Origin of the sequence: Kribbella sp. NPDC058693 (genome assembly GCF_042715335.1) — a bacterium.
GTDB classification, from domain to species: domain Bacteria; phylum Actinomycetota; class Actinomycetes; order Propionibacteriales; family Kribbellaceae; genus Kribbella; species Kribbella jiaozuonensis.
In genome coordinates this window covers 170,234-282,431 of sequence record NZ_JBHXSQ010000001.1, presented here as the reverse complement: position 1 = coordinate 282,431, position 112,198 = coordinate 170,234, and the positions used below count along the sequence as shown (strand labels likewise).

Below are 112,198 nucleotides of genomic sequence, written 5' to 3'. Positions count from 1 at the left end.
CATTCCGGGTGTCCAGTCTTCTTTGAACAAGCTTGGGATGGATCGATGAGTTCAGAGCGTCCGCTGAAGGTGCTGCTCTACAGCGACGACCGTACGACGCGGGAGTCCGTCCGGCTGGCCCTCGGCAAGCGTCCGGCGGCTGATCTGCCCGAGCTCGAGTACGTCGAGTGCGCGACCGAGCCGGCCGTGATCAAGACCATGGACAAGGGCGGGATCGACCTCGCCATCCTGGACGGCGAAGCGGTGCCGGCCGGCGGGATGGGTATCGCCCGGCAGTTGAAGGACGAGATCTTCCAGTGCCCGCCGATCCTGGTCCTCACCGGCCGTCCGCAGGACGCGTGGCTGGCGACCTGGTCGCGGGCCGAGGGCGCGGTCTCGCACCCGATCGACCCGGTCCGGATGGCCGAGGTCACCGCGGACCTGCTGCGCCAGCGCCTGGCCAAGCTGCCCGCCACGACTGCCTGAGTCATGGCCGCCTACACCTGGCCACAGGTGCTCGGGCCGCTGTTGCGGCATGAGGATCTGGAGGCCTCCGCCACTGCGTGGGCGATGGAGCAGATCCTGTCTGGCGCGGCGACGCCGGCGCAGTTGGCCGGGTTCGTGATCGCGCTGCGGTCCAAGGGCGAGACGGTCACCGAGGTCGAGGGCCTGGTCGCGACCATGCGCGACTTCGCCACCCGGATCAGCGTCTCCGGCCGGACGCTCGACGTCGTCGGCACCGGCGGTGATCAAGCCCACACGGTGAACATCAGCACGATGTCGGCGATCGTCGCGGCCGGCGCCGGGGCGAAGGTCGTCAAGCACGGCAACCGCGCGGCCTCGTCCGCGTGCGGTGCCGCCGACGTACTCGAGGAGCTGGGGATCCCGCTCGACCTCACCGGGCCGCAGGTGGCCGAGGTGGGGGAGCAGGTCGGGATCACGTTCTGCTTCGCGGCGGCGTTCCACCCGGCCCTGCGCAACGCGGCGGTGCCGCGGCGGGAGCTCGGCGTACCGACGACGTTCAATCTGCTGGGCCCGCTGGCGAATCCGGGCGATCCGTCCGCGCAGGCGGTCGGGGTCGCGGACGGGCGGGTGGCCGGGCTGATGGCCGGCGTACTCGCGCGGCGCGGGATCGACGCGCTCGTGTTCCACGGCGACGACGGGCTGGACGAGCTGACCACGCGGACGACGTCGCAGGTGTGGGTCGTCGGCGGCGGGAAGGTCGAGGGGCCGGTCACGCTGGATCCGCGCGAGCTGGGGATCGAGCCGGTGTCGGCGGATGCGTTGCGGGGCGCGGACGCGACGTACAACGCGAAGGTCGTGCGCGGGCTGGTCGACGCTGAGCCGGGGGCGGTGCGGGACGTCGTACTGCTGAACGCCGGGGCCGCGCTGGCGGCGTACACGCCGGAAGAGGGTTCGGTGACGGCGCGGATCCGGGCCGGGATGGACCGGGCCGCCGAGGCGATCGACTCCGGCGCAGCCAAGGACGTGCTGGACCGGTGGATCGCTGCCTGCGCTTCGGTGCGCTGAGTTTGGCGAAGGGCCGGCGGGGGTGACCCGCCGGCCCTTTCGTTATTTGTTGATCGCGATCTGGCTGACCTTGTAGCGCCAGACGTTCTGCCAGGCGGGGGTCGAGCCGGCGATGTCGGCGATCGCGACGTCCGCCGTACCGTCGCCGCGGTCGATCACGGCGATCATCACGGTCGAGTAGGTCTCGGTCAGCTTCGGCACCTTGACGACGACCTTGGCGACGATCTCGTGGCCCGGGTGGCCGTTGACCGTGATCGCCTTGTGGGTCGTGCCCTTCATCACCTGGGCGTTCTTGTCGTACAGGGCGACGATCGCGCGGGAGCCGATCTGTACGGCGGCCTCCTTCAGGCCGGCCGCGGTGTTCTTGTACGGGATGTCCGGCGGGAGCTGGCCGAAGGCGGTGTAGTTGCCCCAGGACGCGCCCTTGCCGTCGTAGTTCTTGTGCACGGTCAGCCAGATCGCGGCGCCGCCCCACAGGCCGGTGGTCTCGCCGTAGTTGCCCCAGGCCGAGCTCATGATCGGCATCGTGTCGTTGTTCGAGGCAACCATCACGGTGCCGAGAACCTTGCCGTACGGCGTCGGCGTCTCGGACGGCTTCACCGACGGGCTGACGGTGTCGATCGGCGTACCACCTGAGGGCAGGGCGACCGGGCTGACGGCGTCCGCCTTCGACCAGATCCAACCCACGCTCAGGCCGGTGGTAGCAAGAGCGGCGACGACCAGCACGATCGCACCGATCATCCGAGCCCGCCCACTGATCCCGGGCAGGCCGCCGATCCTGCCGTCGCCGTTCCCGCCGGGCAGCCGCCCGCCGTCGCCGTTCCCGCCGGGCAGCCGCCCGCCGGTGCCGACCACGCCGTAGGTATTACTCGCGCCGACGGGGCGCGTACCAGCGGCGGCGTGCGAGCCGGCGGCGTGTGCTCCGGCGCCTTGCCCGGTCGCACGCGAGATCGTCTGCCCGAGCGAGGGTTGCCCGGCCGCGCCGGACTGCTGCGGCGGTCCGGCGTGCTGTCCGTGCTGAGGCCCAGTAGCCTGCGTCTGCCACCCAGCCTGCCGAGGCCCACGCGACGGCGCACCTTGCGGCGGCCCCCACATCTGCCCACCCTGCGGCTGACCGAGGGGTGGCTGCTGCGGACCGGCTTGTCCCGGCGGGCGCTGGCCCGGTTGCGGTTGCCCGGCTTGCGGCTGCCCAAGGGGCGGTTGCTGCGGACCGGCTTGTGCCGGTGGACGCTGACCCGGTTGCGGTTGCGGTTGCGGTTGCGGTTGCGGTTGCGGCTGCCCGGCTTGCGGCTGCCCGGCTTGCGGCTGGCTGAGGGGTGGCTGCTGGGGACCGGCTTGTCCTGGTGGGCGCTGGCCTGGCTGCGGTTGCCCGGTATGAGCCGGACCAGCGTGTCCCGGAGCCGGCTGAGCCGACCACGGGGGTTGCCCGCCCGGGCCTGGCTGGCCGGGTTGGCCGGCGGGTTGGGGGCTGCGGGGTGGGGCGGCGTGTTGTGGGCGGGTGTGCTGTGGGTTGGGTTGCTGGGGGGCCGGCTGTTGGGGCGGTTGGACGCCCCACGTCTGGCCGCCCGGCTGCGGTTGGCCGGGTAGTTGCCAGCCGGGGTTTGCGGGGGCCGCGTGTTGCGGGCGGGCCGGCGGCGGGGGTGGTGGAGCGGGGGCGGGGGACTGGCCGAAGAGGGCATCCCCGGAGTCGGACGGGCTCTCCGGGGTGTTCTGCGCAGGCTGGACCCACGGGTTGGCGGAGTCGCCGGATGTGGGTACCGCGGGCGGCCCGCCGTCGCCGGTGTGGGACGGGGTCTGGTCTTCGTTCTCAGCCAACGTTGATTCCCTTGTAGGCCTGGCTCTCGGCCGCCTTCAGATCTGGGCGGTTGTTGGGGATGCCGCTGATGTAGGCGACCGCCGTTCCGTCACCGAGGTCGAAAACGGCCACCGTCAGCGTAAGCACTCGATCGGTCACTGCCGCCGACTTTGCGGTCACGGTTTGCTGGTAGAACCAGCCTGACTTGTTCGTCCGCTTCACCGCGCCGTTCGCGACCGTCCGGTACGTCGCCGGGATCGACCCGTACATGCTCGTCCGCAGCTGCCCCGACAGCGTCGCCGCCGTCGCCTTCGGGTCGCCGTTGAAGCCCGACCCGGTCCCGAGGCCGCCGACGAAGATGTCCGCGGTCCAGTCGTCGGCGCCGCTGACGCTCTCCTGCAGGACGATGTGCTGGCCGCTGGAGTTGAGCAGCTGCTGGACCAGGCGCTTGCGGTCCGACCACGGCGGGTTCCGGCGCGGGAACGAGATCGCGTCCGACGAGATCCGTCCGATGCCCTCGTGCAGCTTCGGGTTCTTGGACTGGCCCGGCTTGGTGCTGCTCTGGTTCGTCGGCGTGCCGGTCGACTGTGTCGGCGTACCTGTCGGGTTCGGGTCGGCCTTCTTGTCGTCGCCTCCGCCGGTGATCAGCACCACCGCGAGAACGATCAGGAGCACCAGTGCGACCCCGCCGCCGAGGATCAACGGCAGCTTGGCACCGGACCGGCCGCCACCACCGCCGCCGGAGCCCTTCGACTTCTTGCTCCCGACGCCGGTGCTCAGGTCGGTCTGCCCGCCCCAGGCCTCGTTCTCGTCCTCACCCCAGGCACGCTGGGTCTGCTGCTCGCCCCAAGCCTGCTGTACTCCGCCTTGCTGTACTCCGCCTTGCGGGCCGGCGTTCTGCTGCACACCCCACTGCTGCTGCTCGCCCTGCCCGTTGCCCCACGGCTGCCCGCCGTTCTGCTGCACAGGTGCGGAGTGCTGCTGGCCTTCGCCCCAGCTCGGGTCGTTGCCCCAGCCGTTGCTCGTCTGCTGGTCGCCGTTCTGCTGTACGGGCCAACTCTGCCCGCCCCACTGCTGGTCGCCGACCTGACCGTTCTGCGTCTCGGCGGTCGCCTGCGGACCCCACGGCCCCGACTCCTGTACTGCGTGTTGGTCACCTACAGCCCAGCCGTTGTCCGCCGCCGGCGCGTCATTCCCCGCCGAACCCCAACCCTGCTCAGCACCCCAGCCCTGCCCCTGCTCAGCCTGACCGGCTACCCAGCCTTCACCCTGCTCAGCCTGACCGGCTCCGGCTCCCCAGCCCTGAGCCTGCTCGGCCTGACCGGCTCCCCAGGGCTGGTTCTGCTCCGGCTCCTGTACTGCGGGCTGCTGCTGGGTGGGCTGGTCGCCCCAGAGCTGGACCGGCACCGGCTGTTCCTGCGTTGCGTCGTCCGCGTCCGGCATGGTCCACAGCGGCGCGGCGGGATGGTCCGGTGTCTGCAGGTCCTCTTCGTCGCTGGCCTCGACACCCCACGACGGTTGATCGCTCGTCTGCTGGTCGCCCTGGTCGCCCTGGTCGCCCGCCTGGCTACCCCAGTCCGGCTGCAACTGCGCCGCCACCTCAGCCGCGTCCGCTGCCTGTACCTCCGGGTCCTCGCTCACGTCCGCACTCGGCACGCCCGGCTGCACGTCCTCCTTCGGCGTCGGCGCGAACCTCGGCTGTTCGGTGAAGCTGACGTCCGACCAGCCGTCAGTCGGCTCAACAGCTGCCTCGCTGGTCTCGCTGGCCTCGCTCGGCGAGGGCGCGAGCTTCAAGGTCCAGCTGCCGGCCGGTGTCTCGGCCTGCTGAGCTGGTACGTCGGCTGGTACTTCGGCAGCCGCCGTACCGTCCTCCGCCGCGAGCTCCTCCTCGGTCACCTCGCGCTGGGTCCAGTGCTCCGGGGGAGCGGGCGCGATCTCCGGCGCACCCCACGTCGCCTGGGCTCGCTCGGCCGCGCTCGGCCCGGGATCCTGGGCGGGCTCGTCCGGAGTCACCGCGCGTAGACGCGGTCCACCGTTCGCTTGCGTGGCGTCGTTGGTCGGCTCGAGGTCCCAGAGCTGCGGAGTAGGCGTCGGCTGCCACCAGCCGCCGGGATCCGCCTGCTCGTCCGGAGACTCCTGCTGTGGCTGCTGCACAGGCTCCTGCACAGACCGCAGACCAGGCCCACCCGTCTCAGCCCCAACAGACTCCCGCCGAACCGGCTCCTGCCGAGCCGACTCGCGCCGATCCGGCTCCCGCTGGACTGGCTCTTGCCGAACCGGGCCACGCTGGACTGGCTCTTGCCGAACCGACTCCCGCTGGACCGGCTCCTGCCGAGCCGGTTCGCGCCGCATCGGCTCCTGACGGACCGGCTCCTGCTGGACCGGCTCATGCCGAGCTGCCTCCCGCTGAGCTGGCGGCAGTTGAGCCGGCTCCTGAAGGATCGGGTCCGAGTGGGCGGCAGTTTCCTCCTGCTCGATCTCGGTCTCGTTGGTCCACTTCTCCCCGTTCCAGAAGCGGATGGTGTTCGGCTGGCCGGTGGGGTCGGGGTACCAGCCGGCGGGCGGATTGCTCATCCGCGTCCTCGCTCGGCGGTCGGCGCGAACGGACGACGCGCACACGCACGAAGTACGCCGTTGTCGGCACGGAACTGGCCCCGGACGTTCATGTGTTCACCGTAACTTCAGCTCGTGTCAGTCGGACCGATCGGAGCAGTGCTCAGACACCGTCCTCTTCGCCGAGGCTGAAGGCCGCCTCCAGGTCGTGGCTGGAGTACGCGCGGAACGCGATGTGCGTCTCGGTGCTGAGTACGCCGGGCACCCGGTTCACGTGCTCGGGGATGACCGTGGCCAGGTCGTCGTGCCGCGCGACCCGGACCAGCGCGATCAGGTCGAGCCCGCCGGTGACGGAGTACACCTCGCTGACGCCCTCGATCGCCGCCACCTGCTCGGCGACCTCCGGGATCCGTGCGACGTCGGCCTTGATGAACACGATCGCGGTGACCATGCCGTCCTCTCCTCGGTACTCACATCTAGACCCGCTGAAGCATAGTGCGATCGAGGCCCCGCAACGCCCTCGCCGTCGGTTCGTCCGCAGGCAGGAACGCCTCCATCCGCAGTTCCGACACGGTCACGTCGATCGCCGTACCGAACCTGGTCAGCGTGGTGACGAGATGCAGGTCACCGTCGGGCGAGCGGAGCTGGAGCGGGACGGCGAAACCCAGGTGGTCCGGAGCCGGCCGAGGCGGGATCACCGCGATGAGCTCCTGGATCAGAGCGTCCGACGACGGCGACGGGTACTGCGCGGCCTCCCGGGTCAGCGCATCGATGACGTGCCAGGACCATTGCGCGAAGTTGACGATCCGTGGAGCCAGGCCGGCCGGATCCAGCAGCAGCCGGGGGAGGTTGACCGGTGCCGTCAGCAGATGCTCCGCCACGCCGGCAGTAAGGACCTCGAAGGCGTGGTTCGCGAGGACCAGGTTGCCGATGCGGTCGACGACGACCGCCGGATACGGGCGGTGTCCCTCGAGGATCGCGGCCAGCGCGGTCCGGACCGCCTCGAGTCCAGGCGCGTCGTACGGCGTCTCGTCGTACGCCGGAGCGTATCCGCCGGCGAGCAGCAACGCGTTCCGCTCGCGCAGCGGGACCTGGAGCGACTCGGCCAGCCGGATAACCATCTCGCGCCCCGGCGCCGACCGACCGCTCTCGATGAAGCTGACATGACGCTGCGTCGTCCTGGCGCGAATCGCCAACTCGAGCTGACTCACTCGCCGCCGGGTCCGCCACGACCGCAGCCCTGCGGACAACTCTGATCCCATGCTGCAGTTCTAACCCATGCCACCGACAATCCATACCCAGCAGGGAATTGTCGGCCCACGACCCCTCCCGGCAAGGTCGTAGCCATGAACAGCAAAGACCTTGCAACCCGCTATGTAGCAGTCTGGAACGAGCCCGACGCCGACACCCGCCGCAAGGCGATCAAGGACCTGTGGACGGAGGACGGCGTACACCTTCTCGAGCCGCCCGAGGAGATCGCGAAGCGCGCCGAGGAGATCGGTGTCACCGCGTCCCTGGAAGCCCGCGGCCACGAGGAGCTCGTACGCCGGGTCACCTGCGCGTACGACGAGTTCGTCGCGCCCGGGCAGTACGAATTCGTCCCGCACGGCGAGCCGGCCGCGCTCCGCGATCTGGTCAAACTGCGCTGGGCGATGGTTCCGGCCGGCGGGGGAGAGGCGCTTGCCATCGGCATCGATCTCCTCCTGCTCGCCCCCGACGGCCGGATCCGCACCGACTACCAGTTCATCGAGGTCTAACCCACCCGCGCCGGACCCAATGGCCGCATGTGCCGGCGGCGTTCGGTCGGGTGGTGGTGGGCGTCGGAGTGGGAGTTGTCGAGGCGGGTGAGGTGGCGGCCGGCGCCGCTGACCGGGCAGGTCCAGGTGCCGTCCATCTCGACCAGGCGGATGCCGGGGAGCTCGAGCCAGCGCAGGATCAGCTCGATCTCCTCCGGTGACGCCGCCGCCACCGGGCCGATGCCGGGCAGCACGGTCTCGGCGGACGCCCGGAGCATCTCCAGATGCGGCCGCGGGTCCGTGCCGCGCGGCGTGAAGCCGGCCGCCGCGAGCCGGCCGCGCCGGATCACGTGCAGCTCCCAGCCGCCGTCCTCGGTCCGCCGGGCCGCGCAGATCTCGGCGCACCCGGTCACCGACGCCATCCGCTGCATCCGCGCCGAGCTCCGCACGAACGCGCTCAACCGATCCCGATGTACGGCGGCATCCTCGAACCGCTCGTCCGCCGACAACAGGTCGATCCGCCGGTCCAGTGCCTCGACCACCGGCGTCGGATCCACGGTCAGCGCCGTCCGCAGCCCGGCCACGAACTCGCCGTACGAATCCATCGAGATCCGCCCGTCGCACGGCGCGACACACCGCCCCATCTCGGCCAGCACACACGGCGACAGCGAAGGGTGCTTCGACATCCGCGCGGTGCACTGCCGGATCGGGAACGCCTCGTGCAGCGCGGCCATCGCCCGCTCGGCCGTCTTCCGCGAGCTGAACGGCCCGAGGTACCCGGCGTCGTCGTCACGCACCTGTTTGACCAGGGACAGGCGTGGAAACGGCTCGACCGTGACCTTCAGCCAATGCTGCCGCTCGGGGAACTTCGACCGCCGGTTGTACCGCGGCTTGTGCTCCGCGATCAGCCGCAGCTCCCGTACTTCGGCCTCCAGCGGCGTGCCGCACTCGATCCCGCGGACGCCGGTCGCGATACCGACCATCTCGCCGATCCGGTTGCGCGTTTCGGAGGCGGTGAAGTACGACCGGACGCGGGTGCGCAGGTCCTTGGACTTCCCGACGTACAGCACCTCGCCGCGGTCGTCGGTGAACAGGTACACACCCGGTGCGTGCGGCAACGTTTCGGCCAGGTGGCGCTTGGCCCGGACGGCCGGCGCGACCCGCGACGAGTACGTCTGCAGGTCCTCCAACGTTTGCACGCCCAACGACCCGACCCGCTCGAACAGCCCGTGCAGCACGTCGACGGTCGCCCGCGCGTCGGACAGCGCCCGGTGGTTCGGCGTCGTCGTAGTGCGGAAAAGCTTCGCCAATGTCCCGAGCTTGCAGTTCGGCGCCTCGTCCGGGGTGATCACGCGCCTGGCCAGTAGCGCGGTGTCGACGACGGCGAAGTCGGGCCAGTCGTACCCGTGCACGAGGCTCTCGTGTTTCAGGAAGCCCATGTCGAACGGCGCGTTGTGCGCGACCATCACGCACCCGTGCGCGAACTCCAGGAACGCGGGCAGCACCGACTCGATCCGCGGTGACGTGGCAACCATCGAGTTCGTGATGCCGGTGAGTACGGCGATGAACGGCGGGATCGTCTCCGATGGGTTGACCAACGTCTGGAACTCGCCGACGACTTCGCCGGCCCGGACCTTCACCGCGCCGATCTCGGTGATGCCGCCCTCGCCGGGCGGATTGCCCGTGGTCTCGAGGTCGACGACGCAGAACGTGATGTCGCGCAGCGGAGTACCCAGGTCGTCGAAACTGTGCTGCACACCGCGGATCGGCATCGTCGAATCCGAGGCCTGCGCATGCCCTGGGCTGGTCATGGTCACGACGCTAAGAGCCGCCACCGACAATTCCGCAGGTGACACGCCTGCGAGTCGACTAGGCTCTCTGTATGCGTACACAGGCGATCACTGCGAATCAGGGCCACACGCCCGTTCGCTGTGGTCTGCGTCACTGGAGCATCAGCTGCCAGGTAGTCGTTCCAGCCGGACTGCGGACCGGTGACTGAGGCCGGCACCGCCGCGAGCTCCGCCGCTACGACTTTGCCTGAACCGGTCCGGCAACGCGTCCTGACCCTCGCCGCACATGCCCTCGGCCAGCTCCCCGCAACCGACATCCCGGCCCCGCTGCGCCGGTTCGCCAGCTTCGCGCCGGCGAAACGGGCCAAGCTGTCCGCCTCGGTGCTCGGTCCGATCCTCGAGACCGACGAGCACTTCCGCAAACTGACGGCCTTCGAGGTACGGCGGGAGCACCCGGAGCTCGGCGACGCCGTGGCCGACGGCGTACCGGTCCCGGCGGCCGACCCGGTCGAGGTGGCCGCCCTCGCGTACCTGCTGCGACCCGACGACTGGGAGCAACGCATCGCAGCGGCCGCCCAGGTCCCCGTGGAGAACCCGCGCGCCGACGAGGAAGCCGTCCACCGGCTCGCCGATCAGCTGGATCAGGCCCGCACCGAGACCCGTCAGGTCCGCGAACGCCTTCGTGAACAGGTCAACGAGCTCAAGGCCGAGAACGTCGCGCTTCGCCGCAAGCTGAACGATGCCCGGCAGAAGATCACCGGTCTGCAGACCGATCTCGAGCAACGCACCAAAGAGGCCGAGACCGCCGACGAACGCGTCGACGCCGCCCGCGCCGAAGTTGAGCGGGACCTGCGCAAGCTACGGACCCGGATCACTGAGCTGGAAGCGATCGAGCACGCGGCCCGCCGTACTGCGGGACAGGAGCGGGAGCTCGCGTCGACACGCACCCGCCTGCTGCTCGACACGTTGCTGGAGGCAGCGAGCGGACTGCGTCGTGAGCTGGCCCTGCCACCTGGAGGAGAGTTCCGCCCAGCGGACACAGTGGCCGGTTCAGAGCCCGAGGCGGCTCCGGTCGGACGTACTGCGCCTGAGGACGACCCGGCGCTGTTCGACGAACTGTTGGCGTTGCCGCAGGTTCATCTGATCATCGATGGCTACAACGTGACGAAGACCGCATGGCCGAACTCGCCACTGCATTCGCAACGTCAGCGACTCGTCACCGCGCTTGGTGCGTTGGTCGCACAACGTCGTGTCGAGATCACCGTGGTCTTCGACGGCGCCGAACTCTCGGGCCCTGTGCAACTGAATCCACCACGCGGCGTGCGGGTGCGGTTCAGTCCGGCCGGTGTGATCGCCGATGACGTGATCCGGCAACTGGTCCGCGCCGAGCCGCCGGGCCGCCCGGTCGTTGTCGTCTCCACCGACCGCGAAGTTGCCGACAGCATCATCAAACTCGGCGCCCGGGCACTCTCGGCAAGCAGTCTGATTTCACGCATCGCACGCACCTGACGACGAAAACTGTCGGCGGGGTTCTCTAGCGTCCTTCTCAGCCGGATGCAAGTCCGGGTGCTTCCCCACTTGGAGGATGTTGTGCTGATCGACTGCGACGCCTGTGTGATGAAGGGTCCGGGCTGCCAGGACTGCGTGGTGACGGTGGTGCTCGGGTTCGCTGCGGAGCGCTCCGGAAGTCTTCGCATCGACGACGACGAGATGGCCGCGCTGGACGCGCTGGCCGATTCCGGTCTGGTGCCACCGTTACGCCTAGTACACGCCGTCAGCAGTGTCGAGCTCGATGCTGCTGCGCAAACCCCTTCCGATGAAGGCGAAACGATCGTTGGGTCGGGATGATCCTTCGTTAATTTTGGATCAAACCCGAGGGGCGAATTGCACTGGTCACGAAACGGTCACTACTGTTACGTCTCGTTGCCTCAGGGTGTCGGCCGCTCCGGCCGACCGGGCAGCGGTAAGCCGAGGGAGTGATCCGGCGGATCCGCGGACATGATGTCCGCGCCGAGCCTGGTCAACGGGGACGGCGCGAGCAGAGGAAGGGACCGACCGGGCTGTGTCCATCGGACGCATCAACCGCACCAAGGGAATCGCCCTCGCCGCCATCACCAGCACCGCTGTCGCTGCGGGCGTGATCCTGATCCAGGGAGCGGCCAGCGCCGACCCCGCGCCCACCCTGGACCAGGCGAAGAAGCAGGTCGCCGAGCTCCAGCACCAGGCCGAGGTGTCCGGTGAGTCGGCCAACGACCTCCGCGGGCAGATCAGCGCCTCCGCCGCGCGCGTGAAGGCCTTGCAGGCCGCGATCGCGAAGCAGCAGGGCCAGGTCGACGGTGTGAAGCGGCAGATCGGATCCCTCGCGGTCGCCGGGTACCAGACCTCTGGCATCTCCACCACGGCGCAGCTGCTGCTGTCGACCAACCCGGACCAGTTCCTCAGCCAGGCGTCCACCGCCCAGGCCTTCGCCGGCCAGCAGAACTCCGCGCTGCGTCGCTACCAGGTCGCACAGGGCAAGCTCACCGACCTGCAGGCCAGCGAGCAGACCGAGCTGTCCGCGTTGCAGTCCGTGCAGGCGAAGCAGGACGCGTTCAAGAAGCAGCTGCAGACCAACCTCGACAACGCCGAGAAGGTGCTCGACAAGCTCAGCGCCGCCGACCGTAAGCGGATCGAGGAAGAGAACGCCAAGGCGGCGGAGAAGGCGCGCAGCGAGCGCCCGACCCGCAGTGGCGACCGGGAGAGCACGGACCTGCCGAACGTGCCGGCCAGCGGCCGTGCGGCGATCGCGGTCAACGCCGCTCTCTCCCAGCTCGGCGACCCGTACGTGTGGGGTGCCGACGGCCCGAGCTCCTACGACTGCTCCGGCCTGATGATGTACGCGTGGGGCAAGGCCGGCGTCTCGCTGTCGCACTCCTCGAAGGCGCAGACCGGCGAGGGCCGCCACGTCAGCAAGTCCGACCTGATGCCGGGCGACCTGATCTTCTACTACTCCCCGGTCAGCCACGTCGCGATGTACCTCGGCAACGGCCGGATCGTGCACGCACCGCGTCCGGGTAAGAGCGTCGAGATCGCCCCGATGGACGAGATGCCGTACAACTCCGCGGTGCGCCCGGGCTGACCTGCGCCCTTGACATACTCTGCGGCTCCGGGGATCCCTCCCCGGAGCCGATTCATTTGATGACGTAATGTCGGAGGAGGCCGGGTGTCCCGCCTGACTGGGGCAGGTGAGCAGCAGCGAAGGGCCGAGGTGATCGACGATCAGGGCGATACGGTGCCGCTGCCAGTGATCCCGTCAGCCGGTGACCCACGGGAGCCGAGTGACCACCGCCAGCGGCCGCTCGCCCGGACCGCCGACGAGAGCCGGCCGCCGTTCACGCCGATCCTGAAGAAGGTCGCTCTCGGTGTCGCCGTCTGCCTCGTCGCCGGAGCCGGGTACGCCGGTCTCCGTCAGGTCGCCAACGCTCCGGCCGACCCGAACGGTTCGCCGTCACACTCGCATCCGGCCACGTCGGCGACGCCGGACCAGGCGGAGTCCGGCGTACAGCGCGCTGTCGCGGGTGAGGCTGTCCTGCAGAAGATGACCGACGCGGTCGAGAACGACAACCGCACCGAGTTCCTCGACACCATCGACCCGAAGGCCGCGGACTTCCGCGGCAGCGCCCGGACGATCTTCTCGAACCTGACCACCCTCCCGATCAGCACGTTCCAGTTGCGCTACGTGAGCGACGACCCCGGCGCGCTGACACCGGACCGGCAGACCCAGCTCGGCGGCACCCAGTCCTGGCTGGCCCAGGTCGAGGTCTCCTGGCAACTCTCCGGGTACGACGTGAAGCCGGCCCGCGAGACCCTTCCGGTGACGTTCGTCACCCGCGACGGGACGACGTACGCCGCATCGTTCTCGGAGCGGTTCGCGGCGGGGCAGCGGCGACCGGTCTGGGCGCTCGGCCAGGTCGAGGTGGCCAAGGGCAAGCACAGCCTCGTGGTCAGCCTCGACTCGGAGGCGGAAGCGAAGAGCTACGTATCCGTGGCCGACAAGGCGGTCGACTCGGTGAGCAAGGTCTGGGGCAAGAACTGGCGGCAGAAGGTGATCATCTACCTGCCCGCCAAACAGTCCCAGATGGAAGGCATCCTCGGCGCCCAGCCGAACACGTACACCCAGATCGCCGCGGTCACGTTCGCCGAGCTCGACTCGCCCGCCGTCGGCGCGCCGGTGCGGATCGTGGCGAACCCGAAGCTGTTCGAGGAGCTCGGCAAGCAGGGACGCCGGATCGTGCTCACGCATGAGACCACCCACGTCGCGTCGACCGCGACCGCTTCGCCGGTGCCGTTGTGGCTGGCGGAAGGGTTCGCGGACTACGTGGCGTTCACCGCCGTACCGGTGCAGGACGAGTCGGCGGCGAAGGAGCTGTTCAAGGCGGTCCGGGCCGGGAAAGTGCCGACCACCTTGCCGACGCCCGAGGCGTTCGCGGCGTCGGCGACCGAGCTGCCGCAGGCTTACGAGTCGGCGTGGCTCGCGTGCCGGCTGATCGCCGAGCGTGAAGGACAGGCCAAGCTGGTCAAGTTCTACCGGGCCGTGCACGCGTCGAAGACCTCGACCGGTCTCGCGGACGCGTTCAAGTCGGTGCTGGGGATGACCGAGGCCGAGTTCGTCGCCGAGTGGCAGAAGTACCTCGAGAGGCTTGCTGGTGCCTGAACCGGCCGGCCGGTCGGCTCCCTGGATCGCCTGCGGCGTACTCGCCGTCGCGCTGGTCTTCACCATCGCCGTCACCACCCCGTGGCACCTGATCGATCTGCCGGAACCCGATGCCGCGCTGGACTTCACGGCGGCCGAGATCGCCCGCCAGAACGCCTTCCGGCACGAGATCCTGCCGTGGTCGACGGCGTCCTGGATCATCTCGATCGTGGTTCCGCTCGTCATCGGCTTCAGCCCGCTCGGCCGACGGCTGTACGACGCCGTGCACGTCCGGCTGTGGTTCATCGCCGTACCGCTGACGGTCGCGGGCGTCGTCCTGATCACGAGTCTGCTGACCGTCCCGACCGATGTGCTCGCGGAGCGGGTCAGCCTGAAGTACGGCCTGTCGGTGGAGAACTGGCGGTTGTGGGTGTGGGACCGCGGCGTCAACTGGGCCATCACGTCACTCGGGCTCGCGGTGGTCGCCGTTGTCCTGATCGCGTTCGCGAAGATCTGGCGGCAAGGCTGGTGGTTGCCTGGGGCAATCGCTGCGGCGTTGCTCGTGCTGGGTGTCTCGTTCGCGTACCCGGTGCTGATCGAGCCGCGGTTCAACCACTTCACGTCGATGCCGGCCGGTGCCCAGCGCAACGAGTTCCTCGACCTCGCCAAGCAGGACGGCGTACCGGTGACGGACGTGCTGGTCGCGGACGCGTCGAAGCGGACAACCGCCTTGAATGCTTATGTGTCCGGCTTCGGCTCGACCCGTCGGCTGGTGGTCTACGACACGCTGCTCAAGGACACCCCACCGGCGCAGGTCCGGCTCGTGGTCGCGCACGAGCTCGGTCACGCGGCGGAGGACGACGTACTGCACGGGACGCTGATCGGGGTGCTCGGTACGGCGTTCGGCATCACGCTGCTGTACCTGTTGCTCGGGACTCGGATGGCCGATCCGCGCCGGGTCGCGTTCCTGGTCGCGCTGATCGCCGCCGGTACGACGCTGGCGAGTCCGGTGCAGAATCTGGTCAGCCGCAAGATCGAGGCTCGCGCGGACTACCACTCGTTGCGGCTGACGAACGATCCGCAGAACTTCGTCGCGATGCAGCACGACCTGGCCGTGCAGAACATCTCCGGTCTCGACCCGAGCCGCTGGCGGTACTGGATGTTCGCCGACCACCCGACCCCGCCGGAGCGGATCGCGATGGGCCGCGCCTGGGGCACCGAGAACGGTGACCCGGTCCCGCCGCTGGTCAAGCGATGACCGTCCTGGTCGTCACCAACGACTTCCCGCCGCGCCAGGGCGGGATCGAGACCTTCGTCCGGTCTCTGTGCGACGAGCTTCCGGACGTGGTCGTCTACACGTCCCACGAGCAGGGCGACACGGCGTACGACGCCACGCTGCCGTTCCCGGTGATCCGGGACCGTACGTCGATGTTGTTGCCCACGGCACGTACGACGAAGCGGGCCGTGGAGCTGATGCGGAAGTACGACGCGGACCGGGTGCTGTTCGGCGCGGCCGCCCCGCTCGGGTTGATGGGGTCGGCGCTGCGCAAGGCGGGGGCGCGGCGGATCGTGGCGATGACGCACGGGCACGAGACGTGGTGGGCCGGCGTACCGGGGGCTCGGCAGGCGTTGCGGCGGATCGGCGACGCGGCCGACACACTCACGACGGTGTCGTCGTGGTGCGAGGAGCAGATCAAACCTGCGCTCTCACCGGCTGCTGCGGGACGGGTTCGCAGGCTGACGCCGGGAGTCGACACGCACCGGTTCGCCCCGGACTGTGGCGGAGAGCAGGTTCGCAAAGGCCTGCGGCTGGAAGGCGTTCCGGTTGTCGTGTGTGTCTCGCGGCTGATCCGGCGAAAGGGCCAGGACACGCTCATCCGCGCGTGGCCGCGCGTCCAGGAGTCGGCACCAGGCGCCACGCTGCTACTCGTCGGCGGCGGGCCGGACCGCGACTACCTCGAGGAACTGGCCGCGTCGACCGGAGTGTCCCAGTCGGTCGTGTTCACCGGTCCAGTCCCGTGGCCCGACATCCCGCCGTACATCGATGCTGCTGATGTGTTCGCAATGCCTTGTCGGACAAGGCGATTCGGGCTCGAGCCGGAGGCGCTCGGGATCGTGACGCTGGAGGCCTCGGCGACCGGGAAACCGGTGATCGTAGGGGATTCCGGAGGCGCGACTGACACCGTCCGGCACGGCGAGACGGGCTATCTGGTCGACCCGTACAACCCGGTGCCAACCGGCGTACGGATCGCGGAGCTGCTCACCGAGCCGGCCCGCGCCCGCGCTATGGGCGAGGCCGGTCGGGAGTGGGTACGGCGCGATTGGTCGTGGGCCCGCAGCGGCGACGTACTGCGGGAACTCCTCGAGGTCTAGAAACCCCAGTCCGCGAACGGTTCGAAGGCCGGCGTGTTCGTGATCCGCTGCAGGTGGGTTCCGTCCTTGCGGGCGGTGTAGATGTCCTCCTGCTGGTCGATCGTCAACGACAGCACGATTCTGGTCCCGTCCGGCGACCATCCGGGCGCGAAGGCGTGGTAGGCCTTGCCGCCGGTGTCGAGGGTGATCGGAGTCAGCTTGTCATCGCGGAGCCGGATCAGGGCCAGCCCTCCTTCCGCGGTCGCGAACAGGATCGAGCGACCGTCGGGCGACCACCGGGCTGTCGCCAGTTCGTGGCCTTGCGCAAGACCGTACCGCGTGAGCTGGCGCAGGTGGTGCCCATCGGTGTCCACCACGAACAGCGCGGTGTCCTCACCCCGGAACCGAACGATCACGGCCCTGTCTCCGTCGGGTGAGTAGTCACCGGCGACGTCGGACGCGCTGTACGGGTTCGTCGTCAGCCGGATCGGATGACCACCGTCGGACGAGCGGATGCTGAAGACGCCAGGCTTCTCGCCGCCGAATCCACAGAGGATCCGCTTGCCGTCCGGCGACCAAGCACCGCAGAGCATGTCGTCCGGCGCGCCTGGTGGTTCGAGCATCCGGAAGCCGGATCCGTCCGGCCGCACGGTCGCCGGCCGGAACGGCAACAGCTCGCCAGCAGCGTCGAACCGCAGCAGGTTCGAGATGAGCAACTTACTGCCGTCGGGTGACCACCGCGCCGACCCGAAGTCCTCGACGAGCTCCGGAATCACCACCTTCCGGACGCCCGAACCGTCCGCACGGGCCACGAACAGATTCGAGCCGCCGGAGTCGAGTTGCCGGCTGAACACGATCCGGCCGCCGTTGCCGGCGGACGGGGCGGCTGACCCGCACAGGGCCACCATCAACGAGATCGCGAGTGCCAGTGCGCGCTTCATTTCAGTAGCCGGGGAGTTCGAAGGTCTGGGTGCGGTTGTTCTGGCGCAGTGTCACTACAACGGTCCCGCCGAGGTGGGTGAAGGCGCCGCGGACGGTTGCGATTGCCGTCGTGCCGGCCGGAGTGCGTACGGTGAACGTGCCGTCGATGCCGTCCGGGGTCCAGGTGGTTGAGCCGGAGACTGAGACGTCGCGCGTGAACCGCGCCGCGTCGTAGACGAACGGTCGCTCCGAGCTGTCGTCGTACGTCACCGTTCCACCGCGGAGTCCGCCCGCGACGAGGCCGGAGATCGAGGCGATGTGCTGGAGGCCGTCCATGACGGTCTCCGCGGTGACGGTGGCGAGCCGGCGTACGTCGGTCGTGGCGGGTGGACCGGCTGTCTGCCGGGCCGGAGGTGCGGCCGCTGCCGTCAGCGGGAAGCTGCCGGGCATCCACCAGCCTGCGGGTGGGGTCCGGGCACACGACGTATCGTCGACAGCCAGGGTCTGGATGAACCGCTGCAGCAGGACGGTCCCGCACGAGCCCGTGAACCAGGTCGCATGCCCGACCGCCGCCAGCTCGACGTACGTCGACCCGACGAGGACCCGGGACGCGATCCGGCCGGCCTCCGGCGTGACACCGGCGTCGTATTCGCCGGTCACGATCAGAGCCGGTACGCCGCGAACCTTCGTACCGCTGGGGTAGCTCGGCCGGTCCTCCCAGCTCGACGCGATGCACGGCAGCGGCTGGAAGCCCAGATAGCCTTCGTGATCCCAGGCACTCTTGGAGATCGGTCCGTAGCGAGCCGGCTCGGCCGCGAAGGCTGCGGCGTACTGCTGGTGTCGCCGCGCCGGGCTCGCGTCCTTGTCCCACTGCACAGGCTGGTCGACGCACATCCGGGCGAGCGCGTGGCCGTTGGAGAACTCCCGCGGATCGCCGGCATCGAAGCCGTTCGCCGGGTCGACGTCCGCCGCCAGCCGCAGCAGCGGAACGGCATCACCACGCTGTAGCGCCACCGCGGCCTGGGTGATCTCTCCCGGACCGACGAAGCTGCCGCCGTTGAACGGCATGATCGCGGTCGCGAGCAGGTTCTCGGTCACGGTGATCCGGTGCGGGACGCCGTGCGAGTCGACGCCGACACCGCTGACCGGCGTACGGCGCAGCCGGTCCGCCAGCCAGGCCAGCGAAGCGGCCGGGTCGGGGTTGGCCGCCGCGCAGGCCGGAGATCGGCCGCAGACGGCGTTCACGAGAGCGGGGTAGTGCTTCGGCTGGTAGGCGTAGAAGGGATCGGTGTCGACGGTCAGCGCCGGTGCGCCGAGGGAGATCGACCGGACGTTCTGCTTCCAGCGTGTCGCGTAGGTGACCATGTCGTTGGCGGCGTACGACGCGCCGACCAGATCGATGTCGCCGTACGCGAGCGCCCGCCGGACCTGCTCGAGGTCGTCGGCCACATCCGTTGTGCTGTAGAGATTCGCGGCATCGCCGAGCTGGTCGTGGCACTTGGCCGCCGAGGCATAGAACGGCCCGCCGTGCTGCCAGTCGGGGCAGTCGATCGCCGCGGACAGACCGACGCCACGCTGGTCGACGAAGACCAGATCGCGGGTCTCGGCGACCGTCGACAGCAGGTCGACGTACCCAAATTTGTCGGACAGGCTGATCGACGCCCCGGGACCGCCCAAGGTGATGAACACCGCGCCGGCCGGCGCGGCGGTGGGACCGGTGTGCGGGAAGACCTCGACATGCAGCGGCACCGTGCGGCCGTCGGGATGCCGGCGGTCGAGTGGGACCGGAAGCGTGCCGCAGCGGAGCGCCGGATCGTCCGCGCACGGACTGAGCTCGAGTCGATCAGTACGAAGTGGTGTGGATACGGCGGGCTGGGTGCCCGTGGCAAGAAGCGCGATACAAGCTGTCAGCGACAGCACCGTGGAGCGGACGCGACGTCTTCTGATGATCGGCATGGCTGGATCCCCCTCCCGCACGGGGCGTACCCCCGCCTGCCGGCCAGCCAATCAGCCGGAGCGTGGACGCCGCATCGGGGCGGCCACCGGACCGCGATTGAGGGCTGGCCCTGATTGACGAGTGGTCCGGCGGGCCCGACGATGTGGGGATGGGGGCGGCGCGGTTCCTCATCGTGGACGACCACGTCCTGTTCCGGAGCTCGGCCCGCCGGATGCTGGAGTCGCAGGGTTTCGTCGTGATCGGCGAATCCGGTGACGGCAGATCGGCGATCACGGCCGTTCGCACGCTGCGACCCGACGTGGTGCTGCTCGACGTCCAGCTGCCGGACATGAACGGGTTCGAGGTCGCCAGACAGCTGGCCGAGGAGCCGGACGCCCCGGCGGTGATCCTGACCTCGATCCGGGACGCGTCCGACTACCGCACCCGCCTGACCGGAACACCGGCGCGCGGCTTCATCCCGAAGGCCGAGCTGTCCGAGTCGAGAATCACTGCCCTGCTTGCGAGGGCACCATGAATCGCCGACTTGTAGCAGTGCTGGTGGCACTTGCCGGAGCCGTCGTCTGCCTGCAGGTGTGGCGCGTCGGTCAGGCCGGCTGGCAGTGGGGTCTGCTGCCCTGGCTGTACCTGGTGGCCGGTTTGATCGCGTGGGACCGGCAGCCGCGCAACCGCACCGGCATCCTGCTCATCCTGACCGGCGTCGCCTACCTGATGTTCCTGTTCGAGGGTGCACACGTCCCGCTGGTCTGGACGATCGGTGTTGCATTCGAGGGGGCCTACCTGCCGGCCCTGGTCGCGCTGCTGCTGTCGTTCCCCAGCGGTCGGCTCACCCGTCGGTGGGAGCAGTTGGCCGTCCTTGCGGCCGTTCTGGCCATGCTGTGCTGGACGACGATCCCGATCCTCGGCACCGATCCGTCCGACTTCGACTGCTCGGCCTGCCCACCCGACCTCAACCTGCTCCACGCAGGCCCGGGCGTCGTCAGCCTGCTCGACCGGATCTACGCCGCGTTCCCGGCACGCGTGTACTTCATGGTGCCGATATTCCTCGGTCTCGCGGTGGTCTGCGTGGTCAGGTGGTGGCGAGCGAGCCGTCCGCTGCGGCGGATCTCGGGTCCCGTACTGGTTGCCGCCGTACCGCTTCTGCTGGCGCTGAGCGCGCAGATCATCGCCAACCACCTGAAGCTCTACGACACCCATCCGGACATCAGCCAGGCGATCAACCAGGTGGCGGTGTACGCCGGACTCGTCCATCCCGTGGCGATCCTGGTGGGGCTGTCACTCGGGTGGGCGCGGCAGGCGCGGATCGGCGAGCTGGTGACGGAGCTCGCCGAGCACTCCGGGCTGGACCTGGTCGAGCGCACGATGGCGCGCGTACTGGGGGATCCGTGCCTGGCCATCGGTCGCTGGGACACCGGGAGTCAGCGCTATCGCACCTCGACCGGTGCCGCCCTGGATCTCCCGGGTGCCGGATCGACCCGGTCGACGACCTACCTCGAGCACGACGGCCGCCCGATGGTTGCCGTGGTCCACGATCGCGCGTTGCTGGACGGCGGCGACCTGCTGAACTCGGCCGGGGCAGTGGTGCGGATGGCGGTCGACAACGATCGGCTGCGGACCGAGCTGAGCGCCCAGCTGGCCGAGGTCCGCGCGTCCCGGTCCAGGATTGTGGTTGCCGCAGACAACGAACGTCGCCGGCTCGAGCGGGACCTGCACGACGGTGCGCAGCAGCGGCTGGTGTCGTTGGCGCTGGACGCGCGGACGGCGGCGGCGAAGCTGGCGGCCGGCGACGATCCGGCCGTCGCGGACTCGGTGGCGGCGATCGCGGACGGGTTGACCACTGCGCTGGCCGAGCTGCGCGAACTGGCCCGCGGAATCCATCCGTCGATCCTGGTCGACGAAGGACTGGTCCCGGCGCTGCGGTCGTTGAGCGAACGCTCCGCGGTGCCCGTTCGCCTGCTCGCCGTACCGCCCGAACGGTTCGAGCCGGCCATCGAGGCGGTGGCGTACTTCGTCATCTCCGAGGCGCTCGCCAACGCCGCCAAACACGCTTCGGCCGAGGAGGTGTCGGTCGCCGTACGCCGGGTGGACGGGCGGCTGCTGGTGGAGATCCGTGACGACGGGAAAGGCGGTGCCGACCCGGAGGGATCCGGGCTGCGGGGTCTGGCCGACCGGGTCGCTGCCGTCGACGGGCGGCTCAGCGTGGACAGTCCACCGGGCCGCGGAACAACTGTCCTCGCGGAGATCCCATGCGTGTCGTGATCGCCGAGGACTCGCTGCTCTTCCGCGAGGGGATGGCGCGGCTGCTCACCGAGGCCGGGTTCGAGGTGGTCGGCCAGGCCGGGGACGCCGATGAGCTGCGGATCCTGGTCGACCGGCACCGGCCGGACGTGGCGATCGTCGACATCCGGATGCCGCCCGGGTACGGCAAGGAGGGGCTGACCGCGGCGCAGGAGATCCGCGCCCAGCACCCGGGCACCGCCGTTCTCGTGCTGTCGCAGTACGTCGAACCGCAGTACGCGCTGACCCTGCTGTCCAGCGGTGCCACCGGGACCGGCTACCTGCTCAAGGACCGGGTGGTCCAGCTGACCGACTTCACCGATGCCGTACGCCGGATCGGTCGCGGCGACCTGGTCATCGATCCGGCTGTGGTCGAGCAGCTCCTGGGCCGCCCGCGCAGCCCGGTCGAACGGCTGTCCGAGCGCGAACGTGACGTTCTCGAGCTGATGGCGCAGGGCCGATCGAACCAGTCGATCACCGACTCGCTGGTGCTCAGCCCGAAGACCGTCGAGGCGCATGTCCGCTCGATCTTCCACAAGTTCGGGCTGCCGCCCGGGCTCGACGACCATCGCCGGGTCAGGGCAGTCCTGATGTTCTTGCGTGCTTCCGACGCCTGAGGGAATTACTGGACAGCTGATGCGTTGAATCGTGTACTGTGAGCCACATGCACCGGATGTTCCGACTTGCCGCAGCCGTACGAGCTTTCTGCTCTCCGGCTGCCGCTGCCTGACATCTTCGAAACTCCCACCGGCGACCGGAAACGGTTCGCCGGTGTTGTTGTTTCTGCTACCCGGTGGTCTGGTTCCGGTCCGATCTGACAAGGACCAAGGACATGACCATCAGCAGGACTTTCATCGACTTCTTCATCGACCGCGACCACGTCCCGACGACCGGGTCCACGCTCATCCCGCGGCTGGGCGATCCGGTGCTGTTCACGACCTCGGGGATGCACCCACTCACGCCGTACCTGGAAGGCGAGCCTCATCCGCTGGGGCGCAGACTCGTGGGTATCCAGCGATGCCTGCGAACCACCGATCTCGACGAGGTGGGTGATCCGACCCACCTGACCGTGTTCGAGATGCTGGGCTCGTGGTCGCTCGGCGACTACGGGAGCAGCGAGACGCTGAGGTGGGGGTACGAGCTGCTCACCACCCGCTTCGGCCTCGATCCGCGGCGGATGTACGTGACCGTGTTCGGCGGTGACGAGCAGGTGCCGCTGGACCAGGAGTCGCTGCGGACCTGGCAGGAGCTCGGCCTGCCGATCGAGCTGACCACCGAGGACAACTGGTGGTCGAACGGCCCGACCGGTCCGTGCGGCCCGGACTCGGAGATCTTCGTCTGGACCGGCGACGGCGATCCGGAGGGTACGCCGACCACCGACGACCGCTGGGTCGAGGTGTGGAACCACGTGATGATGCGCTACCGCCGCCTCGACGACGGCTCGCTCGAGCCGCTCAAGCAGCAGAACATCGACACCGGTCTCGGCCTCGAGCGGCTGACCATGCTGCTCGAGAACAAGCGCTCGGTGTACGAGACCTCGCTGTTCGAGCCGTGGCTGCGGACGATCCCGAAGCTGTGGAAGCTCGACGAGCGGTCGCAGCGGATCGTGATCGACCACCTGCGGTCCAGCATCGTGATCGTCGGCGACGGCGTGCACCCGTCGAACACCGGCCGCGGGTACGTGCTGCGCCGGCTGATCCGCCGGATGCTGACCACGCTGTGGCGCGACGACGACTCACGCTCGCTGTCCGATGTGCCGATCGAACTGTTCGAGCACACGCTGAACCACTTCCACCAGGGCGAGACGGTGACGCTGATCCGGCGGATCCTGATCGACGAGGAGATCCGGTTCAGCAACCTGCTCGACCGCGGCCGGAAGGTGCTCAGCCACGAGCGCTTCCACAAGTCACTCGACGACACCGACTACGAGTACCTGCACGAGACCCATGGCCTGCCACGGGAGCTGGTGGACTCGCTCAGGTGACGGGATCCAGCACGTCGGTGCGGGGAGCGTCGGAGTCCGGAATCTCGGGCGAAGCGACCTTCCCGACCGACGACTGGGCCACGAACGCGCCGACGAGCACGATCACGCCGCCGATGATCTGATTGGTCCGCAGCGTCTCGCCGAGCAGGATCAGCGCGAAGATGCACGCCGCCACGACCTCGACGTACGCGACCGCACCGGCAATCGCCGCGGACAGGCGCTGTACGGCGGCCGCACCGGCGAGGTAGGCGACGACCGTACTCACCAGGATCAGCCAGGCGGCCATCACCCAGCCGGGTGCGTGCCGGTGGCCGATCGCGATCGTGTCGATGAGCACGTGCCACGGCGTACCCCACGGTGCGGCCACGAAGGTGAGTACGACGGCACCGACGACGCTGCCGGCCGCGGTCATCACCAGCGGATCCGCGGCGCCGGTCAGCTTGTCGATCAGGATGAAGTACGTCGCCTGGCACGCGGCCGCACCGAGTCCGGCGAGCAGGCCGATCGGGTCGATCTGCAGCCCGGTCCAGATCTCGGCCACCGTCGCGAGGCCGACGACCGCGATGCTGACGCCGATCGCGGCCGACCGCGGTACGGCGACCTTCTGCCCGAACTTCAGCCAGGCGACCACCAGGATCGGGCCGGAGAACTCGAGCATCAGCGCGACCCCGACCGGCAGCCGGCTCGCCGCGATGAAGAACAGCGTCTGGCAGCCGGCGATCCCGGTCAGGCCGTAGAGCACGAGCGCCTTCCATGACGCCCGCGCCGCGCGGAGACCGGATCGGCCGCGGAACGCGAGCACGAGCGGGACGAGTACGACGGCGGCGCCGAGGATGCGCAGCCAGGCCGCCTGCTGCGGTGTGAACCCGGCCCCGATCAGCGCCTTGGCGAACGGTCCCGAGCCGCCGAACGTGATCGCGGAGAAGATCGCGAACCCCAACCCCACCGACTTCGTGCTGTACATGGGCATAACGGTCTCATGCTCATTACAGAACTGTCGAGGGAGATCTCACAGGACGTTCACCGCGCGGGCCGCGACCACCGCGATCGTCAGCAGGGAGATCAACGACTGGGCGCCCATCAGCGTCTTGGTGCGCGCAGTCAGCGGCATGGTGTCGGTCGGGCTGAACGCGGTCGCCGCGGTGAGCGACACGAACAGGTAGTCGGTGAATCCGGGCAGCCAGCGCTCCCAGCCGGGCAGATCGACGGTCAGCTGCGGGAACAGCAGGTCGACCCGCTCCTCCTTGCGCTGGTGCTCGGGCGCCCGCGCGAACGGCCCGCCGCGGTCGACTTCCCAGTACCAGATAGCGAACGCGACGACGTTCGTCACCCAGATCACGACGGCCCCCTTCACCAGGACGTCACCGTTGTTGGCGGAGCCATGGTTGAGGAAGTAGATGAGGCCGCCCAGGTACACCGCGTTGGCGAGGACCAACACACTGACGAGCACCAGCGCGACCCAGCGCAGCCAGGGTTCGTCACGAGACAGATGGAACGGGTTCATCCAGGCCAGCGGCAGCAGAAGCAGGAACCCGAGGCCCGGCAGCAGCCACTGCGGCAGCACGTTGATCTGCGTCGGCACGAGCACCTGCAGGATCAGTGCCGCGCACACCGCCAGGGACGCCGGCCACCGCCGGATGTGCTTCATGGTCGGCGCTGGAGGTTTCTGAACCTTGTCCACCCCCGCATTCTGTCCCCGAAACCGCACTAACCGACGGAGGCGTCGACGACGGCCTGTCCCACCTCGGTACGCCGGTAGTGGACCTGATGGCCGGTGCGGCGACGTGTGGCCAGCCCGGCGTCGTACAGCGCGGAGAGGTGTTCGGCGACCGTGGCGAGGGCGAGGTCGTACTGCGTGGCGAGTGCGCTCGTGGTGGCCGGTGGGTCGAGAGCGATCAGCAGAGTCGCGCGGGTGCGGCCCAGGAGGCGGGCGAGGGCGTCCGGGGGAGCGGGTGCGTCGGACCAGAGGCGAGCGGCGCCGCGCGCGGGGTAGACGAGGGTCGGGTGGTACGCCGGGTCCGCGACGATCACGAGGTGCGGCCAGGCGAAGACGCCGGGGACCAGCAAGAGGCCCTGCCCGGTGAGGTCGCGGCCCTCGAACCGGTACCTGGTGAGGATCAGCCGATCGTCCTCCCAGATCAGCGTCGGGTGCAGGTCGTCGAAGAGGCCGGCCAGTCCGCCGTCGGTGAGTTGCTGACCGCGGTACGCGATGTCGTCCTCGAGGACGCGGCTGATCAGCGGCCAGTCAGGCTTGATCAGGGTCTCCCAGGCGCTCTCGATCTCGGCCGCGAGCCGCTCCCGGGTGCCGGCCAGGTCGGTCAGCATCTTCTCGATCTCAGGTGCGCCCGGGTTCTTCTGTTCGTCCCGTGAGCGGATGAGCTCGCTCCGTACCCGCTCGAGCGGGGTGCTCCGTACGCGGGCGACCTCGGTCGCGAACTTCGCCCTCGATGCCTTGGGCGGTGGGGTGAGTAAGTCGGGCGTGAACCCGACGCGCGGCTGGACGGCCTTCAGCCCACGCAGATCGAGCTTGCTCGCGGCGTCCTGCCGGGCCGCGATCCAGTCGGCGTACAGCGGCCGGTGCTTCGCCCCGTGCAGCACTCGTACGGCGGACATCGTCTCCCACAGCGGCGACGCCCCGAACCGGCAGCGCAGCGCGTCGGCCTGGGTGAACCGCAGCGCGGTCATGAGCATGAACTTTCGGCCACAACCAAAACTCTACGCCCGGGTCCCGATCGTCGTGCACCCTCTCGGCGTGAGGTCCTACGGAGCTGTCCTGCGCGTTCCCGGCATGCGTGCGGTGTTCGGTGCGCACGCGGTGTCGATGCTCGGAACCGTTGCCGCGCAGGTCGCGTTGTCGATCCTGGTCTTCGAGCGCACCGGGTCACCGTTGCTGTCGGCACTCGTCCTGGCGTGCTCGTTCCTGCCGTACGCCGTCGGCGGCGTGCTGCTGTCCTCGGTCGCGGATCGCTTCCCGGCGCGGCGGGTGCTGGTGGTGTGCGATCTGCTCAGCGCGACCTGCGTCGCCGCGATGCTCGTGCCGGGCATGCCGGTGGCGGGGCTGCTCGGGTTGTTGCTCGGGACCGGGATCATCGCGCCGCTCTTCGCCGGTGCGCGGGCGGCGAGCCTGGCCCACCTGCTGTCGCCGGACCTGTTCCCGATCGGCAGGTCGTTGCTGCGGGCAATTAGTCAGGTCGCGGTACTGAGCGGCTTCGCGCTGGGCGGGATCGCGGTCGCGCTGGTCGGTGCGAACTGGTTGCTCGCGCTGGATGCGGTCAGCTTCGTCGCGTCGGCGGTCCTGATCGGCGCGGGTACGCCGTACACGCCGCCGGGTGAGCGGAAGAGCAACACGGTCCGTGACTCGTGGTCGGGGATGCAACTGCTGTTCGGCCACAGGAAGCTTCGCTACCTGATCCTGCTGACCTGGGTGGCCCCGGCGTTCTCGTCGGTCCCGGACGGACTGGCCGTCGCCTACACCGCTCAGGTCGGCACTGCTGCCGCGGCTGCCAGCGTGCTGTTCACTGGCTATGCGGTCGGCTCTGTACTCGGCGAGCTCGTCGTCGCGCGGTTTCCCCCTTCCGCGCGGCGACGGCTCGTCGTCCCGTTCCTGCTCACCAGCCAGCTCCCCGCGATCGCGTTCCTGGCCGAGCCGGGCGTGCCGGTCGCCGCCGTACTGCTGGCGATCGCCGGGGCCGGCTACGCGTTCAACCAGGGCATCGACCCGCTGATCCTGCAGGCTGTCGATCCGGCGTACCGCGGCCGCCTGTTCACCGTCCAGACCAGCGGCCTGATGGCGATCCAGGGCGTCAGCATCGCCCTGGCCGGCGTGGTCGGCTCGTTCCTCGCCCCCAACCTCACCATCGCCGCCGCCGGCATCCTCGGTACGGCGACCACCCTGCTGATCGCCCGTCAGGCCCTCACCACGGAGCCACGTCGTCCAGTGAGCCAGGTCCTCTGAAGACGCCGGTCGGGCCGTCGACGGGCAGCGTCGCGAGGGCGACCGGGACGGCTGCTCCGTCGGTCACGGTGCGTTCGCCGCGCGGGACGGAGGCCTGGGAGTTGAGGTCGGTCGGGACTAGGCCGGGGGTCGCGGCGTTCACCTTGATGCCGTCGGCGCGGAGGGCGCTGGCATAGACCAGGGTGAGGGCGTTGAGGGCGGCCTTCGACGAGCTGTAGGCGAGTAGGCCTTGGGTGGCGAGGCGGCCGTCCAGTTCGGAGAGGAGGTTGACCGAGCCGAGGCCGCTGGACATGTTCACGATCCGGGCGTTCGGCGACTGTCGGAGCAGCGGTACGAATGCGTGGATCGCGGAGACGACTCCGAACACGTTGACGTCGTACGCCGTGCGTACCTGCTCGGCGGTGATGTCGGCGACCGAGGTACCCCACTCGGCCACGATGCCGGCGTTGTTCACCAGCACGTCGAGCCGGCCGGAGTCTGCCTCGACCTGCTTGGCGGCCGCGTCGACCGATTCCACATCCGTCACGTCGAGCTGCACGAACCGTACGTCGAGACCCTCGTCCTTGAGCTCTGCCGCGGCGGCCGAGCCCAGCTCCGGGTTCCGTGCCGCCAGGTACACCGTGAGTCCGCGCAGGCCGAGTTGCCGGACGATCTCGCGGCCGATTCCTTTGTTTCCGCCCGTCACCAGGGCGACTTCGTTCTGATTCATGTCCCCAGTCCAGCGCGGAACCACCGCCGCGGACCAACACCGATCAGGTGGTCCGCCATACCCTGGAGGTATGCCGGAACCAGAGATCCGCGAACTACGCTACTTCCGCGCGGTCGCCGAGGACCTGAACATCACCCGCGCCGCCGAGCGGCTCGGCATCGCCCAGCCGCCGCTGTCGCGGGCGATGCGCCAGCTCGAGCACCGGCTCGGCGTCGACCTGTTCGACCGGTCGGGGACGCGGCTCGAGCTGACGTCGGCGGGGGAGACCTTACTGAAGGAGTCGGGGCCCGTGCTCGACGCGTTGGATTCGGCGGTACGGCGGACGCAGCGGGCCGGAGCTGTTACCGGGGGACTGGTGGTGACGGCCAAGCCTGGCGTCGCGACGGAGCTACTGCACCGGATCGTGGCGGAGCTGCGGGATGAGCTGCCGGGGGTTCAGGTCGTGGTGAGCGGGTTCGGCGAGCAGGCGGACATGGTGCGGAACGGGCGGGCGGATGTGGCGCTGGTCAGCCGGCCGTTCGATGACCACGGACTCGAGCTGGAGGAGCTATACACCGAGCCTCGAGTGGCTGCGTTGCCTGCGGGGCATGAGCTGGCCGAGCGTGAGGTCTTGCGGGCCGAGGATCTGGCCGGGATCCCGGCGCCGCGATGGAGCCGGGCCAACGTTGCCGAGCGCAACTACTGGTCGGCGCGCCCGGACGATCCGGTCGACGGCCCGATCGTGCAGGACTCGTCGCAGCTCCTCGAGGTGGTCGCCTTCGGGCAGGCCGTCGCACTGGTGCCGCAGTCGATGTCCGAACGCAACATCCGCCCAGACGTCGTCTACCGCCCGGTCACCGACGTCGAGGTCTACCGAATGTACGTAGTCTGGCCAGCCGGCAGCCGCTCGCAACAGCTCGCCCGCTTCGTCGAGGCGGCAATCAAGCACTCGAGCGGACGACCAGAGGGGCTGTGACGAGGCGTCCGGGGGTGTCCGGTTCGCCGCTGATCTCGTGTAGGGCGCGGTCGAAGAGGCAGGTTGCGATGTCTCGTAGGGGGATTCGGGCTGTTGTGAGTGGGGTGTCGAGCATGCTGGCGAAGGGGAAGTCGTTGAAGCCGGTGACTGCTACGTCCTCGCCGACGGTGATCCCGCGCCGCTGGAGCGACCGCATCGCCACGACCGCGAACGCGTCGTTGTCGGCGACGAAGACGTCCGGCGTCGCGGACTCCTCGACGTACGCCGCGACCGCCTCGAGTGTCCCGAACGAGCGCACCACCGTCGACGGGAATTCGCGGACGAACCCGGCCTGCCGCTGATGAACCCAGGGCAGCGAACTGTCCGTCGCCAGATAGACCGCCCGCTCCCGACCGGTCGATCGCAGATGTTGTGCGATGCCGGCCATCGAGGTCTCGTTGTCGACGTCGACCCAGCACTGCCGTTGCGTCGGCCCGGTCCGCCCGAAGGCGACGAACGGGAATCGCCGCTGGCTGAGGAACTCGATCCGCTCGTCGTGCGGCATCGTCTCGAGTACGACGATCGCATCCACCTGCCGAGCGGCGATCAGCTTCTCGTACAGCGCGATCTCGGTCGCATTCTCAGCCGGCGTGGCCACGTGTACGCCGTACCCGGACAACGCGGCCGCCTTCACCAGACCGCCGAGCAACCCGTGCAGGAATCCACCCAGACCAGGGTTCTCCTCGTCCTCGAAGTACAGCGGGAGCCCGATCACCTGACTGCGTCCGGACGACAACGCGCGAGCCGCGTGGTTCGGGATGTACCCGAGCTCCTCGATCGCGGCGCGCACGGTCCGGACAGTCGGCTCACTGACCCGGTGCGGCGCGTTCAACACATTCGACACCGTCATCGCCGACACCCCGGCAAGCTTCGCCACATCGGCAACGGTCGTTCGCTTCAATCCATCCCCCTCAGATCCGTACGATCCTGGCCACCCCGCCGACCGGTATGTCGATCGCCCACAGCCCCGCCGGCGTCGTCGTACTGCGAGACACCTCACCGCCGGCGCAGTCCGACACTACGAGCTCGACCGGCCGGTCCTCGGCACCCTCGACGTAGATCCTGCCGTCGGCGCCGCCGTTCACGACCAGCGTGCACGGATCCGATACCCGCACGACGGGGTTCGCGAACACGGCAACAATCGTCTCGGCCGCACCGACGGCCCGCACCTGCGTGTAGCGCGCATCCGCACGAGACGGCAGCAGTACGCCGTGCAGCAGTACGTCGGCGTGATCGCGCATGAACCCGAGCCAATGCCGCACCACCTGCTCATGCTCCGGCGACAACGCGTCGAGCTCCATCGACACCTGCGGCGTACTGAACAAGGCGCCAATGAACTGCTGCGCCACATTCTCCGCCGACGCTCTCGGATGCCACAGCAGCATGTCCGAATGCACCGCGCGATCACCGGCCAGCAGCCGGCAGTCGACCGTGCGGACACGATTCTCCACCGGGTCGAGCGCGCAGTCGCCGGCCCGCAAGAATGTGCCGAACTGCCACAACCGCGGGTGCACGTAGTCCTGGCGGAACTCGATCAGTACGTCGGCCCGCAGCCGCCGCAGCTCATCCGTCACCGCCTGCAGGAACCGCTCCACCCCTTCGTCGACCGACTCGCAATCGCCGCCCGGCGCCGGCGGAACATCGTCCCGCGCCCACGAATCGATGAAGTCCAGCTTGAGCCCGTCAACGCCCCAATCCCGCGCAGGCCGAACGCAACACTCGACAAGGTGCTCCCGGACCTCCGGGTAGCGCGGGTCAAGGACCGCGGTCACCTCACCATCGGCGAACCCAAGCGTTCGGTCCTTCAACCGATCCCAGGCCTTCGAGTGCACCCCGATCAACGGCGGCGCCAGCCACAGCACATACCGCTGGCCGAGCTCGTGCACCCGCCGTACATGCGCTGCCATGTCGGGGAACGTCTGGCTGGTCGGCTCCCAGTCACCGCAGTACGCGTATCCGCGCCGGGTGTCGTCGGTCTGCCAGCCGTCGTCGACGATCACCGCGGTGCAGCCGTACGCCGCACCCGCGCGCGCGTGCCGCTCGACGGACTCGGCCGACACGTGCTGGTGGTCGCTGTACCAGGTCGAATACATCGCGGTCCGCGCAACGTCGGGCACGGGGGCGATCCGGTCGGCCAGCTCGGCGGTCCACTCGTCCGACACACCTCGCAGCGCCTCGGCGAAGTGCTGGATCCGCGTGTCGATCCGCAAGGCGAAGGACTCGCCCTCCACGTCGGTCACGGTCAACTCGAACAACTGCTCCGCGGTCTCCTCGTTCACTCCGACGGCGAAGTCGCAATCGCGGACGTTCGACGACAACGAGACCGTGACGATGGCCCTGTCCTGTGCGTCCACGAGCGTCGCGGCGGGTGCCGAGCGGACCGAGCGCACGTCGCGGTGCGAGCCCCAGTCGGTCGGCAGGTTGCGGCGGGAGTCCTGCGTCGGCCGCCACAGCGTGACCGCCTCCTCGGCCGGCCACGTCCACCGCAACGTCACCGAGCCGTCGGACCGCACGTCGTACGACTGCAGTCCGGGCGTTGCGGCCGGTCGCGGGGTGATCGTGTCCGTGCCCGTGAGGGTGCCGGTCCGGGTGGTCCGGCCGTCGGGGGAGCGGAGGTCGAAAGTCGTCACGCCCTGGACTATAGCGGTAAAACGCGACCCCAAGAAGGTATTGACGGAATTGGCCGTCGTCTCTAGTTTTAGCGCTAATATCCGATTCTCCGAGGAGCCGCCGTGCTGACCCTGACGTCCAGCAGCGCCTACGTCGAGGAGGCCTTCGCGTGGGCTCAGAAGCGCGCGCTGGCCTGGGTGCTGACCGGCCCCGGCAACCTGCCGTCGTACTGGGCCGGCTACCCGTCCCGGCCGATGTTCTACTCGCGCGACGTCTGCCACCAGGCCGCCGGCGCGCACCTGCTCGGCCTGGACGCGGAGAACTTCGCGATGTTCCGGCACTTCGCCCGCTCGGCGACGCCGGCGCGGAAGTGGTTCCCGATCTGGGCCTTCCACTTCGACGGGCGGATCGCCGCCCTCGACTATCACAACGACGAGCACTTCGTCCGGGAGATCCCCGCGGTGTTCGACCTGACCTACCGGGCGCTGGAGCAGTACGACTGGACCGGTGACCGCCGCTGGATCGACGACCCCGACCTGGCGGCGTACTACCGGCACAGCGTCGGCGAGTTCGTCGAGGCACATGACGCCGACGGCGACGGCATCCCCGAGGCCGGTGGTACGGCGGACATCTTCCTCGGCACCGCCACCTACAACGAGCGCGAGGCGCCCCTCTTCGTTGCCGGCGACGGCCTCGCCACGCAGTACGCCGTACTCCGCAAGCTCGGCCGTCACGCCGAGGCCGACCGGATCCGTGCAACGTATGGCGAGTGGTGGAACGGCGACCACTTCGCCCGCGGCATCACCAAGGACGGACTCGACTTCGACTGGGGACTCGAATCGCACACGCTGGTCCCGTTGTTCGGGCTGAGCGGTGACGAACGTTTCCTCGACTACCTGGAGGCGCAGATGGAGTCCCGTCCGCCGCTCAATATCGAGTCGTTCAGCTACTGGCCCGAGTTCCTGTTCAAGTACGGCCGGGACGAATCCGCCTGGCGCTGGACCAAGCACCTGATCGACAGCCGTGACGACTACCCGGAGATCTCGTTCACCGTCGTCGAGCACCTGGTCGCCGGGCTGCTCGGCCTACGACCCGACGCCCCGAACGCGGCCCTGACCGTCGGATCCCATCTGCCCGCCGAGATCGGCGTACTCACCGCCGACCACGTCCGGGTCGGCGACTGGGACCTGCGCATCAGCCAAGAAGGCCGCCACACGACCGACGTCACCGTGCACAGCGGACCAGGTCCGCTCGCGGTGACCGTCGGCTCCGAGACCCACTCCCTCGAACCGGGTCAATCCGCCCGGGTGACCAAGGACCCCTCATGAAGAAACTGTTGCCCACCGCAATCGCCATCCTCCTCGCCGCCGGTTGCGCGACCGGCAATGCGCCGGCCTCCAACAAGGACACCGGGAATGCCGAGATCAGCTTCTCGTTCTGGGGCACGAACTCCGAAGCCGCGTCGCTGAAGGCGATCGCCGCGGCCTTCGAGAAGGCGAACCCAGGCACCAAGGTGACCACGAACTGGATCCAGTCCGACTACGAGCAGAAGCTGCAGACCTCGATCGCGGCCGGCACCCAGTCGACGGTGATGGAGATCAGCAACACCAGCCTGGCCGGGTTCGCGCCCAGCTTCGCCGAGCAGACCGTTGACCCCGGCAAGTACGTGCAGCCGAACATCTCGTCCGCGATGCAGTACCAGGACAAGTACTACGCGATGCCGTTCGCGGCCAAGCCCAAGGTGATGGCGATCAACACCGACGCGTTCAAGGCCGCCGGCGTACCGTTGCCCAGCGCAACCACTCCGCTGAGCCTCGACGAGTTCAAGACGATCGCCGGCAGGCTGTCCCACGGCGACGGCAAGGCCCGCGTCTACGGCTCGAGCAACCTCTGGTACCGCGGCTGGTTGACCGCGGCCGGCGGCAGCTACTACAACGACGACGCGACCGAGTGCACCTTCGGCGACGGCACCGGCGTACAGACCGCGCAGTACGTCGTCGACATGCAGAAGAACCGGTACGCACCGACGTCGACCGATATCCAGGGGCAGGACCAGGCGCAGTGGTTTGCGGCCGGGCGGCTGGCGACGTTCAGCGACTTCGGGCCGTGGACGGTCGCCGACTTCGCGAAGATCAGCAAGCCGAACTGGACGCTGGTCCCGGTACCGGGCAAGGGATTCCCGATGGAGGTCGACGGGCTCGGTATCGCGAAGAACGCGAGCGACAAGCAGCTCGAGACCGCCAAGAAGTTCGTCGAGTTCGCCAGTACGCAGCAGGTAGCTCAGGACCAGCTGATCCAGGGCAACACGGCGCTCGGCGTACCGATCATCGCGGCCTCGACGCCCACGCTGGAGAAGGTGCTGCCGGCCGAGCGGAACCTGGCTGCGTTCACCACCGCGCTCAAGTCGGGCATCGTCGGCGTATCGGTCGCCAAGGAGGCGCAGATCTCCGGTGACGCAGACAAGGGCATGACCAGCTACACCGCGCTCGGCACCGGCAAGGATGACGTCGCGAAGATCCTGCCGCAGCTCGCCGGCAAGTGCACGCAGGCCCTGAAGAAGTGAATCCCACCGTCGGCTGGATCCGTGACCTGGCGGGGTCCTGGGGTGTTCCCAGCGCCCTCGTGCCGCTGGTCCCGTTCCTGCTCCTGCTGATCGTCCTGTACGCCGTCATCGGACTGGCGGCGTACGGGGCGCGGCGGCGCCGGCCGCGGGCCGACAAGACGATCGCGTTCTGGCTGTTCGTCTCACCGTGGCTGATCGGGTTCTGCCTGTTCACGCTCGGGCCGATGGCGTCGTCGGTCTACGTCAGCCTGACGTCGTGGGACCTGATCACGCCACCGCAGTTCGTTGGACTTGCCAACTACACCGAGGCCTTCCAGGATCCGCAGGTCGCGCAGGCGCTGAAGGTGACCTTGCTGTACGCCGTGATCAGCGTGCCGCTGCAGACCGTGCTGGCGTTCCTGGTCGCGTTGCTGCTGAACACGGAACTGCCTGGCATGCGGTTCTTCCGGACGGTCTGGTACCTGCCTTCGCTCGTCTCGGGTGTCGCGCAGATGGTGCTGTTCCTGTGGGTGTTCAACCCGCAGTACGGGCTGGCGAACGACGTACTCGCACATTTCGGCATCCAGGGACCGGGCTGGTTCAACGACTCGTCGTGGGCGCTGCCGACGGTGATCCTGATGAGTCTGTGGACGGTCGGCGGCGCGATGGTGATCTACCTGGCCGGGCTGAAGGACGTGCCGACGAACCTGTACGAGGCGGCGGCACTGGACGGCGCCGGACCGGTGCGGCAGTTCTGGCATGTGACGCTGCCGCAGTTGTCGCCGATCATCCTGTTCAACGCGCTGACCGGCATCATCGGCTCGCTGCAGATCTTCACCCAGGGCTTCATCGCGAACGGCGGCCCGAAGGACTCGCTGCTGTTTTTCGTCTACTACCTCTACGACAACGCGTTCCAGAACTTCCGGATGGGCTACGCGTCCGCGCTGGCCTGGATCCTGTTCGTCGTGATCCTCGCGCTGACCGCGGTCACGCTGCGCGGGAGCGCGTTCGCGGTGTACTACGAGACCGAACTCGGCCGGAAGCGGAGGCGTCGATGACTGCACTCGCAGAACCCTTGGTCGTGCGTGCGGACCGGCCGTTCTGGCGCCGCAACGTCACGCTGACCGTCGTCCTGTACGTCGTACTCGCGCTCGGGTCGCTGGTGTTCGTCTACCCGTTCCTGTGGATGATCGCGACGTCGCTGCGATCGCTGGCCGGCGTGGGGAGTTCTGGCGCGAGCGTCGTACCGCATGAGTTCTTGTGGAGCAACTACACCCGCGCGGTGACGTCGTTCCCGTTCTGGCGGTACGCGTTGAACTCGGTGCTGACCACGCTGATCCCGATCGTCGGGACGGTGTTCTCGTGCTCGCTGGCCGGGTTCGCGTTCGCGCGGCTGCGGGTGCGGTTCGCCGGGGTGCTGTTCGCCGTCGTACTCGCGACGATGCTGCTGCCGGGGGAGGTGACGATGGTGCCGCAGTTCATGCTGTTCAACAACCTCGGCATGGTCGACACGCTGTACCCGCTGATCCTGCCGGCGTTCTTCGGCTCGCCGTTCTACATCTTCCTGTTCCGCCAGTTCTTCGCCCGGATGCCGTCCGAGCTGGCGGATGCGGCGGTGGTCGACGGCTGCGGCTGGTTCAAAACCTTCTGGCTGGTCTACCTACCGCTGGCCCGGCCCGCGGTCGTAGCCGTCTCGATCCTGCTCTTCATGGGCTACTGGAACAACTTCCTCGGCCCGGCGATCTACATCAACTCCGACCAATGGAAAACCTTGCCCCTGGCCCTGGCCGGCTTCCAATCCGTCAACGGCACCGACACCCCGTTGCTCATGGCAACATCAGTCCTGATCACGATCCCGTGCCTACTGATCTTCTTCATCGCCCAGAAGCAGATCACGAACGGCATCACGTTCAGTGGTGGTAAGTAGCTCCGACTGCTGCTGGGCGGTACGACGGGAGGGCGTCGGCGAGGGTGGGGTAGTGGTCCAGGGGGCGGGTGGAGTGGGTGGCTCGGATCAGGTCGGCCAGCCATTGGGCGGCGCCTGAGGCTCGGAGCCAGCCGCCGTTCTCGATGGCCAGTTGGTGGGCGTCGGCGAGGACGTCGAGGCCGGCTGCTTCCATCGCGGTGACGCGGCGGAGGTCGACGACGAGGCGGGGGAGCTTGGTGGTGATCACATGGCGTAGTTCGTCGGCGAAAGTCGACAGCGCGCTGACCTCGATCGGGCCGGCCACCCGGACGATCGCGCACTCACCGACGGCACTCCAGTTACAGGCAAAGGGGCGGTTCACATCGGGTTTCATGTCATGACCTGTACCCCGCGGCTAACGTCCCGGAGTCAGTCCCGGCCGAGGATGCCCTGCTCGTACCCCTTCGCCACCGCCGCGGCCCGATCGGTGACGCCGAGCTTCGTGAAGACGTGGCTGAGATGGGTCTTCACCGTCGCCTCGCTGATGAACAGCTCCCGAGCGATATCGCGATTCGGCGTACCCTTCGCGACCAGCTCCAAAACCTGCCGTTCGCGTGCGGCCAGCGGGCTCGGCGCCGGCGTACGGACAGCTGTGACGAGCCGGGAGGCGACAGCCGGGGAGAGGACCGTCCGACCCTCGGCCGCTTGGCGTACGGCGTTGAACAGGTCGTCCTGCGGCGCGTCCTTGAGCAGGTAGCCGGTCGCGCCCGCTTCGATCGCCGGCAGCGTGTCGGTGTCGGTGTCCCAGGTGGTCAGGACCAGAACCTTCGACCGGATGCCGCGCCGGGTCAGCTCGGTGATCGCGTCGAGCCCACCACCGCCCGGCATCCGCAGGTCCATCAGGACGACGTCCGGGTCGAGGTCCGCGGCCAGCTCGACCGCCTCCACGCCGTTCGACGCCTCGCCGAGCACGGTGAAGCCGGGCGCCGATTCGAACATGCCGCGCAGGCCGTTGCGAACCACCGGGTGATCATCGACGAGGAGCAGCGAGATGTCAGGCATGGGGCACCAACGGTACGCGAGCCGACACCGCCGTACCGAAGCCTGGTTCGGCCTCGACGGTGAGCGATCCGGCGATACGTTCGGCCCGGGCCCGCATACCGTCGAGGCCGAAGCCGCCGGTCTTGGTGCGGGCAGGTAGCGACATCGGGTCGAAACCCTTGCCGTCGTCGCGGACGTCCAACGTGACCTCGCTGTCCATGAAGCTGAGCGTGACTCCGACCCGGGTGGCAGCCGCGTGTTTCGCGACGTTCGCCAGGGCCTCCTGGGTGATGCGCAGGATCGTCGCCGAGATCTCCCCGTGCAGATGCTGCGGCGTCCCGGTCACGGTGAACTCTGCACGTACGGCGCTGCGCTCGGCCCACTGGTCGACGATCTTCCGCAGTGCTTCGGGCAGCCCGTCGTTCGACAGGCCGACCGGGGCGAGGTTGTGGACCGAACGCCGCGCCTCGCCCAGGCTGTGCCGGGCCAGGTCGGTCGCGAGGCTGACGTGGTCCTTGACGGTCGCCGGGTCGGAGGTGTTCGCGACGACCTGGAGCTGGGCGATGATGCCGGTCAGCCCCTGCGCGATCGTGTCGTGGATCTCCGCGGCCAGCCGGCGACGTTCGTCGGCGATACCGGCCTCGCGGGCCTGGACGAGAAGCTGCGCCTGCAACGCCGCGTTCTCCTCGTGGGCCTGCTGGAGCTCGGCGATGGTGGCGGCCCGGGACCGCGACCGAGCCTCCTCCTGGTCGGCGAAATGTTTGACCACCGTCAGCAGCAGGTTGTTCGCGATCAACAGGCCCGCGAACACCAGCCACCGTGCCGTGTCGTGCACCGGGATACCGCTGGCCTGGGCTGCGGAGATCGGGATGGAGCAGGCGAACAGGGCGAACCGGCGCGCCCGCCGCCAGGGGATCCGTTCGTCGGCGTCGTAGTACCCCGACACCGCGTAGAACGCGAAGAAGCCGTTCAGGATGGTGAGCGCGAAGCCGATCGCCCAACGCAGCACGTAGTACGCGAATGACACCCGGCTCGGATCCGGATGGCGCCGGGCGATCCACGTCCAGGACAGCTCCACGACGAGAGCGGACCCCACCAGTGCCCCGGCCAGGATCCGCTCGTGGTCGAACGGCGTGATCAGGCCGGCCGTCATCACAGCCAGGAAGGTGCCGAGGGCGAGCAGGAAGTACGGCGCGCAACGGCGGAAGACTTCCTGCCGCCGCTCGAGGTCGCCTGCTTCCTCTACTCCCACAGTCACGCTCCCAGTTTGCATTACCGGCCGATCATTCCCAGCGGAACCACTTGGCGGCGGCCGCGGACAGGAGCACTGCCCAGGCGGCCAGCACGCCGAGGTGGGACCAGGACGGCCAGTCGCCGGCGGCTGCCTGGCCGAGTGCGCGAGCCGCGGCACCGAAGGGAGTCAGCTCGACGATCTGACGCAGTACGTGCGGCATGGACTGCACCGGCAGCCAGACGCCCGCGCAGAACATGCTCGGGAAGAACACTGCCGAGCCGATCGCGGTGGCGATCTTCGCGGTGGGGGCGAGTGCGGACACCAGCGCTCCGAGCGCGAAGGCTGCGGCCGCCGCGAGGAGCAGCGCGAGCGCATAGCCGGCCGCCTGTTTCGGCAACTGGACATCGAACGCGATCCGGCCGAACGCGAGGCAGACCAGCGCCGACACGATCGCGGCCGAGCCGTTCAGCCCCATCTGCGCGGTCAGCAGCGCGGACGGCTTGACCGGGGTCGCCGACATCCGGCGCAGGATGCCGCGCTCGCGGTACCCGGTGATGATCGGCGGCATCGTCTGCAGGCCGGTCACGATCAGCGCGACCAGGACGAGGATCGGTACGTACAGGTCGATGATCCGCAGCCCGCCGAGGCCGGCGTCGGCCTTCCGGAACGACGGGATGCTTCCCAGGATCACCAGCAGCAGCGGCGGGAAGCCGAGGATCCAGAACAAGGTCCCGGGCTCCCGGCGGAACAGCCGGGCCTCGGCACGCAGTACGGCGGCCCTCGGCGAGGTGCTGCGAACGGTCGGGGCGATGGCGCTCATGAGTTGGCTCCTGTCAGATCAAGGAACGCGTCGTCGAGGGTGGCGTCGGTGACGCGAAGCTGGTGGGCGGTGATGCGGTGACGGGCGAGCAGCGACAGCACAGCGGTCACGGTCTCGTCGGTGCCGCCGAGCGTGATCCGGCCGTCCTTCTGCTCGACGGACGCGAGCGCCGGCAGTGCGGCCAGGTCCACGTCGTCGACCGGAGCCGACGGGGTGAACGAGATGACGGTCGATCCCGCCGTACGGCTGATCAGACCCTGGGGTGTGTCGAGCGCGGTGATCCTGCCCTTGTCGATGACCGCGATCCGGTCGCACAGCCGCTGCGCCTCTTCCATGAAGTGCGTGACCAGGAGGACGGTGACGCCGCGGGCGCGAACGTCCTCGACGACCTCCCAGGTGTCGCGCCGGGCGCGCGGGTCCAGGCCGGTGGTGAGCTCGTCGAGTACGACGACCCGCGGGTTGCCGATCAGCGCGAGCGCGATGAACAGCCGCTGCTTCTGGCCGCCGCTGAGTACGCCGAAGCGCGAGGTCAGCTGATCGGTCAGGCCGAGGCGCTCGGCCAGCGGGCGCCAGTCGGCCGGGTTCGGGTACAAGGCGGCGTACAGCTCGAGGGCCTCGCGGACGGTGAGCTTGGCCTGCAGCTCGCTCTCCTGGAGCTGCGCGCCGAGCACCTGGGTGACGGCCGCGTGGTCGGCGACCGGGTCGAGCCCGGCAACCCGGACCAGGCCGCTGTCGGGGACGCGCAGTCCCTCGACGCATTCGACCGTGGTGGTCTTGCCGGCGCCGTTCGGGCCGAGGATCCCGAAGATCTCGCCCTCGTCGACGGTGAAGGACAGGTCGTCGACGACGGCGCGGCCGCCGTACGACTTACGCAGGTTGCCGACTTCGACGATCGGCCTGTTCGTGGTCATGCACCGAGCTTCGCCGAACGACCACCCCACCGGCATCGCCCATCAAGCTCAACCCGAGATCAGCCAAATGGCTGACCCCGCCCTACAACCTCAATGGACTACTTCGTGTACAGGGCCTCGACGTCGGTGCCGTGTTTTTCCATCACGATGTGGCGGCGGAGGGAGAGTTTGAGCGACAGTTCGCCGGTCTCCTGGGTCCAGTCGATCGGGAGGATCGAGAACTTCTTGATCGCCTCGGCGTGCGAGACCGAGGTGTTCGCGTCGTCGATCGCCTTCTGGATCTCGGCGATCAGGTCCGCGTCCTGGGTCAGCTCCGCCGGGTCGGTCGGCTTCCCGCGCTCGGTTGCCCACGGCACGATGTTCTCCGGGTCGATCGTGATCAGCGCGGCGATGAACGGCTTGCCGTCGCCGACCACCATGCACTGGCTGACCAGCGGGTGCAGGCGGATCTGGTCCTCGAGCAGCGTCGGCGCGACGTTCTTGCCGCCGGCCGTCACCAGGATCTCCTTCTTCCGGCCGGTGATCCTGATGAACCCGTCGACGTCGAACTCGCCCAGGTCGCCGGTGTGGAACCAGCCGTCGGCGTCGATCGCGGCCGCGGTCGCCTCGTCGTTCTTCCAGTAGCCCTGCATCACCTGGCCGCCCTTGAACAGCAGCTCCCCGTCGTCCGCGACGGCGACCGTCACACCAGGAAGCGGCCGGCCGACGGTACCGATGCGGATGTCGTCGGGCAGGTTCACCGACACGGCCGCCGTCGTCTCGGTCAGGCCGTAGCCCTCCAGGACCGGTACGCCGATACCGCGGAAGAAGTGGCCGAGCTTGTCGCCGAGAGGTGCGCCACCGGAGACGGCGTACTGCACCTGACCCCCGAGGACGGCCCGCAGCTTGCCGTAGACCAGCCGGTCGAACAGCATGTGCTTGGCCTTCAGCCCGAACGACGCGCCGCCCTTGTCCTGCGCCTGCGAGTACGCGATCGCGGTGTCCGCGGCGGCGTCGAAGATCTTGCCCTTGCCCTCGGAGTGCGCCTTCTGGCTGGCCGTGTTGAACACCTTCTCGAACACCCGCGGCACGCTCAGGATGAAGGTCGGCTTGAAGGCGCCGAGGTCCTCGACCAGGTTCTTCACATCGGCGCTGTGGCCGACCTTGACCCGCTTCATCACGCAGCCGACCTGGATGATCCGGGCGAACACGTGTGCCAGCGGCAGGAACAGCAGCGTGCTCGCGCCGGTGGTGTCGAAGAGACCGTCGAGGATCTTCACCGCCGGGCCGAGCTCGTCGATGAAGTTCGAGTGACTGATCTTGCAGCCCTTCGGGCGTCCCGTCGTACCGGAGGTGTAGATCAGCGTGGCCAGGTCGGAGGCCGTGACCGCGGAGCGGCGCTTGTCGAACTCGGCGTCGCTGATGTCCTGGCCGAGCGCGGTGAGCTGGTCGACGGCACCGGCCTCGATCTGCCAGACCTCCTGCAGGGCAGGGGCCTCGGCCCGGGCGGACTCGACGACCGCGCCGTGGGTGGCGTTCTCGACGACGGCGACGACCGCCTCGGAGTCGGTCAGGATCCACTGGATCTGCGAGGGGGAAGAGGTTTCGTAGATCGGCACCGTGACCGAGCCGATGCTCCAGATCGCGTAGTCGATCAGGGTCCACTCGTACCGCGTCGGGCTGAGCAGGGCGACCCGCTCGCCGGGCTTCACGCCGGCCGCCATCAGGCCCTTCGCGACGCCGATGACCTGCTGGGCGAACTCGGCCGCGGTCACGTCCTGCCAGCCGCCGCCCGCGACCCGGCGGCTGAACACCGCGGTGTCGGGATGGGACGACGCGTTCGCCCACACCGGGTCGCTCAAGCTCCCGCTGGCGGGTTCGGTCACAGCAGGAACGGTGTACTCACGCATCCGCGTCGTCTCCTCAGTCGGTCACGAATTGTCGACTTCCGGCGCACGCTACAGTCACCTACCCACAAGTAGCCACCTTTATGTGACCCAAGGAACTAGGTTCGAAGGCATGCCCACGCTCGACATCAGTTGCGACGACCTGGTCGTTGCTGATCCAGCCTACGTCGCCGAGCGACTCGGAGCGGACACCCTCTGGCGCGAGTGGTGGCCGGACCTGACCCTGACCCCGTCCGAGCGACGCGGCGCGGAGGGGGTCCGCTGGGCCGTCACCGGCTCGGCCGTCGGTACGGCGGAGTGGTGGCTGGAACCGGTCCGCGACGGGGTCGTCGTGCACTGGTACCTCCGCGTCGACCCGGCCCGCCCGGTCCGCGGCCGCGCCCTCGAACGACTCAAGGAGCGGTACGTCGCGTCGTACCGCGAGCACCTGTGGCGGTTCAAGGACGAAGTCGAAGCGGGCCGCGCGGCGGGCGAACGACGTACCTCGTCCGATCCCGCGATAGTCTCCGTTGAGGACCCCGAGACCGACACTGAGAACCGACCGGCGAAGAGGTGAATCGATGGCGGAACAGACCACCTCGACCATCCAGATGAACGCGAGCCCCAAAGAAATCATGGCGGTGATCGCGGACTTCGCGGCGTACCCCGAGTGGGCCGACTCGATGCGGGAGACCGAGGTGCTGTCCACCGACGAGGCCGGCCGGCCGAACAAGGTGCGTTTCAAGGTGGACGCCGGGGCGATCTCGGACGAGTACACGCTGGCCTACGTCTGGTCCCGCAACGAGGTGACCTGGACGCTGGTCGAGGCGAAGATGGTCAAGGGTATGGACGGCGCCTACGTCCTCAAGGATCTGGGTGCGGAGGGGACCGAGGTGACGTACCGGCTGGCTGTCGACGTGGCGATCCCGATGATCGGGATGCTCAAGCGGAAGGCCGAGAAGGTCATCATCGACACCGCCCTGAAGGGCCTCAAGAAGCGCGTCGAGTCCTGATCCAGTGACTCGGGTTCTGCTGTATACGGGTAAAGGCGGGGTCGGCAAGACGACCTCTGCGGCGGGTACCGCCACGCTCGCCGCACTGCGCGGGCTGCGGACGCTGGTGCTGTCGACGGATGCCGCGCACTCGCTGTCGGACGCGTTCGACTCCGAGGTCGGCCCCGAGCCGACGGAGATCGACGATCTGCTGTTCGTCCAGCAGATCGACGCGCAGCGCAAGTTCGAGCGGTCCTGGGGCGACATCCAGAACTACCTGCGGTCGGTGCTGCACATGATCGGCGTCGACCCGATCGAGGCCGAGGAGCTGACCGTGCTGCCCGGCGCCGCCGAGGTGCTCGCGCTGCTCGAGGTGCGCGACCACGTCCGGTCCGGGCGCTGGGACGTGATCGTCGTCGACTGTGCGCCGACCGCGGAGACGCTCCGGCTGCTCGGGCTGCCCGAGGCGCTGAACTGGTACCTCGACCGGATCTTCAACGCCGAACGCAAGATGATGCGGACGTTCCGGCCCTTCATCAACCGCGGGGCAGGTCTGAGCCGCGGGTCGAGCCTGCCGGTCCCGGACGACAACGTCTTCGACGCGTTGCGCCGGCTGCAGAGCGACCTGTCGGACATCCGCACGCTGCTGGCCGGCCCGGACGCCTCGGTGCGGCTGGTGCTGACGCCGGAGGCGGTCGTGGTCGCGGAGGCGCGGCGGTCGCTGACGAGGCTCTCGCTGTACGGGTACCGCGTGGACGGTGTCGTGGCGAACCGGGTCTTCCCGGCGGCCGGTGCGGATACCTGGCGGCGGCAGTGGGTTGCGGCACAGCGCGGGATCCTGGAAGAGGTCGCGGACTCGTTCCGGCCGTTGCCGATCTGGGAATCGCCGTACCGGGTCTGTGAGCCGGTGGGGGTCGAGGAGCTGGCCGCGTTCGCGGTGGAGATGTACGGCGGGGACGACCCGTTCGCGCGCGCCACCGACGAGACGTCGCTGTGGGTGGATCGGCATATCGACACCGACGGGCGGACGTACACGCTGACCATGCCGTTGCCCTTGGCATCGGCCAGCGAGCTGGAGCTGGCGCGGCACGGGGACGAGCTGATCATCACCGTCGGGTCGTACCGTCGGGTGCTGCCGTTGCCGGCCGCGCTGGCGCGTGGAGTGGTCGCGGGTGCGCGGCTCGACGAGGGACGCCTGCAGGTACGGTTCGCGCCGCGGGAGAGCGCGCGGCCGGTCGCGCCGTCGGAGGTGCCCAGCGGGTCCGGTCCGTTGGAGTCGGCGCAGGAGCTGGCCCAGGGCCTGACAGCGGAGTACCACGAGCAGCTGGCCCGTCGTACGGCGGCGATCGGAGAAGGCTTGTGAGTAAGGAGCCCGTCGGCTCGGTTGCTGAGGAGGCGGCCAAGCTGTTCGCGGTACTGCAGGACGCTGCGGGTGCTACTCCTCAGGACGACGAGAAGCACGAGCACAAGCTGGGGCCCGACTGTGTCTGGTGCCCGGTGTGTCAGCTGATCCACCGGGTACGGAACACCAGCCCGGAGACGATCGAGCAGCTGTCGACGGCCGCCGCGCATGTGCTGGGCTCGTTGAGATCTCTGCTGGAGGCCGCGGCGGACGCGGCCCGGCAGGCGCGGGAGGACGCAGCGTCGCGAGCGAAGAGCCCTGCGCAGCCCGAGGAGGAACCGGCCCCGCCCAAGGTGGACCGGATCGACGTGAGTGAGGACCCCGAACCATGGGACTGACCATCGGCATCGATGTCGGCGGTACGAAGATCGCGGCCGGCGTGGTCGATGAGAACGGCATGATCGGGGCCCGCACGCACCGCGACACCCCGGCGGACTCCGTCGACGGGACCGCGACGGCGATCTGCGACGCGGCGGCCGAGCTGATCGCCGGGCACGAGGTGGAGGCGGTCGGGATCGGCGCCGCCGGATTCGTTTCGTCGGACCGGTCGACCGTGCTGTTCGCCCCCAACCTGGCCTGGCGGAACGAGCCGCTCGGCGCGCGGGTCTCGGAGACGCTGAAGATCCCGGTGGTCGTGGAGAACGACGCGAACGCGGCGGCGTGGGGTGAGTTCGCGTTCGGCGCGGCGAAGCATGTCGAGCACATGCTCTGCATCACGGTCGGCACCGGGATCGGTGGCGCTGTGGTGAGCGACGGCGAGATGCTGCGTGGCGCTCACGGCGTCGCGGCCGAGCTCGGCCACATGCGCGTCGTACCGGGTGGGCATCGGTGCGGGTGCGGGTCGCGCGGGTGCCTGGAGCAGTACGCGTCCGGGCGGGCGCTGGTGCGTGAGGGGCGGGCTCAGGCCGAGTCCGGTTCGATCGCGGCGGCGCAGATGCTGAGCGTGTGCGGGATCACCGACCCGGCGGAACTGACCGGGCCGATGATCACCGAGGCGGCGATGGCCGGCGATCCGTGCGCGGTGGAGCTGCTCGAGGACCTGGGCCGGTGGCTCGGGGAGGGGCTGGCGAGCCTCGCGACGATGTTCGACCCGACCCTGATCGTGATCGGCGGCGGCGTGAGCGCGGCGAAGGACCTGCTGATGAAGTCCGCCGAGGTCGCCTTCGAGAAGGTCCTCCCGGCCAAGTCCAACCGCCCCCACCCCACCTTCACCCTCGCCGAACTGGGCAACGACGCCGGCCTCATCGGCGCCGCCGACCTCGCCCGCCGACCGGCTCCTGTCCAGGTCCCCGCTCGGTGATCTGGGATACTGAGAGCGGACCGGCGGGGGTCGGGGGTACCGCGAGGAAGGTCGAACCTTGGCTCTGACGCAGGCTTTGACGATCGGGATCGATATCGGTGGGACCAAGGTCGCCGCCGGGGTGGTCGACCCCGAGGGCAACATCCTGGACCGGGTCCGGCGGGACACGCCGACCAAGGATCCGCGGGAGACCGAGGACGCGATCGCCGAGATCGTCCACGACCTCGAGTCGCGCCACGACGTGATCGCGGTCGGTATCGGCGCCGCCGGATTCGTCGACGGCACCCGTTCCTCGGTCCTGTTCGCCCCGCACCTCGCCTGGCGGCACGAGCCGCTGCGTGACGCGGTCGAGCGCCGCCTCGGCGTACCGGTCGTCGTCGAGAACGATGCGAACGCGGCCGCCTGGTCCGAGTGGCGTTTCGGCGGCGGACAGGGCGAGAGCCACCTCGTCTGCGTCACGCTCGGCACCGGCATCGGCGGCGCGATCCTGAACGACGGTTCCCTCCAGCGCGGCAAGTTCGGCATCGCGGGGGAGTTCGGCCACATGCAGGTGGTCCCCGGCGGCCACCGCTGCGAGTGCGGCAACCGCGGCTGCTGGGAGCAGTACGCGTCCGGCAACGCGCTCACCCGCGAGGCCCGCGAGCTGGCGATGTCCGGCTCACCCGTCGCACACAACCTGCTGCGCGCGGCCGGCGGCGACCCGCGCAAGATCAACGGCCCGATGGTGACCGAGCTGGCCAAGGACGGCGACCCGGTCGCGGTCGAGCTGCTCGAGGACGTCGGCCGCTGGCTCGGTATCGGCCTGGCCAACCTGGCCGCCGCGCTCGACCCCGGCACGTTCGTGATCGGCGGCGGCGTCTCCGACGCCGGCGAGCTGTTGCTGGCGCCGGCCCGCGAGGCGTTCAAGCGCACCCTGACCGGTCGCGGCTTCCGCCCGGAGGCCCGGATCGTCCGCGCGGTGCTCGGCCCGGAGGCGGGTCTCGTCGGTGCCGCCGACCTGGCTCGCGAGGAGGCGACCTGGCTGCGTCGCGTCCGCGTCAAGACGACCGCGGTGACGGCCAAGACGGCCGCCGCCCGTGGACGCTCCACCCGCCTGGAGCGGGCCGCGCGGAAGTCGGCTGCCCGGCGTACCGGAATGCGCGCCGCGCCCGCCGAGGCCGAGCTCCACCCAGCCGACCTGAACGGCGACAACGAGGGATGACCGGCCGCACTTTGCGGGTGCTGTCGTACAACGTGCACCGCTGGGGCGACGACCGTACGGCGCTCGCCCGGGTGGTGAAGGCCTGCGCGCCGGACGTGATGCTGGTGCAGGAGGCCCCGACCTGGTTCGGCACCCGGCGCAAGCGACGCGCGATGGCGGCGACCTTCGGCCTGCGGTACGTCGCGGCCTCGGCCCGCAACGCGATCCTGGTTGCCGACGGCATCGGCCTGACCGGCATCCGCGGCCGCCGTATCTGGCGCCCGTTCGTCCGCCGCCGCCTGAACTTCATCGCCACCCAGCTCCCCGGCGGCGCAGTCGGCGGAGTACTCGTCCTGGGCTCGACCCGGCTAGCGGTCGTCGTCTGCCACCTCGGTCTTCACCCCCGCGGCCGGATCCACGAAATAACCCAGGTCCTGACCCTCTGCCGCTCCTTCGGTACGCCGTACCTCCTCGCCGGCGACATCAACGAAGAACCCGACGGCCCCGTCTGGAAACTCCTGGCCGAGGAAGGCCTCCTCGACCTCGACGCCGGCCCGACCTTCAACTCGACCACGCCCCACAAACGCATCGACGCCGCCGTACTCTCCCCCCAACTCAAAGGCCGCCTACGCCACATCCCCGCCACCAAGCCGGACCTGGCGGCCGCCACCGACCACCTCCCGCTGCTGGTGGAGCTCAGCGGCGGTTGAGGAAGTCGAGCATGGCTTGCTGGGCGGCGGACGAGCCGAAGAGGCTGGCCGAGAGCTCGGCGAGGTCCTTGCCACGGGCATCGATGTCGGCGAGGAGGTCGCGGTTGAGCAGCTTCTTGGTCTCCTGCAAACCCTGCGGCACGCCTTTCAGCACCGCCTCGAGCACCGCGCCGACCGCCGCATCCAGGTCGTCGTCCGGCACCGTCAGCGTCAGCAGCCCGAACCGCGCCGCCTCGAGCGCGTCGAACCCGCTGCCGGTCAGGAACGTGTACGCCGCCGCGCGATCGGTCAGCCGCGGAAGAACAGTCAGCGAAATCGTCGCCGCCGCAAGCCCCAGCCGTACCTCGGTCAGCGCGAACGTCGCGCTCTCCCCGGCGACGCTGATGTCGGACGCCGCGACGATCCCGATCCCACCCGCGCGCACCGCGCCGGCCACCCGCGCGATCACCGGCTTCGGGTTCGCGACGATCGCCCGCTGTACGTCGACCATCCGCTGCGCCCCGACGCCCATCCCGATCGTCGTCGCCTCGGACAGGTCGGCGCCCGAGCAGAACACGTCCAGCGCCGACCGAACCACGATCACCCGCACCACGTCGTCGGCCCCCGCCGCCTCCAGGTGCTCCAGCAACTCACCCGTCAGCTGCTGCGACAGCGCGTTCTTGTTGTGCGGCGAGTCGAGCGTGATCGTCGCAACGCCGTCGGCCACTTGCAGGTGCACGAGTTCGGTCATGGCGCCATCCAACACCGTCACGGACCGGAGGGGGAGGCCTTCGGGTTGAGGGGATCGGCGTGCCGGTGCGTGATCTTCCACTCACCGGACTCGGCGCGGAACACCATCGTCGCCCGGAGTACGTGGGGAACCGGCTCGGGTTGGGTGATGTGGTGCACCGCGCAGCGCTCGATCGCGACCGTGTACGCCGTGTCCGCGCCGACGTGCTTCTCGAGGTACTCGAACTCGACCTTCGCGCCGGTGTCCCGGAACTGTGACGACGCCCACTCGTACCGCGGCCCGATCTGCGAAAAGCCGACCTCGTGCCCGCCGAAGCCGCCGAAGATCGAGGTCTGCTCGCTGTGCGACACCAGCGGCATCCACAACGACGGGTCTCCGTTGATGAAGGCGGTGTTGGCCTCCTCGAACCGGCGCAGGAACGATTCGAAGTCTTCAATCACCGAGCCAGTCTCACCCTCGACAGGGTCACTTGCTCTCGGCGTACTCCGGTGACAGCTCGCGGGCGAGGTGCTCGATGAACAGGCCGACGTCCGTGACGATCCCACGCGCCTGCGACGAACCGCGATCGGCGAGCTTGGTCACCGTCGCCGGGTTGATGTCCACGCAGGTCAGCGGGATCGACGCGGGCAGGATGTTGCCGGTGGCAACCGAGTGCAGCATGGTCGCGGCCATCAGGCAGTACCCTACGCCGTCCAGCTCGGCCCGCATCGCCCGCTGCCCCTCGAGTACGTCGGTGTAGACGTCCGGCAGCGGCCCGTCGTCGCGCACCGACCCGACCAGGACGAACTTCCCGCCGGTCCGCACCAGTGCGTGCATCACGCCCGAGGTGAGGACGCCCTGGTCGACCGCGGCCTTGATCGACCCCGCCTTGCGGATCGTGTTGATCGCGCGGATGTGGTGCTCGTGCCCGTGCTCCACACCCCGCCCGCGGGCGAGGTCGACGCCGAGCGACGTCCCGTACAGCGACGACTCGATGTCATGGGTCGCGAGCGCGTTGCCGGCGAACAGCACATCGACGTACCCGGCCTCCACGATCGCGACCATGGCCGGCGCGGCGCCGGTGTGGACGATGCCGGGGCCGCCGACCCAGAGCACCTTCTGCCCGTTGGCCTTCGCCTCTCGCATCCCGTCCGCTACCTGCTTCACCAGCACCCGCTGCGGCTTCTCCGACGACACGTCCGACTCCATGAAGCCGAACCCGTCCTCGGTGCTCGTCGCGATCGGGGGAGTGACCCGCACGCCCTGCGCGCTGGTGATGATCTTCATGCCTGCGCGTACGTCGGACATCGGGATCGTCCGGACCGCGTCACCCTCGACGAGCAGACCGCAGTCCATCTCCGGGTTCTGCACCGCGACCCAGTGGCCGCCGAGCCGCACGCTGGTTGGGAGGTTCGTCGTGGAGTAGAACCCGTCGGGGAACACGCCGTCGGTGGTCACCTCGGTGATGTCCGGCGTACCGGGGTCGACCAGGTTCGCGCCCTTGGTCTGGATCCGCATCAGCAGCCGCTGCAGCGACTCCTCGTCGTCCGCGCCGACGGTCATCCGGACCGTGGACGGGTCGTCCTTGTCGTAGCCGAGGTCGAACTTGTCCAGCGTGTACTCACCGCCGTACCCGCGGATGTCGTCGAGGACGCGGGACAGCAGCCCGGAGTCCATCAGGTGGCCGGTGATCTCGACGGTCTCGGTGACCTGCACGGGTGCCCTCCCTCGCGATTCGTCGGATTGTCCGACGATCCGCACTCTAACTCAGACGACCGCCCCGTCGTCGCCGCCGTCTCCAGGAGGGAGACGGTCCTTCATCCGGAATACGAGCGTCAGGAAGCCGCCGATGAAGCCGGCGACCGCGAGCGTGGTGATCCGGCCGGTGCCGAAGTCGAGGACGGCGGCCGCGATCAGCAGCAGTGGTCCGCCGAGCAGGCCGAGCCAGGCGAGCCGGGTGATCCAGTCCAGCCGCGGGCCGCGGGGCGGCTCCGGCGGGACGAAGTGGTCATGCGGGTCGTCGTCCTTGCGCTTCGGCTTGACGTCCTCCTCGTCGGCCGCGGGCGTCTCCTCGACGGTGAGCCCGGTCGGTACGTCGATCAGCGGCTCGTACTTGTCGTCGACGTCCTCGCTGGCCGGCCATCGCGGGACCGGATCCTCGCCGCCGTCGTGACCCGGCGCGGACGGCTGGCTGAACTGCTGGACCAGCGACTCCCACTCCGCGTCCTCGGTACTGCGGTCGATCACCGGGCGGGCCTCGTCCACCGCGGCGGCGTCGACGAAGATCTCGTCGTACCCGACCGGAATGCGGACCGGTTCCTCGGCCTCTTCCGGCGTCCGGGCCTCGCTCTGGTTCTCGCAGTACGCCGCGATCCCGGCCGCGGCGAGCGCGTCCAGCACCGGCTGCGCGACCAACGGGTCGATCCCCCCGAGCGACGTGTACGACGCCGCTGTCAGTCCGTTGTCACGCATCACTGTTACCGCTCAGCCGCCTGATGAAGGCTGATGTGTCCGCGAAGATCCGCGGTGCGTCGTTGTCCAGGGTTGCCACGTGATAGCTGTCCTCGAGCAGGGTCTCGGTCACGTCGCGGGACGAGATCGAGGACAGCACCGTCCGCCCCGAGCTCGGCTCCACCACATGATCGACAGTACTGCGGAACAGCAGCACCGGCTGAGTGACTTCGGCCAAATCGTCGCGGGTGACCTTCCACAGCTGCGACAGCGAATGCAGCGCACGCAACGGCATCTTGTCGTACGCGCCCTCGTCCATGTCCGGCTTCTTGATGTCGTTCGAGATGCCGGGGAACGACGGCACCAGCCTGGCCAGCACCGGCAGCAGCACCAGCCGCTTGTCATCGGTGCGCACCGACGGGTTGATCAGGACCAGACCGGAAACGTCCGCGCCGTGCTTCTCGGCCAGCCGCAGGACGAGGCAGCCGCCCATCGACAGTCCGACCAGGAAGACGTGGTCGTGCTCCTTGCGCAGGCGCTGCAGCTCGTTGTCGAGTACGGCGTACCAGTCGGGCCAGCCGGTCTTGTTCATCTCCTGCCAGCTGGTCCCGTGACCGGGCAGGCGCGGTACGGCGACGCCGTACCCCTCGGTGGCGAGGTGTTCGGCGAAGGGCCGCATCGACTTCGGCGAGCCGGTGAACCCGTGGCTGAGCAGGACTCCGACGGCCGCGTTCGCCCCGGTCCCGGGACTGCGAAACTCCTCCGCGTGGGCTTGCACTGGCACGCTCGACTCCTCGCCGGTCCGTTCCTCACAGACGCCCCAGCCGAAGACGGCCGGAGCGCCCCTCAATCGTCGCATCTGGGCTGCGTCCAGTCTGCATCCAGGTGACAACACGGTGAGCAACACCCGGATTCCTGGCGGTGACATTGCCTGAGGGGGAAGCTGGAACGTAGTGTCCGCACCGAACGGTCGGCGCGCCGAAGATGTCGCCTGGCCGCCACCGGTGGGCACTGGTGCCGGACGAGGGTACGGCCGACGATGGGTTCGGTGAGCGTTGTCGGGTGATGCGAGTCGGGTGTGTCGGGCGAGTGACGGAGGTCGAGGCGGATGCTGTACCTGTTCCTGAGACGGTTCATTGTCGCGCCATTGATCAAGCTGCTCTTCCGGCCCAAGGTGACCGGTCTGGAGCATGTGCCGACCGACGGCCCGGCGCTGCTGGTCAGCAACCACCTGGCGTTCTGCGACTCGATCTTCCTGCCGGTCTCGGTACCGCGGCAGATCGTCTTCCCGGCCAAGTCGGAGTACTTCACCGGCCCTGGCCTGAAGGGCAAGCTGGTCGCCACGTTCTTCCGGTCGGTGGGCCAGATCCCGATCGACCGGTCCGGCGGGCGCGCCTCGCTGGCGGCGCTGAACACCGGTCTGAGCATCCTCGAGAAGGGCGGCCTGTTCGGGATCTACCCGGAGGGCACCCGTTCGCCTGACGGCCGGCTGTACAAGGGCAAGACCGGCGTCGCCCGGATGGCGATCGTGGCCGGCGTGCCGGTGATCCCGGTCGCGATGATCGACACCGAGAAGCTGCAGCCCGCGGGCCGGATGCGGCCGAACCTGTTCTACCGGGAGAAGGGCAAGCTGCTGCCGCGGCTGGTCCGCCCGGGCGTCGCGTTCGGCAAGCCGATGGACTTCTCCCGCTACGAGGGTATGGAGCGGGACCGCTTCGTCCTGCGCTCGGTCACCGACGAGATCATGTACGCGCTGATGGAGCTGTCCGGCCAGGAGTACGTCGACATGTACGCAGACAAGGCCAAGGAGCTGATCAAGGCCGGCGAATCGGTCGACGAGCACCTGCGTCTCGGCGACACCAAGGCCAGCTGACCCGGTTCGGGCCCCGTTCCGGGCGAGGATGTCGCCATGGACAGCGACCTGAACGTGCTCGGCGGACCGCTGGAGGAGTGCGGGACCGACCCGGTCACCGGCTTCTACCGCGACGGCTGCTGCACGAGCGGCCCCGAAGACCTCGGCAGCCACACCGTGTGCGCGGTGATGACCGCGGACTTCCTCGCCCACCAGGCCTCGGTCGGGAACGACCTGATCACACCCCGCCCCGAGTACAACTTCCCCGGCCTCGAGCCGGGCGACCGCTGGTGTGTGGTCGCCGCCCGCTGGCTGCAGGCGTACCACGCCGGCGCCGCGTCTCCCGTCGTACTTGCGTCCACTCACGCCCGCACACTCGACACGATTCCGCTGACGGCGTTGCGGGAGCACGCTGTCGACGTACCCGCCGATCCGGGCTCGTTGACCTGAGACGGTCACCGTCGGTTCTGGGCCCTGGCCTAGAGTTGGCCTCATGCAATTTGCGACGTTGACGGCCGGTGGAGTGCCGGGGGTTCCGAGTCTGGACGAGCTGCGGGGGCTGAAGCCGCTGCAGCAGCCCGAGTGGCCGGACGAGGCCGTGCTCGACCAGGTGATCTCCGAACTCCGGACCCTGCCGCCGCTGGTGTTCGCCGGTGAGTGCGACGACCTGACCACGAAGATCGGCGCGGTGGCCCGCGGCGAGGCGTTCATCCTGCAGGGTGGCGACTGCGCGGAGACGTTCGCCGGCGTGACCGCGGAGAACATCCGGGCCAAGCTCCGGGTGCTCCTGCAGATGTCGGTCGTCCTGCAGTACGCCGCGAGTGTGCCGGTGGTGAAGATCGGCCGGATCGCCGGGCAGTACGCGAAGCCGCGTTCGTCCGGTGAGGAGACGCGGGACGGCGTGACGCTTCCGTCGTACCGCGGTGACGCCGTCAACGGCTTCGACTTCACGCCTGAGTCGCGGATCCCGGACCCTAACCGGCTGCGCGGTGTCTACAACGCGGCCGCCGCGACGCTGAACCTGACTCGCGCGTTCACCACGGGTGGGTACGCCGACCTGCACCAGGTGCATGCCTGGAACACGGACTTCGTGAAGTCGTCCCCGGTCGGCCGGCGCTACGAGCAGCTCGCATCCGAGATCGAGCGCGCCCTCGCCTTCATGCGGGCCTGCGGTGCGACGTCGGACGAGTTCCGGACGGTCGACTTCTACGCGTCGCACGAGGCGCTGATCCTCGAGTACGAGCACGCGCTGACCCGGATCGACTCGCGGACCGAGCAGCCGTACGACGTGTCCGGTCACCTGCTCTGGGTGGGGGAGCGGACACGTCAGCTGGACGGCGCGCACGTCGAGTTCCTCGCGTCGCTGTCGAACCCGCTCGGCGTGAAGATCGGGCCGACCACGACTCCGGAGTACATCCGGGCGCTGATCGACAAGCTGAACCCGAAGGGGATCGAGGGGCGGCTCACGTTCATCACCCGGATGGGTGCGGGCAAGATCCGCTCGGCGCTGCCGCCGCTGCTGGAGGCGGTCCGCGATCACGGCTCGCCGATCGCGTGGGTAAGCGACCCGATGCACGGCAACACGTACGAGACGCCGAACGGGTACAAGACCCGCAACTTCGACGACGTGATGGACGAGGTCCAGGGCTTCTTCGACGCGCACGAGCAGGTCGGGACCTGGCCGGGCGGGGTACACATGGAGCTCACCGGCGACGACGTCACCGAGTGTCTCGGCGGCGGTGAGGAGCTGGTCGCGGAGGACCTCGTGAACCGGTACGAGACGGCCTGCGACCCGCGGTTGAACCGGCACCAGTCGCTGGAGCTGGCGTTCCTGGTCGCCGAGCGGCTGCGGGGCGCGAAGGCATGATTGACCTTCGCTCCGACACCGTGACCCGTCCGTCGGCGGAGATGCTGGCCGCGATGACGTCGGCTCCTGTGGGCGACGACGTGTACGGCGAGGATCCGACTGTCAACGCGCTCGAGGAGCAGGTCGCGGGCATGCTCGGGCACGAGGCCGGCCTGTTCACGGTGACGGGCTCGCTCGCGAACATGCTCGGCGTACGGGCGTTGGTGCCGCGTGGCGGCGAGGTGCTGTGCGAGGCGAGCGCGCACATCGTCCGCGCGGAGCTCGGCGGTCACGCGGCCGTCAGCGGCGTCACCACCCGCACCTGGAGCGCGCCGGGTGGTCAGATCGACCTCGACCAGATCCGCGCGTTGATCGCCGCCGACCTCGGTCCGTACTTCGTCCGGACGTCGGCGGTCTCGGTCGAGAACACGCACAACTTCGGCGGCGGCGCGATCCAGCACGGGTACGACGCTCTCGCCGACGAACTCGACGCCCGCGACCTCCCGCTGCACCTGGACGGCGCCCGGCTGTGGAACGCGTCCGTGGCGTCTGGGGTGCCGGTTGCTGCGTATGCGTCGCGGGCTGCGGCCGCCAGCGTCTGCCTGTCCAAGGGGTTGGGGGCTCCCGTCGGCTCCGTATTGGTCGGCTCTACGGAGCTGATTCGCGAGGCCCGGGTCTGGCGCAAGCGCCTCGGCGGCGGCTGGCGGCAGGCCGGCGTACTGGCCGCTGCGGGACTGTACGCCGTCGCGCACAACGTCGAGCGGCTCGCCGAGGACCATGCCAACGCGCGGGCGATCGCCGACGTACTCGCGGATGCTGCGCCGGGCTCGGTGAAGCCGGACCAGGTCGAGACGAACATCGTGGTCGCCGACCTGGCCGCCACCGGTCGCACGGTCGCGGAGGTTGTCGCTGCTGCGAAGGAGGCCGGCGTACTCGTCGGTGGTGTCGGCGCGACGCAGCTCCGGGTCGTCACGCACCTCGACGCATCCGCTGAAGATTGCCGGGCGGCGGCGGAGGTCCTGGCCCGCATCGTCGGCTGATTGTTGAGCTTTCCGCTCGATGCCGTCGCTGCCCTGCGCCCTCGGCGATCTCGGGGCGGATGCGCCAGGTAGGCTGACGTCGTCTGGGTTGCAGCGTTTCGGGGAGAGCCGTGCGAGAGATCGTCGTGTTCAGCGGAAGTGCCCACACCGTGTTGGCGGAGCAGATCTGTAGGGATCTCGGCGTACCGCTTTCACCGGTCGAGATCCATCGTTTCAGCAACGACTGCCTGCAGGTCCAACTCCAGGCGAACTGCCGGCAACGCGACGTCTACATCGTGCAACCACTGGTGCCGCCGACGCAGGAGCACCTGATGGAGCTGCTGCTGATGATCGACGCCGCCCGCGGGGCGTCGGCGCAGCAGATCACCGCAGTCATCCCGCACTACGCGTACGCGCGCTCCGACAAGAAGGACGCGTCCCGCATCTCGATCGGCGGCCGCCTGGTCGCGGACATGCTGACCACCGCCGGCGCGAATCGCGTGCTGACGATGGCGTTGCACGCGCCGCAGGTCCACGGCTTCTTCTCCGTACCGGTCGACCACCTGACCGCGATCGGCGTACTCGCCGACCACTTCCGCGGCCGCGACCTGAGCGACACCGTCGTCGTCAGCCCCGACCTGGGCAACGCGAAAACCGCGACCCAGTTCGCCCGCCTGCTCGGCACCCCCGTCGCCGCCGGCAGCAAGCAGCGCCTGGCCGACGACCGGGTCGTCATCGACGCGATCGTCGGCGACGTAGGCGGCAAGCGAGCCATCATCCTCGACGACGAGATCGCCACCGGCGGCTCGATCATCGAACTCCTCGACCGCCTCAAAGACCTGGGCTGCACCCAAGCCGCCGTCGCCTGCACCCACGGCCTCTTCGCCGGCCCCGCCGTAGAACGCCTCCGCTCCCACCCCTCCATCACCGAAGTCATCAGCACCGACACCGTCCCCCGCCCCGACGGCTTCCCCGAACTACAGATCACCTCGGTAGCCGGCCTCTTCGCCGAAGCCATCAAACGAATCCACGACGGCGAATCAGTAAGCAGCCTCTTCGACGGCGTAGACCCCACCCACGCCCCACCCCAACCCAAACTCCCGTTCTAACAGCTGGTTGGGGGGAGAGCCCCGCGTGCTGAGAGCTGGTGGGGTGTGTAAAGGCCCCCGCGTGCTCCCGCAGGCGCTTCCTTCGTCGCTCCGCTCCTCAGCGCACCTGCTCCACACGCACCCACCCACCCCCCGGCTTATCGCCGGTGCATCCTTTCCGGCTATCGCCGGACGTGGCGTGCTACCGCCCGCGTGCGACTACTCGGCCGTGCTCCGCTCGATCAGACTGCGCCGACCGGATCTTCGGACACCCCACATCCGAATCGACGGTGCTGATCGCGCTAGAACCACTGCGGATGGTCATGCGATCAGCGTCTTGTGGGTCACGCCCGGGCATGCGCCTTAACAAACGCCCTCGAGGTCGACTCGGATCCTTCGGTTGAACCCTTAGCCGCTGATCTCCGCCTGCGCGTCACGGCCACCTCTCACTGTTGCGCGAAATCCCTTGCTGGCAAGAGATCCTCAAGAATGACGGCGCACATTGGTTCTCATCGCTGACAACCTCCCGCGCTGATCAGGTGCGCAAAGAGATGAGCAGGCGGGCCGGTCGGACAGTCTATGCGCTGGCGCCATCCGTCGACTTTCCGTGCGCATCTCCCTCGGACCTCCCTTTCGAGTCCGGTGAGGTTCGCGGAGGGACGTCTCAGCACGAAATAGAGTTCAAGAGCGATCCGCTTGCTGTCCTCGGATCACATCTGGCATCCGGACCGACCGCGCCGGGCGGGTTCGTCCTGCTTGCTTCCCTGGCCATGGTGGCGTAGTTCCAGCTATGCAGTGATCGGCATGATGCATCCGACCTCGACTCGCACCGCGGGGTGCAATCGCAGAGCCCGCGAGCTGCACAGTCGGCTCCGTCATGTAGCTACGTGATGCGTTGGCGACGTTACCGAACTGTTGATAAGACCCTCGGCTGCATTGGGTTGCGAACCGTTGCGGACTGTTATCGGGGTCGCTATGGTGCGACGCAGGATTGGGTAACGGGGGCGTCGGTGACGTTGTCAAGTCGCGACGGGGAGGCATTACGTGCTGGTTTACGAACCGTTTGTCAATATCACCGGTACTGCGCAGATGTACTCGCAGATCGCAGGCGTTCTTGCGGGTTTCGCCTTCACTGCACTTCTCGGTTTTCTGAGGAGTGGTGCGAGCTCCGCAGACGGTCAGGGTGGCGTCGCGGCGAATTACACGCTGAGATCTGTATCGGTGGTTCTGTTCAGCACCATGACCGCACTCATCATCAGTTCGGTTCTGTACGGGATCCTGGCCGGAGGACAGAACGACTCAGGGTCCTCATTCTCGGCCGTCGTCATCGACGGGCCGTCGTTCAGCCTTGCTATCCTCAGTATGTTCTACGCGATCGGCTTGGCAGCCACACCGTACGCCCATCTAGACGCCATGCTCGCCGCAGTGCGAGTGATCGTCGGCGTGGTTGGCCCCTTGGTTGCCCTTGTCTTGGTTGACACCGCGGTTCTGGACATCTATCACGTGACCTGTGGCTTCTATGCCACCAACACGGCCTGTCACGAGTTCGCACAGCTCGCGCCAAGCCGTCCATATGGGTTCGGCCTGACACTGACCCTGATTGGCCTCATAATCTCCAGCGTAATGCTGTTTCGCTTCAGGAAGCCGCCCGCAGCGATTCCGATGTGGGTTCCCAAAGTAGTTGGATTCATCGTGCTTGGCGCGGCCGTGTTGTCGGTTGCCGGCATCGTGGCGATGACGCCGATGCAGGCGAACGTCGTTCCGACAGACGGATTTCTTTATGCGATTCTGATCGTCGTCCATCTGATGACGCTGACGATCTCGATTTTGGCGATGTGGAGCTGCCATCCGACGTCCGCCATACCGAACTCTAGCGCGGCGGTGACGACACCCGAGGGCGGTGCATCGATTGCATCCGACAGCGAGACTCCCATTGTTGGGCATAGCCAAGTTACGCGAGAGGAGCTGGCTGGACGCTACGGAACGTACCTGACGACTCACTATCTCGGTCTCCATGTGACGGTGATCAGCGTGGCGCTGGGGGTTGCTGGATTGGCTGCCGCGAGTCTCGTGGCTGCATCGCAAAACCTGAGCAACGGAGTGCTGCTCAACTGGATGTTATGGCTGTCCAGCCTTCTGGCCGTGGCCGTTGCCTACGCCGGCACAATGACCGGCGCCATTGGTCTGCCGGCGCGTGTGCCGACGCTGCTCGATCTTGCCGTCCCTCTGTTGATGGCCGTCGTCGAAGTGCTCCTGTTCGGAGTACTGGTGTCGCAGATCGTTGATCTGAATTCCGAGCGGGCAATCATCACCAGTTGGTTCTTGCTGATTTCGATATTTGGCCTACTGGCCATGGCCGCTATTCTGCGCGCACGGCACTACTTCCAGGTCAGCGCTTACACGGCCGAGCTAGCAGACACGATCGTTGCATATCGATGGCGACTGAGGTTCGACATCGCCGGTGCTGCAGTCGTCACGGCTCTCGGAGCCGTCGGTAGCTCAGTCCAACTCGCTCGACCAGCAGGTTCGATCACGGCGGCGTTCTATTTTGCGGGAGCTGTGATCACCTGCCTCGTCCTTGCTCTCTTCGGCCACGGTCAAACTGCTCGGCTTTGGCGAGTCGCCATGACAAGTCATCCGTCGGATGAGCGCGACCCTCGTCGGGCGGCGGCTCGGTGATCGGTAGACCTCGACGAACGGATAGACGAGGGCCTGCAGGCTTGGAGATCAGCGGACACTTCTGAGTTGGTCGTGATCACAGTTGCCAGCCGTACCCTAAGACGCGCGTGACCGGTAGTTGCACTTTGAGTGAGGGGGGCATGGCAATGGTTCGACGTCGGGATCTGCGGGATCTGATCGCGGAGGTTCTGCGGGGTGCGCTGGGTGGGTTGGCGGAGCGGCACGCAGAGCCTGTGATCGCGGAGGAATTCGATCTGCGGAGCTGGGTTCGGTGTGGGCAGGAGAGTTTTGCGATCGGGCGGCGCAGGGTGTGGCGGCGGCCGGTGGAGACCATTCGTACTGGGTGGCTCGAGGAGCTTCCGTCGATGCGCGCACTGCGGGCGGCTGTTCGGTCTGACCCAGAGCTGTCCGCGCGCTTCGACACACTCGTCGGTACGGAGTTCTCGCGCACCAGACGCGCGTTGGACGACGTGCTCATGGAGCGTTTGCTGGATCCGCTGATCTTGCTGACAGAGGCGTACGAGTTCGACGGCGACAAGTTCGACGACTTGTACAAAGAGCTGGAGCCTGCGCTGTTCGCTGCCCGCGTGAAATGGGTGGACTTTGTGCCGGTCAACGGTGTGGTGCTTGCCCAGGGTGTTGTTGTCGAGCTGGCTCCCGGGCTGATCCTTCGAGAGTTGAGTGATGCCGAGATCGGTGCTGCTTTGCGCGTGATCGGCATCCCGGTCGAGCGACTCGACACTCCGACCAGTGTGACCGTTTCCCGCTTCAACCAGGTCGGGTTGACGTTTGAGCACGATCACCCGTTTGTCGCCGAGCGGGATCTGCCGAAGCAGACCGCGCCCGTGGTCGTTCAGGCGATCGAGGAGCCGGCCGCGAGGTTGATCACTGCGCTGCGCGTGGTGTGCGGCGGTTCAACGGCCGCCACGCGGCGGCTGCGGATGCTGCACCTGGACGAAGTGGAGGCGAGTGGGAGTGCGGAGGCGCATCTGACACCACTCGGTACGCTCGATCCCGAACGTCCTGTCGTCCTGCTCGCGAACGACATCGCCGAGCTGCGGCACGTATTCGACTTTCTGGCGCAGCCGCTGCCGGGTCCACTGCAGGTGGCGTTGCGTCGGTTGAACTACGCAGGCACCCGGACGCAAGCGGAGGATCGCCTTATCGACTTGATCATCTGTGCCGAAGCCTTGTTCATACATCATTTCGGCATCACGACCCATCAGCAGTCCGCGGTGATCGCTGATGGAGCGGAACAATTGCTCGGCGGTGATTCTGTCCTTCAGGTCGGTCCGGGAGACGTGAACCGTTTCATGCGAGCGGCGTACCGGCGCCGGAACTCTGAAGTACACGGTGACGTAGAGCCTGCACCCTTGCTCGACCTGCATGGTAAGCCGCAGACCGAGCTCATGCGGGTCGTAGACGACCTGGACCGAGTCATGCGCCGAGCGTGCCGATTGGTGCTGGAGGGTAGTTAGCCGACAGGGCAGGGGCGGTCGGTTGCCATGATCGGTGTCGTCGCGAGTTGAAAGGTGGAGGTGCGGGCCTGGACGTTGGCGGGATGCGCGACGACCCTGGCCCTGATCAGTGGATCCGGAACTGTGCCGCGGGTCTGATGGCTACGTTGCTTGGCCATACTGGCGACGCCGTCAGACAGCCGAAGGTCACAGGCGGCTAACCCATGTCGCTTGATTAGACCGTCCTGTGTGTCAGCTGATCGACGGCCGGTTCGGATCTGTCTCCTTCTCCGGACTCAGCGCGTTGCACCTGTCGTGGGTGCGGCCAATGGCTGTATGGCGGCCGTCGATCCTCTGGCTGTTGCGGGTCAGCGGCGGCGGCCCCAGCGGCCGGCGCCGATGCCGGCTAGGTGGAGGGCGATGCAGAGGAGGCCGGCCATCAGCAGGGTTTGGGGGGTGAAGGCGTCGCTGACGCGGGCGTTGGCCCAGTCCAGGATGAGGGCCAGGCCGAAGATGACGGCGGCGATGATGGCGAACATGATTGCTCCTTCTGGCGAGCGGGCGGAAGTAACTTTCATGTACCCATGCGCTATCGCGGATAGACCGTTTCGCGGACGCTGCGGAGGGTATGGGCGGCCGTTTGAATTCCCCGATGCTGCGGTCAGAGCTTGGCTTTGTTGAGGAGGGTGATGATGAGCTGTTGTTCGGCTTTTGCTTCGGCCGAGCCGGTTCCGCCGCGGCCTGTTGTGAGGTGGGCTAGGTCCGCCGGGGTGGAGCCGTGGTTGTTGGCGAGGTGGGGGTTGGCGCCGGAGCGGAGGAGTTGGTCTACGGCGGCTGAGCAGCGGTTGCGGACGGCTCGGTGTAGGGGAGTGACGCCGCCTAGCGCGACTGCGTTCGGGTCGGCGCCGGCTTCGATGAGGTACGCGATGACGGCTTGCTGAGCCGGCGGGTTCCAGTTGGTTGAGCCTGGTGCGCCGATGGTTGCCGCGTGCAACGGTTGGGCGCCGCGGCGGTTTCGGGCGTTGATGTCGGCGCCGCGCGCGATCAGGTCTCGGGCGAGGTCGACGTCGTACGCGAAGGCCGCGGCGTGCAGGGCGGTGTCGCCTTCGTAGAGCTGGGCGTGGCACTGGTCGATGAAGAACTCGTCGCGGCGTGCCAAGCGCGCCGTCACCAACGTCGGTGCTGCGTCGAGCGATGCCGTCACGGCCCGACGATCGCCTGCCGCGATGGCTCTCAGCAACCTGGGAAGGTCTTTGACGTCGGCCATACGGCACGTTATCTCCCTAGCATCGCTAGATATTCTAGCGATGCTATTGACTGGACCACCTCAGAGAGCTAGCGTTGCTAGGGCTAGCAGTGCTAACCACTTTGAGGACACCGAAATGACTGCACCTGAACGACAGCTCGCCGACCTGTACGTCGAGATGCTGAACACTCACAACCCGGACCTGGTGGACCGGTTCGTTGCTGAGGAGTACGTCAACCACAACGACTTTGTCAGTGATGGGCGCGAGGCCAATCGGCAGTTCTGGACTGCCTTCTTCGTTGGGCTGCCCGACGTGGAGGTCACGATGGAGGACCTGATCGTCTCCGGTGATCGGGTTGTGGGTCGCTTCGTCTACCGGGGTACCAACACTGGGGACTTCCTGGGCATCCCGGCCAGCGGCAAACCCGTTGAGATGCGCAGCATCGACATCTGGCGCGTCGAGGACGGCATGTTCGTCGAGCACTGGGACGAGCTGAACCTGATGCAGATGTTCCAGCAGATCGGGGCGCTGCCGTCGCTTGGCGGTCCGGAGGCCTAGGCATGACGTTGCTCTCGCAGTTCGCCGCGCTCTTGGCGATCGTCAGTACGGGGATTGTGTACGGCACCGATGCCTTCTGCGCGCTGGTCCAACGGTCGGCGCTCGCGCGAGTCGATGACCGCACCCTCACCGCGGTGATGGGCAATGTGCACCGGTTTGGCGACCGGCGAATGCCTGTTCCCGGAATCGTCGGGGTCATCGCCGCCGCGACCGCATCCGTGCTCGCTGCGGCGGTCGGCCGTCCTGCCGGATCAGCGGCCGCGGGACTGGCGTTTCTCTTGCTGGTGATGTGGGTGCTGCTTTACCTCCGGATCAGCGCGCCCATCAACCGCAGACTCACCGCGGCCGCGGACGCCCACGAAACTCCCGCGAACGCTCGCACCCTGCAACGGGACTGGGATCGCATCATCGTCCCGAGAGCCGTCCTGCAAGGCGTGGCCGTCCTCGCCCTCGGCATCAGCCTCATCAGCTGAACCGACCGTCGCGGGCCATACCGAGAGGATTTTGACGATCGTGTACCAGCTCAGGATTTACACGCTGCGCACGGCCGAAGCGCTCCGAGAATACGCGACCGTGCACTGGCCGCGGCACATCCCGAGCCTGCGTGAGTTCGGCGTTACAACGCACGGCATCTGGACCGACCACAACGCCGGCGCGCATCGGCTGATCGCCCTCATCGCGTACGCCGATGGTGCCGAGCCCGCCGACGTCACCGCGGCGTACATGGCGAGCCCTGAGTTCGCGGCGGACATGCAGGGCTTCGACGTCAGCAACATCCTCAACGTCGAGGAACTGCTACTCGACCCGACCTCCGGCTCGCCGCTGTCCTGACTTCGCGTCATCGCCATCGTGCTCGCGTACCAGTCAGGGGCTCGTATCGTCGGGATATGGCGGGATGGGAGGGTCTGCGGGTGGATCTGCGGCGGTTGCTCGGGGAGGCGCCGGAGGCGCTCGTCGTGCTGCCGGACCCGGACAGTGAGCGGCGTGAGCGGCCGATTCGTATCGACTTGGCGGCGTGGGCGACGGACATTGCTGCCGAGCTGAAGGCTAAGTACGGCGATGTTGTGGAGCTGCGGGTTGGGGCCATGACGTTTCCGGCCAAGCAGCTGTGGGTGAACGAGTACTCGCGCCAGTGCGCGGAGCACCCGCTGAGCGTGCGGGGCTCGACGTACGTGCTGCGACTCCGTTGTCGGTTCGGACCGGGCGGTCGCCGCGCAAGGACGCACTGGTGACGAATCGGACGGACCATGAGCAGGTGCTGCTCACGATGGGCGAGCTGGGGTCGAGGGTGACAGACAGCTCGGGCAGGGTCGTCGGCATGTTCGTCGGGCCGCAACCGTTGCCGCGGGTGGAGTTTCCGGTTGAGGCTCGTGGGAGCCGGCTTGTGCCTGTGCTGATTGGGACGGCTTCGGTGGTTCCTGAACTGGGGTATGCGGTTCCGCCGGGGGAGTGGAGTCTGGTTGTGTCGTTGCAGACCGATGAGGGCCTCATGGTGTCGGTGCCGTTAGGGATGACCATTACGCCCTAGAGACGTTGGGAGTTTGCCTTGAGTGAGCAGGGGTGGCAGGGGTTTCTTGCTGCGGAGGGTGGGGGCGACTGGGTGGTTCTGCACGGTGGGGCGATGGCGGTGTTTCGGGTGGCGTCGTTGGTTGAGGGGGCTCGGTTGGCTGAGGCGGTGGCGGAGGTGCCCGGGATGGAGGGCGCGTTGCTGACGCTGGCCGATGGGCAGCTCAGTGTGCGGTTGACGCGTGGGGTGTTTCGGTTGGAGGAGCGGCATGTTGAGGTGGCTCGGGCGGTGTCGGCGGTGGCTCGAGCGCATGGTGTGACGGCCGATCGGAGCTTGGTGCAGGAGGTGTCGTTTGCTGTTGCGGCCCAGCCTGATGCGATTGATGTCGGGTTCTGGCGGGCGGTGCTTGGGTACGACGCGTTGGCCGACGACAACGGGGTTGACCCGCTTGGTCATGGGTCGACTTTCTGGATGCAGGATCTGGATCCCCGGAAGACGTTGCGGCACGCGATGCATGTCGATGTGTCGGTTGCTCGCGAGCAGGCTGAAGAGCGGTTGGCAGCTGCTCTGGCTGCTGGTGGTCGGATCGTCGACGATTCCAGCGCGCCGGGCGCATGGATCCTCGCCGATCGCGCGGGGAACAAGGTCTGCATCGCAGCCTGGCCGGACGGCGCCCCGGGCCTGTTCTGGAGCGCTGGACCTTCCTGAAGGCGCACCGCCGACAAGTGCCGCTGGCGAAGGGTGGTGCGGCGTGAACGGCGGCTAGAGGCGGCGTGGGTGGTGGCCTACGAATACGTGGTCTTGGCCTGTGCAGGGGACGACGTTGGCGGTGGTTGTAGGGACCGAGCCTCCGCCTACGGACACCTCGTCGCCTACGTGGGCGATGGTTTGGCCTGTTGCGTCGAGGAGGGCGGGTTTGTTGTCGCGGATTGCGATGGTTGAGCCCAGGGGCCAGGCGACGTCGACCAGATGTTCGGCGGGGACGATGCCGAGCTTGTCATCGAGGCGACTGACCTGGACGCGGACGACGAGGCAGTTTGTGGCGGGGTCGATGTCGAGGGTTCCGATCAGCTGAGCGAGGAGTTCCTCGAGTAGGAATGTGTGCTGGACTGTCATGCCGGGCAGTCGGGCATCGGCGTTGGGCTCGGTCATCGAGCACCTCCAGAGGAATCGACCAGCTTCAGTATTGCTTGGCGGCTAGCCTCGGTGGGATGAGATGGCTGGAGGACGGGTCTGCGGGGGCGGTTGCCGAGGCGTTGGGGGAGGTTGGGCTTGGCGACTTGCCGGTTCTGGTTCGGGAATCGGTGGGTGGCGATCCCACGTGGTGGTCGGCTAGTGCGGTTGTGGGTGAGCGGTACGTCGTCAAGTTCGCGTGGTCGGAGCCTGCGGCGTTGCGGCTCGCGCATGAGATCGACGTACTGGATGCGTTGGGACGGGAGCCGGCGGTGTCGTATCTGCCGGAGGTGGTTGCCAGTAGCACCGATCCGTTGTTGTTGGTGACTGCATTGGCGCCGGGTGAGTCGTTGTTCGAGATTGTGGATTCAGTTGACCGGGACGAGGCTGGTCGACAGCTCGCCCAGTTCATGGCGGAGTTGCATGAAGCGGTGGAGCGACTGCCTGAGGTTCCGGATGCGTCGTTGCAGCCGGCAACGACAGCCGTCTTGCGCGAGCAGTTCGGGAAGTGGGCTCGGGCGGATCAGCGTGCTGAGGTCATCAGGTGGTGCGACTGGGCGGCCGACGTACTGCGGACGCCGGGTCCGCAGGTCCTGGTGCACGGCGACCTGCACGGCGGGAACCAGGTGTGGGACGGCGGGAAGCTCCGTGCCGTTGTGGATTTCGAGACCGCGGGGCTCGCTGATGCGGAGTACGACCTGCGGACGTTCCCCGGCCCTGGCATGGGTCCCGGCGTTGAGTTGCTGACGGCCACCATGCGTCACTATGCGCGGATCACCGGGCGGGAGCTGTCGGTCGAGCGGGTGATGGCGTGGCATCTGCGTACGGCGTTGGGCGATGCGCTCTGGCGCAGCGAAGCCGGCGTACCGCTGCCGGATCACCGGACCGCGGCAGAGTGGGTCGACGATCTCGCGGATCGATTTACTGCGCTGGGCATCTCGTGCTGAGCTGACCCACAGCTTCTTGCCCAGGTCGCCGAGGAGTGGCCTACTGGGATTCAGGAGCGGGGGAGGCGACATGTCTGCATCTAGCAAGCCCTTTGCTGCGCGGGCCGACGACGCAGTGAGGCTGGCGACGCCGACCAAGGGGTCGATCGTCATCATGGCGGATACGTCGCAGACCAACGGTTCGCTGACGGTGATGGAGTTGGAGGTCCATCCGTACGACGGCCCCGCGGCGCACACTCATTTGCGCGAGGACGAGGTGTGGTACGTCCTCGACGGCGACTTCCGGTTCAAGGCGGGCGACGAGATGCTGCGGGCCACGACCGGCGGGATGGCGTTCGGGCCGCGTGGGGTGCCGCACGCCTTCCAGAACGTCGGCGAAACCGTGGGACGGCTGCTGATCATCACCACGCCGTCGGGGGTCGAGCGGTTCTTCGAGCAGACCGACAAGATGTCGCGACCGGTGGATCCGGAGGAGTTGGCGGCGATCGGGCATGCCAACTGGATCGAGTTCGGCGGGCCGCCGCTCTCGGTGTCCGATCCGCTTTAGGCCTTGGCGGTCAGGTTGTTCGCGGCGAGCCAGGTGTCGATGTGGGACATCGTCGTCTTCAGGATCTCGCCGAAGAGGATCATGTGGTCGGCGTCGGTGAGCTCCTGGTAGGTGGCGTTCTGGTGCTTCGATGCGGTGGTGCGGCAGACCGCCGGCGCGACGGTGCGGTCCTGGGCGCCGCCGAAAATGAGGACGGGGCCGGTGATCGCGGCGTAGTCGACGCGGGATGCTTTGCGGCGGTCTAGTTGGGGGAACGCCATTTCGCAGTACGCGCGGCCTGATTCGGTGACGAGGTCGGCGAAGAGGGCGCGGGAGTCTTCCTCTGTTTGGGTGATCCGGCCGCCTACGTGGAACTTCTCCCAGGTGGGGTAGAGCGGTTTGGCCCACGGGCGGGGCTGGAGGTAGTGGCTCAGGAAGAGGCGGCTCATGGACGGGTACATGGCGAAGATGCCGGCGGCCGGGGCTGGGCAGACGGCGATGAGGCCGGCGTGGTTGGTCCTCGCTGCGACTAGCTGGGCCAGGAGGCCGCCGAGGGAGTGACCGAGGATGAGGGGTGGGGAGTCGAGGGACTCGCAGAGCTCGACCAGGTCGTCGGCGTAGTCGGTGAGGCTGAGGGTGGCGATGTGGGGTGAGCCTTCGAGCAGGGGGAGTTCATGGTGTCGGAGGGTCGGCGTGTGGATGGTGAACCCACGGTCCTCGAAGGCGGCGCGGGCCTCGTGGAAGTGGCTGCCGCGACCCCAGGTGCCGTGGATGAGAACAACATGCTCGACATCGCTCATGCGCCAGAAACTATCGGACGGCGGCGCGGGAGGTAGGCATGCTGTTGCGTGTCACTCGATCTGTGCAGGTCGTACGAGGCGCAGGCGTTGGCGAGGTGATACGACGATTCGCCTGGTCGAGCACAGGTGTCGGTAGCGCGAGAGGGTTGCCGCGGCGGGAGCTCGCTGGTTCGACGGTAGGCGGAAGGGATGCTCCGGGCGATAAGCCCGGGGGTGGGTGGGTGCGGCGCGTAGCACGGCGACGAAGGAGCCGCGCGTAGCACCGCGTGGGACGATTTATTCCATGGCTGACTCGGTGCGGATGGGTGTGGTGGGGGCGGGGAGTATATCGGTGCGGGGGATTTTGCCGCATTTGGCGCAGGCGGATTTGGTGGGGCGGGTGACGTTGGCTGCCGTGTGTGATCCGGTGGTTGGGCGGGCGGAGGCTGCGGCGGAGAAGTTTGGGGTGGAGCGGGGGTTCACGGAGTACGAAGAGCTGTTGGCTCGGGGTGATGTGGATGCGGTGACGATTGCTTCGCCGATCGGGTTGCACTACGAGCAGGGGAAGCTCGCGTTGCAGGCGGGGAAGCACGTTCACTTCAACAAGACGATGACGCTGACCGTTGCCGAGGCCACCGAGTTGATCGAGCTTGCCGCCGCCAACGATCTGCGGATTGTTGCCTCGCCGGGGGAGATGCTGCGTCCGCATCACATCAGGACCCGCGAGCTCATCGCCGAAGGCGCGATCGGCACGTTGTCGTGGGTCAGCTGCGGCGCGTCGTTCGGCACCTACCACGAGAACGAGTCCGTCCGCGGCGGCAACGACGTACTGAGCAACATCGACCCGTCGTGGTACTTCCGCAAACCTGGCGGCGGACCGATGTACGACATGACCGTCTACGCCCTGCACACAGTCACCGGCATCCTCGGTACGGCAAAGCGCGTGACGGCGATGTCCGGCGTACGGATCCCCGTCCGCAGCAGCGGCGGCGTCGACGTACAGACCGATGCCGACGACAACACCATCGTGCTGATCGACTTCGGCGATAACGTGTACTGCGTTGCGACCGGCACCGCGGCGGGACCGATCCGCGGCGGCTTCGGCGGTGCGTACTACGGGACCGGAGGGACGATCGACGGCCTGCTGCTCAACGGCGAACCGTTCGACTTCCCCAACCGCAACCCGGCCGAGCTCGCGCCCCGCGGTCCGGGCAACCAGGCGCTGCTTCCGCATGTTGTCGGTGCGCACCGCGATATCGAGGAGCAGCACGTCTACGAGGACGTCATGCAGCTCGTCGACTGGGTCCGCGACGGCACGCCCTCGATCGTCACTGCCGAACACGCCCGCCACGTCATCGACATCATCGAGTCCGCCTACCGCGCGGCCGCCACCGGCCAGACCCAAGACCTCACCACCACCTTCTGACATGGTGGAGGTCTCACCGGGCCTTCGACGACGGATTCAGTTGGGCCCGGACCGTCGCGGGTGAGTGGTTGCGGAGCGTCGAACGGTGAGCGTCTATCGTCTGCGGCATGCAATCTCTGTCTCCACGGGCGCGGGCGCTCGGTGCGGCCGTGCTCTGCGTGGTGTTGGCCGTCGCGGCCGGGCTCGCGGTGGACAGTCGGCTCGACCGGCACTGGATCCTGCGCGGGCTCACGGTCTTCCTCGCGATCTGCTGCGCGGCGCTGCTGCTGAGCGATCAGAGCCGCCGGCTCCGGCAGATCATCACGGCGATCGGGCTGGCGATGTTCGGGCTGATCATCCCCTGGTCGCAGACGACGTGGTCGAAGCCGCCGGAGATCAAATTCGCCCTGCAGGTCGCGACCGACGCCAAGAACGCGGCCGAGAAGGCCTCCAGCAGTAGCGTCACCGTCGCGAACGTGAAGACGGCAGCCGAGGCGCGCGGTGGCGCCATCGGCTCCTTCCCGACCGAGAAGAGCCCGCAGGTGCACGGCGCCGACGCGTACCCGGTCATCGTCCGCGCCAAGCGCGACCAGGGCCGCCCCTGGGCCTGCGTCTCGTTCACCGGCCTCACCGCCAAGGTCCGCCCCTGCTGACCTAGCCCTCGGCGGCCAACTCCTCGGCCCGATCCAACGGATTCCATGTCACCGGCCGCCCATCGAGCTGAGCCTCGACGACCTCCAGTCCCGCTTCCCAGCCAGCCGCAGCAGGACCCGCAGCCGAAGCATCGGACAGCACGTTCGTGAAGACCAGGCGACTGCCTTCCGGCGTGCCGGTGATCTCCCACGTGAGGATCTCACCGGCCCATTCGTACTCGAGCACGGACGGCGGCTCGTTCCGCAACATCCGGCCCGTCGAGCCCTCGCTCATCCCGTACCGCCGCCGCTGCTCCTCAGTCACTCCGAAGAACAACGAGCTCCCGACCGGCACGTCCAGCTCGACCACAGCCGGGAACCAAGCGGCCAACTGCCCAGGATCCGTGATCGCCCGCCACACCTTCTCCGGCGGATGCGGCAACAACCGTACGAACCTGATCGCCACGCGCCCGTCCTCAGTCCCGAACACCGTCCCGCGCCGATCGTCCATACCTTCAATATAACCCATCAGGCATATAGTCGCTCAGGGAATCGACGTTGCCGCGTCGAACCAGCTGGCTGGGTTGTTGGGGGAGTTGGTCAGCCGTAGGTTCTCGGCGATGCCGCGGAGTTCGTCGAGCGACGGGTTCGGGGCCAGGCTGCGGATCGTGATCGCGACTCCGTTCCCCTCGAGTCGTACGGCGTCGTGGACCGGCACCGCGTTCTTGGTCTCCGATGTCGCCAGTCCGGTGGCGTAGGCGTAGTACGCGTTCATCCCGTGGATGATCGCGACCGGCTTCGCGTACCGGCTCATGCTGTTCCAGAACTTGCCGGTGGAGTACCGGATCTCGATGTCGTCGCCGACCTGCGGTTGGTAGGCCAGGTTGCCTTCGGGACAGACCTTCGGCGGAGGGCTCTTGAAGGCCGTCGAGCAGTTCGACGGCGGCTTGCGATAGCCCGTGCCCGGATTGCCGTCGCTGAACATCACGGTGAAATCCTCACCGGACCCCTCGACGTTCCCCTTCGCCGGCGAATAGGTGATCCGCCGTGCAGACAGACCGTCGGGCAGTCCGTTCGCGACGAACGGCGAGCCGAGCTCCTGCCGACCCGACAGCGACCGGGCGATGGCCGACGCCACCCTGACGTCGGGATCGAACGGGCCGTCGATCGTCGGGATCTTCACCGTGCCGAGCCGGCGCTGCGACTCGCAGGTGAGCAGCGCCCACAACCCTTCGGCCGGCTGCCAGACCAGAGACTTCAGCATGTCGCCGAAGAGCGGGAACCGATAGCCCTGCGGTCCGGGCGGGAACGGCGCCGTCCTGGTCGACGCCACGATCCGGACCTGGTGTCCGCCGAGTGTGACCGTCGGGCTGCCCGGCGGGATCCGGCCCGGATCGAAATCGCCGTTGCGATGCACCTGGAGCTGGCAGAACGTCGGCCACGGTGTCCCGTTCACCACCTGCAACTCAGAGTCCTGCCGGTTCGGGCCATAGACCTGGGTGGTCGCATAGATGTCCTTCGGCAGGCTCAGTCCGACCCACCTGGCCCAGGCCGAGCTCCTGGTTTCCTGATCCGCCGAGCCGTCGCCTGACACGAACAAACGCGGCGTGAGGACAGCCGCGACAGCTGCGGTCGCAGTGGCCGCCGCTGTGACGACGATGAGCGCAGTACGGCGACGTGCGGCACGCCGGCCGCCGCGCTCGAGTACTTGCCGGATCTCGTCGGGGCGCGGCGCTGTGTCGGCCAGGCGGTCGAAGGCGTCTCGCAGGTCTTCCTCAGTACGCATGATGCTTTTCCTCCGCCATGCTGGTGAACTGAATGCGCAGGGTCGCCAGGGCACGTGACGCGTGGGCGCGCACGGTGCCCGGCGAGCAGTCCATGGTTTCGGCGATCTCGTTGTCGGTCAGGCCGCCGTAGTACCGCAGTACGAGGACTGCCCGTTGCCGCCGTGGGAGCTTGGCCAACTCGCCGACCAGTTGGTCGCGGTCGGCTGTGCGTTCGGCGTGGTCTGGGCTGCTGCCTGTCTCGACCTCGTCGCTCGGCACGTACCGGGACCACTTCCGGCGCCAGGACAGGTATTCGTTGACCACCATCCGGCGCAGGTACGCGTCCGGGTGGTCCAGGCCGCCGATTCGGTCCCACTTGCGCTGGGCCTTGATCGCGACGTCCTGTACGACGTCCTCGGCCAGGTACGGCGTACCGCACAGCACGGTCGCGAACCGCAGCAGCGGTGGCAGACCGGTCCGGGTCCACTCGTCGAACGTCACCGCGCCTCCTCGGCTGCCGGCCAGTCGGATGTCCGGCCTACACCAGTACAAACGACGGTATGCGCCGATCTGCTGAGTCCAGGTCGCGGGCAATCGATTTCTCAGACCCGCGACGACCGCTAGGGTCGCGGGTATGACTCTTGGGAATCTCACCGGTATCAGTGCGCTCGCCGAGGTCGAGTCGCGCTCCATCAGTGCGGAGAACCCGACCGGGGAGCCCGGTCAGGGTGGGCGGCGGACCGAGGGGACCGGTGCGCACGCGGCCCGGGATCTCGGCCAGGGCTGGAAGGTCTCGCCGTCGATCGAGATCGGGCCGGGCGAGACCGCGACGCTGGCCGACATCGCCGGCTCCGGCTGCGTCACCCACATCTGGCTCACCACGCACGTCGACCACTGGCGCAGGCTGGTCCTGCGGGGCTTCTGGGACGGCGACACCGCACCGGCGATCGAGACTCCGGTCGGCGACTTCTTCTGCTCCGGCTGGGGCAAGTTCGCCCAGGTGAACTCGCTCCCGGTCGCGGTGAACCCGAACGGCGGTTTCAACTGCTACTGGGAGATGCCGTTCAAGGAGCACGCCACGTTCACGCTGGAGAACACGCACGACGAGAAGGTGGTCGTGTACTTCCAGGTGGACTACTGGCTCGGCGCAATATCCGACAAGTCGGCGTACCTGCATGCGCAGTGGCGGCGGAGCAATCCGCTCGAGTCGAAGACGGTCCACACCCTGCTGGACGGTGTCGAAGGCCCCGGTCACTACGTCGGCACCTACCTGGCCTGGGGCGTCAACAGCACCGGCTGGTGGGGTGAGGGTGAGGTGAAGTTCTACCTGGACGGTGACGACGAGTTCCCGACCATCTGCGGCACAGGGACCGAGGACTACTTCGGCGGCGCGTGGAACTTCGACGTACCTCACCTGGGCGGCTACACCGAGTTCAGTACGCCGTACCTCGGTATGCCGCAGGTGATCCGCCCGGACGGGCAGTACCAGAGCCAGCAACGCTTCGGCATGTACCGCTTCCACCTGCCGGACCCGATCCGCTTCAAGGAGAAGTTGCGCGTCGACGTCCAGGCCCTCGGCTGGCGCTCCGGCGGCCGCTACCTGCCGCTCCAGGACGACATCTCCTCGACCGCGTTCCTCTACTCAGGCAGGACGAGTACGACGCGACCGGACGCGCCGACGCATGACGTGATGGAGATCTGCTAGGGCGTCCGCAACGGGTTCTGCAGAGCTGTGTCGGCGAGCACCACCAGCGCCGCGGTCCACGCGAGTGGTGCCTCGCCGGCCGGCTCCAGATCCCGGTTCACCTTCTCCGGTAACGCGCCGCTGCTGGTCCGATGCTGGTCGAGCCATTTCAACAAGGTCTCAGCTGTCGTGCGATCCCCTCGGGCGGCGGCGCTCAACGCGAACAACGCCGTCTGAGGCGTCCACGACACTCCATCCGCACGCCACGACTCGCCGGGCGTCACCCCGCCGTTCGGCTGTGTGAGTACGGCGTGCGCACGATCGATCGCCGTCGACACAACGTCGCGGGCCGGGGCGAACGGCGGACCGAGCACGGTCACGATCGCGTCCGCGCCGCCGCCGACACCGATCGGCTCGACACCCGGCTCGACGAAGCTGGTCGCGACCGCCGGGGTGCGCGGATAGTCCGGCCCGAAGACCCGATCTGTTGCCGCCGACAACTTGTCCAGCCCTGACTGCCAGCGCGCGGCCTCGGCCGGATGCCCTTGCTCAGTAGCAATCCGCACAGCTGAACGCAGTCCGGTCAGCAGCGGCGCGACCGTGCCGAGCGTCACCTTCTTCTCGGGCCGCTCCCAGTAGTCGGACGACGGACCCGGGAGACCGTCCGGACCCAACTCACGAACGATCTGGTCTGCAGATTCGCTGACGAGATCCCAGTACCGATCACCGGAGCGGCAGAACCAGGTCGCCCAGAGGACCCACCCGGATCCGTCCAGTTGAGCCGGGCGACCGTCGGCGACCTTGCCGCCGGACTCCGTGTAGCGCGCCTCCCATCTGCCGGTCGAAGGGCGGATGCGGTCGAGGAACGAAAGCACCTTGAGTGCTTCGTCGTACTGGCCGATTGCGCAACGGGCGACCGCGACGAACGACGCGTCCCGCGGCCACACGTACCGCCACGGGCCGTCCCAGCCGGCCAGCAATGCGCCGTTCGGGAGAGTGAGCCCGTCGAGATCGGCGAGCGCGTGCCGGACGAGGTCGTCGTACTGCCCGCTGCCGAGTGTGGAGTCGGCGTGCGTCGCCGATCGGCCGGGGATCCCGTCGGCGACCAGGCGGGGTTGCGGGTTGCGGATCAGATTGCTGGTCGTGCCGGCGGCCAGGATCGCGAGCAGGATGGCGATCACGACGTACGGGAACCACCGGTGCCGGCCGCCCTCCCGCATGGTCCCCTCCCGTCTACTGAGCCAGGTGCTGCACTTCCGCCTCGAACTTACGCCGCGGCGCCAGCTCGACCAGATACATCGCCGACACCACCAGCGCTCCGCCCACCAGCATCCGCCACGTGAGGCTGTCGGAGCCGAACAGTACTGCGAACGTCGAGGCGAACACTGGCTCCATTGTCATCGCAATCGCGGCCCGCGTGGGTGTGAGGTGCGCCTGCGCCCACGTCTGCACGATCAGCGCGAGCGCACCCGCGACCAACGCCATGTAGACCACGCTGACCCAGTCGCGGCCGTTGCTCGGCACCGAGAACCCACCGGGCACCGCTCCGATGGCGCAGACGCAGGTGATGACGATCATCTGCAGCGCCGACAGCCCGAACGCGTTCTTCGGGGTCGACCACGCGCCGAGCCCGATGATGTGCAGCGCATAGAGGCCTGCAGACGCCAGCGTCAGCAGCTCGCCGGTCCCCAGGCTCAGCCCGCGCAGCGACAGTACGCCGAGGCCGACCGTGGCGAGGATCACGGCGAACCAGGCCCAGCGGCCGATCTTGTGCCGCAGGATGACCGCGCCGAGCAGCGGGGTGAAGACGACGTACATGCCGGTGACGAAGCCGGAGACGCTCGCCGACGTGTGCCGCAGACCCTCGGTCTGCACGAGCTGCGCGATGCCGTAGGTGATGCCCAGGGCAACGGCCCGCCCGCGGTCCAGGCGGCTCAACTTCGAGATCGCCGGCGGATGGATCAGCACCAGCGCGACCGACGCGATCAGGAATCGCAACGCCAGGTAGTCGGCGACGTCCATCCTGGTGAGCAGGTCCTTGGTCAGGAAGAACGTCGACCCCCACGCCGCCGCGACCGCGAGCAGGGCGAGTACGGCGATACGCGGGTGGTTCACGCCGCACATCACATCAGAAGCCTTCAGTAGAAGGCAAAACGCGCGTCAGAGCACGGTGATGATGATCGTGCTGCCCGGCTGGGCCTTCTTGCCGGCGCCCGGGTTCTGCGCGGCGACGATGTTCAGCCCGAGGTTGAACGGCGCCTTCTGCACGGTGACCTTGAAGCCCGCGTCGGTGAGGATCTTCTGCGCGTCCGCGGTGCTCTTCCGCTTGACGTCCGGTACGTCGACCAGCGGCGGGCCGAGCGAGACCACCATCGTGACCTTGTCCTTGGCGAACAACGTGCCGCTGTTCGGGGTCTGGCTGATCACGTTGCCCTCGGCGACCTTCTCGTCGTACTGCGTCGTGCGGCCGACGGTGAGGCCGAGCTTGCGGAGCGCCTTGCTCGCGTCGTGGTAGGACTTGCCGGTCCAGTCAGGCACGGTGATGGGCCGTTTGCCCTTGCTGACCGCGAAGTTGATCGCGGTGCCGGGCTTGACGACCGTGTTGAACCGCGGGCTGATTGCCATCACCCGGCCCTGCGGCACCGTCTCGCTGTACTGCTCGATGATCTGCCCGGTGATCAACTTGATCGGCGACAGCGCCTGCTGGGCGGCGTCCAGCTGCAGACCGACGAGCTGCGGCACCCGATAGCGCTCCGGGCCCTTCGAAACAGTGAGACCGATATCACCGTTCTTCCGGATCCGATCGCCTGCTGCGGGGTCGGTCCCCATGACCGCACCCAGGGGCACGTCCTCGGAGTAGTCCTGGTTGTCCAGGCTGGTGTGCAGGCCTGACTTCTCCGCTTCCGCTGCTGCGGCCGCGGGCGCCATGCTCACCAGGTTGGGCGTGGTCGTGTAGCGGTGGATGCCGTAGTACCAGGCCGCTGTGCCGATGGCGATCGCTGCGGCCAGAATCACAATCAGTGCGATCGGGCCGCGGCTCCTGCGCTGCGGCTGCTGCTGATGTGGTGGCGCGGTTGGTGGCTTGGCCGGAGCGCCGGTCGGGCGGCCACGATCCACCGGTACGACGATGGTGTCGTGGCGGAGCGGCTCAATTTCCACCTCTCCACGTGTGTAGCCGTCGTCGTACCCGCTGTCCTGCCGGATCTGCTGGATCGGCACGGTGAGATCGCCGGTCAGCTCCGGGTCGTCGGGCAGCCCTTCCTCGAGCGCGCTGCGCACCCGGTGCACCTGCCGGCTGAAGACGCGGGCGTCCGTCGGCCGCAGATCCCGGTCCCGTGCAGTCGCTCGCTGCACGAGCGCATCGACGTACGGCGGGATGGTCGGCACCTCGAGCGACGGTGCGGGTACGTCGGCGTGGACGTGGGCGTACGCGACCTGGATGGGCGTGTCGCCGGAGTGGGGCTTGTTGCCGGTCAGCAGCTCGTACAGGAGGATGCCGGCCGAGTACACGTCCGAGCGGGCGTCTGCACTGCCGTCGGTGACCAGCTCGGGCGCCAGGTACGACACTGTGCCCATCAGGAGGCCCTGCGTGGCGGTGTTGCCGCTGGCGCTGACGGCACGGGCCAGGCCGAAGTCGGCGACCTTCACTGCGCCCTTGTCGGAGATCAGTACGTTCTCGGGCTTGATGTCGCGGTGCACGATGCCGGCGTCGTGAGCGGCCGACAGCGCGGACAGGACCGGGGTGAGCAGGTCCAGCGCGCGGGCGGGGGAGAGCGGCGCCTGCTCGCGGATGACGTCACGCAGCGTGCGGCCCGGGACGTACTCCATCGCCAGGAACAGGGTGCCGTTGTCGTCACCCTGGTCGAAGACGGCCACCACATTCGGGTTCGAGAGGCGGGCGGCGGCCCGGGCCTCGGCCACGAACCGGCGGGCGAACTGGGCGTCGTCACCGAGACCGTCGTGCATCACCTTGAGCGCGACGGTCCGGTCCAGCCGGGTGTCGAGGGCCCGGTAGACGGTCGCCATCCCGCCCTTCGCGACACGCGCGTCCACGCGGTACCGGCCGTCGAGCACTCGCCCGACGAGGCGGTCGCTGACCTGCGTGTCCACGTCGTCCGTCACTTGCGGTGAGCCGCCTCTCCAAACGTTCTGCTCAGAGAGTGTAGATAACGCCTCAGCGTGACTGGGCCAGGCTCACCGCAGAGGGTCCCACCCGCGCTCAAGCTGAGTCTTGATCCGGAGCACGTTCTGGACGTACAGCTTGGTGTCCGGATACACACCGTTCTTCTTCACGCCGCCCAGGCCCTGGTAGTAGCCGGCGACCGCGAGGTCGAGGCGGGCCGCGCCGGTCAGGCGGCTCAGCAGGACGACTCCGGCGGTGACGTTGTCCTGCGGCTTGAGCAGGTCGAGCCTGCGTCCGACGATGCTCGAGGCGAACTTGCCGGTCGAGGGGATCACCTGCATCGCGCCGACGGCGTTCGCGGGGGAGACGACCCGCTGCTTCCAGCCGGACTCCTGCCAGCTGACCGCGAGCGCGAGCTGCGGGTCGACGCCGTACCGCTTCGAGGTCGTCACGATCAGTGATCGCACCTGCGTGCGGGTCGGCAGTTTGCGCTTCTTCAGGATCGCCCGGTTGCGGTTGGCCTGCGCGACGATGTGGTCGGCGTACGTGCGGCCGGCGAAAGTGTTGTCGGTCCGCGCCTTCGTCTTCGCTTTCTTCGGGTGCAGCTTCACCGGGATCTGCAGCGGCTTGCCGGCGTAGATGCGGTCGCCGGAGTGCAGGCCGTTCGCGGCGAGCAGGTTGGCCTGGGAGCACTTGAACCGCTTCGCGATCTTCGAGACGGTGTCGCCGCGCTTGACGACGTACGTCACCCGGCCGAGCTGGGAGCGCTTGGCCGGCTGCGCCGTCCGCGTGGTCGAGCCCTTGGCGGGGACCTTCAGGACCTCGCCGGCATAGATCGCGTTGCCGTTACCCGGCAGCTGGTTCAGCGCGACCAGCGTCCTGACCGACGTGCCGTACCGGCCGGCGATGTGGCTGAGGGTGTCACCGTCCTTGACCTTGTACGCGCCGAAACCGGGTGAGCCGGCGGTGATCACGGCCGCGGTCAGGACTGGTACGGCGAGCCCGCTCAGCACCCGTAGGACCTTGTGCATGGCAACCATCTCCCCGTGTGACGTCCTGTTGACCGTAAGCGCTGGTACAGATGTGACAACAGGGGGCCATGGGGTACGTGTTACGCCTGTAATGCAATGTTTACAATTCAAGCCTGAACTACATTGTTGTCGTTCACAAGCATTCCGGTTGCTTCCGGCAACTGTGGAATCAGTGACCGAACCGGCTGGCGAGGAAGGGTTTTGCGAGATCCGGCAGCGTTCCGGTGCGGACGGTCTCGGCCAGGATCTGCGCGGTGACCGGCGTCAGCAGGACACCGTTCCGGTAGTGGCCGGTTGCCCAGAGCAACCGATCCAGGCCGGACGGCCCGAGGATAGGTGCGTTGTCGGGCGTCGCGGGCCGGAGACCGGCGATCGCCTCCACCAGCTCGAGCTCGTCGATGATCGGCAGCACAGTCCGCGCGTCACGCAGCAGCGCGAACACGCCGCCCGCCAGCACACGGGTGTCGTAGCCGAGCTCGGTAGTGGTCGCGCCAACGACCAGTTCGCCGCCCGGACGCGGCACCAAGTAAACGGAGAAGCCGCGCGCAGTCGCTCGCACGGTGTGCTGCAGCGCAGGGCGATAAGCCTCCGGCACCCGCAGCCGCAGTACCTCACCCTTCACTGGACGCACCGGTGGACGCAGCTCATCGGGTACGCCGTCCAGCTGCGACGACCACGGCCCGGTCGCAGCGATCACGTGATCTGCGTGGACGGTCTCGCCGTTCTCGAGCAGTACGCCGATAGCCGTCGCGCCGGATGTGACGACGCGGGACACACGCTGGCGGATGAGCTGGACGCCGGAGAGGTCGACGGCACGCAGGAGAGTGGCGACTGCTTGCCTGTTGTCGACGGAATGGTCGCCGGGGACCCAGACGCCACCAGACACGCCGGTAGCGAGGAGTGGTTCGCGTCGGCGGGCGTCGCGACCGGACAGCTCTTCCACGTCGAGTCCGAGCCGCCGCTGGTAGTCGGCGAGCCTGCGGAGCGCGGCTGCGTCGTCGACGTCGTACGCGACCGACAGCGTGCCGGTCCGGTGCAGGCCCGCGGGTTGTCCGGTCAGCTCTTCCAGTTCCTGGGCGAAGGCCGGCCAGGCGTTCACGGACGCCAGATTGAGAGCCAGCAGGTCGTCCTCGCCGTACTCCACCTCGGTGACTGGTGCGAGCATGCCGGCGGCGACATTGGAGGTCTGGGCACCTGGTGTCGGATCACACACCGCCACCTGGACACCGTCAGCTGCCAGTCGCCACGCGGTCGCCAGACCTATCAGTCCGGCGCCGATCACCACCACGTCAGGCATGCCCCAGAGCCTACGGCTGCTCGGACATGGCAGGCTTTGGGGTGTGACTGACCACACCGAACGGCTCGACGACGCCCGGCTCTACCTGTGTACGGATGCCCGCGAGAAGCAGGGTGATCTCGAGCAGTTCCTGGACGCCGCGCTGGCCGGCGGCGTGGACATCGTGCAGCTCCGGCAGAAGGAGATGGAGGCTGCCGACGAGCTGGCCGCGCTGGAGGTGTTCGCCGACGCGTGCAAGCGACACGGCAAGTTGCTGGCAGTCAACGACCGCGCTGACGTCGCATTCGCGGCGGGAGCCGACGTACTGCACCTGGGACAGCGTGACCTGCCGGTGCACGCCGCTCGGGCGATCACCGGACCGGGGCCGATCATTGGGCGGTCGACGCACACGTTCAGCCAGGTGAACGCCGCGGTGGCCGAGCAGGGGTCGGACTACTTCTGCGTCGGCCCGACGTGGGAGACGCCGACCAAGCCGGGGCGTCAGGCCGCCGGTCTGGAGCTGGTGTCGTACGCCGCGGGTCGCCGTCAGTCGAAGCCGTGGTTCGCGATCGGCGGGATCGACCTGGAGCGCCTGGACGACGTACTGGAAGCCGGTGCGACGCGAGTGGTCGTCGTACGCGCGATCACCGATGCGGACGACCCGGGGGAGGCGGCCGCCGAGTTCAGTCGGAGGCTGCGGTGATCAACAACCCGAAGGCCGCGCGGATCGTCGCGGTCGTGGTGATCGCCATGCTGGTGATCACCCTGGCGGCATCGCTGTTCGGGTGCTCAGCGGATACGAAGGCCTCCAACAGCGTCGATCCGGAGAGCGGTCTGAAGATCGTCGCGGTGGCCGACCTGCCGAAGGAGGCGCAGGACACGCTGAAGCTGATCGACCAGGGCGGACCGTACCCGTACAGCCGCGACGGCGTGGTGTTCGGCAATCTGGAGAAGATCCTGCCGAAGCACGACCGCGGCTACTACCACGAGTACACCGTGAAGACGCCGGGCGAGAAGGACCGTGGTGCCCGCCGGATCGTGACCGGTAACGCTCAGGAGCGTTACTACACGGACGACCACTACAAGTCCTTCCGCCGCATCGCGGAAGACGGGGGAACCTCATGACCGATCTGCACGCGCTGCTGACGGACGGGCTGCGTCCGGGCGTCTACCGCTGGCCATCACCCGCGACTGCCGACCAGGTACGCCGTGATGCTGCCGCCGCCGGGTTCGGATTCGTCCTGCTCGACACCGGCGAGATCCACGATAAGACGGGTTTCCTGGACCTGTGTGCGACTGCCTTCGACCTGCCGCGCTGGTTCGGCCGGAACTGGGACGCGCTGGCCGACTCGCTCAGTGACAGGTCGACCGGAGAGCCCGAGGTCGTGCTGTGGTCCGGTCTGCGGCACCTGCTCGAGCACGACCATGACACCGTCGACGTAGCCCTGCAGATCTTCGAAGAGGACACCACGAACTCCGGTCAGCTCCGGGTCCTCATCCACGAGAAGGCCGGCGCCGAAGCACCGGACCTGCTGGCGTCACTGCCGATCCTTTAGCCGCTCGGCCAGTTCGTCGAGATCGTCGGCGAACAACAGATTGCGGCCGCGGTTGCTCTCCCGGACCCAGTCGGCCAGCGGCTTGCTCGCGGCGACCCGCGCCGAGATGTCGCCGACGACGGCGAGCCCCATCTGGTACGAGACGAACTTCTGCGTGATCGCACCGGCCCGCCCGGTCCGCAGTTCGAAGAACTCGTCACCGAGCTGCTCCGGCGTGAACGCGATCCACTCGGCGTGGTGTGCGTAGTACGCGTCGACGATCAGCTGCACGGCGTCGCTCTTGGTGGCGACGGCCGTGTCACTGACGAAAATCTTCACACCGGCAAGCTCAACCATGTGCTCCAAAATACCTTACCTGTCCCTACCTAGCCATTTATAGGGAATTCTAAGGAACTTGCCATAGTCTAGTGAGATGGCGCAGGAGCTGTACTCGGTCGAGCAGGTGGCGAATCGGCTGGGGCTGCACGTCCGCACGATCCGGAACTACGTCCGCGACGGCCGATTGAAGGCCGTGCGGATCGGCAAGCAGTACCGCATCACCCGCGAGGATCTCGAGGAATTCACCGGCGCGCCCACCGCCGTGGTCGACATCGATCGGTCCGCGCGGCACGTCGAGGCGTCGAGCATCGTCCACATCGACGCCGTCGACCGCGCTACCGCGGACCGCATCACCACGCACATCCTCGGCGCGCTGAACCAGCCCGAGGCGGTCAACCTGAAGGCCGAAACCATCTACGACGAGGACCGCGCCGTCCTCAAGGTCATCGTCCTCGGCAATCTTCCGGCGACCGCTGATCTGCTCCGGCTGATCAACCTGATGGCCGAGCAGTAGGCGGCTACACCTCGCGCGAGGTCGCCGCGATCGCCAAGTCTGTCAGGGCTTTCCGGCTCGCGTCGTCGGCGAGCGGCGCCTCGTCCAGGGCGTCGAGTGCGTCTTCGGTGCGGTTGGTGATCAGGTCTTCGCAGGCCTGTACGGCGCGGGAGTCCTGCAGGATCTCGCGGAGCAACTGGATCTCGTCATCGTCCAGATCCGGCCGTCCGAACAACCGGTCGAACTCCGACAGCTGGACCTCCGACGCATGGTCGATCGCGTAGGCGATCAGGACCGTCCGCTTGCCCTCGCGCAGATCGTCCCCGGCCGGCTTCCCGGTGATCGCCGGATCGCCGAACACGCCAAGCAGATCGTCCCGCAACTGGAACGCCTCACCCAACGGCAACCCATAGCCCGACAATGACGAGATCAACCGCGAGTCGGCGCCTGCCAGCGCGGCACCCACGTGCAGCGGCCGTTCGATCGTGTACGTCGCGGACTTGTACCGCAGTACTCGCAGCGCCAGATCCATATCCGATTCGCCACTCGCCTGCGCGAGGAGATCGAGGTACTGCCCGGCCGTCACCTCGACCCGTACGGCGTCGAAGTACTTCTCCGCGCGGGCCAGCGCCGCCGCGTCGAACCCGGAGGTGTGCAGCAGTTCGTCGGCCCAGATCAGGCACAGATCCCCGAGCAGGATCGCAGCTCCGATCCCGAAGCTGACCGGATCGCCGCCGTGGCCGCTCTTCTCGGCGCGCTCCCGCTGCAGGGCCTCGAACCGGCGATGAGCGGCCGGCGCACCCCGTCGTACGTCGGAAGAATCCATCACGTCGTCGTGGACGAGCGCGCTGACGTGCAGCATCTCCAGGCTCGCCGCAGCGGTCAGGATCGGCTGCGCCGGATCACCGCCCGCAGCCCGGAAACCCCAGTAGCAGAAGGACGGACGCAGCCGCTTACCGCCACTCGTCGCGTCCCGCGCGGCCTGCACCTGCTCGGTCAGCTCCGGCCCGAGCGCCGCCAGCCGCTCCTCCTGCCGGTCGAGGAACCCGCTCAACGCCTGCTGGATCCCGCCCGGAATGTCCACATCACCATCCACGTCTCGGAGCGTAGTCGGTGGGCAGACAGCGCTGACCACCGCGGGTAACCTGTGCGGCATGGCGAACGGTCTTCCTTCGACGCGGCCCGGCGGCCCGCCGACCATCCGTGAACTGCTCGCGTCCGGAGACCGGTCCTTCTCGTTCGAGTTCTTCCCACCGAAGACGCCCGAGGCCGAGGAGGTGCTGTGGCGGTCGATCCGCGAGATCGAGCAGCTGCACCCGACCTTCGTCTCGATCACGTACGGCGCCGGCGGGACCACCCGCGACGGCACGATCCGGGTTACCGAGCGGGTCGCCCAGGACACCTCGCTGACCCCGCTCGGTCACCTGACCTGCGTCTCGCACTCGCGCGACGAACTGCGCTCGGTGATCGGCGCGTACGCCGGAGCCGGCGTGCGCAACATGCTCGCGCTGCGCGGCGACCCGCCCGGCGGGCCGAACCAGCCGTGGGTCGCGCACCCCGAGGGCCTCAACCACGCGGTCGAGCTGGTCGAGCTGATCCGCGAGCTCGGCGACTTCAGCGTCGGCGTCGCGGCGTTCCCGGACAAACATCCGGAGGCGACCTCGCTCGAGGCGGACGCCCAGGTGCTCGCCGCCAAGGCGCAGGCCGGGGCCGACTACGCGATCACGCAGATGTTCTTCGGCGCCGACGACTACTTCCGGCTGGTCGACCGCTCCGCCGCGCTGGGCTGCGACATGCCTGTGCTGCCGGGCATCATGCCGGTCACCAATATCAAGCAGATCCAGCGGATGGCCGAGCTCACCGGGATGGCGCTGCCCGAGGCCGTCACCTCACGGCTGCTCGCCGTCGAGGACGAGCCGACGGCGGTCCGTGAGGTCGGGATCGAGATCGCGACCGAGCTCTGCGAGCGCCTGCTGGCCGGCGGCGCGCCCGGCATTCACTTCATCACGCTGAACAGATCGACAGCGACCCGACAGGTCTTCCGCAACCTCAGCTCCACCGTCGTATCCTGACGCAATGGCTGACCCGTCGGACCTGCTGATCGACCGCACTCTCGTCCTGCTCCGGCACGCCAAGGCGGTGGAGCCCGACTCGATGCCGGATCTGGAGCGTCCGCTCGCCGACCGCGGCCGCGCCGACGCCGGGGCGGCCGGCCGGCATCTTGTTGCCCAGGGCATCGAAGCGGACCTGGTCCTGTGCTCGCCGTCGAAGCGCACCCGCGAGACCTGGAAGTACGTCGCGGAGGCCGGCGTCACCGCGGCCGACGTCTGGTACGACAAGCGGATCTACAGCGCCGACGCCGAAGGACTCCTCGACGTCATCCACGAGGCCCCGGCCGAGGCACGCACCGTGATCGTCGTCGGCCACGCGCCGGGCATCCCGTGGCTGGCCGACGAGCTCGCGCTGGACGGCACCAGCCCCGAGCGTGTCGAGCTCACCCAGAAGTACCCGACCTCCGGCCTCGCGATCCTGCACCTGACCTGCCGCTGGTCGGACCTCGCAGCGAACGAGGCCGACCTCGTGCAGTACGTCGTACCGCGGGGCTAATTGTTGTGAGGTAGCCAGTGCGTCGTGCTGTTGACCGTGATCAATCGCTGGGTTGCGCGGGTCAGCACGACGTACAGCGCCCGCACTCCGCCCAGCGTGTCGCTGACGATGCGGTCCGGCTCGACGACCACGACCGCGTCGTACTCGAGGCCCTTGGACTCCAGTGGGCTGAGTGCGACGACCCGTGGATCGCCCAGCTCGGCGAGCACCTGGTCGACGGCGGGGCGCAGCTTCGGCGGCACGATGACGCCGACTGTGCCCTCGACCAGTTGCAGTAGCTCGGCGGCCGCGTCGCCCGCGGCCTCCGAAACCTTGCCGTCGTCGAAGATCCGGTGCTCCGGCTCCACTCCGGTACTGCGGACCGCGTTCGGCAGGTCCGCGTCCGGGATGGACTGCTTGATCACCTCACCGGCGAACGAGTAGATCTCGGCCGAGTTCCGGTAGTTGGTGGACAGCCGGAACGAGTGCCGCTGCAGGTGGGAGAGCATCGAGTCCATCGCGGCGCGGGCCTCGTCCGGGTCCGGCCAGGAGCTCTGCGCCGGGTCGCCGACGATCGTCCAGCTGGCCTGCGGTCCGCGCCGGGTAACCATCCGCCACTGCATGGGGGAGAGGTCCTGCGCCTCGTCCACCAGCACGTGCGCGTACTCCTCCGGCTCCTCCGCCTCCCGCGCCGCAGCGGCTCGGGCCCGGCGCTCGGAGCTGGTCAGCACCTCGTTGACGCCGTCCGTCAGCCCCTCTAGCCAGTCGAACTCCTCATCGGTGTTCTCCTGCACCGGCGGGCGACCGAGGAACGCACTCAGCTCGTCCAGCAGGGCGACGTCGGCGATGGTGAACTCATCCGTCGTACGGATGCCTCTGGCCAGCGCGTCGATCTCTGCAGGCGTCAGGTCGTTCCGGGCCCAGCGCTGCAGCCGGCGTGGGTCACCGAGCCAGCGCAGTACCGCCTCCGGGGTCACCACCGGCCACCACTGGCTGAAGAACGTCCGGAACGCCGGAGTGTCGGCCACGCGGTCGCCGAACGCCTCACGGTCGCCGAGCGGCCCGTTGCGCAGGTCCTCGGGGAACCGCTGCCACAGTGCGGCGATCAGGCCCTTCCGCGCCTCGGTGGCGGCCTTGTTGCGGGCAGTCCGGCGCAGGGCGTTCCGGCGTACGTTGTCGAGTTGGTTGGCGTCCAGCTCGACCGTGGCGCCGCCGAGGAACACGCGCAGGTTGGTCGGTGCGTTCGGCACCCGATCGCGGGCGGCGCGCGACAGGATCGCGCGCATCCGCAGCGAGCCCTTGACAGCCGCCACGTCGCCGTCGTCGACCGCTGTCGCCTTCACACCGTCGACCAGCTCGCCGACTGCGCGCAGCGAGACGGTGTTCTCACCAAGGCTCGGCAGCACGCGCTCGATGTAGGCCATGAACGCTGCCGACGGTCCGACCACGAGTACGCCGCCACGCTCGAAGCGCCTGCGGTCGCTGTAGAGCAGGTACGCCGCCCTGTGCAGCGCGACCACCGTCTTGCCTGTGCCCGGTCCACCACCGATCACGGTGACGCCACGGGCTGGTGCCCGGATCGCCTCGTCCTGCTCAGCCTGGATCGTGGCGACGATGTCGCGCATCGTGTGGCCACGGGCCCGGGACAGCGAGGCCATCAGCGCGCCCTCACCCATCACCGGCAGGTCCTCAGGCGCTCGCTCCGGCGCCAGCAGGTCGTCCTCGAGCCCGACGATCCGCGGACCCTTGTTCCGCAGTACGCGACGCCGGACGACCTTCAGCCGGTCCGTCGCGGTGGCCCGGTAGAAGGGCTCGGCCGCGGGCGCACGCCAGTCGATCACCAGCGGCTCGTACTCCGCGTCGCGGACACCGATCCGGCCGACGTACAGCTTGTCCAGCTCCGCCGCGCTCGTCGCGGGCGGCTCGTCGTCCCCGCGGTCGGAGTCGAGCCGGCCGAAGACCAGCCCCTCGTGCTCCGCGTCCAGCTCGGCGATCCGGCGGGCAGCGGCGAACACGAGCACGTCCCGCTCGTACAGGCCGGTCTGCTCCTCGTCGCGGACCCGGCCGACGTTCTGCGCCTGGCCACGCTGGTGGCCCTCGACCGCGATCCGGGACGCGGACCGCGCAGCCTCGTCGACCCGGCCGTACACCCGGTCGATGTGTTGCTGCTCAGCCGCCAGCTCCGCCCGCTCCACGCTGTCAAAGTTGTCGTGATCGGCCGATGTGGGGGTTTGATCCACCGAGGTCCTCTCTACCGCCGGGCACCACCCCGACTCAGAACACAGGAACAACCAATCTTAGTTTGTTCCCCTGTCCAACCCCACCGCGGCCTCAGGCCTTCCCGATGGCGTCGGCCACAATCGCCGCGCCGAGGGTGGTGGCGGGCACGCCGGAGCCCGGGTGCGCGCCCGCGCCGACGCAGTACAGACCCTTCACCGGGGACACGTTCGAGGCGCGGCGGCGGGCGGTCCGGTAGCCCTCCCAGGCCACTCCAGCCCACCAGGACGGCGACGTCTGCCGCGAGACCACGTTGTCCCGGACGGGCAGCCCGCGCGCGACCAGTAGGTCCAGTACGTCGTCGGTGGGGTAGCCGTGGACCAGTACCGACCAGGCCTGGTGGCCGGCAGGCGCCGTACCGCCGGTGCGGACGACGACCGTCGGCGTCCCGTGCAGCACGGTCTCGAACGGCAGCTCCGGTACGGGCTCCTTCAGGCCGAGGTGGACGACGTACGCCGCCTGGGCCTGGTGCGTCGCGAGGATCCGCTTGCGGACCTTCTTGGCCGCCGGATCGATCACGAAGCTCTCGTAGAGCACTCGCGGGTCGACGTCACTCACCACGACGTCAGCCGGGAGCTCCGTGCCGTCAGTGAGCCGTACGCCGGTCACTGCGCCGCCGGTCGTCGTCACCGCGACCACCTCGGCGCTGGTGTGGACCGTGACCTTCCGCTCGCTCGCCCGCTGCACCAGAGCATCGGCCAGTGCGCCGAAGCCGCCCGCGATGGTCCAGCGGCCGAAGGTGCGTTCCAGGTAGGACCACACGCCGACGTACCCGGGTGTGAGGGTCGCGTCCGAACCGCCTTGGGCTGCGAAGTGCCTCAGTACCGCGCGGGCCCGTTCGTCGCTCAGCTCTCGCCGTGCGACCTTCTCCAGGGACTGCCAGGGCTTGAGGGCGCGGATCGTCTTGATGGGCAGCCTGTCCTCGAGCGGTGGCTCGAGTGAGGTCTTACGCAGGATCTGCCACGTGTCGCCGTACGAGTCGACCAGTGCGGTCCACTGCTCGGCCACAGCCGCACCTGCGAGGTCCGTCCAGGCCTCCTCCTGCAGGCCGCGGTCGCTGATCGGCAGGTCGAGCACAGAGCCGTCGGTGAACATGTGGCGGCGTGGCTCGGTCACCGGATCCAGCTGGACCAGACTCTCGATCGGACGACCGCTCTTGCGGAACAGATCGCGCAGGGCGGCCGGCAGCGTCGTACTGGCTGCTCCGGCGTCCCAGACGAAGCCGTCTGCTTCGACCCGGCCGAGCACTCCGCCGAGATGCTCGTTCTGCTCGCAGATGGTGACCTGGTGGCCCAGCTTGGCCAGCCGCACTGCACTGGCGAGACCGGCCAGCCCGGCCCCGACGACAATCACATTGGCCATCAGGCAGCACTGCTCCCAGTTGCAGGGGTAGTTCGTCTCTCTCGCCACGCCTTGAACCTGCGATACCCGCGTCGGATGAACCGGAACGCGAAGTACACGCCGATCAGTCCGAGGATCAGGAAGATGCTGGCGACGATCAGCGCGGCTTCCGGATGGAACGCGGCCAGCGACACCACACCAGCCACGGCGACGTCCTCACCGGACGACGCGGCGATGTTGGTGACCGGCTCGGGGGAGGTGTTGATCGCCAGCCGCAGACTGGCCTTCACCGTGTGCGAGAGCAGCGCAACCAGTCCGCCGGTCGTCGCGATGATCGCCTGGTGCAGAGTGCTCGCCTGGCCGGACAGCATGGCGGCCAGGATCGCGCCGATGGTCGGCCGGATCACCGTCGAGATCGCGTCCCACGCGGAGTCGACGTACGGAATCTTGTCGGCGACGAACTCGAACGCGAACAGAACACCCGCTGCGATCAGCACCGGTGTCGTGGTCAGGGCGTGCGGTACGTCGTCGGCACCGGCGAACCGGCCCAGCAGACCGAGAATCAGCACGCAGACATAGGCATTCACGCCACTGGCCCAGCCAGTCGTGACCGCCAGCGGCAGCGCTTCCAATGTCCTGCTCCGTAACCCTCAGTGGCCGTATGTCCCGACACACGTTTTCGTCAGTATCGAACCCTCGGACGCGAGTTTTGGTTAACCGTTGACATCCGCGTCGCCTCGACCCACAGTGACTAGGCTGCCAGTCTCTGTGACCGGCACCCGCCCGAAGGGTTCAGGAGAACATCATGCTGCGTCGTCCGAAGATTCTTGCCGCACTCGCTGCGGTAGCGCTGCCGGCCGCCCTGGTCGGCGTGTCGTTGGGAGGTCCACCCGCAGAGGCGTCACAACCGTCTGCGAAGCCCGCACCGTCCGCCGTCGCCGCCACGGCGTACAGCGCGGCCGCTGCGAAGTACGGCGTACCGGAGTCGGTCCTGCTGGCCGTCTCGTACGCCGAGTCGCGCTGGGACGACCACGCCGGCGCGCCGAGCACCTCAGGTGGCTACGGCCCGATGCACCTCACCTCGCTGGGGGCGTCCGAGGTAGCCGACCTGTCCGGCAAGCAGAAGGTCGCGACCGCCGAGTCGCTGCAGACGCTGAAGAAGGCGTCCGAGTTGACCGGGCTGGACGCGTCCTCGCTGCGCACCGACGTCACCGCGAACATCAACGGCGGCGCCGCAGTGCTGGCGTCGTACCAGAAGTCGCTCGGCCTGCCGGTCGGCGCGACCACCTCACCGGCCGAGTGGTACGGCGCGGTGGCGTCGTACGCCGAGGCGGGCGACAAGGTCGGCGCTGCCGGATTCGCCGACGACGTCTACTCGATCATGGCCAAGGGTGCGGCACGTACGACGAACACCGGCCAGCAGATCGTGATGCCGGCCGTCGCGGTCAAGCCGGACAAGGCGCAGGTCGGCAAGCTGTCGCTGCCGGCCGGCGTACAGCCGTCGAAGTCGGACGTGGAGTGCCCGCCGACGCTCGGCTGCGAGTGGCTGCCGGCTCCGTACTCGACCTTCGGGACGGCCGGCGACTACGGCAACCACGACCTCGCCAACCGGCCGAAGACCGGCAAGATCGACTACATCGTCATCCACGACACCGAGGGCACCTGGCAGGGCGTGCTGAACCTGGTGCAGGACCCGACGTATGTGAGCTGGAACTACACCATGCGGTCGTCCGACGGACACACCTGGCAGCACGTGAAGGCCAAGGACGTCGCCTGGCACGCCGGCAACTGGTACGTGAACATGCACAGCATCGGCATCGAGCACGAGGGCTTCGCACCGCAGGGCGCCACCTGGTTCACCGAGTCGCTGTACCGCAACTCGGCCAAGCTGGTGAAGTACCTCTCCGCGAAGAACAACATCCCGCTCGACCGGGCGCACATCATCGGCCACGACCAGGTGCCGGGCACGGTCCCGTCGACGGTCGCCGGCATGCACTGGGACCCGGGACCGTACTGGGACTGGGAGCACTACTTCGACCTGCTCGGTGCGCCGATCTACGGGCACAAGGTCTTCCCGGTCCGCGCCGGTTCGATCGTGACGATCAAGCCGGGCTTCGCGAACAACGTCCAGGTCGTCTCCAACTGCGACGCTCCGAACACCACCTGCACGCCGCAGGGCACCAACTTCGTGTACCTGCGCCAATCGCCGGACGACAACGCCCCGCTGGTGAAGGACATCGGACTCCACCCGAACGGGATCGACGGCACCACTGACGTGTCGGACATGGGCTCCCGGGCCGCGGCGGGTTCGCAGTACGTCGTGGCGCAGCGCCAGGGCGACTGGGTGGCCGTGTGGTACCTCGGCGCGCTGGGCTGGTTCAAGAGCCCGGCCAACGCACCGGATGCCTTCGCCAAGCCCGGTCTGGTCGTGAAGCCGAAGGCAGGTAAGACGTCGGTGCCGGTGTACGGACGTGCGTACCCGGAGCAGGCGGCGTACCCGACCGGCATCCCGTACCAGACGGTGACGCCGCTGCAGTACTCGATCGGCGCCGGCCAGTCGTACCCGGTCGGCGACCTGAACATCGAGACCGACTACTACCGCGCCGTCACCTTCGACGGCCAGCCGCCGACCGACCACGTCCAGGTCCTCGGCAAGGACAGGTACTACCAGATCTGGTTCGGCCACCGGATGGCCTACGTCCGGGCTGCCGACGTAGACGTCCGCCCGGCCGTCTAATCTGGATGCTGTGATCGACGAAGCCGTCCAGCCTGTGCTGGACGGCTTCGTCACGTCTGTCCGCAAAGTCGCCGCCGTCGAGGCGGTCTGGCTGCACGGCTCACTGGCACTCGGGGACTACCAGTTGGGCCGCAGCGATCTCGACGTGATCGTGGTGACCTCGTCGCCGCCTCCACCTGCTGTAGCCGACGTACACAGGCAACTGATCCGCGACTTCCCGCTCGCCGCGAAGCTGCACTGCTCGTACATGACGGACCTGGCCGACCTCTCGGTGCGGCATCCGACGTTCGCGCACCAGCGCTACTTCGACCGGCCGGTGACCCCGGTGACCCGGCGGGAGCTTGCCATCGGCAACCGCACGCTGTTCGGGCCGACGCCGGCGGAGCTCTTGCCGGTTGTGAGTGACGAGGAACTGTTCGCCTTCATCCGCCGCGACCTGAACGACTTCTGGCTGCCGGCCACCCGCAAGCGGACCAACTGGTACGCCGATATCTGGGTCGACCTGAGTCTGCTCACGATCGCCCGCGCGCACGTCACCCTGGCGACCGGTGACCTGATCACCAAGCGCGCGGCGTTCGACGTCCTGCCCAATCTGGGGGCTCCCGCGGACGTCGTCGAGGACATCCGCCGGAGGCGGTACGGGCCGGAGTTCCGGATCGGGCCGTGGTGGCGGCACACCCGCGCCGGGCTCACCCGGCGGTTCGTGAGTACGGCGATTCCCGCCGTACTCGGCTCGCCGCTCAGTTCACGGTGATCGGCGTGCCGTCGGTCAGCTTCAGCAGCTCGGCGTAGGTGGTCGGGAAGACCGAGTGGGGGATGCCGGCCGCGGCCCAGATCACGTCGTACTGCTCGAGCGCGGTGTCGATGTAGGTGCGGACCGGGCCGGGGTGGCCGACCGGGGCGACGCCGCCGATCGACTGACCGGTGTGCTCCTTCACGAACTCCGGCGTGGCCCGCTTCAGCTTCGCGATGCCGAGTTCGGCGGCGACCTTCGCGGTGTCCACGCGGTGCGCGCCCGAGGTGAGGATGAGAACCGGTACGCCGTCGCCGTTGAAGATCAGGCTGTTCGCGATCGCGCCGACCTCGCAGCCGAGCTCGGCCGCCGCGGCCGCCGCGGTCGGCACCGCCTCGTCCAGGATCACGATCTCGCCGGTAGCACCTGCCGCCGCGAGCGCGTCGGCAACCTTCTGCACATTGGGATGACTGCTCACCCAAGTGAGCTTATGCGCCGTGTCACACCGATTTCAGCCCGGCCGCCCCGAACGAGACGTTGAACCGATCGCACCAGATCGTGACGCTGCGAAAGGCGTCGAGCCCTACGTCGGCGGGGATCGGGTAGTTCTGGTTGCCGTGGTTGCCCTTCAGGCTGCCCAGACTGCGATACGCCCCGTCGTCGAACACATGCCATCCATCCCGGCCCGGTGTCACCTCGGCGTCGCTCAGCCACACCTTGAGGTCCGGTCCGTCGGAGGTGTCAAGGTTCTCGATCCGGAGCACCCGGCTGCCGTCCGGCAGGGCGAGTACGGCAACCGTGCCGGACGTCCGGTGTTCGTGAGTGATCAGCTTCCCGGTCAGGAGAACCTTCGGTTGGGGCTTGACAACTGGCGTCGGTTTTGCCGGGTGCGCAGAAACTGTCGGTGGCGTCGTCGACGATGAAGTCGTGGAGATCGAAGCAGTGCCGGGCAGCGCCTCGTCGACGACCCTGTCGGTGAGCAGCCGCCACGGCTGGAAGAGCGGCAGCGCCACTGCCGCAACCACGACGGCTACAGCCGCCGTGGTGATTCCTACTGCCCGTCTCCGCATCGTTCGCCCTTCCGTCCTGGACTCTCCAGTCTGGCGTCCGGAGGCGTCGAGTGGCGGCGCGCCGGAATTACGGGCCGTTGACGATTGTCGGCGGGCGACGATACGCTTGCAGTGTTCGAACAGATGTTCGATTACCTCAGCTCCGGTTTCGTCGGGAGGCCGGACAGAGGTGAGCCGGACAGCTGGACGGCTCCGGTGCGGAGTTGCGGCCGCATCGGAATCCGGTGGTCCCGGCGGGCCGGGCACCGGAGTGGACCTCGACCCCCACTCCGGGCTCACCCGCCGGGCCTCCGACCCGGCCGTCGATCAGGCGCCGTTGTTCGATCACGGGAAGTGTGTACAGAGGAGGCAATGGACCATGTGGGAGTTCGACGACGCTGTCGAGGTGCACTCGGTGTTCGTGGACGGCATCGAGACTCCGGACCAGTTCCTCTGGCGCGGCCGTCTCTGGCGGGTCACCGCACTCAGGTCCCAGTGGACCGAGACCGCCGCCTGGTGGGAGCGCGGCATCATCGGCCCGGGCACCATCCACGACCCGCGTGCCCAGCGCCCTGCGCAGTCCGACGTGTTGCCCGCCCGGATCGACGCGGCCATGGTCGCCGAGGCCTGCTCGGGAGCGCGCACCACCCGTCCCACCCGAGTCCACTCAACCGGCGTGGCAGCGGCAGCGACCCCCCGCTCGCATGCCGCCGCCACGCTCTCCTCCGGACAGCCTGCCGCTGCGGACACGAGTCCGGCGGCGGTCGGCGTGCTGGATGCGGATTGGGGGCCGGAGCGCACGGTGTTCCGGGTCGAAGCGGGCTGCGGCCGGCACGGCCGACGTGAGTTGTTCGATCTCGCCCACGACCCTGTCTCGGGTCGTTGGCAACTGGAGAGGGTGACCGACCGATGACTGTTTCACCGGTATCGCCGGCAGCTGCCGGTGCGGCCAGCCGAGAGCTGTCCCGTGCCCGCGCCGCGCTGGCCGAGGCCACGGAGACCACTGACCACCTGATCCGCTACTCGAGCGCCCACGTGGCGGCGCTCCGGGTCGCGGCCGCGGTGCTCGCCGTCCGCGCCCGTCCGGTGCGCTCGGGCAGCCGTCGCCGGGTCCAGCGCAACGCCTGGGTGCTGCTGGCCGAGGTCGCGCCGGAGTTCGGCGAGTGGGCGACGTTCTTCGCCGCCGGCGCCGCCCAGCGTGCGGCCGCGGAGGCCGGTCTGGAGCGTGCCGTCACCACCCGCGAGGCCGACGACCTGGTCCGCGCGGTCGACACCTTCTACGGCCAGGTCGAGGCCAGCCTGCGCCTGTCCACCACCCCGGTGCTCACCGCCACCACCGATCCGCAGTCCGTTCTGACCCAACCCTGGATGCAAGCCAGCTGATCAAATCCGGCGCTGAGGCGCTGAAGAGGCACTGAGGAGATCCCGACCGTGAACAAACAGCCGAGAGGCCTGGGCAAGGACCTGTGCGGTCGTGTGCACGCCCACACCGGCGCCGAGTGCTACTTGCCTGACACCCATTACCCGCGTCCTCACCACTCCTTGACCGATGAGACCTGGCATGACGGCCTGTGCACCCAGTGCGCCGGTTCCGGGATCCTGGCCGACGCCCTCTGCCCGGCCTGCAACGGCACCGCGTTCGAGCCGCTGACGCTTCCGGAGACCCACCAAGCCGGCTGATCACCCATCCGGTGGGTCCTCGCCGGCCCTCGCTGGTCCTCGCTGGTACCGGAGGGAACTAAGGTCAGCCACGTGAGTGACCTTCCTGTTCTGGATGCTGAGGATCAGCGGGTGCTGGGGAGCTTGCTGGAGAAGCAGGCGACCGTGCCGGCGTCGTACCCGCTCACCGCTAACGCGTTGCGGACGGCGTGCAATCAGACCAGCAATCGGGATCCGGTCGTCGACTACGACCAGGGGACCGTGGAGCGGGTCGCGCGGTCGCTGCGAGACCGCGAGCTGTTGCGGATCGTCTGGGTCGACACCGGCCGGCGGACGCTGAAGTACCACCAGACCCTCGACGAGAAGCTCGGGCTCGAGCCGGACGAGCGCGCGCTGATCACCGTGTTGCTGCTGCGCGGCGCGCAGGCGCCGGGCGAGCTGCGGACGCGGACCGAGCGGCAGCACAAGTTCGACGACCGGAGTGACGTCGAGGCGTGCCTGCGGCGGATGGCCGCACGCCCCGAGCCGCTCGTGCGTGAGCTGGAGCGCCGCGCCGGTCAGCACGACCGCCGCTGGATTCATCTCCTCGGCCCGGTGCCCGAAGAGGAAGCGGTCGCCGTCGTCGAGTCCGTCGACCGCGACACGGTCATCGCCGATGGCACCGAAGCACGTGACGCGCGGGTGCGTTCGTCGTACGACGCGGTCGCGACGGCGTACGCGGACGAACTGCTCGACGAGCTTGACGGGTTGCCGTTCGAGCGGTGGCTGCTCGACCGGATTGTTGCCCAGGCCAACGGTCAGCCGGTCGTCGAGGTCGGCTCGGGTCCCGGGCACATCACGGCGTACCTGGCCGAGCACGGCGCGGATGCCACCGGCGTCGACCTGTCGCCGGAGATGGTCGCGGAGGCGCAGCGGCGCTTTCCCGACCAAACCTTCGAGGTCGGCGATCTCCGCCGGCTGGGTCGTCCACCGACCAGCTCCGGTTGGGCGGCCGTCCTCGCCTGGTACTCGCTCATCCACCTGGCCGCGTCCGAGCTGCCCGACGCGATCGCGGCGCTGACCCGTCCGCTCGACCCCGGCGGTTGGCTGGTCCTCGCACTCCACGCCGGCGCGGAGGTCCGTCACGTCGAGGAGTTTCTCGGCCACGAGGTCAACCTGGACTACGTCCTCCACGACCCGAGCCAGGTCGTCACCGTGGTCGAGACTGCCGGTCTCACCGACGTCGAGTGGTACCTCCGCGGGCCGATCGCCGCTCGGGCCGAAACCACCCGCCGCCTGTACGTCGTTGCGCGCAAACCGTCCTGACGACTCGGTCCGTGACCCGGGCACAGGCCCACGGGTTGGGGTGGAAGTAGGGTGTGGCGCGGCGGTGCTGATGGGGGACTGGCTGGAGGGTTGATGGTGGATCGGCGACGGCGGAGCGTGCGTACGGCGTTGGTGGGCGAGGCCTTGCGCGTTGCGTTGGCAGGCCGCAGCCGGACCGATCCGGGCGGCGGGCTGGACATCGTCGACCTCGGCGGCGGCACTGGTGGGTTCGCGGTTCCGCTGGCGGTCGAAGGGCATCGCGTGACGGTTGTCGACCCGAGCCCGGACGCGTTGGCATCGCTGGAGCGACGGGCCAGCGACGAAGGCGTGAGCAAGCTGGTCCGTGGCGTCCAGGGCGACGCGGCGGAGCTCCCCGGGCTGGCGGGGGAGTCGAGCGCGGACGCCGTCCTGTGCCATGGCGTCCTCGAGGTCGTCGACGACCCGGTGCAGGCGCTGCAGGCGATGGCGTCGGTGCTGCGGGAGGGCGGCGTATTGAGTCTGCTCGTTGCCCAGCGCAACGCGGTCGTACTGGCTCGCGCGCTCGCAGGTCATCTGGCCGAGGCGCGGATCGCGCTGCAGGACCCGGACGGACGCTGGGGTGCGACCGATCCGATGCCGCGACGGTTCGACGAGGCCGGGATCACGGCGCAGCTCGCCGATGCCGGGTTCATGGTGCACACGGTGCACGGCGTACGCACGTTCGCCGACCTCGTGCCGGCCGCGTTCGTCGACTCCGAGCCGGGCGCCGCGGACTCGCTGGCCGAGCTCGAGCGCGCCGCGAGTCAGCACCCGGCGTTCCGCGCGCTGGCCACCCAGCTGCACATTCTCGCGACCCGCTGAGCCCCGTTCGGCGGCAGTCCGCCGTACGGCCGATTGCGACGGAGGGTGACGGGCGGGCTACCTGAGTCACGGTCAGGGGGTGATCGCTGTGAACCGGCTGCGAGCGACACGCCGGAATACATAGGTTTGGGACCTGTTCTGCCGGGGCAGTTGCCGGACCGTGACGCGCTGGACAGCCGGTCAGGGTTTCGTGTCAGCCACGCGCGGCCTAGACTGAAGGCGGCCTATCGAGATCGCGCTCATCATGGAGGGATCGACGGTGCCCCTCTCGGAAGAAGAGCAGCGCCAGTTCGAGCAGCTCGAACGCGCCCTCGCTGCGGAAGACCCGAAGTTCGTTTCCGCCATGCGGGGAACCAATGTGCGCTTGTACTACAAGCGGCGGGCAGTGCTTGCCGGCGTTGGATTTGTGCTGGGCATCGCAGTACTGATGACCGGTGCGATCATCCCCAACACCATTATCGGTGTCATCGGCTTCGTGATGATGGTCGCGTGCCTGTACATCGCGGCGCTGAGCATGAAGCGGATCAGCAACGCGGGGGAGTCCGACGACATCCCGCCGCCGCCGCCGACCAAACGGCACCGGACCAAGCACGACTCGTCCGGCAGCTTCATGGAGCGCATGGAAGACCGCTGGCGCCGCCGCCGCGACGAGGACCTCTAACCCACAAACTTCCCTCCGCACCCGTGCCCTAGGCGGCACGGGTGTGGTGGTTTGTCTGGGGTCGCGTCGGGTGGGGATGCGTTTGCCGGGGGCGGGCGGGTGCGTAAGCGCGCGCACAGCTTGTGAAGCGGTACCTGCGGGGCCACGGCGGGCCGGCTGAGGTGCGCTCGCCTTCACCCGCGCCGAGCTGATGCGGCGGCTGGCCCCCGAGCCCGCGCCGAGCCGATGCGGCGGCTGGCGGCCGAGCCCGCGCCGAGCAAGCTGAGGCGGCCAGGCCACCTTCGGCCCGGCCCAACCGCCCCCAGCTAGTTGGTGTGGGGGCGTTTGGGAAGGACCAGCGAGCGTAGGCGGGCCAGTAGCAGGTCGAACTCATCGAGGAGGTCGGAGGCCTCTGTGCTGCCTCGGCTCAGGTACCAGCGCCAGGACGGCGGCAGCATGCGTGCCCGCCAGCGGCGACGGCGTGGGGCCTGAGTCCACAGCGCCTTGCGTACGGCGGATGCCTCCGGACGCAGGTCTAGCTCGGGATCCGCGTCCCCGGCGTACCGGAGCGCTTCGATCCCACGTGCCAGCTTGCGTGCCGCTGGATGCGTGTCCTCAGGGAGCTTGGTGACCAGCCACTGACCGGTCTGCCTCGGCGTGGAGATGTCGGACCAGTCCAGCCCCAGATCTCGAGCCGTGTCGCGGATCTCCGCCCACAACCCCTCGGCGCCGGCCCGTCCCGGCGGTCGCAGGAAGCGCCGCCGTCGGGTCGCCGCGCGGATCATCCAGGGGATGCACAGCAGCAGACCGACGCCGAGGATCCCGGCGATCACCTGAGCGCCGCCGTTGGTGAACCAGTTGCCGGAGTCAACGATCCCGACCGAGCTCTGGTCCGGCAGGTTCGGGTCGTGCCGCGGCTTGTCGATCCCCGGGGTCTCGCCGGCGCCGGGAGTGCTCGGCAGGCTGGTCGGCGCGGTCGTCGGGCTGGTCGGGTCCCCCGTCGCGGGGACGGTCCAGTTCGGCGTACTCGAGACGCGGGCGGACGGCGTCGGCTCGAACCGGACCCAGCCGATGCCCTGGAAGTACAGCTCGGGCCAGGCGTGCATGTCGTGCATCCGGACGGTGAACTCGCCGTCCTTGCCGGCCTGCCCGGGCAGGAAGCCGATCCCGACCCGGGACGGGATCCCGATGATCCGCGCCATCAGCGCCATCCCGGTCGCGAACTGCTCGCAGTACCCGGTCTTGTTCTTCAGCAGGAAGTCCTCGAGCGCGGCCATCCCGCTGCCCTTGGCGTTCGCGGTGCTGTAGGTGAAGTCGCCGCTGCGGAACCAGTTCTGGATCAGCACCGCGGCCTCGAACTTGTTGTCACCGGCCGGCGCGACGACCTCGAACGTCTTCTGCCTGATGTCGTTCGGCGTCTTCTGCGGCACCGCCGACGTGTACTGGTCCGGGGCGCTCGTGGTGATCGAGTCGTGCAGCTGCTGCGGCGTCGGCTGCAGGTCGTACGACGACAGCTTGTACTTCTTGCCGGCGACGATCGACCCGTTCGACGAGACCACGTCCAGCGCTTCCGCGTCGTACTGCCAGTCCCGCTTCAGCGAGATCGAGTGCAACGGGTACGGGACCGGGGCGAACTGCGAGCGGAACGTCCGGGTGACGTCGATCTCCATGTTGGTCTGCGGGAGCTTGGAGAGATCACCGGTGTAGCCGGGCGGCGCGGTCAGGTCACCGCTGATCTTGTGCGGCGAGTCGCGCTGCGAGATCCGCCAGGTGTTGCCGTCGAAGAGATCGAGCGCGGTCAGCCGCAGGTACGTGCCGCCGGACGGACCGCCTTTGTAGGTGAGCGCGACGACGTTGTCGCCACGCTTCAGGTTCTTGCCCATGTCGAGCATCGGGTCGGTCGACGAGATCGACGCGCCGAGCCCGTTGCCGGTGCCGCCGCCGGCCAGACCGTTGCCGATGACACCTTCCGGGAGGGCGGGCAGCAACGCGGGCAGCAGTGCGGCGATCGCGACCACGGTCAGCCCGATCCGGCGACCGGCCTGCCCGAGCGCCGACGCCTCGACGGGCTCGGCCGCGTCGAGGTGCGAGACGCCCGAGATCCGGCGGCCCCAGCGGCTGAGCCGGCTGCGGCCTTCCGCGGACAACAGGACGATGTAGCCGATCGCCGGCGGGATGAACAGCAACGCCGGCAGACCGCCGTGCACGGTCGCGGCCGGCACCGTGTACATGATCAGCAGCAGCAAGCCCGACCACGCGGCCTGCCGCAGCTGTACGGCGATGATGTGGATCAGCAGCCCGGTCGCCGTGATCACCGAGACCGCGAACAAGGTCAGATGCGAGTCCTGCGGCAGCGGCGCGCTGAATCGGTTGATCGAGTCCATCGCGTCGACCATCTGCGAGTTGAACTCGAGCGCGGTCGCCTTCCACGGGATCAGCCCGAACTTCATCGTCCCGTGCAGGAAGAACAGCGACAGCAGCTCCACCAGCGCGAACAGCTGAACGATCGGTACGACGATCCGCGGGGTCCGCAGGTTCTGCAGCAGTACGCCGATCCCCGTCACCACCGCGCACAGGAACGCGCTGATGAACAAGAACGGCCCGGAGAACACCGGCGTCAGCACGAGCGACCCGAGAACAGTCGCTCCCCAAGCAGCAATGGAAATCCTCGCGTGACCGGTCATGCGATCCTTCCGCTTCTTAGTCCGAGGCCGGACCACACGGTCGGTAGATGGTCGCCGCGGCGGACTCTGGCTACTCGCCAGCCGTTGCGGCGTAGTTCGTTCTCAGTTGCGTCTGTGGCGGCGGTCAGCCGGGTCGCCTTCTCGGTCGCCTCGGCGCCGACCGCCCAGCTCGCGGCGTCCAGCAGCAGGACGACTCCGGTCGCCTGGCTGGTCCGCCAGCGGTTCAGGGCGATGACGTCATCGGTGCTGCAGGCGCCGAGGATCGCGATCACGAGGCTCGGCTCTTGCGCGTGCCGGTCGACGGTCAGCAGCGGACCGATCTCGGCGTACTTGTGCTCCTCGACGGTCGCGCACTCGGTCAGCAGCTGCTGCTGGTTGAGTGGTTGGTGCACCGACGCGGAGGTCCGGTGGGTGATGGCGTTCAGCGTGGTCGGCCCGCCGAGCATCGTGGTGACGTACCCGCGCCTGATCCGGTCGATCCCGGCCGACGCGGCCGCGCTGACCGCCCACTCCAGGCTGGACGACGGACCGTGCCCGTGGTGCGAGATCGTCCGCGCGTCCAAGAACAACGCGCACCGGCTCTGCCACGGCTGCTCCTCGCGGCGGACCATCAGCTCACCGCGGCGAGCAGTCGACCGCCAGTGCACCCGGCGCAGGTCGTCGCCGTCGCGGTACTCGCGGACCGTCGCATCCTCTTCACCAGCAGAGGCGATCGCCCGCGGCCGGTTCTCGCCCGAGCCGGCCCGGTCCGCACCGAGACGGATCTCAGGCAGCCGGTACACCCGCGGCGTAACCAGCAGGTGCTGGCTGCGGGTGAACGTCCGGCTGGTCTCCACCAGTCCGAACGGGTCGGCCACCGTCAGCATCAACGGCCCGACCTGGAAAAGACCCCGTACGTCGGACTTCACCGGATACGTGACCGTACGACGCCAGTTCGGGCTGACCCGGTCGACCACGAACCGCGGTCGGTGCCCGAGTACATAAGGAATGCGGTCCTCGAGCAGCAGCAGGCCCGCGGGCATCCGGCCCTGGTTGCTCAGGGTCAGCTCCACGGTCGCCTGCGTCCCCACGGGGACCTGGTCCGGCGCAAGGCTGCGCCGTACCTGCAGCCGCAGCCGCGTCCGGCCGACGACCAGGGCTGCCACGACCGGCAACGCCGCCAGCAGGATGCCGACGCGCAGCAGGTCCTTCTGGCCGAGCAGCAGCGCGCACAGCGATGCGGTGATACCGGCCGCGACGAACGCCCGCCCTCTGGTGGTCAGTCCGCGCAGTGCCTGCCGCATGTCTCAGTCCCGGCGGGTGCGGGGGAGGGCCACGCTGGACACCAACCCGGAGATGATGTCGGCTGCACCGCGCCCACCGAGATGCGCCTCAGCCGCTGGAAGCACCCGGTGCGCGAGGACCGGCACCGCGAGCTCCTGGATGTCGTCCGGCAGTACGAACTCACGTGCGTCGAGCGCTGCCGCCGCACGCGCCGCCCGGATCAGGTGCAGCGTCGACCGCGGGCTGGCGCCGAGGCGGAGCTCCTGCGACCGCCGGGTCGCGCCGACCAGGGCGACGGCGTACTCCTTCACGCCTTCGGACACGTGCACGGACTGCACCGTCTTCACCAGCCGGAGGATCTGCTGACCGTCGGTGACGGGTTGCAGGCTCAGCAGCGGGTCGTCCGCCGCGTGCCCGTCGAGCATCCGCAGCTCGGCGGCCGGCTCCGGGTAGCCCATCGAGACGCGGGCCATGAACCGGTCACGTTGCGCCTCGGGGAGCGGGTAGGTGCCTTCCATCTCGATCGGGTTCTGCGTCGCGATGACCATGAACGGCGCGTCCAGGTGGTACGTCGTGGTGTCGACGGTGACCTGGCGCTCCTCCATCGACTCCAGCAACGCGGCCTGGGTCTTCGGCGAGGCACGGTTGATCTCGTCGCCGACGACGATGTTCGCGAACACCGCGCCGGGCTTGAACTCGAAGTCGCGGATCTCCTGGTTGAAGACGGAGACGCCGGTGATGTCCGACGGCAGCAGGTCCGGCGTGAACTGGATCCGGCGCACGGTGCAGTCGATCGACTTCGCCAGCGCCTTCGCCAGCATCGTCTTGCCGACGCCCGGCACGTCCTCGATCAGCAGATGTCCCTCGGCCAGCAGCACGGTGATGGCGACCTCGACCACGTCGGGTTTGCCCTCGATCACCTGCTCCATGGCCCGGCGGACGCGGCCCGCCACCTCGGACAGCTCGTCGAAGTCCCCGGCTCCTGCCAGCGGCGAGCTGGTCGCGGTGGTGCTCACTCTGTGTCCTCCCCATTCGTTGACTGCCGACACATTCTCACCCGCTGTAGGGGTCGGGCCTAGAGCGGCGGGGGTTTCGTTACCTGGCGTTTCGGTGTTCATCGGCGCACGCCCTCACGGCGGGTCGGTCTGTCTTGTGCAGAGCTGACGTCCCTCCAAGCGTACGGGCGGCAAAAGCAGTGCGTGCGGCGTACGACGTTCCGATCGCCCGGAAGGTTCACGCAGATCGGGCCGGAATGGTTCATCGCGGACCCGGTGGAGCGACGTGTGGAGCGGGGTGGAGGAACCCGGTGGAGCGAAGTGGAGGAAGGAAGTGGAGCGATGGGGAGGGCGAAACGGTTGAGCCGGCAGCGACACGCGGGAATCGAGGCGCGGATTCACGCGGCGCCGGGGCGGAATGGGGCGGAAGTTGGTTGACGGTGGTGGAAAGTGGAGTAAGGTGGAGCGCAGTGGAACTGAAGTGGTGGAAACACTCGCCTGAGTCGGAGAGTCCGCAACGGGGAGGTGGAGCGTGTTCCTCGGAACTCACTTCCCCAAGCTCGACGACAAGGGCCGGCTGTTCCTGCCGGCGAAGTTCCGCGACGAGCTGGCCGACGGTCTGGTGATCACACGTGGGCAGGAGCGATCGCTGTCCGTGTGGCCGGAGCGTGAGTTCGTCCAGCTGACCGAGCAGTTGAAGCAGGCTCCGATCACCAACAAGGGTGCGCGGGACTACCTACGGATGTTGTTCGCCGGCGCTTCGAACGAGATGCCGGACAAGCAGGGCCGGGTCACCATCCCACCGATGCTGCGCGATTACGCGTCACTGGATCGCGACTGCGTCGTCATCGGGGCGATGAACCGGGTGGAGATCTGGAACACGGAGAACTGGAACCGGTACTCCGCGGAGCAGGAGCAGGCGTTCGCCGACCTCTCCGAGGAAGTGCTGCCAGGCATCTTCTAGAGGCACAGCTGAACAGAGTGCGAGGACACACCGACCGTCCGGTGAGATCACGGGTCCGACTTCCGACCTGCAGTGTTGGCGCCACTTCCCCGGCGCCAAGACCAGCAGGTACTTCCCCGGGAGGCGTACCCGCGATCTGACCGGACGGTGCTGTCTACGTACCACACAAGACCTGCGGGGGCAGGGTCGCTCCCACGATGCACGGGTGTGACGGGAAGGGTCGAGGATGAACGCTGCGGAGCGGCATGTGCCGGTGATGCTGGAGCGCGTGGTCGCGCTGCTGGCGCCGGCACTCGCGCATCCCGGCGCTGTCTTCGTCGACGCCACTCTCGGCCTCGGTGGGCATTCCGAGGCGTTCCTGCGGCAGTTCCCAGACGTACGGCTGATCGGCTTCGACCGGGACCCGGCCGCATTGGAGCTGGCCGGCGAGCGACTCGCGCCGTACGAGGACCGGATCACGCTCGTGCACGCGGTGTACGACGAGCTGCCGCGGGCGCTCGCGGATCTCGGCGTGCCGGCGATCGACGGGATCCTGTTCGACCTCGGTGTCTCGTCGATGCAGCTGGACGAGGCGGACCGCGGGTTCGCGTACGCGCAGGACGCGCCGCTGGACATGCGGATGGACTCGACCGGCCCGACCACGGCGGCCGACATCGTCAACACCTACAGCGCGGCCGACCTGGCCCGGATCCTGTTCCAGTACGGCGAGGAGAAGTTCGCCCGCCGGATCGCGGACCGGATCGTGCGGGAGCGCGAGACCGAGCCGTTCACGAACAGCGCCCGGCTGTCCGAGCTGGTGCGGAACGCGATCCCGCAGGCGGCCCGGCGTACCGGGGGACATCCGGCGAAGCGGACGTTCCAGGCGCTGCGGATCGAGGTGAACGGCGAGCTCGACGTACTGCGTCGTGCGTTGCCCGCCGCGCTGCAGGCGCTGGCGTTGCACGGGCGGATCGTGGTGATGAGCTACCACTCGCTCGAGGACCGGATCACCAAGCAGGCGTTCGCGGCCGGGACGAAGACCGACGTACCTGACGACCTGCCGGTGATCCCGGCCGGGCATGAGCCGTATCTGAAACTGCTGACCCGCGGCGCCGAGCGCCCGACCGAGGAAGAGGTCGCGGCGAACCCGCGCGCGGCGTCCGCCCGGGTGCGGGCGGCGACACGAATCCGGGAGAAGGGACTGGTGGCCTGATGAGTACTGTCTTCAGCCCGCAGAAGGCGCGGGTGACGCCGGTCCCTGCGAAGAAGCGGTCCGAGCCGCGGCTGCGAGTGGTGTACGGCGCGCCGTTCCGGCCGCCGCGGATGCCGTTCGTCATCTTCGTGGTGTCGCTACTGGCCGCTGGACTGGTCGGGCTGTTGCTGCTGAACACGCAGCTGCAGAGCGGGACGTTCGAGGTCACCAAGCTGAGCAGCCAGGCGGATCAGCTGCGGGATCAGCAGGAATTGCTGGAGAAGCAGGTCCGCACGCTGGAGTCGCCGCAGAACCTGTCCGACCGCGCATTGCGGATGGGCATGGTGCCGAACCCGAACCCGGTGTTCCTGCGGCTGTCCGACGGCCGGGTGCTGGGTGTGCCGGCGGAGGGCAAGGCCGGGACCGGTACGGCGATGTTCGGCCCGGGCACTCCGACCGGCACTGCTACCAAGCCGCCCGTGGTGAAGCCGACGACGAAGACGCCGGTGAAGCCGACCACGCCGGTGAAGCCGCCGACCGGGACCACCAAGCCTCCGACCGGCACCACCAAGCCTCCGACGGGTACGACGAAGCCGCCGACCGGGACGACCAAGCCGCCGGTCACGACGAAGAAGCCTGCTACGACCACACGGGGATGATCGGATGACGGATCGACGGGGAAACGAGCCGCCACGCAAACGCGGCGCAACACCGGGCCGGACCAACAACCCGCCCCGCAAGGCTCAACCCCGTCGTCCCTCCACTACAGACAGTGCCCGAACCACCCCACCCCGCCCCGAATCCACCCGCGAAAGACTGCTCCGTCAAGCCCAGGAGGAGAGCGGCGCTGCGCGTCGGCCTTCGAGTGAGGGGCGACGCCGCCCAGCTCCCGAGGGTGCGGCCCCGCGCAAGAAGGCGGCCGTCGGCCGGCCGGTGCCGCGCCGTCGGCCGGACGGGGCGGAGCGGAAGGCCCCGGCGAAGAAAGCAGCGGCCAAGAAAGCGACGGCTAAGAAGGCTCCTGCTAGGAAGCGGCCGCCGCAGAATCGGCCTCAGCCTCGGCCTAGGCAGCGGAAGGTGCGGAAGGCGCCTCGGATGTTGCGGTTGGGGCGGCCGGCGGTGCGGTTGCGGGTTACGTTCGGGGTGATGGCGTTTGTGTTGTCGCTGTTCGCCGGGCGGCTGGTGCTGCTGCAGGGGGTGGACCCGGACAGCTACGCCCAGGCGGCGACGCGGGAGAACACCAAGCCGTTCATCCTGCACGCGACCCGCGGCGCCATCACCGACCGCAACGGCGTCGAGCTGGCGGTCTCCGAGGACGCAGTAGCGATCACCGCCGACCCCACACAGACGAAGCCCGTCGCGCAGCAGCTCGCCTCGATCCTCGCCCCGAAGGTCACGGGTACGACGTACGGCAAGCTGGTCGCCGCGATGACAGGCAAGGGCCGGTTCGCGTACCTCGCCCACCAGGTCCCGCCGACGACGTGGAGCGCGATCCAGGCCGAGATCAAGACCGCGAACGCGACCATCGCCCAACAGAACAAGGGCAAACCGCAGGACCAGGCCGCCCCGCTCCTCGCCGGCCTGTACACCGAGGACGACCCGATCCGCAGCCACCCGAACGGCAGCATCGCCGCGACCGTGGTCGGCGTGACCGGTGCCGACGGCAAGGGACTGTCCGGGCTCGAGTACGGCCTGAACGACAAGCTCTCCGGCCACGACGGCCGCGCGATGTACGAGGTCGACACCAAGGGCAACAAGATCCCGAACGCGAACCACACGGTCGAGGAGCCCAAGCCCGGCGTCGGCGTACAGCTGACCCTGGACACCGATCTGCAGTTCTTCGCGGAGAAGCGGATCGAGCAGGCGGTCAAGCAGTACAAGGCCAGCTCCGGCACCGTGATCGTGATGGACGTGAAGTCCGGCGAGGTCATGGCGATGGCGAACTATCCGACCTTCGACCCGAACAAGCCGTACAAGCCCAGCGACCTGAACAACCCCGCGCTGGAGCGCACCTACGAGCCCGGCAGCGTGCAGAAGGTGGCGACGATGGCCGCCCTCGCCGACGCCGGCCTGATCGACCTGAACACCAAGCTCCGGGTGCCCGGCAGCATCGAGGTCCAGCGGCGCACGATCAAGGACCACTGGGACCACGGCCCGATGAACCTGACCATCGCCGGCGTGGTCGCGAAGTCGTCGAACGTCGGCACGATCATGGCCGCGCAGCAGATGCGGATCCCGCAGTTCGTGAAGTACCTGCACGACTTCGGGTTCGGCCAGCCGACCGGCCTGGACTTCCCCGGCGAGAGCAACGGCAAGCTGATGGACGGCGACGAGTGGCCGGAGATCACCCGGTCGAACGTCGCGTTCGGCCAGGGCCTGTCGGTGAACGCGGTGCAGATGACGGCCGCGGTGAACACGGTCGCCAACGGCGGCGTCTACGTGCCGCCGAAGCTGGTCCGCAACTACGTCGACGCGAACGGCACCGTGGTCCCGAACCAGACCGCGGCCCCGCATCGGGTGGTGAGCGAGAAGGCCGCCAAGGAGGTCGCCACGATGATGGAGGCGGTGACCGCGAAGAAGGGCACCGCGCCGCAGGCGGCGATCGACGGTTACCTGGTCGCAGGCAAGACCGGTACGGCGCAGGAGGTCGACTCGGCCTGCAGCTGCTACCGCAAGTGGGCGACTTCTTTTGCCGGATTTGCTCCGGCCGACAACCCGCGCTTCGTTACTTACGTCGTACTGCACGACCCGAGTGACGGTGTTCGGGGTGGTGGCCTGCAAGGAGGACCGGTGTTCCGAGACGTGATGAGCTACGCGCTGCAGAAGTACGTTGTCCCGCCGACCGGAGCAAAGCAGCCCAACGTCCCGATCACTTGGTGATGGTGACGCAGGGTCAGGTAGGAGTCACAGGGTCCGGAGCGGTAGCCTCAGGGCCCGTGTCCACCCCTACCGCCGCAGGCGGCGCGGTCGCAGCGATCAGGCCACGGCACGTCGTGCCGGTCAGCCTCGCCGACCTCGCGAGCGTCGCCCACACACAGCTTCCGGCAGAGTCGCCGGTAGCCGTTACCGGCGTCACCCTCGACTCGCGCTCCGTCCTCCCCGGCGACCTGTACGCCGCTCTGCCCGGTGCGGTCACGCACGGCGCCGAGTACGTCGCGAAAGCCCTGCAATCCGGCGCTGTCGCCGTACTGACCGACCCCACAGGCGCTGACCGTGCAGCTGCGACCGGCCTGCCGGCGCTGGTCGTCGACAACCCGCGCAGCGTCCTCGGCGCGGTCGCGTCCCGCGTCTACGGCGATCCGACCAGCGAGCTGCGGTTGCTCGGGGTCACGGGGACCAACGGCAAGACGACAACCAGCTTCCTGCTGGACGCAGTACTGCGTGGGCTCGGTCCGGCAGCCTTGATCGGCACGATTCAAACGCGTGTTGGCGATGAAGTCGTGAAGAGCGTCCGGACCACGCCGGAGGCCACCGACCTGCAGGCGCTGTTCGCGGTGATGCGGGAGCGGGCGGTCGCGTGGTGCGCGATGGAGGTGTCCAGCCACGCGCTGGCCCTGGGACGTGTCGACGGCGCTCGCTTCGCGGTCGCGGGGTTCACCAACCTCACGCAGGACCATCTGGACTTCCACAAGACGTTCGAGGAGTACTTCCAGGCGAAGGCCTCGTTGTTCACCCCGGAGCGGTGTGATGTAGCCGTGGTGACCATCGACGACGAGTACGGGCGCAGGCTGGCGGCACAGACCGTCGTACCGCTGGTGACTGTGTCGACCAAGGGTGACGCCGACTGGACCGTGGCCAACCGGCATCAGTCCGAGCACGGGACCACGGTGTTCGACGTTCAGGGACCGGACGAGACGCTGACGCTGGAGATCGCGCTTCCGGGAGAGTTCAACATCGCCAACGCTCTGCTGGCGACGGTGATGCTGCGACAGGCCGGCGTACCCGCCGACGCGATCGCGGCCGGTCTTCGTACGGCGACCGTGCCCGGGCGGATGGAGCTGTTCACCCGCGAGGACGGCCTGGCCGTGATCGTCGACTACGCGCACACCCCGGACGCCGTCGAGCTGGCGCTGAAGGCGGCGCGTGGCGCGACCAAGGGCCGGTTGTTCGCCGTCGTCGGCTGCGGCGGTGACCGCGACCCGTGGAAGCGCCCGGCGATGGGAGCGGCCGCTGCCCGTACTGCGGACGTGGTGATCGTGACCGACGACAACCCGCGTGGCGAAGACCCGGCGTCGATCCGGGCCGCCGCGGTGCAGGGTGCGCGGGAGGCGGTTCCGGCCGTCGACCTGCAGGAGATCGGCGACCGACGGCAGGCCATCGCCGCCGCGATCGAGCTGGCCGGCCCGGGCGACACCGTCGTCGTACTCGGGAAGGGCCATGAGACCGGCCAGGACGTCGGCGGTGTGATCCACCCGTTCGACGACCGTGAAACCGTGCGTGACCTGTTGGAGGCAGACCGGTGATCCCTGTCAGTTGCGGCGAGATCGCCGACGCCGTCCGCGGCGAGCTCGTGGGCGTCGAGCCCACGGCCGTCGTCGACGGCGCGGTGGTGATCGATTCGCGAGCCGCCGAGCCGGGCGGGCTGTTCGTCGCCCTGCCCGGTGAGCGCGTCGACGGGCACGACTACGTCGGTACGGCGACCGCGGCAGGCGTCACGGCCGCGCTGACCACCCGGCCGATCGAGGGGAGCCCGTGCATCGTCGTCGACGACTCGCAGCGGGCGCTCGGCGATCTGGCCCGGCTCGTGATCGGCAAGCTGCCGGACCTGAAGGTGATCGCCCTCACCGGTTCCTCCGGCAAGACCAGCACCAAGGACCTGATCGCCCAGGTCATCCGGCCGTACGGCGAGACCGTGTCGCCGGAGGGCTCGTTCAACAACGAGATCGGGCATCCGCTCACCGCGCTGCAGGCGACCACGACGACGAAGTACCTGATCGCCGAGATGGGCACGCGGCACCAGGGTGATATCGCCTACCTGACCGGGATCACAGCCCCGGACATCGGGCTGGTGCTGAACGTCGGCACCTCGCACATCGGCGAGTTCGGATCGCAGGACAACATCGCGATCGCGAAGGGCGAGCTGATCGAGGCGGTCCCGGCGGACGGCATCGCGATCCTGAACGCCGACGACCACCGGGTCGCCGCGATGCGGAGCCGGACCCAGGCTCGAGTGCTGACCTTCGGCGAGGCGGCCGAGGCCGACATCCGCGCGGAGGGCGTGAAGCTCGACGCCGAGGGACGGCCCGCGTTCGCCCTGCACCTCGGGAACTTCAGCGGCGACGTGCAGCTGCAGTTCATCGGTGAGCACTACGTGTCGAACGCGCTGGCTGCTGCGGCGGTCGGTCACGCGATCGGTCTGACGCCGGACCAGATCACCCACGGCCTGAACGCGGCCACCCGGGTGTCCGCGGCGCGGATGGAGCTGACCGAGCGGGCGGACGGCGTGACGATCATCAACGACGCGTTCAACGCCAACCCGGATTCGACCCGCGCGGCGCTGAAGTCGCTGGTCGCCATCGGCCGGTCGCGCGGCGCGCGGACCTGGGCGGTGCTCGGCGAGATGCTCGAGCTCGGCGACACCTCCGCCGACGAGCACGACGCGATCGGGCGGCTCGTCGTCCGGCTGGACGTGAACCGGCTGGTCGTGGTCGGCGAGGGCGCGAAACCGATCCATCTCGGCGCCTCGCTGGAAGGCTCGTGGGGCAACGAGTCCGTATTCGTCGACACGATCCCGGAAGCACTCGACCTGCTCAGGGCCGAGCTGCGCGCGGGGGACGTCGTACTGGTGAAGTCTTCTAAGGGCTCGAAACTGCGCAGCCTTGCTGACGCATTGCTGGAGGACCTGCAGTGATCTCGATCCTGTTCGGTGGCGCCGTCGCGATGGTGCTGACGCTGATCGGTACCCGCTGGGCGATCGCCCTGTTGTCCAAGCGCGGTTACGGTCAGGAGATCCGCGACGACGGACCGACCTCGCACCACACCAAGCGCGGTACGCCGACGATGGGCGGCACCGTGTTCATCCTGGCCACGATCGTCGGGTACTTCGCGGCGAAGGTCTTCACGATGACCGCGCCGACCGCGTCGGCGCTGCTCGTCCTGTTCCTGATGGCCGGGATGGGCGCGGTCGGCTTCCTGGACGACTTCATCAAGATCTTCCGGCAGCGCAGCCTCGGCCTGCGCAGCAAGGCGAAACTCGCCGGCCAGACGATGGTCGCGGTGATCTTCGCGGTGCTCGCGCTGCAGTTCCCCGACGACCGCGGGCAGAAGCCGGCCTCGCCGTTCATCTCGTTCATCCGCGACATCGGCTGGCTCGAGCTGCCGGCCATCCTGGTGATCATCTGGATCCTGCTGCTGATCGCCGGTATGTCGAACGGCGTCAACCTCGCCGACGGCCTGGACGGTCTCGCCACCGGCGCGTCGATGATGGTGTTCGGCGCCTACACGCTGATCTGCATCTGGCAGTTCAACCAGAGCTGCGCGACCGCCCAGGGCGTCGGCGCCAAGTGCTACGAGGTTCGAGATCCGCACGACTTGGCCGTGGTCGCAGCCTGTTTGACCGGTGCGCTGTTCGGCTTCCTGTGGTGGAACGCGTCACCGGCCAAGATCTTCATGGGTGACACGGGTTCGCTGTCACTCGGTGGTGCGCTGGCCGGTCTCGCGGTGATGACCCGGACCGAGCTGCTCGTGCTGCTGCTCGGCGGACTGTTCGTCATCATCACCGCGTCGGTGATCCTGCAGGTCGGCTACTTCAAGGTGACAAAACGTACGGCGGGAGTCGGGAAACGGCTCTTCCGGATGGCGCCGCTGCAGCATCACTTCGAGATGCTCGGCTGGGAACAGGTCAACGTCGTGATCCGGTTCTGGATCATCCAGGGCCTGTGTGTGGTGATCGGTCTCGGGGTCTTCTACGCGGAATGGGTGACCGGATGAGTCTCGAGACAAGGACCGACGACGGCTGGGCGACGACGCGGTTCGTCGTACTCGGCTTCGGTACGGCGGGCTACGCCTGCGCCGACTCGCTGATCCAGGCCGGCGCCGAGCACCTCGTCGTACTCGATGATCGCGACAACGAGGCGCTGCGCGAGAAGGCCGTGATCCTGGAGACGCTCGGCGCCACGATCACGCTCGGCCCGGGCAGTACGACGGAGCTGCCGAAGGACGTCGACGTCGTCGTCACGTCTCCCGGCGTACCGCCGCACGCACCGTTGCTCGCGCAGGCCGCCGAGCGCGACGTACCGATCTGGAGCGAGATCGAGCTGGCCTGGCGTCTGCGCGACCCGGCGAATGCCGCGCCGTGGCTGTGCATCACCGGCACCAACGGCAAGACCACGACGGTGCAGATGCTGACCGCGATGCTGCAGGCCGCCGGTCTCCGGACCGTTGCCGCGGGCAACGTCGGGCTGCCGCTGCTCGAGGCCGTGATGGACCCCGAGCCGTACGACGTGATCGCGGTCGAGCTGTCGAGCTACCAGTTGCACTACACGCACTCGATGTCGGCGCACTCGGCCGCCGTACTGAACATCGCACCCGATCACGTCGACTGGCACGGCTCGCTCGACGCGTACGCCAAGGCCAAGGGCCGCATCTTCGAGAACTGCCAGATCGCGTGCGTGTACAACGTCGCCGACAAGGCGACCGAGCAGCTGGTGATGGATGCGGACGTGATCGAGGGCTGCCGCGCGATCGGCTTCACCCTCGGTACGCCGGGACTGTCGATGCTCGGGATCGTCGACGACCTGCTGGTGGACCGGGCGTTCGTCGAGCAGCGGGCATCTTCCGCGCTCGAGCTGGCGATGATCTCCGACGTCACACCGGCCGCGCCGCACAACATCGCGAACGCGCTGGCCGCGGCCGCGTTGGCACGGGCGTTCGGAGTACCGGCGACCGCGATCCGCGACGGGCTGCGCGGGTTCCGGCCGGACAAGCACCGGATCGCGCACGTCGCGGAGGTTGCCGGGGTCAACTATGTCGACGACTCGAAGGCAACCAACCCGCACGCGGCGCAGGCCTCGCTGCTCGCGTACGAGCACGTGGTGTGGATCGCCGGCGGTCAGGCCAAGGGTGCGACGTTCGACGAGCTGGTGATCGCGGCCCGCGCGCGGTTGCGTGCCGTCGTACTGA

At 68.4% G+C, this 112,198-nt stretch carries 112 protein-coding genes (1 of these 112 only partly in view); 66 read left to right on the top strand and 46 right to left on the bottom strand.

Translation table 11 applies throughout. The annotated features are described in order from the left end of the window. Positions 1-45 precede the first annotated feature (45 nt). Together ACFWUU_RS01385 and trpD are read left to right on the top strand one after the other, a co-directional pair. Positions 46-465: a response regulator transcription factor gene (locus tag ACFWUU_RS01385; RefSeq protein WP_137254426.1), complete on the top strand. Its 420-nt coding sequence runs from the start codon at positions 46-48 to the stop codon at positions 463-465. A gap of 3 nt (positions 466-468) precedes the next feature. Continuing rightward, positions 469-1,509 carry an anthranilate phosphoribosyltransferase gene (gene trpD, locus ACFWUU_RS01380; RefSeq protein WP_380171716.1) on the top strand — a complete coding sequence of 347 codons (1,041 nt, stop codon included), beginning with the start codon at positions 469-471 and terminating at the stop codon, positions 1,507-1,509. 42 nt (positions 1,510-1,551) lie between these two features. Here trpD and ACFWUU_RS01375 read toward each other — a convergent pair whose 3' ends face one another. Beyond that, positions 1,552-2,604, bottom strand: coding sequence for a hypothetical protein (locus ACFWUU_RS01375; RefSeq protein ID WP_380171714.1), 1,053 nt, complete (start codon positions 2,602-2,604; stop codon positions 1,552-1,554). On the opposite strand from ACFWUU_RS01375, the gene ACFWUU_RS01370 reads away from it, so the two are divergent. Further along, a complete protein-coding gene (locus ACFWUU_RS01370; protein ID WP_380171712.1) occupies positions 2,587-3,096 on the top strand; it encodes a hypothetical protein in 510 nt (169 codons plus the stop codon). The two genes, ACFWUU_RS01375 and ACFWUU_RS01370, sit on opposite strands and share 18 nt — an antisense overlap. A gap of 220 nt (positions 3,097-3,316) precedes the next feature. Here ACFWUU_RS01370 and ACFWUU_RS01365 read toward each other — a convergent pair whose 3' ends face one another. The 3 genes from ACFWUU_RS01365 to ACFWUU_RS01355 form a co-directional block, all read right to left on the bottom strand. After that, positions 3,317-5,878, bottom strand: a complete 2,562-nt coding sequence (locus tag ACFWUU_RS01365; protein ID WP_380171710.1) for a DUF2510 domain-containing protein — start codon at positions 5,876-5,878, stop codon at positions 3,317-3,319. A gap of 142 nt (positions 5,879-6,020) precedes the next feature. After that, positions 6,021-6,308 (bottom strand): Lrp/AsnC family transcriptional regulator, encoded by a 288-nt coding sequence (locus ACFWUU_RS01360; protein ID WP_371401363.1) that lies wholly within the window; start codon positions 6,306-6,308, stop codon positions 6,021-6,023. Positions 6,309-6,333: 25 nt separating this feature from the next. Then, positions 6,334-7,119 (bottom strand): helix-turn-helix domain-containing protein, encoded by a 786-nt coding sequence (locus ACFWUU_RS01355; protein WP_380171708.1) that lies wholly within the window; start codon positions 7,117-7,119, stop codon positions 6,334-6,336. An 84-nt stretch (positions 7,120-7,203) separates the two neighbouring features. Between ACFWUU_RS01355 and ACFWUU_RS01350 the strand changes: the two genes are divergently transcribed. Next, a complete protein-coding gene (locus ACFWUU_RS01350; protein ID WP_380171706.1) occupies positions 7,204-7,614 on the top strand; it encodes a hypothetical protein in 411 nt (136 codons plus the stop codon). Here ACFWUU_RS01350 and ACFWUU_RS01345 read toward each other — a convergent pair. Next, positions 7,611-9,404 (bottom strand): DEDD exonuclease domain-containing protein, encoded by a 1,794-nt coding sequence (locus tag ACFWUU_RS01345; protein WP_380171704.1) that lies wholly within the window; start codon positions 9,402-9,404, stop codon positions 7,611-7,613. The two genes, ACFWUU_RS01350 and ACFWUU_RS01345, sit on opposite strands and share 4 nt — an antisense overlap. A gap of 222 nt (positions 9,405-9,626) precedes the next feature. Here ACFWUU_RS01345 and ACFWUU_RS01340 point away from each other — a divergent pair, with 222 nt between their 5' ends. From ACFWUU_RS01340 to ACFWUU_RS01315, 6 genes are all read left to right on the top strand, one after another. Next, positions 9,627-10,892, top strand: a complete 1,266-nt coding sequence (locus ACFWUU_RS01340) for an NYN domain-containing protein (protein ID WP_380171702.1) — start codon at positions 9,627-9,629, stop codon at positions 10,890-10,892. 81 nt (positions 10,893-10,973) lie between these two features. Then, complete coding sequence (locus ACFWUU_RS01335) at positions 10,974-11,231, top strand: hypothetical protein (RefSeq protein ID WP_137254435.1); 258 nt, start codon at positions 10,974-10,976, stop codon at positions 11,229-11,231. Between the two features lie 214 nt (positions 11,232-11,445). Next, positions 11,446-12,501 (top strand): NlpC/P60 family protein, encoded by a 1,056-nt coding sequence (locus ACFWUU_RS01330; protein ID WP_380171700.1) that lies wholly within the window; start codon positions 11,446-11,448, stop codon positions 12,499-12,501. Between the two features lie 84 nt (positions 12,502-12,585). Next, positions 12,586-14,076, top strand: a complete 1,491-nt coding sequence (locus ACFWUU_RS01325; RefSeq protein ID WP_380171698.1) for a hypothetical protein — start codon at positions 12,586-12,588, stop codon at positions 14,074-14,076. Continuing rightward, positions 14,069-15,313: a M48 family metallopeptidase gene (locus ACFWUU_RS01320; protein ID WP_380171696.1), complete on the top strand. Its 1,245-nt coding sequence runs from the start codon at positions 14,069-14,071 to the stop codon at positions 15,311-15,313. The genes ACFWUU_RS01325 and ACFWUU_RS01320 overlap by 8 nt, the downstream gene beginning before the upstream one ends. Beyond that, positions 15,310-16,428, top strand: coding sequence for a glycosyltransferase family 4 protein (locus ACFWUU_RS01315; RefSeq protein ID WP_380171694.1), 1,119 nt, complete (start codon positions 15,310-15,312; stop codon positions 16,426-16,428). Before ACFWUU_RS01320 ends, ACFWUU_RS01315 begins: the two co-directional genes overlap by 4 nt. On the opposite strand, the gene ACFWUU_RS01310 is transcribed toward ACFWUU_RS01315, so the two are convergent. Beyond that, positions 16,425-17,348 (bottom strand): TolB family protein, encoded by a 924-nt coding sequence (locus ACFWUU_RS01310; protein WP_380171692.1) that lies wholly within the window; start codon positions 17,346-17,348, stop codon positions 16,425-16,427. The two genes, ACFWUU_RS01315 and ACFWUU_RS01310, sit on opposite strands and share 4 nt — an antisense overlap. 1 nt (position 17,349) lies before the next feature. Further along, the gene (locus tag ACFWUU_RS01305) at positions 17,350-19,284 is read right to left on the bottom strand and encodes an alpha/beta fold hydrolase (RefSeq protein ID WP_380171690.1); all 1,935 of its coding nucleotides are present in this window, start codon (positions 19,282-19,284) and stop codon (positions 17,350-17,352) included. 149 nt (positions 19,285-19,433) lie between these two features. On the opposite strand from ACFWUU_RS01305, the gene ACFWUU_RS01300 reads away from it, so the two are divergent. The 4 genes from ACFWUU_RS01300 (at position 19,434) to ACFWUU_RS01285 (ending at position 23,543) form a co-directional block, all read left to right on the top strand. Further along, positions 19,434-19,799: a response regulator transcription factor gene (locus ACFWUU_RS01300; protein ID WP_137254442.1), complete on the top strand. Its 366-nt coding sequence runs from the start codon at positions 19,434-19,436 to the stop codon at positions 19,797-19,799. A 23-nt stretch (positions 19,800-19,822) separates the two neighbouring features. Continuing rightward, positions 19,823-21,541, top strand: coding sequence for a histidine kinase (locus tag ACFWUU_RS01295; protein WP_380171688.1), 1,719 nt, complete (start codon positions 19,823-19,825; stop codon positions 21,539-21,541). Then, entirely contained in the window at positions 21,529-22,176 is a 648-nt protein-coding gene (locus ACFWUU_RS01290; RefSeq protein ID WP_137254444.1) for a response regulator transcription factor, read from the top strand. The genes ACFWUU_RS01295 and ACFWUU_RS01290 overlap by 13 nt, the downstream gene beginning before the upstream one ends. Before the next feature lie 215 nt (positions 22,177-22,391). Further along, positions 22,392-23,543 carry an alanine--tRNA ligase-related protein gene (locus tag ACFWUU_RS01285; RefSeq protein ID WP_380171686.1) on the top strand — a complete coding sequence of 384 codons (1,152 nt, stop codon included), beginning with the start codon at positions 22,392-22,394 and terminating at the stop codon, positions 23,541-23,543. Here the strand turns inward: ACFWUU_RS01285 and ACFWUU_RS01280 are convergent. Genes ACFWUU_RS01280 through ACFWUU_RS01270 form a run of 3 tightly spaced genes read right to left on the bottom strand, consistent with a single transcriptional unit; the run spans position 23,536 to position 26,228 of the window. Then, positions 23,536-24,507 (bottom strand): DMT family transporter, encoded by a 972-nt coding sequence (locus tag ACFWUU_RS01280; protein ID WP_380171684.1) that lies wholly within the window; start codon positions 24,505-24,507, stop codon positions 23,536-23,538. The two genes, ACFWUU_RS01285 and ACFWUU_RS01280, sit on opposite strands and share 8 nt — an antisense overlap. A 45-nt stretch (positions 24,508-24,552) precedes the next feature. Next, complete coding sequence (locus ACFWUU_RS01275; RefSeq protein ID WP_380171682.1) at positions 24,553-25,224, bottom strand: hypothetical protein; 672 nt, start codon at positions 25,222-25,224, stop codon at positions 24,553-24,555. A gap of 26 nt (positions 25,225-25,250) precedes the next feature. After that, positions 25,251-26,228: a DUF5937 family protein gene (locus tag ACFWUU_RS01270; protein WP_380171680.1), complete on the bottom strand. Its 978-nt coding sequence runs from the start codon at positions 26,226-26,228 to the stop codon at positions 25,251-25,253. Between the two features lie 67 nt (positions 26,229-26,295). Between ACFWUU_RS01270 and ACFWUU_RS01265 the strand changes: the two genes are divergently transcribed. After that, positions 26,296-27,498, top strand: coding sequence for an MFS transporter (locus ACFWUU_RS01265; RefSeq protein WP_380171678.1), 1,203 nt, complete (start codon positions 26,296-26,298; stop codon positions 27,496-27,498). Here ACFWUU_RS01265 and ACFWUU_RS01260 read toward each other — a convergent pair. Continuing rightward, complete coding sequence (locus ACFWUU_RS01260; protein ID WP_380171676.1) at positions 27,458-28,207, bottom strand: SDR family oxidoreductase; 750 nt, start codon at positions 28,205-28,207, stop codon at positions 27,458-27,460. The genes ACFWUU_RS01265 and ACFWUU_RS01260 overlap by 41 nt on opposite strands. 70 nt (positions 28,208-28,277) lie before the next feature. Between ACFWUU_RS01260 and ACFWUU_RS01255 the strand changes: the two genes are divergently transcribed. Further along, entirely contained in the window at positions 28,278-29,162 is an 885-nt protein-coding gene (locus ACFWUU_RS01255) for a LysR family transcriptional regulator (RefSeq protein WP_137254450.1), read from the top strand. Here the strand turns inward: ACFWUU_RS01255 and ACFWUU_RS01250 are convergent. After that, positions 29,128-30,102 carry a LacI family DNA-binding transcriptional regulator gene (locus tag ACFWUU_RS01250; protein WP_380171674.1) on the bottom strand — a complete coding sequence of 325 codons (975 nt, stop codon included), beginning with the start codon at positions 30,100-30,102 and terminating at the stop codon, positions 29,128-29,130. The genes ACFWUU_RS01255 and ACFWUU_RS01250 overlap by 35 nt on opposite strands. Before the next feature lie 10 nt (positions 30,103-30,112). Beyond that, entirely contained in the window at positions 30,113-31,831 is a 1,719-nt protein-coding gene (locus ACFWUU_RS01245) for a glycoside hydrolase family 36 protein (protein ID WP_380171672.1), read from the bottom strand. A gap of 102 nt (positions 31,832-31,933) precedes the next feature. Here ACFWUU_RS01245 and ACFWUU_RS01240 point away from each other — a divergent pair, with 102 nt between their 5' ends. From ACFWUU_RS01240 to ACFWUU_RS01225, 4 genes are read left to right on the top strand one after another with little or no spacing between them, the layout of a single operon-like run. Beyond that, positions 31,934-33,139, top strand: coding sequence for a hypothetical protein (locus ACFWUU_RS01240; RefSeq protein ID WP_380171670.1), 1,206 nt, complete (start codon positions 31,934-31,936; stop codon positions 33,137-33,139). Beyond that, complete coding sequence (locus ACFWUU_RS01235) at positions 33,136-34,374, top strand: extracellular solute-binding protein (RefSeq protein ID WP_380171668.1); 1,239 nt, start codon at positions 33,136-33,138, stop codon at positions 34,372-34,374. Before ACFWUU_RS01240 ends, ACFWUU_RS01235 begins: the two co-directional genes overlap by 4 nt. Further along, positions 34,371-35,411, top strand: coding sequence for a carbohydrate ABC transporter permease (locus tag ACFWUU_RS01230; RefSeq protein ID WP_380171666.1), 1,041 nt, complete (start codon positions 34,371-34,373; stop codon positions 35,409-35,411). The genes ACFWUU_RS01235 and ACFWUU_RS01230 overlap by 4 nt, the downstream gene beginning before the upstream one ends. Next, on the top strand, positions 35,408-36,280 hold the full coding sequence (locus ACFWUU_RS01225) for a carbohydrate ABC transporter permease (RefSeq protein WP_380171664.1): 873 nt from the start codon (positions 35,408-35,410) through the stop codon (positions 36,278-36,280). Before ACFWUU_RS01230 ends, ACFWUU_RS01225 begins: the two co-directional genes overlap by 4 nt. Here the strand turns inward: ACFWUU_RS01225 and ACFWUU_RS01220 are convergent. The 6 genes from ACFWUU_RS01220 to ACFWUU_RS01195 form a co-directional block, all read right to left on the bottom strand. Next, positions 36,264-36,653, bottom strand: a complete 390-nt coding sequence (locus ACFWUU_RS01220; protein ID WP_380171662.1) for an STAS domain-containing protein — start codon at positions 36,651-36,653, stop codon at positions 36,264-36,266. The genes ACFWUU_RS01225 and ACFWUU_RS01220 overlap by 17 nt on opposite strands. A gap of 35 nt (positions 36,654-36,688) precedes the next feature. Further along, positions 36,689-37,321, bottom strand: a complete 633-nt coding sequence (locus ACFWUU_RS01215) for a response regulator (protein ID WP_380171660.1) — start codon at positions 37,319-37,321, stop codon at positions 36,689-36,691. After that, positions 37,314-38,558 (bottom strand): sensor histidine kinase, encoded by a 1,245-nt coding sequence (locus ACFWUU_RS01210; RefSeq protein WP_380171658.1) that lies wholly within the window; start codon positions 38,556-38,558, stop codon positions 37,314-37,316. Before ACFWUU_RS01210 ends, ACFWUU_RS01215 begins: the two co-directional genes overlap by 8 nt. A 25-nt stretch (positions 38,559-38,583) precedes the next feature. Then, positions 38,584-39,354 (bottom strand): ABC transporter permease, encoded by a 771-nt coding sequence (locus ACFWUU_RS01205; RefSeq protein ID WP_137254459.1) that lies wholly within the window; start codon positions 39,352-39,354, stop codon positions 38,584-38,586. After that, on the bottom strand, positions 39,351-40,265 hold the full coding sequence (locus tag ACFWUU_RS01200) for an ABC transporter ATP-binding protein (RefSeq protein WP_380171656.1): 915 nt from the start codon (positions 40,263-40,265) through the stop codon (positions 39,351-39,353). Before ACFWUU_RS01200 ends, ACFWUU_RS01205 begins: the two co-directional genes overlap by 4 nt. A 98-nt stretch (positions 40,266-40,363) precedes the next feature. Further along, positions 40,364-42,154, bottom strand: a complete 1,791-nt coding sequence (locus ACFWUU_RS01195) for an AMP-dependent synthetase/ligase (RefSeq protein ID WP_380171654.1) — start codon at positions 42,152-42,154, stop codon at positions 40,364-40,366. Positions 42,155-42,263: 109 nt separating this feature from the next. On the opposite strand from ACFWUU_RS01195, the gene ACFWUU_RS01190 reads away from it, so the two are divergent. The 7 genes from ACFWUU_RS01190 to ACFWUU_RS01160 are packed head-to-tail and all read left to right on the top strand — an operon-like array spanning position 42,264 to position 47,714. Next, positions 42,264-42,707 (top strand): polyketide cyclase / dehydrase and lipid transport, encoded by a 444-nt coding sequence (locus ACFWUU_RS01190; RefSeq protein ID WP_170989730.1) that lies wholly within the window; start codon positions 42,264-42,266, stop codon positions 42,705-42,707. A gap of 4 nt (positions 42,708-42,711) precedes the next feature. Next, the gene (locus tag ACFWUU_RS01185) at positions 42,712-43,143 is read left to right on the top strand and encodes an SRPBCC family protein (RefSeq protein WP_137254462.1); all 432 of its coding nucleotides are present in this window, start codon (positions 42,712-42,714) and stop codon (positions 43,141-43,143) included. A gap of 4 nt (positions 43,144-43,147) precedes the next feature. Next, positions 43,148-44,485, top strand: coding sequence for an ArsA family ATPase (locus ACFWUU_RS01180; protein WP_380171652.1), 1,338 nt, complete (start codon positions 43,148-43,150; stop codon positions 44,483-44,485). Further along, complete coding sequence (locus ACFWUU_RS01175) at positions 44,482-44,862, top strand: hypothetical protein (protein ID WP_380171651.1); 381 nt, start codon at positions 44,482-44,484, stop codon at positions 44,860-44,862. The genes ACFWUU_RS01180 and ACFWUU_RS01175 overlap by 4 nt, the downstream gene beginning before the upstream one ends. Next, positions 44,853-45,824 carry an ROK family glucokinase gene (locus ACFWUU_RS01170; RefSeq protein WP_380171649.1) on the top strand — a complete coding sequence of 324 codons (972 nt, stop codon included), beginning with the start codon at positions 44,853-44,855 and terminating at the stop codon, positions 45,822-45,824. Before ACFWUU_RS01175 ends, ACFWUU_RS01170 begins: the two co-directional genes overlap by 10 nt. A gap of 58 nt (positions 45,825-45,882) precedes the next feature. Next, positions 45,883-47,025 (top strand): ROK family glucokinase, encoded by a 1,143-nt coding sequence (locus ACFWUU_RS01165; RefSeq protein ID WP_137254466.1) that lies wholly within the window; start codon positions 45,883-45,885, stop codon positions 47,023-47,025. Continuing rightward, positions 47,022-47,714, top strand: a complete 693-nt coding sequence (locus tag ACFWUU_RS01160; RefSeq protein WP_380171647.1) for an endonuclease/exonuclease/phosphatase family protein — start codon at positions 47,022-47,024, stop codon at positions 47,712-47,714. The genes ACFWUU_RS01165 and ACFWUU_RS01160 overlap by 4 nt, the downstream gene beginning before the upstream one ends. On the opposite strand, the gene ACFWUU_RS01155 is transcribed toward ACFWUU_RS01160, so the two are convergent. From ACFWUU_RS01155 to ACFWUU_RS01135, 5 genes are read right to left on the bottom strand one after another with little or no spacing between them, the layout of a single operon-like run. Continuing rightward, on the bottom strand, positions 47,701-48,444 hold the full coding sequence (locus ACFWUU_RS01155) for an enoyl-CoA hydratase-related protein (RefSeq protein WP_380171645.1): 744 nt from the start codon (positions 48,442-48,444) through the stop codon (positions 47,701-47,703). The two genes, ACFWUU_RS01160 and ACFWUU_RS01155, sit on opposite strands and share 14 nt — an antisense overlap. Before the next feature lie 17 nt (positions 48,445-48,461). Further along, the gene (locus tag ACFWUU_RS01150) at positions 48,462-48,884 is read right to left on the bottom strand and encodes a YybH family protein (RefSeq protein ID WP_380171643.1); all 423 of its coding nucleotides are present in this window, start codon (positions 48,882-48,884) and stop codon (positions 48,462-48,464) included. Positions 48,885-48,909: 25 nt separating this feature from the next. Further along, complete coding sequence (locus ACFWUU_RS01145) at positions 48,910-50,139, bottom strand: TIGR00300 family protein (RefSeq protein WP_380171641.1); 1,230 nt, start codon at positions 50,137-50,139, stop codon at positions 48,910-48,912. A gap of 51 nt (positions 50,140-50,190) precedes the next feature. Next, entirely contained in the window at positions 50,191-50,895 is a 705-nt protein-coding gene (locus ACFWUU_RS01140; protein WP_380171639.1) for a hypothetical protein, read from the bottom strand. Continuing rightward, the gene (locus ACFWUU_RS01135; protein ID WP_380171638.1) at positions 50,888-51,658 is read right to left on the bottom strand and encodes an alpha/beta hydrolase; all 771 of its coding nucleotides are present in this window, start codon (positions 51,656-51,658) and stop codon (positions 50,888-50,890) included. Before ACFWUU_RS01135 ends, ACFWUU_RS01140 begins: the two co-directional genes overlap by 8 nt. Positions 51,659-51,982: 324 nt before the next feature. Here ACFWUU_RS01135 and ACFWUU_RS01130 point away from each other — a divergent pair, with 324 nt between their 5' ends. The 7 genes from ACFWUU_RS01130 to ACFWUU_RS01100 all read left to right on the top strand — a co-directional run bounded on the left by ACFWUU_RS01130 (position 51,983) and on the right by ACFWUU_RS01100 (position 60,836). Further along, complete coding sequence (locus ACFWUU_RS01130; RefSeq protein ID WP_137254473.1) at positions 51,983-52,747, top strand: 1-acyl-sn-glycerol-3-phosphate acyltransferase; 765 nt, start codon at positions 51,983-51,985, stop codon at positions 52,745-52,747. A 36-nt stretch (positions 52,748-52,783) separates the two neighbouring features. After that, positions 52,784-53,176: a DUF2237 family protein gene (locus tag ACFWUU_RS01125; RefSeq protein WP_380171636.1), complete on the top strand. Its 393-nt coding sequence runs from the start codon at positions 52,784-52,786 to the stop codon at positions 53,174-53,176. Between the two features lie 43 nt (positions 53,177-53,219). After that, positions 53,220-54,593, top strand: coding sequence for a class II 3-deoxy-7-phosphoheptulonate synthase (locus ACFWUU_RS01120; RefSeq protein WP_233714707.1), 1,374 nt, complete (start codon positions 53,220-53,222; stop codon positions 54,591-54,593). Continuing rightward, positions 54,590-55,612 (top strand): threonine aldolase family protein, encoded by a 1,023-nt coding sequence (locus ACFWUU_RS01115; protein ID WP_380171634.1) that lies wholly within the window; start codon positions 54,590-54,592, stop codon positions 55,610-55,612. The genes ACFWUU_RS01120 and ACFWUU_RS01115 overlap by 4 nt, the downstream gene beginning before the upstream one ends. Positions 55,613-55,722: 110 nt before the next feature. Further along, complete coding sequence (locus ACFWUU_RS01110; protein ID WP_380171632.1) at positions 55,723-56,700, top strand: ribose-phosphate diphosphokinase; 978 nt, start codon at positions 55,723-55,725, stop codon at positions 56,698-56,700. A 1,023-nt stretch (positions 56,701-57,723) separates the two neighbouring features. After that, on the top strand, positions 57,724-59,358 hold the full coding sequence (locus tag ACFWUU_RS01105) for a hypothetical protein (protein WP_380171630.1): 1,635 nt from the start codon (positions 57,724-57,726) through the stop codon (positions 59,356-59,358). A 365-nt stretch (positions 59,359-59,723) separates the two neighbouring features. Beyond that, complete coding sequence (locus ACFWUU_RS01100) at positions 59,724-60,836, top strand: hypothetical protein (RefSeq protein WP_380171629.1); 1,113 nt, start codon at positions 59,724-59,726, stop codon at positions 60,834-60,836. Positions 60,837-61,183: 347 nt separating this feature from the next. Here the strand turns inward: ACFWUU_RS01100 and ACFWUU_RS01095 are convergent, their stop codons facing one another. Both ACFWUU_RS01095 and ACFWUU_RS01090 read right to left on the bottom strand, forming a co-directional pair. Beyond that, a complete protein-coding gene (locus ACFWUU_RS01095; protein WP_170989734.1) occupies positions 61,184-61,354 on the bottom strand; it encodes a hypothetical protein in 171 nt (56 codons plus the stop codon). Between the two features lie 122 nt (positions 61,355-61,476). Beyond that, on the bottom strand, positions 61,477-62,019 hold the full coding sequence (locus ACFWUU_RS01090; RefSeq protein ID WP_380171627.1) for an ankyrin repeat domain-containing protein: 543 nt from the start codon (positions 62,017-62,019) through the stop codon (positions 61,477-61,479). A gap of 178 nt (positions 62,020-62,197) precedes the next feature. Here ACFWUU_RS01090 and ACFWUU_RS01085 point away from each other — a divergent pair, with 178 nt between their 5' ends. The 5 genes from ACFWUU_RS01085 to ACFWUU_RS01065 all read left to right on the top strand — a co-directional run bounded on the left by ACFWUU_RS01085 (position 62,198) and on the right by ACFWUU_RS01065 (position 64,835). Further along, positions 62,198-62,620 carry an ester cyclase gene (locus tag ACFWUU_RS01085; protein WP_380171625.1) on the top strand — a complete coding sequence of 141 codons (423 nt, stop codon included), beginning with the start codon at positions 62,198-62,200 and terminating at the stop codon, positions 62,618-62,620. Positions 62,621-62,622: 2 nt separating this feature from the next. Then, the gene (locus tag ACFWUU_RS01080) at positions 62,623-63,093 is read left to right on the top strand and encodes a hypothetical protein (RefSeq protein WP_380171623.1); all 471 of its coding nucleotides are present in this window, start codon (positions 62,623-62,625) and stop codon (positions 63,091-63,093) included. Between the two features lie 40 nt (positions 63,094-63,133). After that, the gene (locus ACFWUU_RS01075) at positions 63,134-63,451 is read left to right on the top strand and encodes an NIPSNAP family protein (RefSeq protein WP_380171621.1); all 318 of its coding nucleotides are present in this window, start codon (positions 63,134-63,136) and stop codon (positions 63,449-63,451) included. 56 nt (positions 63,452-63,507) lie between these two features. Further along, the gene (locus ACFWUU_RS01070; protein WP_380171619.1) at positions 63,508-63,852 is read left to right on the top strand and encodes a hypothetical protein; all 345 of its coding nucleotides are present in this window, start codon (positions 63,508-63,510) and stop codon (positions 63,850-63,852) included. Between the two features lie 314 nt (positions 63,853-64,166). Beyond that, positions 64,167-64,835, top strand: coding sequence for a VOC family protein (locus tag ACFWUU_RS01065; RefSeq protein ID WP_380171617.1), 669 nt, complete (start codon positions 64,167-64,169; stop codon positions 64,833-64,835). Between the two features lie 54 nt (positions 64,836-64,889). Here the strand turns inward: ACFWUU_RS01065 and ACFWUU_RS01060 are convergent, their stop codons facing one another. Then, the gene (locus ACFWUU_RS01060; RefSeq protein WP_380171615.1) at positions 64,890-65,279 is read right to left on the bottom strand and encodes a hypothetical protein; all 390 of its coding nucleotides are present in this window, start codon (positions 65,277-65,279) and stop codon (positions 64,890-64,892) included. 59 nt (positions 65,280-65,338) lie between these two features. Here ACFWUU_RS01060 and ACFWUU_RS01055 point away from each other — a divergent pair, with 59 nt between their 5' ends. Next, positions 65,339-66,247: a phosphotransferase family protein gene (locus ACFWUU_RS01055; RefSeq protein ID WP_380171613.1), complete on the top strand. Its 909-nt coding sequence runs from the start codon at positions 65,339-65,341 to the stop codon at positions 66,245-66,247. 70 nt (positions 66,248-66,317) lie between these two features. Then, a complete protein-coding gene (locus ACFWUU_RS01050) occupies positions 66,318-66,794 on the top strand; it encodes a cupin domain-containing protein (RefSeq protein WP_380171612.1) in 477 nt (158 codons plus the stop codon). Here ACFWUU_RS01050 and ACFWUU_RS01045 read toward each other — a convergent pair. Then, the gene (locus ACFWUU_RS01045) at positions 66,791-67,573 is read right to left on the bottom strand and encodes an alpha/beta hydrolase (RefSeq protein WP_380171610.1); all 783 of its coding nucleotides are present in this window, start codon (positions 67,571-67,573) and stop codon (positions 66,791-66,793) included. The two genes, ACFWUU_RS01050 and ACFWUU_RS01045, sit on opposite strands and share 4 nt — an antisense overlap. Before the next feature lie 283 nt (positions 67,574-67,856). Between ACFWUU_RS01045 and ACFWUU_RS01040 the strand changes: the two genes are divergently transcribed. Next, positions 67,857-68,978 carry a Gfo/Idh/MocA family protein gene (locus ACFWUU_RS01040; protein ID WP_380171608.1) on the top strand — a complete coding sequence of 374 codons (1,122 nt, stop codon included), beginning with the start codon at positions 67,857-67,859 and terminating at the stop codon, positions 68,976-68,978. A gap of 107 nt (positions 68,979-69,085) precedes the next feature. Then, positions 69,086-69,610 carry a hypothetical protein gene (locus ACFWUU_RS01035; protein WP_380171606.1) on the top strand — a complete coding sequence of 175 codons (525 nt, stop codon included), beginning with the start codon at positions 69,086-69,088 and terminating at the stop codon, positions 69,608-69,610. Position 69,611: 1 nt separating this feature from the next. Here the strand turns inward: ACFWUU_RS01035 and ACFWUU_RS01030 are convergent, their stop codons facing one another. The 3 genes from ACFWUU_RS01030 to ACFWUU_RS01020 are packed head-to-tail and all read right to left on the bottom strand — an operon-like array spanning position 69,612 to position 71,856. Further along, positions 69,612-70,100, bottom strand: a complete 489-nt coding sequence (locus ACFWUU_RS01030) for an SRPBCC domain-containing protein (RefSeq protein WP_380171604.1) — start codon at positions 70,098-70,100, stop codon at positions 69,612-69,614. A 33-nt stretch (positions 70,101-70,133) separates the two neighbouring features. Beyond that, positions 70,134-71,375, bottom strand: coding sequence for a hypothetical protein (locus tag ACFWUU_RS01025; protein WP_380171602.1), 1,242 nt, complete (start codon positions 71,373-71,375; stop codon positions 70,134-70,136). After that, entirely contained in the window at positions 71,365-71,856 is a 492-nt protein-coding gene (locus ACFWUU_RS01020; protein ID WP_170989736.1) for a SigE family RNA polymerase sigma factor, read from the bottom strand. Before ACFWUU_RS01020 ends, ACFWUU_RS01025 begins: the two co-directional genes overlap by 11 nt. A 133-nt stretch (positions 71,857-71,989) precedes the next feature. Here ACFWUU_RS01020 and ACFWUU_RS01015 point away from each other — a divergent pair, with 133 nt between their 5' ends. Continuing rightward, positions 71,990-73,060, top strand: a complete 1,071-nt coding sequence (locus ACFWUU_RS01015; RefSeq protein WP_380171600.1) for a glycoside hydrolase family 172 protein — start codon at positions 71,990-71,992, stop codon at positions 73,058-73,060. Here ACFWUU_RS01015 and ACFWUU_RS01010 read toward each other — a convergent pair. From ACFWUU_RS01010 to thiO, 5 genes are all read right to left on the bottom strand, one after another. Further along, positions 73,057-74,259 (bottom strand): glucoamylase, encoded by a 1,203-nt coding sequence (locus ACFWUU_RS01010; protein ID WP_380171598.1) that lies wholly within the window; start codon positions 74,257-74,259, stop codon positions 73,057-73,059. The genes ACFWUU_RS01015 and ACFWUU_RS01010 overlap by 4 nt on opposite strands. Before the next feature lie 13 nt (positions 74,260-74,272). Continuing rightward, the gene (locus ACFWUU_RS01005) at positions 74,273-75,163 is read right to left on the bottom strand and encodes a DMT family transporter (protein ID WP_137254502.1); all 891 of its coding nucleotides are present in this window, start codon (positions 75,161-75,163) and stop codon (positions 74,273-74,275) included. A 36-nt stretch (positions 75,164-75,199) separates the two neighbouring features. After that, complete coding sequence (pknB, locus tag ACFWUU_RS01000; RefSeq protein ID WP_380171596.1) at positions 75,200-77,161, bottom strand: Stk1 family PASTA domain-containing Ser/Thr kinase; 1,962 nt, start codon at positions 77,159-77,161, stop codon at positions 75,200-75,202. Between the two features lie 72 nt (positions 77,162-77,233). After that, a complete protein-coding gene (locus ACFWUU_RS00995; RefSeq protein WP_380171593.1) occupies positions 77,234-78,193 on the bottom strand; it encodes a LysM peptidoglycan-binding domain-containing protein in 960 nt (319 codons plus the stop codon). Between the two features lie 169 nt (positions 78,194-78,362). Continuing rightward, a complete protein-coding gene (thiO, locus tag ACFWUU_RS00990; RefSeq protein WP_380171590.1) occupies positions 78,363-79,490 on the bottom strand; it encodes a glycine oxidase ThiO in 1,128 nt (375 codons plus the stop codon). Positions 79,491-79,533: 43 nt separating this feature from the next. On the opposite strand from thiO, the gene thiE reads away from it, so the two are divergent. Genes thiE through ACFWUU_RS00975 form a run of 3 tightly spaced genes read left to right on the top strand, consistent with a single transcriptional unit; the run spans position 79,534 to position 81,025 of the window. Beyond that, a complete protein-coding gene (gene thiE / locus ACFWUU_RS00985) occupies positions 79,534-80,172 on the top strand; it encodes a thiamine phosphate synthase (protein ID WP_380171587.1) in 639 nt (212 codons plus the stop codon). Continuing rightward, positions 80,169-80,594, top strand: a complete 426-nt coding sequence (locus ACFWUU_RS00980) for a ribonuclease domain-containing protein (protein WP_202877682.1) — start codon at positions 80,169-80,171, stop codon at positions 80,592-80,594. The genes thiE and ACFWUU_RS00980 overlap by 4 nt, the downstream gene beginning before the upstream one ends. Next, positions 80,591-81,025 carry a barstar family protein gene (locus ACFWUU_RS00975; RefSeq protein ID WP_137254507.1) on the top strand — a complete coding sequence of 145 codons (435 nt, stop codon included), beginning with the start codon at positions 80,591-80,593 and terminating at the stop codon, positions 81,023-81,025. The genes ACFWUU_RS00980 and ACFWUU_RS00975 overlap by 4 nt, the downstream gene beginning before the upstream one ends. Here ACFWUU_RS00975 and ACFWUU_RS00970 read toward each other — a convergent pair. Further along, on the bottom strand, positions 81,008-81,361 hold the full coding sequence (locus tag ACFWUU_RS00970; protein WP_380171584.1) for a DUF4180 domain-containing protein: 354 nt from the start codon (positions 81,359-81,361) through the stop codon (positions 81,008-81,010). The two genes, ACFWUU_RS00975 and ACFWUU_RS00970, sit on opposite strands and share 18 nt — an antisense overlap. Positions 81,362-81,437: 76 nt before the next feature. On the opposite strand from ACFWUU_RS00970, the gene ACFWUU_RS00965 reads away from it, so the two are divergent. Beyond that, positions 81,438-81,857 carry a helix-turn-helix domain-containing protein gene (locus ACFWUU_RS00965; RefSeq protein ID WP_137254509.1) on the top strand — a complete coding sequence of 140 codons (420 nt, stop codon included), beginning with the start codon at positions 81,438-81,440 and terminating at the stop codon, positions 81,855-81,857. A 4-nt stretch (positions 81,858-81,861) separates the two neighbouring features. On the opposite strand, the gene ACFWUU_RS00960 is transcribed toward ACFWUU_RS00965, so the two are convergent. Further along, entirely contained in the window at positions 81,862-82,932 is a 1,071-nt protein-coding gene (locus ACFWUU_RS00960; protein ID WP_137254510.1) for a polyprenyl synthetase family protein, read from the bottom strand. Between the two features lie 58 nt (positions 82,933-82,990). Here ACFWUU_RS00960 and metF point away from each other — a divergent pair, with 58 nt between their 5' ends. Next, a complete protein-coding gene (gene metF / locus ACFWUU_RS00955) occupies positions 82,991-83,908 on the top strand; it encodes a methylenetetrahydrofolate reductase [NAD(P)H] (protein WP_380171582.1) in 918 nt (305 codons plus the stop codon). Between the two features lie 4 nt (positions 83,909-83,912). Continuing rightward, positions 83,913-84,443, top strand: a complete 531-nt coding sequence (locus tag ACFWUU_RS00950; protein ID WP_380171580.1) for a SixA phosphatase family protein — start codon at positions 83,913-83,915, stop codon at positions 84,441-84,443. Here ACFWUU_RS00950 and ACFWUU_RS00945 read toward each other — a convergent pair. The 3 genes from ACFWUU_RS00945 to ACFWUU_RS00935 form a co-directional block, all read right to left on the bottom strand. Beyond that, on the bottom strand, positions 84,440-86,617 hold the full coding sequence (locus tag ACFWUU_RS00945) for a HelD family protein (RefSeq protein WP_380171578.1): 2,178 nt from the start codon (positions 86,615-86,617) through the stop codon (positions 84,440-84,442). The genes ACFWUU_RS00950 and ACFWUU_RS00945 overlap by 4 nt on opposite strands. 136 nt (positions 86,618-86,753) lie before the next feature. After that, a complete protein-coding gene (locus ACFWUU_RS00940; RefSeq protein ID WP_233714711.1) occupies positions 86,754-88,109 on the bottom strand; it encodes an NAD(P)/FAD-dependent oxidoreductase in 1,356 nt (451 codons plus the stop codon). Then, positions 88,061-88,672 (bottom strand): DUF4126 domain-containing protein, encoded by a 612-nt coding sequence (locus ACFWUU_RS00935; protein ID WP_137254515.1) that lies wholly within the window; start codon positions 88,670-88,672, stop codon positions 88,061-88,063. The genes ACFWUU_RS00940 and ACFWUU_RS00935 overlap by 49 nt, the downstream gene beginning before the upstream one ends. 173 nt (positions 88,673-88,845) lie before the next feature. Here ACFWUU_RS00935 and ACFWUU_RS00930 point away from each other — a divergent pair, with 173 nt between their 5' ends. Next, positions 88,846-90,777 carry an N-acetylmuramoyl-L-alanine amidase gene (locus ACFWUU_RS00930; protein WP_380171576.1) on the top strand — a complete coding sequence of 644 codons (1,932 nt, stop codon included), beginning with the start codon at positions 88,846-88,848 and terminating at the stop codon, positions 90,775-90,777. Between the two features lie 10 nt (positions 90,778-90,787). Next, positions 90,788-91,531 carry a nucleotidyltransferase domain-containing protein gene (locus ACFWUU_RS00925; protein WP_137254517.1) on the top strand — a complete coding sequence of 248 codons (744 nt, stop codon included), beginning with the start codon at positions 90,788-90,790 and terminating at the stop codon, positions 91,529-91,531. Here the strand turns inward: ACFWUU_RS00925 and ACFWUU_RS00920 are convergent. Together ACFWUU_RS00920 and ACFWUU_RS00915 are read right to left on the bottom strand one after the other, a co-directional pair. After that, the gene (locus ACFWUU_RS00920; protein ID WP_380171574.1) at positions 91,518-91,988 is read right to left on the bottom strand and encodes a YbaK/EbsC family protein; all 471 of its coding nucleotides are present in this window, start codon (positions 91,986-91,988) and stop codon (positions 91,518-91,520) included. The two genes, ACFWUU_RS00925 and ACFWUU_RS00920, sit on opposite strands and share 14 nt — an antisense overlap. Positions 91,989-92,010: 22 nt before the next feature. After that, complete coding sequence (locus ACFWUU_RS00915; RefSeq protein WP_380171572.1) at positions 92,011-92,580, bottom strand: DM13 domain-containing protein; 570 nt, start codon at positions 92,578-92,580, stop codon at positions 92,011-92,013. Between the two features lie 358 nt (positions 92,581-92,938). On the opposite strand from ACFWUU_RS00915, the gene ACFWUU_RS00910 reads away from it, so the two are divergent. From ACFWUU_RS00910 to ACFWUU_RS00885, 6 genes are all read left to right on the top strand, one after another. Continuing rightward, positions 92,939-93,472, top strand: a complete 534-nt coding sequence (locus ACFWUU_RS00910) for a DUF6504 family protein (RefSeq protein ID WP_380171570.1) — start codon at positions 92,939-92,941, stop codon at positions 93,470-93,472. After that, positions 93,469-93,942 carry an SAV_6107 family HEPN domain-containing protein gene (locus tag ACFWUU_RS00905; RefSeq protein WP_137254521.1) on the top strand — a complete coding sequence of 158 codons (474 nt, stop codon included), beginning with the start codon at positions 93,469-93,471 and terminating at the stop codon, positions 93,940-93,942. Before ACFWUU_RS00910 ends, ACFWUU_RS00905 begins: the two co-directional genes overlap by 4 nt. 48 nt (positions 93,943-93,990) lie before the next feature. Then, positions 93,991-94,239 carry a hypothetical protein gene (locus ACFWUU_RS00900; protein ID WP_380171568.1) on the top strand — a complete coding sequence of 83 codons (249 nt, stop codon included), beginning with the start codon at positions 93,991-93,993 and terminating at the stop codon, positions 94,237-94,239. Between the two features lie 72 nt (positions 94,240-94,311). Continuing rightward, positions 94,312-95,523 carry a DUF480 domain-containing protein gene (locus ACFWUU_RS00895; protein WP_380171566.1) on the top strand — a complete coding sequence of 404 codons (1,212 nt, stop codon included), beginning with the start codon at positions 94,312-94,314 and terminating at the stop codon, positions 95,521-95,523. Between the two features lie 93 nt (positions 95,524-95,616). After that, positions 95,617-96,363 carry a methyltransferase domain-containing protein gene (locus tag ACFWUU_RS00890; RefSeq protein ID WP_137254523.1) on the top strand — a complete coding sequence of 249 codons (747 nt, stop codon included), beginning with the start codon at positions 95,617-95,619 and terminating at the stop codon, positions 96,361-96,363. Between the two features lie 259 nt (positions 96,364-96,622). Next, positions 96,623-97,024, top strand: coding sequence for a DUF3040 domain-containing protein (locus tag ACFWUU_RS00885; RefSeq protein ID WP_355480119.1), 402 nt, complete (start codon positions 96,623-96,625; stop codon positions 97,022-97,024). A 305-nt stretch (positions 97,025-97,329) separates the two neighbouring features. Here the strand turns inward: ACFWUU_RS00885 and ACFWUU_RS00880 are convergent, their stop codons facing one another. From ACFWUU_RS00880 to ACFWUU_RS00870, 3 genes are read right to left on the bottom strand one after another with little or no spacing between them, the layout of a single operon-like run. Continuing rightward, entirely contained in the window at positions 97,330-99,687 is a 2,358-nt protein-coding gene (locus tag ACFWUU_RS00880; protein ID WP_380171564.1) for a transglutaminaseTgpA domain-containing protein, read from the bottom strand. Beyond that, positions 99,684-100,970 (bottom strand): DUF58 domain-containing protein, encoded by a 1,287-nt coding sequence (locus ACFWUU_RS00875; RefSeq protein ID WP_137254525.1) that lies wholly within the window; start codon positions 100,968-100,970, stop codon positions 99,684-99,686. The genes ACFWUU_RS00880 and ACFWUU_RS00875 overlap by 4 nt, the downstream gene beginning before the upstream one ends. Positions 100,971-100,973: 3 nt before the next feature. Then, the gene (locus ACFWUU_RS00870) at positions 100,974-101,879 is read right to left on the bottom strand and encodes a MoxR family ATPase (RefSeq protein WP_233714799.1); all 906 of its coding nucleotides are present in this window, start codon (positions 101,877-101,879) and stop codon (positions 100,974-100,976) included. A 598-nt stretch (positions 101,880-102,477) separates the two neighbouring features. On the opposite strand from ACFWUU_RS00870, the gene mraZ reads away from it, so the two are divergent. The 8 genes from mraZ to murD all read left to right on the top strand — a co-directional run. Next, positions 102,478-102,909, top strand: coding sequence for a division/cell wall cluster transcriptional repressor MraZ (mraZ, locus tag ACFWUU_RS00865; RefSeq protein WP_130446673.1), 432 nt, complete (start codon positions 102,478-102,480; stop codon positions 102,907-102,909). A 226-nt stretch (positions 102,910-103,135) separates the two neighbouring features. Beyond that, entirely contained in the window at positions 103,136-104,101 is a 966-nt protein-coding gene (gene rsmH, locus ACFWUU_RS00860) for a 16S rRNA (cytosine(1402)-N(4))-methyltransferase RsmH (RefSeq protein ID WP_137254526.1), read from the top strand. Further along, complete coding sequence (locus tag ACFWUU_RS00855; protein WP_233714713.1) at positions 104,101-104,739, top strand: hypothetical protein; 639 nt, start codon at positions 104,101-104,103, stop codon at positions 104,737-104,739. The genes rsmH and ACFWUU_RS00855 overlap by 1 nt, the downstream gene beginning before the upstream one ends. A 484-nt stretch (positions 104,740-105,223) precedes the next feature. Then, entirely contained in the window at positions 105,224-106,957 is a 1,734-nt protein-coding gene (locus ACFWUU_RS00850) for a penicillin-binding protein 2 (RefSeq protein WP_233714714.1), read from the top strand. Continuing rightward, positions 106,957-108,540 (top strand): UDP-N-acetylmuramoyl-L-alanyl-D-glutamate--2,6-diaminopimelate ligase, encoded by a 1,584-nt coding sequence (locus tag ACFWUU_RS00845; protein ID WP_380171562.1) that lies wholly within the window; start codon positions 106,957-106,959, stop codon positions 108,538-108,540. The genes ACFWUU_RS00850 and ACFWUU_RS00845 overlap by 1 nt, the downstream gene beginning before the upstream one ends. Continuing rightward, positions 108,537-109,928, top strand: coding sequence for a UDP-N-acetylmuramoyl-tripeptide--D-alanyl-D-alanine ligase (murF, locus tag ACFWUU_RS00840; RefSeq protein ID WP_380171560.1), 1,392 nt, complete (start codon positions 108,537-108,539; stop codon positions 109,926-109,928). Before ACFWUU_RS00845 ends, murF begins: the two co-directional genes overlap by 4 nt. After that, positions 109,925-111,007, top strand: coding sequence for a phospho-N-acetylmuramoyl-pentapeptide-transferase (gene mraY / locus ACFWUU_RS00835; protein ID WP_137254530.1), 1,083 nt, complete (start codon positions 109,925-109,927; stop codon positions 111,005-111,007). Before murF ends, mraY begins: the two co-directional genes overlap by 4 nt. After that, positions 111,004-112,198, top strand: the 5' portion of a protein-coding gene (murD, locus tag ACFWUU_RS00830; RefSeq protein ID WP_380171558.1) for a UDP-N-acetylmuramoyl-L-alanine--D-glutamate ligase. The gene runs 242 nt beyond the window's last position; only the first 1,195 of its 1,437 coding nucleotides appear in the window; its start codon is at positions 111,004-111,006; the stop codon falls past the right edge of the window. Before mraY ends, murD begins: the two co-directional genes overlap by 4 nt.

Bases quoted from the DNA above. Each gene is read 5' to 3' on its own strand.
- ACFWUU_RS01385 (WP_137254426.1), top strand. From the start codon at position 46: ATGAGTTCAGAGCGTCCGCTGAAGGTGCTGCTCTACAGCGACGACCGT.
- trpD (WP_380171716.1), top strand. From the start codon at position 469: ATGGCCGCCTACACCTGGCCACAGGTGCTCGGGCCGCTGTTGCGGCAT.
- ACFWUU_RS01375 (WP_380171714.1), bottom strand. From the start codon at position 2,604: ATGTGGGGGCCGCCGCAAGGTGCGCCGTCGCGTGGGCCTCGGCAGGCT.
- ACFWUU_RS01365 (WP_380171710.1), bottom strand. From the start codon at position 5,878: ATGAGCAATCCGCCCGCCGGCTGGTACCCCGACCCCACCGGCCAGCCG.
- ACFWUU_RS01360 (WP_371401363.1), bottom strand. From the start codon at position 6,308: ATGGTCACCGCGATCGTGTTCATCAAGGCCGACGTCGCACGGATCCCG.
- ACFWUU_RS01355 (WP_380171708.1), bottom strand. From the start codon at position 7,119: ATGGGATCAGAGTTGTCCGCAGGGCTGCGGTCGTGGCGGACCCGGCGG.
- ACFWUU_RS01350 (WP_380171706.1), top strand. From the start codon at position 7,204: ATGAACAGCAAAGACCTTGCAACCCGCTATGTAGCAGTCTGGAACGAG.
- ACFWUU_RS01345 (WP_380171704.1), bottom strand. From the start codon at position 9,404: ATGACCAGCCCAGGGCATGCGCAGGCCTCGGATTCGACGATGCCGATC.
- ACFWUU_RS01315 (WP_380171694.1), top strand. From the start codon at position 15,310: ATGACCGTCCTGGTCGTCACCAACGACTTCCCGCCGCGCCAGGGCGGG.
- ACFWUU_RS01310 (WP_380171692.1), bottom strand. From the start codon at position 17,348: ATGAAGCGCGCACTGGCACTCGCGATCTCGTTGATGGTGGCCCTGTGC.
- ACFWUU_RS01305 (WP_380171690.1), bottom strand. From the start codon at position 19,284: ATGCCGATCATCAGAAGACGTCGCGTCCGCTCCACGGTGCTGTCGCTG.
- ACFWUU_RS01300 (WP_137254442.1), top strand. From the start codon at position 19,434: ATGGGGGCGGCGCGGTTCCTCATCGTGGACGACCACGTCCTGTTCCGG.
- ACFWUU_RS01290 (WP_137254444.1), top strand. From the start codon at position 21,529: ATGCGTGTCGTGATCGCCGAGGACTCGCTGCTCTTCCGCGAGGGGATG.
- ACFWUU_RS01285 (WP_380171686.1), top strand. From the start codon at position 22,392: ATGACCATCAGCAGGACTTTCATCGACTTCTTCATCGACCGCGACCAC.
- ACFWUU_RS01280 (WP_380171684.1), bottom strand. From the start codon at position 24,507: ATGTACAGCACGAAGTCGGTGGGGTTGGGGTTCGCGATCTTCTCCGCG.
- ACFWUU_RS01270 (WP_380171680.1), bottom strand. From the start codon at position 26,228: ATGACCGCGCTGCGGTTCACCCAGGCCGACGCGCTGCGCTGCCGGTTC.
- ACFWUU_RS01260 (WP_380171676.1), bottom strand. From the start codon at position 28,207: ATGAATCAGAACGAAGTCGCCCTGGTGACGGGCGGAAACAAAGGAATC.
- ACFWUU_RS01255 (WP_137254450.1), top strand. From the start codon at position 28,278: ATGCCGGAACCAGAGATCCGCGAACTACGCTACTTCCGCGCGGTCGCC.
- ACFWUU_RS01235 (WP_380171668.1), top strand. From the start codon at position 33,136: ATGAAGAAACTGTTGCCCACCGCAATCGCCATCCTCCTCGCCGCCGGT.
- ACFWUU_RS01225 (WP_380171664.1), top strand. From the start codon at position 35,408: ATGACTGCACTCGCAGAACCCTTGGTCGTGCGTGCGGACCGGCCGTTC.
- ACFWUU_RS01220 (WP_380171662.1), bottom strand. From the start codon at position 36,653: ATGAAACCCGATGTGAACCGCCCCTTTGCCTGTAACTGGAGTGCCGTC.
- ACFWUU_RS01215 (WP_380171660.1), bottom strand. From the start codon at position 37,321: ATGCCTGACATCTCGCTGCTCCTCGTCGATGATCACCCGGTGGTTCGC.
- ACFWUU_RS01205 (WP_137254459.1), bottom strand. From the start codon at position 39,354: ATGAGCGCCATCGCCCCGACCGTTCGCAGCACCTCGCCGAGGGCCGCC.
- ACFWUU_RS01200 (WP_380171656.1), bottom strand. From the start codon at position 40,265: ATGACCACGAACAGGCCGATCGTCGAAGTCGGCAACCTGCGTAAGTCG.
- ACFWUU_RS01195 (WP_380171654.1), bottom strand. From the start codon at position 42,154: ATGCGTGAGTACACCGTTCCTGCTGTGACCGAACCCGCCAGCGGGAGC.
- ACFWUU_RS01190 (WP_170989730.1), top strand. From the start codon at position 42,264: ATGCCCACGCTCGACATCAGTTGCGACGACCTGGTCGTTGCTGATCCA.
- ACFWUU_RS01185 (WP_137254462.1), top strand. From the start codon at position 42,712: ATGGCGGAACAGACCACCTCGACCATCCAGATGAACGCGAGCCCCAAA.
- ACFWUU_RS01170 (WP_380171649.1), top strand. From the start codon at position 44,853: ATGGGACTGACCATCGGCATCGATGTCGGCGGTACGAAGATCGCGGCC.
- ACFWUU_RS01160 (WP_380171647.1), top strand. From the start codon at position 47,022: ATGACCGGCCGCACTTTGCGGGTGCTGTCGTACAACGTGCACCGCTGG.
- ACFWUU_RS01155 (WP_380171645.1), bottom strand. From the start codon at position 48,444: ATGACCGAACTCGTGCACCTGCAAGTGGCCGACGGCGTTGCGACGATC.
- ACFWUU_RS01140 (WP_380171639.1), bottom strand. From the start codon at position 50,895: ATGCGTGACAACGGACTGACAGCGGCGTCGTACACGTCGCTCGGGGGG.
- ACFWUU_RS01130 (WP_137254473.1), top strand. From the start codon at position 51,983: ATGCTGTACCTGTTCCTGAGACGGTTCATTGTCGCGCCATTGATCAAG.
- ACFWUU_RS01125 (WP_380171636.1), top strand. From the start codon at position 52,784: ATGGACAGCGACCTGAACGTGCTCGGCGGACCGCTGGAGGAGTGCGGG.
- ACFWUU_RS01120 (WP_233714707.1), top strand. From the start codon at position 53,220: ATGCAATTTGCGACGTTGACGGCCGGTGGAGTGCCGGGGGTTCCGAGT.
- ACFWUU_RS01115 (WP_380171634.1), top strand. From the start codon at position 54,590: ATGATTGACCTTCGCTCCGACACCGTGACCCGTCCGTCGGCGGAGATG.
- ACFWUU_RS01100 (WP_380171629.1), top strand. From the start codon at position 59,724: ATGCGCGCACTGCGGGCGGCTGTTCGGTCTGACCCAGAGCTGTCCGCG.
- ACFWUU_RS01095 (WP_170989734.1), bottom strand. From the start codon at position 61,354: ATGTTCGCCATCATCGCCGCCGTCATCTTCGGCCTGGCCCTCATCCTG.
- ACFWUU_RS01085 (WP_380171625.1), top strand. From the start codon at position 62,198: ATGACTGCACCTGAACGACAGCTCGCCGACCTGTACGTCGAGATGCTG.
- ACFWUU_RS01080 (WP_380171623.1), top strand. From the start codon at position 62,623: ATGACGTTGCTCTCGCAGTTCGCCGCGCTCTTGGCGATCGTCAGTACG.
- ACFWUU_RS01070 (WP_380171619.1), top strand. From the start codon at position 63,508: ATGGCGGGATGGGAGGGTCTGCGGGTGGATCTGCGGCGGTTGCTCGGG.
- ACFWUU_RS01060 (WP_380171615.1), bottom strand. From the start codon at position 65,279: ATGACCGAGCCCAACGCCGATGCCCGACTGCCCGGCATGACAGTCCAG.
- ACFWUU_RS01055 (WP_380171613.1), top strand. From the start codon at position 65,339: ATGAGATGGCTGGAGGACGGGTCTGCGGGGGCGGTTGCCGAGGCGTTG.
- ACFWUU_RS01050 (WP_380171612.1), top strand. From the start codon at position 66,318: ATGTCTGCATCTAGCAAGCCCTTTGCTGCGCGGGCCGACGACGCAGTG.
- ACFWUU_RS01045 (WP_380171610.1), bottom strand. From the start codon at position 67,573: ATGAGCGATGTCGAGCATGTTGTTCTCATCCACGGCACCTGGGGTCGC.
- ACFWUU_RS01040 (WP_380171608.1), top strand. From the start codon at position 67,857: ATGGCTGACTCGGTGCGGATGGGTGTGGTGGGGGCGGGGAGTATATCG.
- ACFWUU_RS01035 (WP_380171606.1), top strand. From the start codon at position 69,086: ATGCAATCTCTGTCTCCACGGGCGCGGGCGCTCGGTGCGGCCGTGCTC.
- ACFWUU_RS01030 (WP_380171604.1), bottom strand. From the start codon at position 70,100: ATGGACGATCGGCGCGGGACGGTGTTCGGGACTGAGGACGGGCGCGTG.
- ACFWUU_RS01025 (WP_380171602.1), bottom strand. From the start codon at position 71,375: ATGCGTACTGAGGAAGACCTGCGAGACGCCTTCGACCGCCTGGCCGAC.
- ACFWUU_RS01015 (WP_380171600.1), top strand. From the start codon at position 71,990: ATGACTCTTGGGAATCTCACCGGTATCAGTGCGCTCGCCGAGGTCGAG.
- ACFWUU_RS01010 (WP_380171598.1), bottom strand. From the start codon at position 74,259: ATGCGGGAGGGCGGCCGGCACCGGTGGTTCCCGTACGTCGTGATCGCC.
- ACFWUU_RS01005 (WP_137254502.1), bottom strand. From the start codon at position 75,163: ATGTGCGGCGTGAACCACCCGCGTATCGCCGTACTCGCCCTGCTCGCG.
- ACFWUU_RS00995 (WP_380171593.1), bottom strand. From the start codon at position 78,193: ATGCACAAGGTCCTACGGGTGCTGAGCGGGCTCGCCGTACCAGTCCTG.
- thiO (WP_380171590.1), bottom strand. From the start codon at position 79,490: ATGCCTGACGTGGTGGTGATCGGCGCCGGACTGATAGGTCTGGCGACC.
- ACFWUU_RS00975 (WP_137254507.1), top strand. From the start codon at position 80,591: ATGACCGATCTGCACGCGCTGCTGACGGACGGGCTGCGTCCGGGCGTC.
- ACFWUU_RS00970 (WP_380171584.1), bottom strand. From the start codon at position 81,361: ATGGTTGAGCTTGCCGGTGTGAAGATTTTCGTCAGTGACACGGCCGTC.
- ACFWUU_RS00965 (WP_137254509.1), top strand. From the start codon at position 81,438: ATGGCGCAGGAGCTGTACTCGGTCGAGCAGGTGGCGAATCGGCTGGGG.
- metF (WP_380171582.1), top strand. From the start codon at position 82,991: ATGGCGAACGGTCTTCCTTCGACGCGGCCCGGCGGCCCGCCGACCATC.
- ACFWUU_RS00950 (WP_380171580.1), top strand. From the start codon at position 83,913: ATGGCTGACCCGTCGGACCTGCTGATCGACCGCACTCTCGTCCTGCTC.
- ACFWUU_RS00930 (WP_380171576.1), top strand. From the start codon at position 88,846: ATGCTGCGTCGTCCGAAGATTCTTGCCGCACTCGCTGCGGTAGCGCTG.
- ACFWUU_RS00915 (WP_380171572.1), bottom strand. From the start codon at position 92,580: ATGCGGAGACGGGCAGTAGGAATCACCACGGCGGCTGTAGCCGTCGTG.
- ACFWUU_RS00910 (WP_380171570.1), top strand. From the start codon at position 92,939: ATGTGGGAGTTCGACGACGCTGTCGAGGTGCACTCGGTGTTCGTGGAC.
- ACFWUU_RS00905 (WP_137254521.1), top strand. From the start codon at position 93,469: ATGACTGTTTCACCGGTATCGCCGGCAGCTGCCGGTGCGGCCAGCCGA.
- ACFWUU_RS00890 (WP_137254523.1), top strand. From the start codon at position 95,617: ATGGTGGATCGGCGACGGCGGAGCGTGCGTACGGCGTTGGTGGGCGAG.
- ACFWUU_RS00880 (WP_380171564.1), bottom strand. From the start codon at position 99,687: ATGACCGGTCACGCGAGGATTTCCATTGCTGCTTGGGGAGCGACTGTT.
- ACFWUU_RS00875 (WP_137254525.1), bottom strand. From the start codon at position 100,970: ATGCGGCAGGCACTGCGCGGACTGACCACCAGAGGGCGGGCGTTCGTC.
- ACFWUU_RS00870 (WP_233714799.1), bottom strand. From the start codon at position 101,879: ATGGAGCAGGTGATCGAGGGCAAACCCGACGTGGTCGAGGTCGCCATC.
- rsmH (WP_137254526.1), top strand. From the start codon at position 103,136: ATGAACGCTGCGGAGCGGCATGTGCCGGTGATGCTGGAGCGCGTGGTC.
- ACFWUU_RS00855 (WP_233714713.1), top strand. From the start codon at position 104,101: ATGAGTACTGTCTTCAGCCCGCAGAAGGCGCGGGTGACGCCGGTCCCT.
- ACFWUU_RS00850 (WP_233714714.1), top strand. From the start codon at position 105,224: ATGGCGTTTGTGTTGTCGCTGTTCGCCGGGCGGCTGGTGCTGCTGCAG.
- ACFWUU_RS00845 (WP_380171562.1), top strand. From the start codon at position 106,957: ATGGTGACGCAGGGTCAGGTAGGAGTCACAGGGTCCGGAGCGGTAGCC.